General features: G+C 66.4%; 102 protein-coding genes and 1 pseudogene (1 of these 103 running past the window's edge). 32 read left to right on the forward strand and 71 right to left on the reverse strand.

Features of this window, described 5'->3' with window-relative positions; translation table 11 throughout:
- The first annotated feature begins 568 nt into the window (after positions 1-568).
- The 6 genes and pseudogenes from PUN71_RS04800 to PUN71_RS04825 all read left to right on the forward strand — a co-directional run bounded on the left by PUN71_RS04800 (position 569) and on the right by PUN71_RS04825 (position 5,575).
- On the forward strand, positions 569-835 hold the full coding sequence (locus PUN71_RS04800) for a hypothetical protein (protein ID WP_277797531.1): 267 nt from the start codon (positions 569-571) through the stop codon (positions 833-835).
- 727 nt (positions 836-1,562) lie between these two features.
- Positions 1,563-1,607, forward strand: a pseudogene (locus tag PUN71_RS04805) (hypothetical protein); the annotation flags it as partial.
- 109 nt (positions 1,608-1,716) lie between these two features.
- Positions 1,717-3,465: a bifunctional polysaccharide deacetylase/glycosyltransferase family 2 protein gene (locus PUN71_RS04810; RefSeq protein ID WP_283532393.1), complete on the forward strand. Its 1,749-nt coding sequence runs from the start codon at positions 1,717-1,719 to the stop codon at positions 3,463-3,465.
- Positions 3,466-4,158: 693 nt separating this feature from the next.
- Complete coding sequence (locus PUN71_RS04815) at positions 4,159-4,725, forward strand: hypothetical protein (protein WP_283532394.1); 567 nt, start codon at positions 4,159-4,161, stop codon at positions 4,723-4,725.
- Between the two features lie 51 nt (positions 4,726-4,776).
- Positions 4,777-5,178: a DUF3054 domain-containing protein gene (locus PUN71_RS04820; protein WP_277797534.1), complete on the forward strand. Its 402-nt coding sequence runs from the start codon at positions 4,777-4,779 to the stop codon at positions 5,176-5,178.
- 115 nt (positions 5,179-5,293) lie between these two features.
- Positions 5,294-5,575: an Lrp/AsnC family transcriptional regulator gene (locus PUN71_RS04825; protein WP_043456257.1), complete on the forward strand. Its 282-nt coding sequence runs from the start codon at positions 5,294-5,296 to the stop codon at positions 5,573-5,575.
- A gap of 45 nt (positions 5,576-5,620) precedes the next feature.
- Here PUN71_RS04825 and trpD read toward each other — a convergent pair whose 3' ends face one another.
- A complete protein-coding gene (trpD, locus tag PUN71_RS04830) occupies positions 5,621-6,676 on the reverse strand; it encodes an anthranilate phosphoribosyltransferase (RefSeq protein WP_277797535.1) in 1,056 nt (351 codons plus the stop codon).
- 148 nt (positions 6,677-6,824) lie between these two features.
- Here trpD and ctaE point away from each other — a divergent pair, with 148 nt between their 5' ends.
- The 4 genes from ctaE (at position 6,825) to qcrB (ending at position 11,156) form a co-directional block, all read left to right on the forward strand.
- Positions 6,825-7,463, forward strand: coding sequence for an aa3-type cytochrome oxidase subunit III (gene ctaE, locus PUN71_RS04835; RefSeq protein ID WP_175318541.1), 639 nt, complete (start codon positions 6,825-6,827; stop codon positions 7,461-7,463).
- Positions 7,464-7,549: 86 nt separating this feature from the next.
- On the forward strand, positions 7,550-8,338 hold the full coding sequence (qcrC, locus tag PUN71_RS04840; RefSeq protein WP_043456254.1) for a cytochrome bc1 complex diheme cytochrome c subunit: 789 nt from the start codon (positions 7,550-7,552) through the stop codon (positions 8,336-8,338).
- Positions 8,339-8,437: 99 nt separating this feature from the next.
- Complete coding sequence (qcrA, locus tag PUN71_RS04845; protein ID WP_043456251.1) at positions 8,438-9,508, forward strand: cytochrome bc1 complex Rieske iron-sulfur subunit; 1,071 nt, start codon at positions 8,438-8,440, stop codon at positions 9,506-9,508.
- Positions 9,486-11,156, forward strand: coding sequence for a cytochrome bc1 complex cytochrome b subunit (gene qcrB / locus PUN71_RS04850; RefSeq protein WP_043456249.1), 1,671 nt, complete (start codon positions 9,486-9,488; stop codon positions 11,154-11,156). The genes qcrA and qcrB overlap by 23 nt, the downstream gene beginning before the upstream one ends.
- A 124-nt stretch (positions 11,157-11,280) precedes the next feature.
- On the opposite strand, the gene PUN71_RS04855 is transcribed toward qcrB, so the two are convergent.
- Entirely contained in the window at positions 11,281-12,051 is a 771-nt protein-coding gene (locus tag PUN71_RS04855) for a GntR family transcriptional regulator (RefSeq protein WP_043456247.1), read from the reverse strand.
- A gap of 161 nt (positions 12,052-12,212) precedes the next feature.
- Here PUN71_RS04855 and PUN71_RS04860 point away from each other — a divergent pair, with 161 nt between their 5' ends.
- Positions 12,213-12,515, forward strand: a complete 303-nt coding sequence (locus tag PUN71_RS04860) for an HPr family phosphocarrier protein (protein WP_277797536.1) — start codon at positions 12,213-12,215, stop codon at positions 12,513-12,515.
- A gap of 454 nt (positions 12,516-12,969) precedes the next feature.
- Here PUN71_RS04860 and PUN71_RS04865 read toward each other — a convergent pair whose 3' ends face one another.
- From PUN71_RS04865 to PUN71_RS04885, 5 genes are all read right to left on the reverse strand, one after another.
- On the reverse strand, positions 12,970-13,371 hold the full coding sequence (locus tag PUN71_RS04865) for a cytochrome c oxidase subunit 4 (RefSeq protein WP_043456243.1): 402 nt from the start codon (positions 13,369-13,371) through the stop codon (positions 12,970-12,972).
- The gene (ctaD, locus tag PUN71_RS04870) at positions 13,368-15,095 is read right to left on the reverse strand and encodes an aa3-type cytochrome oxidase subunit I (protein WP_043456241.1); all 1,728 of its coding nucleotides are present in this window, start codon (positions 15,093-15,095) and stop codon (positions 13,368-13,370) included. The genes PUN71_RS04865 and ctaD overlap by 4 nt, the downstream gene beginning before the upstream one ends.
- A 10-nt stretch (positions 15,096-15,105) precedes the next feature.
- Entirely contained in the window at positions 15,106-15,978 is an 873-nt protein-coding gene (gene ctaC, locus PUN71_RS04875; RefSeq protein WP_043456240.1) for an aa3-type cytochrome oxidase subunit II, read from the reverse strand.
- A 184-nt stretch (positions 15,979-16,162) separates the two neighbouring features.
- A complete protein-coding gene (locus PUN71_RS04880; protein ID WP_043456239.1) occupies positions 16,163-16,549 on the reverse strand; it encodes a HesB/IscA family protein in 387 nt (128 codons plus the stop codon).
- Between the two features lie 173 nt (positions 16,550-16,722).
- Positions 16,723-18,165, reverse strand: a complete 1,443-nt coding sequence (locus tag PUN71_RS04885) for a dipeptidase (RefSeq protein ID WP_277797537.1) — start codon at positions 18,163-18,165, stop codon at positions 16,723-16,725.
- A 93-nt stretch (positions 18,166-18,258) separates the two neighbouring features.
- Between PUN71_RS04885 and PUN71_RS04890 the strand changes: the two genes are divergently transcribed.
- Complete coding sequence (locus PUN71_RS04890; protein WP_277797538.1) at positions 18,259-18,861, forward strand: DUF3043 domain-containing protein; 603 nt, start codon at positions 18,259-18,261, stop codon at positions 18,859-18,861.
- Between the two features lie 93 nt (positions 18,862-18,954).
- Here the strand turns inward: PUN71_RS04890 and PUN71_RS04895 are convergent, their stop codons facing one another.
- Positions 18,955-20,025: a quinone-dependent dihydroorotate dehydrogenase gene (locus PUN71_RS04895; protein WP_277797539.1), complete on the reverse strand. Its 1,071-nt coding sequence runs from the start codon at positions 20,023-20,025 to the stop codon at positions 18,955-18,957.
- 93 nt (positions 20,026-20,118) lie between these two features.
- Between PUN71_RS04895 and PUN71_RS04900 the strand changes: the two genes are divergently transcribed.
- On the forward strand, positions 20,119-21,072 hold the full coding sequence (locus tag PUN71_RS04900; RefSeq protein ID WP_277797718.1) for an alpha/beta hydrolase: 954 nt from the start codon (positions 20,119-20,121) through the stop codon (positions 21,070-21,072).
- Here PUN71_RS04900 and PUN71_RS04905 read toward each other — a convergent pair.
- The 3 genes from PUN71_RS04905 to leuA all read right to left on the reverse strand — a co-directional run bounded on the left by PUN71_RS04905 (position 21,063) and on the right by leuA (position 24,497).
- Positions 21,063-21,917, reverse strand: coding sequence for an isoprenyl transferase (locus PUN71_RS04905; RefSeq protein ID WP_043454292.1), 855 nt, complete (start codon positions 21,915-21,917; stop codon positions 21,063-21,065). The two genes, PUN71_RS04900 and PUN71_RS04905, sit on opposite strands and share 10 nt — an antisense overlap.
- Before the next feature lie 2 nt (positions 21,918-21,919).
- Positions 21,920-22,672, reverse strand: coding sequence for a DNA repair protein RecO (recO, locus tag PUN71_RS04910; protein WP_043454294.1), 753 nt, complete (start codon positions 22,670-22,672; stop codon positions 21,920-21,922).
- An 85-nt stretch (positions 22,673-22,757) separates the two neighbouring features.
- Positions 22,758-24,497, reverse strand: coding sequence for a 2-isopropylmalate synthase (gene leuA, locus PUN71_RS04915; RefSeq protein ID WP_043454297.1), 1,740 nt, complete (start codon positions 24,495-24,497; stop codon positions 22,758-22,760).
- A gap of 252 nt (positions 24,498-24,749) precedes the next feature.
- On the opposite strand from leuA, the gene PUN71_RS04920 reads away from it, so the two are divergent.
- Positions 24,750-26,702 (forward strand): M13 family metallopeptidase, encoded by a 1,953-nt coding sequence (locus tag PUN71_RS04920; RefSeq protein WP_277797540.1) that lies wholly within the window; start codon positions 24,750-24,752, stop codon positions 26,700-26,702.
- 91 nt (positions 26,703-26,793) lie between these two features.
- Here the strand turns inward: PUN71_RS04920 and PUN71_RS04925 are convergent, their stop codons facing one another.
- The 5 genes from PUN71_RS04925 to PUN71_RS04945 all read right to left on the reverse strand — a co-directional run bounded on the left by PUN71_RS04925 (position 26,794) and on the right by PUN71_RS04945 (position 32,308).
- Positions 26,794-28,380 carry an LCP family protein gene (locus PUN71_RS04925; protein ID WP_277797541.1) on the reverse strand — a complete coding sequence of 529 codons (1,587 nt, stop codon included), beginning with the start codon at positions 28,378-28,380 and terminating at the stop codon, positions 26,794-26,796.
- Positions 28,381-28,478: 98 nt separating this feature from the next.
- On the reverse strand, positions 28,479-29,438 hold the full coding sequence (gene era / locus PUN71_RS04930) for a GTPase Era (RefSeq protein WP_043454301.1): 960 nt from the start codon (positions 29,436-29,438) through the stop codon (positions 28,479-28,481).
- Positions 29,422-30,753, reverse strand: coding sequence for a hemolysin family protein (locus PUN71_RS04935; protein WP_043454303.1), 1,332 nt, complete (start codon positions 30,751-30,753; stop codon positions 29,422-29,424). The genes era and PUN71_RS04935 overlap by 17 nt, the downstream gene beginning before the upstream one ends.
- Positions 30,750-31,223 carry an rRNA maturation RNase YbeY gene (gene ybeY / locus PUN71_RS04940; RefSeq protein WP_277797542.1) on the reverse strand — a complete coding sequence of 158 codons (474 nt, stop codon included), beginning with the start codon at positions 31,221-31,223 and terminating at the stop codon, positions 30,750-30,752. Before ybeY ends, PUN71_RS04935 begins: the two co-directional genes overlap by 4 nt.
- Positions 31,220-32,308, reverse strand: coding sequence for a PhoH family protein (locus tag PUN71_RS04945; RefSeq protein ID WP_043454308.1), 1,089 nt, complete (start codon positions 32,306-32,308; stop codon positions 31,220-31,222). Before PUN71_RS04945 ends, ybeY begins: the two co-directional genes overlap by 4 nt.
- A gap of 449 nt (positions 32,309-32,757) precedes the next feature.
- Between PUN71_RS04945 and PUN71_RS04950 the strand changes: the two genes are divergently transcribed.
- Positions 32,758-33,675: a GerMN domain-containing protein gene (locus PUN71_RS04950; RefSeq protein ID WP_277797543.1), complete on the forward strand. Its 918-nt coding sequence runs from the start codon at positions 32,758-32,760 to the stop codon at positions 33,673-33,675.
- Here the strand turns inward: PUN71_RS04950 and PUN71_RS04955 are convergent.
- From PUN71_RS04955 to hrcA, 3 genes are all read right to left on the reverse strand, one after another.
- Entirely contained in the window at positions 33,662-34,441 is a 780-nt protein-coding gene (locus PUN71_RS04955; protein ID WP_277797544.1) for a 16S rRNA (uracil(1498)-N(3))-methyltransferase, read from the reverse strand. The genes PUN71_RS04950 and PUN71_RS04955 overlap by 14 nt on opposite strands.
- A gap of 2 nt (positions 34,442-34,443) precedes the next feature.
- Positions 34,444-35,571: a molecular chaperone DnaJ gene (dnaJ, locus tag PUN71_RS04960; protein ID WP_277797545.1), complete on the reverse strand. Its 1,128-nt coding sequence runs from the start codon at positions 35,569-35,571 to the stop codon at positions 34,444-34,446.
- Positions 35,572-35,655: 84 nt separating this feature from the next.
- The gene (hrcA, locus tag PUN71_RS04965; RefSeq protein WP_043454320.1) at positions 35,656-36,669 is read right to left on the reverse strand and encodes a heat-inducible transcriptional repressor HrcA; all 1,014 of its coding nucleotides are present in this window, start codon (positions 36,667-36,669) and stop codon (positions 35,656-35,658) included.
- A 172-nt stretch (positions 36,670-36,841) separates the two neighbouring features.
- On the opposite strand from hrcA, the gene PUN71_RS04970 reads away from it, so the two are divergent.
- Together PUN71_RS04970 and PUN71_RS04975 are read left to right on the forward strand one after the other, a co-directional pair.
- On the forward strand, positions 36,842-37,693 hold the full coding sequence (locus tag PUN71_RS04970; RefSeq protein ID WP_277797546.1) for a DUF3097 family protein: 852 nt from the start codon (positions 36,842-36,844) through the stop codon (positions 37,691-37,693).
- A 125-nt stretch (positions 37,694-37,818) separates the two neighbouring features.
- Positions 37,819-38,229, forward strand: a complete 411-nt coding sequence (locus tag PUN71_RS04975; RefSeq protein WP_277797547.1) for a DUF4870 domain-containing protein — start codon at positions 37,819-37,821, stop codon at positions 38,227-38,229.
- A 53-nt stretch (positions 38,230-38,282) separates the two neighbouring features.
- On the opposite strand, the gene hemW is transcribed toward PUN71_RS04975, so the two are convergent.
- Positions 38,283-39,512: a radical SAM family heme chaperone HemW gene (hemW, locus tag PUN71_RS04980; RefSeq protein WP_277797548.1), complete on the reverse strand. Its 1,230-nt coding sequence runs from the start codon at positions 39,510-39,512 to the stop codon at positions 38,283-38,285.
- Between the two features lie 25 nt (positions 39,513-39,537).
- Positions 39,538-41,394, reverse strand: a complete 1,857-nt coding sequence (gene lepA / locus PUN71_RS04985) for a translation elongation factor 4 (RefSeq protein ID WP_043454334.1) — start codon at positions 41,392-41,394, stop codon at positions 39,538-39,540.
- 175 nt (positions 41,395-41,569) lie between these two features.
- Here lepA and PUN71_RS04990 point away from each other — a divergent pair, with 175 nt between their 5' ends.
- Positions 41,570-42,124: a type II toxin-antitoxin system PemK/MazF family toxin gene (locus PUN71_RS04990; protein WP_277797549.1), complete on the forward strand. Its 555-nt coding sequence runs from the start codon at positions 41,570-41,572 to the stop codon at positions 42,122-42,124.
- Between the two features lie 169 nt (positions 42,125-42,293).
- The gene (rpsT, locus tag PUN71_RS04995; RefSeq protein ID WP_043454339.1) at positions 42,294-42,554 is read left to right on the forward strand and encodes a 30S ribosomal protein S20; all 261 of its coding nucleotides are present in this window, start codon (positions 42,294-42,296) and stop codon (positions 42,552-42,554) included.
- A gap of 198 nt (positions 42,555-42,752) precedes the next feature.
- On the opposite strand, the gene holA is transcribed toward rpsT, so the two are convergent.
- The 10 genes from holA to PUN71_RS05045 form a co-directional block, all read right to left on the reverse strand.
- Positions 42,753-43,769 carry a DNA polymerase III subunit delta gene (gene holA, locus PUN71_RS05000; RefSeq protein ID WP_277797550.1) on the reverse strand — a complete coding sequence of 339 codons (1,017 nt, stop codon included), beginning with the start codon at positions 43,767-43,769 and terminating at the stop codon, positions 42,753-42,755.
- Entirely contained in the window at positions 43,688-45,235 is a 1,548-nt protein-coding gene (locus tag PUN71_RS05005; RefSeq protein WP_277797551.1) for a ComEC/Rec2 family competence protein, read from the reverse strand. Before PUN71_RS05005 ends, holA begins: the two co-directional genes overlap by 82 nt.
- A 548-nt stretch (positions 45,236-45,783) precedes the next feature.
- On the reverse strand, positions 45,784-46,683 hold the full coding sequence (locus PUN71_RS05010) for a helix-hairpin-helix domain-containing protein (protein WP_277797552.1): 900 nt from the start codon (positions 46,681-46,683) through the stop codon (positions 45,784-45,786).
- 204 nt (positions 46,684-46,887) lie between these two features.
- Entirely contained in the window at positions 46,888-47,277 is a 390-nt protein-coding gene (locus tag PUN71_RS05015; RefSeq protein ID WP_277797553.1) for a hypothetical protein, read from the reverse strand.
- A gap of 88 nt (positions 47,278-47,365) precedes the next feature.
- On the reverse strand, positions 47,366-47,929 hold the full coding sequence (locus tag PUN71_RS05020) for a dihydrofolate reductase family protein (protein WP_277797554.1): 564 nt from the start codon (positions 47,927-47,929) through the stop codon (positions 47,366-47,368).
- A gap of 91 nt (positions 47,930-48,020) precedes the next feature.
- Complete coding sequence (locus tag PUN71_RS05025; protein WP_277797555.1) at positions 48,021-49,016, reverse strand: DegV family protein; 996 nt, start codon at positions 49,014-49,016, stop codon at positions 48,021-48,023.
- 86 nt (positions 49,017-49,102) lie between these two features.
- Positions 49,103-51,628 carry a leucine--tRNA ligase gene (gene leuS, locus PUN71_RS05030; protein WP_277797556.1) on the reverse strand — a complete coding sequence of 842 codons (2,526 nt, stop codon included), beginning with the start codon at positions 51,626-51,628 and terminating at the stop codon, positions 49,103-49,105.
- A 356-nt stretch (positions 51,629-51,984) separates the two neighbouring features.
- A complete protein-coding gene (gene glpK, locus PUN71_RS05035) occupies positions 51,985-53,499 on the reverse strand; it encodes a glycerol kinase GlpK (RefSeq protein WP_043454353.1) in 1,515 nt (504 codons plus the stop codon).
- 39 nt (positions 53,500-53,538) lie between these two features.
- The gene (locus PUN71_RS05040; protein WP_277797557.1) at positions 53,539-54,288 is read right to left on the reverse strand and encodes an MIP/aquaporin family protein; all 750 of its coding nucleotides are present in this window, start codon (positions 54,286-54,288) and stop codon (positions 53,539-53,541) included.
- Positions 54,289-54,381: 93 nt separating this feature from the next.
- Positions 54,382-56,205, reverse strand: coding sequence for a glycerol-3-phosphate dehydrogenase/oxidase (locus PUN71_RS05045; RefSeq protein WP_502860049.1), 1,824 nt, complete (start codon positions 56,203-56,205; stop codon positions 54,382-54,384).
- A 126-nt stretch (positions 56,206-56,331) separates the two neighbouring features.
- Here PUN71_RS05045 and PUN71_RS05050 point away from each other — a divergent pair, with 126 nt between their 5' ends.
- The 4 genes from PUN71_RS05050 to PUN71_RS05065 are packed head-to-tail and all read left to right on the forward strand — an operon-like array spanning position 56,332 to position 60,197.
- Positions 56,332-57,297, forward strand: coding sequence for a sugar-binding transcriptional regulator (locus tag PUN71_RS05050; RefSeq protein WP_043454361.1), 966 nt, complete (start codon positions 56,332-56,334; stop codon positions 57,295-57,297).
- Positions 57,298-57,316: 19 nt separating this feature from the next.
- On the forward strand, positions 57,317-58,186 hold the full coding sequence (locus PUN71_RS05055; RefSeq protein ID WP_043454364.1) for an aldo/keto reductase: 870 nt from the start codon (positions 57,317-57,319) through the stop codon (positions 58,184-58,186).
- 8 nt (positions 58,187-58,194) lie between these two features.
- Positions 58,195-59,124, forward strand: a complete 930-nt coding sequence (locus PUN71_RS05060) for an alpha/beta fold hydrolase (protein WP_043454368.1) — start codon at positions 58,195-58,197, stop codon at positions 59,122-59,124.
- Positions 59,121-60,197, forward strand: coding sequence for a glycosyltransferase family 4 protein (locus PUN71_RS05065; RefSeq protein ID WP_277797559.1), 1,077 nt, complete (start codon positions 59,121-59,123; stop codon positions 60,195-60,197). The genes PUN71_RS05060 and PUN71_RS05065 overlap by 4 nt, the downstream gene beginning before the upstream one ends.
- A gap of 25 nt (positions 60,198-60,222) precedes the next feature.
- Here the strand turns inward: PUN71_RS05065 and PUN71_RS05070 are convergent, their stop codons facing one another.
- From PUN71_RS05070 to pyrR, 13 genes are all read right to left on the reverse strand, one after another.
- Positions 60,223-62,358, reverse strand: coding sequence for a primosomal protein N' (locus PUN71_RS05070; RefSeq protein WP_277797560.1), 2,136 nt, complete (start codon positions 62,356-62,358; stop codon positions 60,223-60,225).
- An 89-nt stretch (positions 62,359-62,447) separates the two neighbouring features.
- Positions 62,448-63,683, reverse strand: a complete 1,236-nt coding sequence (metK, locus tag PUN71_RS05075) for a methionine adenosyltransferase (RefSeq protein ID WP_277797561.1) — start codon at positions 63,681-63,683, stop codon at positions 62,448-62,450.
- 115 nt (positions 63,684-63,798) lie between these two features.
- Positions 63,799-65,034: a bifunctional phosphopantothenoylcysteine decarboxylase/phosphopantothenate--cysteine ligase CoaBC gene (gene coaBC, locus PUN71_RS05080; RefSeq protein ID WP_277797562.1), complete on the reverse strand. Its 1,236-nt coding sequence runs from the start codon at positions 65,032-65,034 to the stop codon at positions 63,799-63,801.
- 39 nt (positions 65,035-65,073) lie between these two features.
- Positions 65,074-65,334 carry a DNA-directed RNA polymerase subunit omega gene (rpoZ, locus tag PUN71_RS05085; protein ID WP_026264487.1) on the reverse strand — a complete coding sequence of 87 codons (261 nt, stop codon included), beginning with the start codon at positions 65,332-65,334 and terminating at the stop codon, positions 65,074-65,076.
- Positions 65,335-65,349: 15 nt separating this feature from the next.
- A complete protein-coding gene (gmk, locus tag PUN71_RS05090) occupies positions 65,350-65,943 on the reverse strand; it encodes a guanylate kinase (RefSeq protein ID WP_043454382.1) in 594 nt (197 codons plus the stop codon).
- Positions 65,944-65,988: 45 nt separating this feature from the next.
- Entirely contained in the window at positions 65,989-66,306 is a 318-nt protein-coding gene (mihF, locus tag PUN71_RS05095; RefSeq protein ID WP_205622282.1) for an integration host factor, actinobacterial type, read from the reverse strand.
- Between the two features lie 109 nt (positions 66,307-66,415).
- Positions 66,416-67,294 carry an orotidine-5'-phosphate decarboxylase gene (pyrF, locus tag PUN71_RS05100; RefSeq protein WP_277797563.1) on the reverse strand — a complete coding sequence of 293 codons (879 nt, stop codon included), beginning with the start codon at positions 67,292-67,294 and terminating at the stop codon, positions 66,416-66,418.
- Complete coding sequence (gene carB / locus PUN71_RS05105; protein WP_277797564.1) at positions 67,287-70,601, reverse strand: carbamoyl-phosphate synthase large subunit; 3,315 nt, start codon at positions 70,599-70,601, stop codon at positions 67,287-67,289. The genes pyrF and carB overlap by 8 nt, the downstream gene beginning before the upstream one ends.
- Positions 70,601-71,902 (reverse strand): glutamine-hydrolyzing carbamoyl-phosphate synthase small subunit, encoded by a 1,302-nt coding sequence (carA, locus tag PUN71_RS05110; protein ID WP_043454391.1) that lies wholly within the window; start codon positions 71,900-71,902, stop codon positions 70,601-70,603. The genes carB and carA overlap by 1 nt, the downstream gene beginning before the upstream one ends.
- On the reverse strand, positions 71,883-72,401 hold the full coding sequence (locus PUN71_RS05115; protein WP_277797565.1) for a PH-like domain-containing protein: 519 nt from the start codon (positions 72,399-72,401) through the stop codon (positions 71,883-71,885). The genes carA and PUN71_RS05115 overlap by 20 nt, the downstream gene beginning before the upstream one ends.
- Positions 72,401-73,741, reverse strand: coding sequence for a dihydroorotase (locus PUN71_RS05120; RefSeq protein WP_277797566.1), 1,341 nt, complete (start codon positions 73,739-73,741; stop codon positions 72,401-72,403). The genes PUN71_RS05115 and PUN71_RS05120 overlap by 1 nt, the downstream gene beginning before the upstream one ends.
- The gene (locus PUN71_RS05125; protein ID WP_277797567.1) at positions 73,741-74,766 is read right to left on the reverse strand and encodes an aspartate carbamoyltransferase catalytic subunit; all 1,026 of its coding nucleotides are present in this window, start codon (positions 74,764-74,766) and stop codon (positions 73,741-73,743) included. Before PUN71_RS05125 ends, PUN71_RS05120 begins: the two co-directional genes overlap by 1 nt.
- A complete protein-coding gene (gene pyrR, locus PUN71_RS05130; protein WP_277797568.1) occupies positions 74,763-75,350 on the reverse strand; it encodes a bifunctional pyr operon transcriptional regulator/uracil phosphoribosyltransferase PyrR in 588 nt (195 codons plus the stop codon). The genes PUN71_RS05125 and pyrR overlap by 4 nt, the downstream gene beginning before the upstream one ends.
- 178 nt (positions 75,351-75,528) lie before the next feature.
- Between pyrR and PUN71_RS05135 the strand changes: the two genes are divergently transcribed.
- Positions 75,529-76,809, forward strand: a complete 1,281-nt coding sequence (locus PUN71_RS05135) for a PrsW family intramembrane metalloprotease (RefSeq protein WP_277797569.1) — start codon at positions 75,529-75,531, stop codon at positions 76,807-76,809.
- Positions 76,810-76,894: 85 nt separating this feature from the next.
- On the opposite strand, the gene nusB is transcribed toward PUN71_RS05135, so the two are convergent.
- The 14 genes from nusB to PUN71_RS05205 all read right to left on the reverse strand — a co-directional run bounded on the left by nusB (position 76,895) and on the right by PUN71_RS05205 (position 90,543).
- Positions 76,895-77,305 carry a transcription antitermination factor NusB gene (gene nusB, locus PUN71_RS05140; protein ID WP_043454408.1) on the reverse strand — a complete coding sequence of 137 codons (411 nt, stop codon included), beginning with the start codon at positions 77,303-77,305 and terminating at the stop codon, positions 76,895-76,897.
- Positions 77,305-77,868 (reverse strand): elongation factor P, encoded by a 564-nt coding sequence (gene efp / locus PUN71_RS05145; protein ID WP_043454411.1) that lies wholly within the window; start codon positions 77,866-77,868, stop codon positions 77,305-77,307. Before efp ends, nusB begins: the two co-directional genes overlap by 1 nt.
- Before the next feature lie 173 nt (positions 77,869-78,041).
- Positions 78,042-78,560, reverse strand: coding sequence for a tetratricopeptide repeat protein (locus PUN71_RS05150; RefSeq protein WP_043454414.1), 519 nt, complete (start codon positions 78,558-78,560; stop codon positions 78,042-78,044).
- Positions 78,560-79,651: a 3-dehydroquinate synthase gene (gene aroB / locus PUN71_RS05155; RefSeq protein WP_043454417.1), complete on the reverse strand. Its 1,092-nt coding sequence runs from the start codon at positions 79,649-79,651 to the stop codon at positions 78,560-78,562. The genes PUN71_RS05150 and aroB overlap by 1 nt, the downstream gene beginning before the upstream one ends.
- Positions 79,648-80,217: a shikimate kinase gene (locus tag PUN71_RS05160; RefSeq protein ID WP_502860058.1), complete on the reverse strand. Its 570-nt coding sequence runs from the start codon at positions 80,215-80,217 to the stop codon at positions 79,648-79,650. Before PUN71_RS05160 ends, aroB begins: the two co-directional genes overlap by 4 nt.
- Positions 80,217-81,416, reverse strand: a complete 1,200-nt coding sequence (gene aroC / locus PUN71_RS05165; RefSeq protein WP_277797719.1) for a chorismate synthase — start codon at positions 81,414-81,416, stop codon at positions 80,217-80,219. The genes PUN71_RS05160 and aroC overlap by 1 nt, the downstream gene beginning before the upstream one ends.
- Before the next feature lie 23 nt (positions 81,417-81,439).
- The gene (locus tag PUN71_RS05170; RefSeq protein ID WP_277797571.1) at positions 81,440-82,300 is read right to left on the reverse strand and encodes a shikimate dehydrogenase; all 861 of its coding nucleotides are present in this window, start codon (positions 82,298-82,300) and stop codon (positions 81,440-81,442) included.
- On the reverse strand, positions 82,297-84,078 hold the full coding sequence (mltG, locus tag PUN71_RS05175; RefSeq protein WP_277797572.1) for an endolytic transglycosylase MltG: 1,782 nt from the start codon (positions 84,076-84,078) through the stop codon (positions 82,297-82,299). The genes PUN71_RS05170 and mltG overlap by 4 nt, the downstream gene beginning before the upstream one ends.
- The gene (ruvX, locus tag PUN71_RS05180) at positions 84,075-84,674 is read right to left on the reverse strand and encodes a Holliday junction resolvase RuvX (RefSeq protein WP_277797573.1); all 600 of its coding nucleotides are present in this window, start codon (positions 84,672-84,674) and stop codon (positions 84,075-84,077) included. Before ruvX ends, mltG begins: the two co-directional genes overlap by 4 nt.
- Before the next feature lie 7 nt (positions 84,675-84,681).
- A complete protein-coding gene (alaS, locus tag PUN71_RS05185; protein WP_277797574.1) occupies positions 84,682-87,360 on the reverse strand; it encodes an alanine--tRNA ligase in 2,679 nt (892 codons plus the stop codon).
- A gap of 124 nt (positions 87,361-87,484) precedes the next feature.
- Positions 87,485-87,715, reverse strand: a complete 231-nt coding sequence (locus PUN71_RS05190; protein WP_277797575.1) for a DUF6167 family protein — start codon at positions 87,713-87,715, stop codon at positions 87,485-87,487.
- 16 nt (positions 87,716-87,731) lie between these two features.
- A complete protein-coding gene (locus PUN71_RS05195; protein ID WP_043454431.1) occupies positions 87,732-88,106 on the reverse strand; it encodes a DUF948 domain-containing protein in 375 nt (124 codons plus the stop codon).
- Between the two features lie 146 nt (positions 88,107-88,252).
- The gene (gene rpsD / locus PUN71_RS05200) at positions 88,253-88,879 is read right to left on the reverse strand and encodes a 30S ribosomal protein S4 (RefSeq protein WP_043454433.1); all 627 of its coding nucleotides are present in this window, start codon (positions 88,877-88,879) and stop codon (positions 88,253-88,255) included.
- A 170-nt stretch (positions 88,880-89,049) separates the two neighbouring features.
- The gene (locus PUN71_RS05205; RefSeq protein ID WP_277797576.1) at positions 89,050-90,543 is read right to left on the reverse strand and encodes a replication-associated recombination protein A; all 1,494 of its coding nucleotides are present in this window, start codon (positions 90,541-90,543) and stop codon (positions 89,050-89,052) included.
- Positions 90,544-90,633: 90 nt separating this feature from the next.
- Between PUN71_RS05205 and PUN71_RS05210 the strand changes: the two genes are divergently transcribed.
- Positions 90,634-91,302 (forward strand): acVLRF1 family peptidyl-tRNA hydrolase, encoded by a 669-nt coding sequence (locus PUN71_RS05210; protein WP_277797577.1) that lies wholly within the window; start codon positions 90,634-90,636, stop codon positions 91,300-91,302.
- A gap of 52 nt (positions 91,303-91,354) precedes the next feature.
- On the opposite strand, the gene PUN71_RS05215 is transcribed toward PUN71_RS05210, so the two are convergent.
- Positions 91,355-92,164, reverse strand: coding sequence for a GNAT family N-acetyltransferase (locus tag PUN71_RS05215; RefSeq protein ID WP_436976225.1), 810 nt, complete (start codon positions 92,162-92,164; stop codon positions 91,355-91,357).
- Between the two features lie 89 nt (positions 92,165-92,253).
- Positions 92,254-94,050, reverse strand: a complete 1,797-nt coding sequence (gene aspS, locus PUN71_RS05220; RefSeq protein ID WP_277797578.1) for an aspartate--tRNA ligase — start codon at positions 94,048-94,050, stop codon at positions 92,254-92,256.
- A 97-nt stretch (positions 94,051-94,147) separates the two neighbouring features.
- Between aspS and PUN71_RS05225 the strand changes: the two genes are divergently transcribed.
- On the forward strand, positions 94,148-95,404 hold the full coding sequence (locus tag PUN71_RS05225) for an APC family permease (RefSeq protein ID WP_277797579.1): 1,257 nt from the start codon (positions 94,148-94,150) through the stop codon (positions 95,402-95,404).
- A gap of 8 nt (positions 95,405-95,412) precedes the next feature.
- Here PUN71_RS05225 and hisS read toward each other — a convergent pair whose 3' ends face one another.
- A complete protein-coding gene (gene hisS / locus PUN71_RS05230) occupies positions 95,413-96,783 on the reverse strand; it encodes a histidine--tRNA ligase (protein WP_043454443.1) in 1,371 nt (456 codons plus the stop codon).
- Between the two features lie 231 nt (positions 96,784-97,014).
- On the opposite strand from hisS, the gene PUN71_RS05235 reads away from it, so the two are divergent.
- The 3 genes from PUN71_RS05235 to PUN71_RS05245 all read left to right on the forward strand — a co-directional run bounded on the left by PUN71_RS05235 (position 97,015) and on the right by PUN71_RS05245 (position 100,316).
- The gene (locus PUN71_RS05235; RefSeq protein ID WP_277797580.1) at positions 97,015-97,833 is read left to right on the forward strand and encodes a peptidylprolyl isomerase; all 819 of its coding nucleotides are present in this window, start codon (positions 97,015-97,017) and stop codon (positions 97,831-97,833) included.
- A gap of 67 nt (positions 97,834-97,900) precedes the next feature.
- A complete protein-coding gene (locus PUN71_RS05240; RefSeq protein WP_277797581.1) occupies positions 97,901-99,442 on the forward strand; it encodes a DUF349 domain-containing protein in 1,542 nt (513 codons plus the stop codon).
- A 100-nt stretch (positions 99,443-99,542) separates the two neighbouring features.
- On the forward strand, positions 99,543-100,316 hold the full coding sequence (locus PUN71_RS05245; protein WP_277797582.1) for a hypothetical protein: 774 nt from the start codon (positions 99,543-99,545) through the stop codon (positions 100,314-100,316).
- Here the strand turns inward: PUN71_RS05245 and PUN71_RS05250 are convergent.
- The 9 genes from PUN71_RS05250 to pdxT form a co-directional block, all read right to left on the reverse strand.
- Complete coding sequence (locus PUN71_RS05250; protein WP_277797583.1) at positions 100,197-102,587, reverse strand: RelA/SpoT family protein; 2,391 nt, start codon at positions 102,585-102,587, stop codon at positions 100,197-100,199. The two genes, PUN71_RS05245 and PUN71_RS05250, sit on opposite strands and share 120 nt — an antisense overlap.
- A 149-nt stretch (positions 102,588-102,736) precedes the next feature.
- Positions 102,737-103,753 carry a protein translocase subunit SecF gene (gene secF, locus PUN71_RS05255; RefSeq protein ID WP_277797584.1) on the reverse strand — a complete coding sequence of 339 codons (1,017 nt, stop codon included), beginning with the start codon at positions 103,751-103,753 and terminating at the stop codon, positions 102,737-102,739.
- Entirely contained in the window at positions 103,753-105,510 is a 1,758-nt protein-coding gene (gene secD / locus PUN71_RS05260; protein WP_277797585.1) for a protein translocase subunit SecD, read from the reverse strand. Before secD ends, secF begins: the two co-directional genes overlap by 1 nt.
- A gap of 100 nt (positions 105,511-105,610) precedes the next feature.
- A complete protein-coding gene (yajC, locus tag PUN71_RS05265; RefSeq protein WP_052260281.1) occupies positions 105,611-106,018 on the reverse strand; it encodes a preprotein translocase subunit YajC in 408 nt (135 codons plus the stop codon).
- 211 nt (positions 106,019-106,229) lie between these two features.
- The gene (gene ruvB, locus PUN71_RS05270; protein ID WP_277797586.1) at positions 106,230-107,315 is read right to left on the reverse strand and encodes a Holliday junction branch migration DNA helicase RuvB; all 1,086 of its coding nucleotides are present in this window, start codon (positions 107,313-107,315) and stop codon (positions 106,230-106,232) included.
- Entirely contained in the window at positions 107,308-107,952 is a 645-nt protein-coding gene (gene ruvA / locus PUN71_RS05275) for a Holliday junction branch migration protein RuvA (protein ID WP_277797587.1), read from the reverse strand. Before ruvA ends, ruvB begins: the two co-directional genes overlap by 8 nt.
- Positions 107,953-108,039: 87 nt before the next feature.
- Positions 108,040-108,618: a crossover junction endodeoxyribonuclease RuvC gene (ruvC, locus tag PUN71_RS05280; protein ID WP_043454463.1), complete on the reverse strand. Its 579-nt coding sequence runs from the start codon at positions 108,616-108,618 to the stop codon at positions 108,040-108,042.
- A 68-nt stretch (positions 108,619-108,686) separates the two neighbouring features.
- Complete coding sequence (locus tag PUN71_RS05285) at positions 108,687-109,442, reverse strand: YebC/PmpR family DNA-binding transcriptional regulator (protein WP_043454466.1); 756 nt, start codon at positions 109,440-109,442, stop codon at positions 108,687-108,689.
- A 3-nt stretch (positions 109,443-109,445) separates the two neighbouring features.
- Positions 109,446-110,156 (reverse strand): pyridoxal 5'-phosphate synthase glutaminase subunit PdxT, encoded by a 711-nt coding sequence (gene pdxT, locus PUN71_RS05290; RefSeq protein WP_277797588.1) that lies wholly within the window; start codon positions 110,154-110,156, stop codon positions 109,446-109,448.
- A gap of 91 nt (positions 110,157-110,247) precedes the next feature.
- On the opposite strand from pdxT, the gene PUN71_RS05295 reads away from it, so the two are divergent.
- Together PUN71_RS05295 and PUN71_RS05300 are read left to right on the forward strand one after the other, a co-directional pair.
- Positions 110,248-111,540: a MurT ligase domain-containing protein gene (locus PUN71_RS05295; protein ID WP_277797589.1), complete on the forward strand. Its 1,293-nt coding sequence runs from the start codon at positions 110,248-110,250 to the stop codon at positions 111,538-111,540.
- A gap of 17 nt (positions 111,541-111,557) precedes the next feature.
- On the forward strand, positions 111,558-112,292 hold the full coding sequence (locus tag PUN71_RS05300) for a type 1 glutamine amidotransferase (RefSeq protein WP_277797721.1): 735 nt from the start codon (positions 111,558-111,560) through the stop codon (positions 112,290-112,292).
- A gap of 10 nt (positions 112,293-112,302) precedes the next feature.
- Here PUN71_RS05300 and PUN71_RS05305 read toward each other — a convergent pair whose 3' ends face one another.
- Positions 112,303-113,664, reverse strand: coding sequence for a ferredoxin reductase family protein (locus PUN71_RS05305; RefSeq protein WP_277797590.1), 1,362 nt, complete (start codon positions 113,662-113,664; stop codon positions 112,303-112,305).
- A gap of 159 nt (positions 113,665-113,823) precedes the next feature.
- Between PUN71_RS05305 and PUN71_RS05310 the strand changes: the two genes are divergently transcribed.
- Positions 113,824-115,343, forward strand: the 5' portion of a protein-coding gene (locus tag PUN71_RS05310; RefSeq protein WP_277797591.1) for a M3 family metallopeptidase. It continues 493 nt past the right edge of the window; only the first 1,520 of its 2,013 coding nucleotides appear in the window; the start codon lies at positions 113,824-113,826; the stop codon falls past the right edge of the window.

Consider the following 115,343-nt stretch of genomic DNA (forward strand, 5'->3'; position numbering starts at 1 on the left):
CAGGTTTTCCCTATGGCAGCGGGATGAGTACTGGCGGGAAAAGGGACGAGACCCTAAGCATCCGGACCGCTTCCCCTCGAGTGGTGCTGCCGAATAGTTCCAGATCGAATAATCACCGTTGCCAGTAGAAACTGCGACGGGACCCGGTCCTAATGACGCCGTTGTATCGACGCCCCCACCACCGCGCCCGCTCCCAGTCCCAGGAAAGCGCCCCAGAACGGGTCGTGGAACAGCGCCAGGCCCAAACTGATTCCCAAGGCAGCACCGACCAGGCAGCAAATCCACAAGGCTTTGTTCACGCTGTCTCCGCTAAGAATGGCAATGGCATCAGGTCCTGCTGACAATACTGCATACCCCCAGGCCCCAAGCCGGATTTGTAGGGGCGGCATTGCAGCAAGTTGGGTAGCCCAACCCCATGCGCTGCGGACGCCGGCGGGCCTAACCTTCCGGGTACAGCAGCAGGCCGTCCAGGCCTGCAGGGGCACGCGATGGAGGCTGTACCAGCAGCTCCAGACCGGGTTGAGCAGACAGCGGCGTGCCGGCCCACCTGATCCCGCCTAGGACACCCATGCGTGAACTTCCGCTCCCCCATTCCTGCACCCACTGCGAATCCGTCTGCCCGGGGTGCCGCGACGGAATGCGGCAGGAGGCGCTGCATCAGGCCCCCGGCAGGGCCGTCGTGCTGCTGCGGCCGGCGCCCGTGAAAGTCCGCTCGCTCCGCGCAGCGGCAGTGGCCTACACCGTGACTGATGTGCTCGTCGAGTGGGACGACAACGGGTCCTACCACCTCCGCTGGGAGGCAAGCTGGCTTGTTCACAGGTGTCCGGACCAATGAGGACCCCGTACGCTACCTAGCCTTCAGGTGGCCCCGCAACTACTCCGGGCACCCTGCCCCTTTGGCCTTAGGTAAGTAGCACCAAGAACCATATTCAAGTACCCCTTACGGGTGTTGGGCCGCAGCGCGAAAACTAACGTCGTGGACACATGGGGCGGCGCATCATCGCCGCCGGAGCCAGCCGAAAGACAGATCCTTCCGGTGGCCGGAACTGCCCTGGTCCTTGCAGCAGCCCGAGGAACTGGGCACCCCTCCTTGAAACGCCTCCATTGCTTCACCCGGTTTCCACGCAGGGGCCCTGATGACAAACCTCTTCGCATCCCTCCATGCTGTCCAGCCGCCAGTGTTTTTCGACGCCAGCGGCGACCGCTGGCGCCGATTGCTCAACGCGCTCCTGGCCGCTGTCTTGTCCATTGTCCTTGCGTTGGGAGCGGTGCTGCCCGCTGCCACGGCCCCGCTCCAGCAGGGCCCCCTCAACCAGTCCCCCGACTATCCCCGCCGCCTGCTTGCCGAGCAGTACCTGAAGAACATCCCGAAGGTCGGCTATGAGCAGGGCAACGAAATTTTCCACAGGATTGCACTGGTGGAGCACAAGGACGGTGTCGACCTGCTGAAGGATCCCTTCAGCAACGATGTCTGGAGGGAGGCAACAGCAGAGGAAGCCGCGGCGATAGGAAACAGGCCCTATGCCATCGAGGCGTACGGCCTGCCTCCCGACCACACCCTCATGCTGACGTTCGACGATGGGCCGGACCCCCGCTACACTCCGGAAATCCTGGACCTGCTTTCCCATGAGAGTGTTCCTGCAACCTTCTTCGTGGTGGGGGGAAAACGTCGTCGAGAACCCGGACATCCTTCGCCGCATCATCCGGGAAGGCCACATGGTGGGCAACCACACCATGACCCACATAGACTTCTGGGCGCACGACGATGCCTACAACCGGCAGGAAATCATCGGAGAAGACCGGGTGCTTCGCGCCTCGGGCAACTACGCTTCCAGGCTCTTCAGGATCCCAACGGGCAATCCGGAAAATAACACCCTTGCCCTGTTGCAGGCCCAGCAGCTCGGGTACCTGCACGTCAACATGGACTTGGATACCCGGGACTGGGAATACAAACCCGGGACCCCCGTCCCTCTGCCGGAGCTGGACGGGCTGGGCCATGTCATGCTGGTCCACGATGGAGGCGGTGACAGGACAGCCACGGTCGAGATGCTCAAGGAGTTCATCCCCAAAGCCAAGGCCGCGGGCTACCGTTTCACGACGCTGGAGCCCATGCTTCCAGCCGATTTCGTTCCCAGCCACAACGTGGATGCCGGTTTGCAGGACAACCTGACGTTCGGGGCACTCACCGCGTACCTGGTAACCCCCAACCTGGTGATGAACTGGCTGTTCTGGTTTGGAGTTGGATCCTTGACCATCCTGACCTTCCTGTTTGTTGGCCTGGCACTGGTCAACAACGTCCGGCAGGGGAAGCGGAAATGGCCGCCACCGGACCCGGAGGCCTGGCCCCTCGTCAGCGTGGTCCTGCCGGTTTTCAACGAGGAACCCGTGGTATTCAAAACACTCGAGGCACTGAAGGCCAGCGACTACCCCAATTTTGAGGTGGTGGCCGTCGATGACGGATCCTCGGACGGAACCCTCGACGTCCTCAACAGCTACGCCGGCGCCTGGCCGCAGCTGCGCGTGTACACCCAGGCCAACACCGGTAAACCCGCCGCCAGCAACCACGGCATCATGGAGTCGCGGGGCGAGGTCATCGTGACGTTGGACGGTGACACCTTGTTCGAGCCGCAGACCATCAGAATGCTTGCCCGGCACTTCACCGTCCCATCGGGGGCCAAGGAGGTAGGGGCCGTCGCCGGCCATGTAAAGGTGGGCAACCGGCGCAACCTGGTTGCCGGCTGGCAAAGCCTGGAATACCTGTCGGGTATTTGCGTGACCCGGATGGCGGAAGGCTTGATGGGCGCCATCTCGATCGTTCCCGGAGCGTGCGCGGCGTGGCGGAAGGATGCCTTGGTCAAGGCGGGGGGATATTCTGACGCGACCCTCGCCGAGGATGCAGACCTGACACTCTCCCTCCAACAAATGGGTTACAGCATCACGCAGGAGAACCGTGCGGTTGCCTGGACCGAAGCGCCGCTGACATTGCGGGGATTGTTCAAGCAGCGCCTGAGGTGGACCTACGGCAACATCCAGACCCTCTACAAGCACCGGTCCATGCTCTTCAATCCAAAGTTCGGGGCCCTCGGAATGCTGACGATGCCTTACGCGCTGGTCTCCGTCCTGGTCCCCCTGGTCTTCATGCCCCTGGCGGTGGGCGTCGCCGTCCTCAGCCTTGCCCGCGGCGAATGGCAGGCGATCGCAATGTTTTCCGCGTTTGTCGCCACAACCCACCTGCTGGTCTCCATCGTGGCAGTCCTCATGGTCCACGAGAGTCCGCTGCACCTGCTCATCGTGCCCATCTACCGGCTCATTTACGAGCCCCTCCGCGCCTACGTAGTCTTCGGATCCGCGATCATGGCACTGAGAGGCTCCGCTGTCGGATGGTACAAGCCGCAACGGACCAACAGCGCCACGCTGCCGTCGTCCACCCCGGAGGCCCTCCCCCTCTCCCCCGGCTCTGCCTGACGTGCCGTATGGAAAACCTCCCTCCATCCGCCGGCTGCGTCCCGTCCTTCCCGGCGCAGCAGTCATCCTGGCCGCCTGACGTCACCGCCCTTACAGGCTTACGGGGCCGTGGACCGTTACGGGCTGGACACCTTTGACCTGGATTCGGGGCCGGGCCGCAGAACCGGAACCGGCCCTGGCCCGCGCGGCAGCACTGCCCCGGCTTCAGGCCGCTCGGACGCCGGATCGTCCGCTCAGAATCTGGTTGACGTTGCCGGGCGCCAGGAGTGGACTGGACGAAGGCGGCAGGTACAGCGTGGAGTCCATGCCCGCTGCGGGAGTCGAGCTGGCAGGAGCGAACATCATGACCATGAAATTCGGGCCCCTCGCTGACGGTGAGAGCATGCCCAGCGCCTCCGGGCAGGATGCCGCAGGCCTCGGCAGCTTGGCCGCTGGGCAGGGAGTAAGACGCATTTCCCTCTGGTCAGCCAACCGGCACACCGGCTGCGCCGCAGCACCAGCCGCGGAAGACCGGAAAAGGCCCTCCAGTCACTGCAGCGGCATAGACCACGAAGCGGGCAAATTCGCTGCCGTCCTCGGCCATGCGATCACTCGGAGCTGACCGTGATGCGGCAGGGGAAGGCCTGGTCCCGTGGTCGGAAGCAGGACCTGGGCCGGCTGCTGCGGACAGGCAGATGCGCACTGTCAGCGGCAGTGTCCTGTTGCCTGGCGCTCGCCGTCAACGCCTGCACCCCTGCCGCACCCCAAACCGAACCTGAATCCATCCGGAAGGACGTGTACGTCACCGCCTACACCTGGTTCGACAACACGCCGCCCGGTTCCGCGAAGATCAGCCATCCCGTCGTGCACCAAGAAGCCGGCGGGGCGGGGACCTACGCTGATCCGGTGACGATCGCCGTCGGCCATTCCCGCAGCACCGGCCAGGACGTCCTGGACGTACCTGCCGGCACCAGGATCTACCTTCCTGACGTCCGCCGCTACTTCATCGTGGAAGACACCTGCGGGGACGGGCCGGTGCCGGAGGAAGGGCCGTGCCACACCGGCGCCGAAAAATACGGCGGCGCAACCCTGTGGATCGACATGTGGATCGGCGGCAAGGATGAAGCCAAGTCGTTTGTCCGGAACTGCGCACGCAAGGTCACCGGTGTCCGCACGGTGATGTTCAACCCACGGGACGACTACCCCGTCGCATCGGGCCATGGGGTCATCCATGGCGGAAGCTGCGACGCCGGCTATGGGAACGGCGTGGCCCCGCAGTGATCCCGGAACTGCTGCCGGGAAACACCAAGGCACCGCGGCTAAGCTCGAAACATGAGTTCCCTGAAAACGAAGCCGGCGCCAACAGCATCCGCACGACTTGTCCTGGCGGCGGCCGTAGCCGACGCCGTGCTGATCCTTGCCTTTGCCGCGATAGGGCGCGATGCGCACCACCGGGAGGAACCCGTCCTGGGTGTGCTGCTGACTGCATGGCCGTTCCTCACCGGCGCCGTTGCGGGATGGCTGGTTGCCAGGGTATGGCGCAGCCCCCTGTCCGTCATCCGTGCGGGCATCCCCGTCTGGCTTGGCACGCTTGCGGGAGGCATGCTCCTGCGGGCACTGACCAACCAGACAGTGGTCCTGCCGTTTGTCATTGTGGCAACGCTGGCACTGGCGGTCTTCCTGATCGGTTACCGCCTCCTGTTCGCCGGCGCTGCACGGCTGCGCCGCAAGTAAGGCCCGCGGCAGGACGGGCGGCAGCCAGGGAAATGGGTGCCGTGTAATAGGGTTGGCAGCAGAGGAAAAACCTGCCGGGCCTTGCTGCGCCGGAACTGATCGAAGGGGTTCGAACGTGGTCACCGCATTTGTTCTGATCAAGACTGACGCCGCCCGCATTCCCGAGACGGCCGAAGAGATCTCCGCCATCGAGGGCATCAGCGAGGTCTACTCGGTCACCGGGGAATGGGACCTGATTGCGGTGGCGCGGGTCCACCGGCACGAGGACCTGGCGGACGTTATTGCGGACCGGCTCTCCAAGGTTCCCGCCGTGGTTCACACCACCACCCACATCGCGTTCCGCGCCTATTCACAGCACGACCTCGACGCCGCATTCTCGCTCGGCTTCGAGCAGTAGCCAACAAGGCCTGAACCACCAGGCCTGCGGCCCAAGGAAACCGGTTCAGGCCCGGGACAGGGACACCCAGCGGTCCAGGACCGCGGCGGCGGCACCGGAGTCAATGGACTCCGCTGCGCGCGCGAAGGCCTTTTGCATGCGGGCCAGGAACGGGCCCTCCGCTTCGCGGTCAAAGGCAACCAGGCCGGCCGCAGCGTTCAGCAGGACTGCATCGCGTGCCGGTCCTTCCTTCCCCGCGAGCACGTCCCGGACAACTCCGGCGTTGGCAGCCGCGTCACCGCCGCGGAGCTGCTCGACGGTGGCCAGGCTGATGCCCAGGTCCTGGGGAGAGAACCGTAGTTCCTCGACGGTTCCGCCGCGGATTTCCCACACCGTGGAAGGCCCGGTTGTGGTGAGCTCATCCAGACCGTCGTTGCCGCGGAAGACCAGGCCCCTGCTCCCCCGGCGGGCAAGCACGCCCGCCACGAGGGGTGCCATCCGCGCGTTGGCGACGCCCACTGCAGATGCCTGCACGTTGGCGGGGTTGGTGAGCGGTCCCAGGAAGTTGAAGGCCGTCGGAATGGCGAGTTCACGGCGGGGAACAGCCGTATGCCGGAAGGAGGGGTGGAAAACCTGGGCGAAGCAGAACGTGATTCCAGCTTCCTCTGCATTGCGGGCCACCTGCGCAATGGACAGGTCCAGGCGCACCCCGAGCGCTTCGAGCACGTCCGCGGAACCGGACGACGACGACGCGGCGCGGTTGCCGTGCTTAACCACCTTTGCGCCGGCGCCGGCCGCGACAAGGGCAGCCATGGTGGAAATATTAACGGTGTTAAGTTGGTCACCTCCGGTGCCGACGATGTCGAGTTTTTCGCCGGAAATCGCCACCGGGTTGGCATGGGCAAGCATCGCTTCAACCAGGCCGGACAGTTCATCCACAGTCTCTCCCTTGGCGCTCAGCGCCACCAGGAAACCGGCAATCTGCGCCGGCGTTGCCTCGCCGGACATGATGGTGTCCATGGCCCAGGAGGTGTTCTCCGCCGTGAGGTCAGTGCCTTTGATCAGAGCGGAGATCAGGCGGGGCCAGGTGTTGCCGGGAGCTGCGGATGCCTGTGAAGTCACTTGCTGATGCTATCGAGGGAAGGCGGGCGGTGACCAATGTGAACGGTGCCGGGAACTTTTCCCGGCAATTTCGCGTCTTTGTAGAAAAAGTCCTCCGAAAAGGCGGTTTGCGTTGGGCAGCACGGACTTTTACAGACATAATGTCTATGTGACATCTGCGACCCATGCCCCCAGTACCCCGGCGCACCCCACGCTGAACCGCCCCAACATGGTTTCCGTCGGAACCGTTGTGTGGCTGTCCAGCGAGTTGATGTTCTTCGCCGGTCTCTTTGCCATGTACTTCACGCTCCGCTCCACGAGTGGTCAGATGTGGGCCGAAGAGACAGCCAAGCTCAACTTCCCCTTTGCGCTCGTCAACACGATCGTCCTCGTGGCAAGTTCCTTCACTTGCCAGATGGGCGTGTTCGCTGCAGAGCGACTGCAGCCCCGCCGCACCGGAGGTGCCCTGCAGTTCGCCCGCTGGGGAATGAACGAATGGTTCACCCTGACGTTCCTGATGGGCGCGTTCTTCGTAGCCGGCCAGACCACCGAGTACGCCATGCTGGTCTCCGAGCACGTCTCCCTTTCCTCCAACGCCTACGGCTCGGCCTTCTACATGACCACCGGCTTCCACGGCCTGCACGTCATCGGCGGCCTGATTGCCTTCCTGCTCATCATGGGCCGGTCCTTTGCGGCGAAGAAGTTCGGACATTTCGAAGCAACATCCGCGATCGTCACCTCTTACTACTGGCACTTCGTGGACGTTGTGTGGATCGGCCTCTTCCTGGTCATCTACGTACTCAAGTAGCCAGCTTTGATTCTTTTTCTACAAGAGGCAGAATTTCAGGTAGCGGCTCCCGGAGCCGGCGCAGGATCGAATAAAGGAACCACCACGTGAAGGCACTCTCACAAAAGCGGCGTCACCCACTTGCAGCAATAGCGCTGCTTCTGATGGGGCTCCTCATCACGGGTGGGCTGTACGCCGTGGCAACCTCCATGAATGAGGCCAAGGCGAGCACCACCACCGCAAGCGCAAGCGACGTCGAAGAAGGCGGCAAGCTGTTCGCCGCCAACTGCGCCACCTGCCACGGCATGGGCGCCAGCGGTTCCAAGGATGGGCCCTCACTGGTAGGCGTCGGCGCCGCTGCTGTTGACTTCCAGGTGGGTACCGGCCGCATGCCCATGCAGATGAACGGACCGCAGGCGATGAAGAAGCCGGTCCAGTTCAATGAGGAGCAGACCTCCCAGCTTGCAGCTTACGTAGCTTCGCTGGGAGCCGGCCCGGCAATTCCTTCGAATGAGCTGACAGAAGGCGGTGGCGATGCCGCAGCCGGTGGCGAGCTCTTCCGTACCAACTGCGCCATGTGCCACAACGCTGCAGCAGCCGGCGGCGCCCTGACCCGGGGCAAGTTCGCACCTGCCCTCGCAGACGTATCGGGCAAGCACATCTACGAAGCCATGGTTACGGGCCCGCAGAACATGCCGGTCTTCAACGATGCGAACATCACGCCGGAAGGCAAGAAGGACATCATCACCTTCCTGAAGCAGATTGAGACCACCGGTTCGCCGGGCGGTGCCGACCTGGGATCGCTTGGCCCGGTCGCCGAAGGCCTGTTCGTCTGGGTTGCCGGTCTTGGCGTCATCATCGCCTTCACCATCTGGCTCACCTCCAGGACCTCCTGACCCTCCGCAGGACACACAAAACTTCTGCTGCCCAGTCAGCAGCTTGATATTAGAAACTAACCCGGCTTCAGCCGGGACGAGAGAAGGATGAGGCGAATTATGGGCAACCATAGTGACGGCAGTCCGAACCACTCGGGCACCGTAGCTACGGCTGGTCAGAATGAGGTGGAGAAGTTCCAGGATCCTGGAATTCCCCCGCATCGTTTGCGCCTGGCTGACACGGACCCGAAGGCCGCAAAGCGGGCAGAACGGCAGGTCGCCTTACTATTTGGCATTTCTGTTGTTGGAACCCTGATCTTCCTGGTGGCGTACTTCGCCATCGACCTGGGTGATGATTCCAGCATTGCCACCATCCGGCTCCAGAACGCCCTGCTCGGCGTAGGCACCGCCTTCGCCATGCTGGGTATCGGTACCGGCATCGTGCATTGGGCCAAGGCCCTGATGCCCGACCACGAGGTCTCCGAGGAACGCCACGCTATCCGCTACGAAGAGGACCGCCAGGCTGCTGTCCGCATCGTCGATGACATCGTGGAAGAAACGGGTATCAAGCGCCGGCCGCTGATCCGTAACACCCTCCTCGGTGCCGTCGCCCTGGCGCCGCTCCCCGCCGTCGCCATCTTCGGTGACCTGGGACCCCGCCCGGACGACAAGCTCGCGCACACCATGTGGGCTCCCCAGGACGGAAAGCTCAAGCGCCTCACCCGCGACCCCGACGGAACTCCCATCAAGGCCGCGGATGTCACCATCGGATCCGCCTTCCACGTCATCCCCGAGGGGCTGAACGAACTTGAGGAAGGCAAGCTCAACGAAAAGGCAAAGTCCGTTGTGCTGCTCATGCGCCTCGATCCCGCAGCACTGAACCCTTCCAAGGGACGTGAAGAGTGGGGCTACAACGGCATCGTTGCCTACTCCAAGATCTGCACCCACGTTGGCTGCCCGGTTGCTCTGTACGAGCAACAGACGCACCACCTGCTGTGCCCGTGCCACCAGTCCACCTTTGACCTCACGCAGGAGTGCAAGGTGATCTTCGGCCCCGCCAGCCGTCCTCTCCCCCAGCTGCCCATCGCAGTTGATGACGAGGGCTACCTCGTCGCTACCAGCGACTTCCATGAACCCGTAGGACCAAGTTACTGGGAGCGTGATTCGCATGAGCGCAGCATCAACAGCTGAGCCGGCTTTCGTCGCCAAAACCAAGACAGGACGGATCACCGACTTCGTCGACTCTCGCGTTGGCGGTTCCGGGATCCTCCGCGAGTTCGGCCGCAAGGTCTTCCCCGACCACTGGTCATTCATGTTCGGTGAAGTCGCGCTGTACTCGTTCGTCATCCTGCTGCTGTCGGGTACCTTCCTGACGTTCTTCTTTGACCCGTCCATGGCCGAGACGCACTACGACGGCGGCTACGTGCCGCTCAAGGGTGTTGAAATGTCGGTGGCCTACAGCTCGTCGCTGAACATCTCCTTCGACATTCGTGGCGGCCTGTTCATGCGCCAGGTCCACCACTGGGCAGCACTGCTGTTCGTGGCGTCCATTGCCGTTCACATGCTCAGGGTCTTCTTCACCGGAGCCTTCCGCCGCCCGCGTGAAATGAACTGGGTTGTCGGCGGTGTCCTGCTGATCCTGGCCATGGCTGCCGGCTTCACGGGCTACTCGCTCCCCGATGACCTCCTCTCCGGCAACGGCCTGCGGATCATCGACGGCGTCATCAAGTCGATCCCGGTGATCGGTACGTACATCTCGTTCTTCCTGTTTGGCGGGGAGTTCCCGGGTACGGCCATCATCAGCCGCCTCTACATGCTGCACATCCTGCTGGTGCCGGCCCTGATCCTGCTGATGATCGTCCTGCACCTGTTCATGGTTGTCATCCACAAGCACACGCAGTACCCCGGCCCGGGCCGCAACGACAACAACGTTGTGGGCTACCCCCTGGGTCCGGTCTACGCCGCGAAGGCCGGTGGGTTCTTCTTCATCGTCTTCGGCGTGCTGGCCCTGATGGCAGCGTTCTTCACGATCAACCCGATCTGGAACTACGGCCCGTATGACCCCTCCCCCGTCTCCGCCGGCACCCAGCCTGACTGGTACATCGGCTTCGTTGACGGCGCCCTGCGCCTCATGCCGGGCACACTGGGCAACTGGCACGTCGAGCAGATCTTCTTTGGACACGTCTTCACGTTCAACGTCCTGCTGCCGGCACTGGTACCTGCCGGAATCCTGTTCACCGTGATGTTCACCTACCCGTGGATCGAGCGCTGGGTAACCAAGGACGACCGTGAGCACCACGTCCTGGACCGTCCCCGCAACGCCCCCACCCGTACGGCCATTGGCATGGCAGGCTTCGTCTGGTACTGCGTCATGTGGGCCGCGGCAGGTTCCGACCTCATCGCAACGCACTTCCACGTGTCGCTGAACGACGTCACCTACTGGTTGCGCGCACTGTTCTTCGTCGGACCGGTCATTGCCTTCATTGTGACCAAGCGTGTTGCCCTGGCGCTGCAGCGCAAGGACCGGGAGATCGCCCTGCACGGCCGTGAAACCGGCCGCATCGTCCGGCTCCCCCATGGTGAATTCATCGAGGTCCACGCACCGCTGGACGAGTACAAGCGCTACAAGCTGGTCGGCTTCGAGTCGCCCCAGGTTCTCCCCGCTGTACCCAACGAGCACGGTGTGGTGACCCGGAAGGAAAAGCGCCGCGCCTTCCTCTCCCGCTGGTTCTTCGAGGACCGCGTCGCCCCGGCAACGCCTGCTGAACTCGCAGCCGCGCACGGCCACGGCCACGAGGCTGTGGAAGCGGCAGAAGGCAGCAAGAGCCTGACGCACTAGGCACAGCCTGCACAAACCAGAAAGGCCCGATTCAGTATGGATCGGGCCTTTCTGCGTTTCCAGGTGTTCCAGGCCCACTGCCGCCCGTACAGCCGCGCCCCTGCAGCGCAGCCTGGGACGATGGTCAGTGGCTGCGCGACCGCCTTGCTCCCGGCCGCTGCAGGGGCACCCAGAGCTTGTACCGGTCGGCCCGGTAGTAGGAGACCGAGTAGTCCACCATGGCCCGCGCCACGAATGCGTGCCGCTGGATCTTCAGGAGCGGCGCGCCAACCTCTACGTTCAGCAGCCTTGCTGTCGACGGGGACGCTGCCGTGGCCTCAATCATGTCCTCCCCCCACTCCATCACCAGGCCGAACTGCTCGCTGAGGACGTTGTAGAGGGATGTCGGCGGCTCCCCATCAAGCAAGCCCGGAACCCGGTGGGCAGGGATAAAGTTTTCATCCACACTCATGGGCTCGCCGTCCGCAAGCAGGAGCCGCCGGAACCGTACCAAAGGGGTACCTTCATCGAGTTGGAGTTCCCGGGCCAGGAAAGCGCTGGCGCCGATCTGCTCGAAACTGAGGACCTTTGCCGCGGGCACCATGCCGCGGCGCTGCATCTCTTCGCTGTAGGACGTCAGTTTCACCTGCAGATCGAGCTTCGGCCGGCGGACGAAGGTGCCCAGTCCGACCACCCGTTCGATGACCTCCTCCCCCACCAAGGCGTCGATAGCCTGGCGGACGGTCATCCGGGCAAGGCCGAACCGCTCGGCCAGGTCCCGTTCCGACGGCAGAGCCGATCCCGGCGGACATGACTGGGCGATGTAGGCGCGAAGGATCTCGCGAAGTTGGACGTAGATTGCGGTCCCGCTGGTGCGGTCAATTTCGCCCGCGATCGCACTGGCGCCACCTGCCATGGTCTTGTCTCCTCCGTCGGTTCCAGACTCAATTTTAGGACGGTCTAGACCACAGGCTGACCACTTCTTCTTTCGTGGTCCGACAGAAGGTCCAGCTATATTTATCTCTGGAATTTTTGCGAACAGGCGGATGGGGGCCGTCGCCCGAAGAAGGAGTCCTTTTGCCAATTCACAAGGCCGTGGTGGCGGCCCCCGTGGGCCTGCATGCGCGCCCGGCTGCCGCGTTCGTCCGCGCCGTCACTGACACAGGGCTCCCGGTCACCATCAGCAAGGCCCGCGCCGGCAAAGTGGACGCACGGTCCCTGCTGCAGGTGATGACCGCCGATTTTCCCCAGGGCTGCGAAGTGGAGCTTGCCATCAGCGACGCCGCCGTCGACGGCGCTCTGGGGCGCCAAAACGCAGAGGAAGCACTCCAGCGTCTAGGACGCCTTTTGGAAGCCCAGGCGGACGCCCAGGACTACTGACAGGGCACGTTGGTGACACGGGGATGGAATGGAGGCAATAAAGAGGCCTCCGGGTGTTGTGTGGTGCCTGTCGAGAGCACCATAGATAGCAGGAGGTCCTCGTGTTCCTCTCCAACGCGGTCCTTGCCCCTGCCGGGCGCCTGAAGCTGGCTCAACGCGTGGTGATCACCGCTGCCCCTGGGCCAAGCGTTACGTCGAGCACGGAGCTGCCGGCATGCAGGACCGGCCGAGCTCGCCGATGAGCTGCCCACAACGCAGTGCAGTACGGACAGAACTCCGGGTCGGTGGACTGCGAATCTCCAACCGTCAGGACCCACGCCGCACTCAAAGGCGGCTCACCCGCAAGGCGCAGCACCAACCAATCGGGTTAGTACATTCAGGACGCTTTAAAGCACCATAACGACGTCGGGCCCCACCATTCATGGTGGGGCCCGACGTCGTTATTCCTGTTTGCCTAGTGCGCGTGGTCTCCACGGCTGTACTCGTACACCCAGCCAACGAGTGCCACGACGGCGATGCCACCGGCGATAAAGATGATCCAGGTACCTACGGCCAGGCCGAGGAATCCGGTGGCGCAGGCGATGCCCAGAACGAGGGGCCACCAGCTCCAGGGGCTGAAGTGGCCCTGCTCGCCGGCGCCTTCGTGGATTTCGGCATCACTGCGGTCTTCAGGCCGCAGCCCGACGCGCTTCCCGGTGAAGCCCAGGTACGCGCCGATCATGCCGGCGAGTCCACCAACGAGGAGGATGCCGAGGATACCGACCCATTCACTCCAGCTGGTCAGGAAACCGTAGACCAGGGCGACGGGAACGAAGAAGAAAACTCCAGAGCCAAAGATCCAGGATTCGATTTTCACTGTGCGGTGTCCTTCTGGTCGGCGTTGCCGAGAACCGCTGCTGCGGGAGCCGGCGACTCAGCGGTGTGGACCTGGCGGAGTTCCGGGTGGTGCAGGTCCAGGGCGGGACGCTCCGAACGGATCCGGGGCAGGGACGTGAAGTTGTGGCGCGGCGGCGGGCAGGACGTGGCCCACTCGAGCGAAGCACCAAAGCCCCACGGATCATCAACCTGGACCTTTTCGGCGCTGCGCCAGGTGATGTAGACGTTCCAGAAGAACGGGATCAGCGATGCACCCAGCACGAATGATGCCACGGTGGAGAACTGGTTCATCCAGGTGAAGTTGTCCTCAACCAGGTAGTCGGCGTAGCGGCGGGGCATGCCCTCGACGCCGAGCCAGTGCTGGATCAGGAAGGTGCCGTGGAAGCCGAGGAAGAGGAGCCAGAAGTGGATCTTGCCCAGGCGCTCGTTCAGCATCTTGCCGGTCCACTTGGGCCACCAGAAGTAGAAGCCGGCGAACATGGCGAACACCACGGTGCCGAAGACCACGTAGTGGAAGTGCGCGACCACGAAGTAGGAGTCCGACACGTGGAAGTCCAGGGGCGGCGAGGCCAGGATGATGCCGGTAAGACCACCGAAGAGGAACGTGATCATGAAGCCGATGCTCCAGAGCATGGGGGTCTCAAAGGTGAGGGAGCCCCGCCACATGGTGCCGATCCAGTTGAAGAACTTCACGCCGGTGGGCACTGCGATCAGCATGGTCATGAACGAGAAGAACGGCAGCAGGACAGCGCCGGTGACGTACATGTGGTGCGCCCACACCGTCACCGACAGGGCCGCAATGGCGATCGTGGCGTACACCAGGCCCTTGTAGCCGAAGATCGGCTTGCGGCTGAAGACCGGGAAGATCTCCGAGACGATGCCGAAGAACGGCAGCGCGATGATGTACACCTCGGGGTGGCCGAAGAACCAGAACAGGTGCTGCCACAGGACGGCACCGCCGTTTTCGGGGTCGAAGATGTGCGCGCCGAACTTCCGGTCGGCGCCCAGCGCGAACAGGGCCGCGGCCAGCGGCGGGAAGGCCATTAGCACCAGGATGGCGGTGATCAGGGTGTTCCAGGTAAAGATGGGCATCCGCCACATGGTCATGCCCGGGGCACGCATGCAGATGATGGTGGTGATGAAGTTGACGGCGCCGAGGATGGTGCCGAAGCCGGACAGCGCCAGGCCGAAGACCCACAGGTCACCGCCGATGCCGGGGGTGAAGGTGGTGTTGGACAGCGGCGCGTAGGCGAACCAGCCGAACGAAGCGGCGCCCTGCGGGGTGATGAAGCCGGACACCGCGATGGTGGAGCCGAACAGGAAGAACCAGAAGGCCAGCGCGTTCAGCCGCGGGAACGCAACGTCCGGGGCGCCGATCTGCAGCGGCATGATCACGTTGGCGAACCCGGCGAACAGCGGGGTGGCGAACATCAGCAGCATCACGGTGCCGTGCATCGTGAACAGCTGGTTGTACTGCTCCTTGGTCTGCAGGATCTGCATCCCGGGCTCGAACAGTTCGGCACGGATCAGCAGCGCCATCACGCCGCCGAGGCAGAAGAACACAAAGGACGCGATCAGGTACATGTACCCGATGGTCTTGTGGTCAGTGGAGGTGATCCAGTTGACGACGATGCGCCCCTTGGATTTGGGTACCACGGGAGCCGGCAGGACTCCCGCAGGTGCGGATTGGGTGTACGTAGCCACGTCGCTCCCCTTATTTGGTTTCGTTCAGGTTCGGGTTGCGGTCGTACTCCACGCCGAGCAGGCCGGTGTTGCCTTCAGCCTTGAGCTGGTCCATGTGGGCCTGGAATTCGGATTCCGACACCACCTTCACGCGGAACAGCATTTCGGAGTGGTACTCGCCGCAGAGTTCGGCGCACTTGCCGTCGTAGGTGCCCTCTTTGGTGGGCGTGAACCGGATGTAGTTGGTCTTGCCGGGAATCATGTCGCGCTTCTGCAGGAAGGCGGGAACCCAGAAGGAGTGGATGACATCGCGGGCGTTGAGTTCGAGGTCAACAGACTTGTTCACCGGCAAGTACAGGGTGGGGAGCTGTTCCTTGTCGATGGTGTTGCCGGTGAGGTGCGCCTGGACGCCGGCCTCGTGGAGGTCTTCCTGGATCACGTCGCCGGACTTGTAGTTGAAGTCCCAGGCCCACTGCTTGCCGCGGACGTCAACAACGACGTCGGCCGGCTGCGAACGGTCATCGATCGCCTGCTGGTCGCGGTCGGTGAAGTAGAAGAACACCAGGACCATGAAGATCGGGATGGTGAGGTAGAAGACTTCCAGCGGAAGGTTGAAGCTGGTCTGGCGCGGGAAGCCGACCGTTCCCTTGCGGCGGCGGTAGGCAACCAGGCACCAGATGATCAGGCCCCAGGTAATGGCGCCTACAACAAGCGCTGCAATCCATGAGTTGACCCAGAGGTCCATGATGCGGTCGGTGTTGCTGGTGGTGCCACGCTCAGTGGGCATCCACCCTTTCTCTACCTCTGGCGAACATCCGGTCAAAACCAACGCGCCGGCAATCGCCAAGCTTGAGATCGTGGTGATCGTTTTGCGTCGGCTGCCGGTTCGGTTCTGCGAACTCACAGACGGCCCTTCCTACTTGTTGCTGTTGTCCGGGCAGCCATCGGCGCTCGGGCACAAAAAAGTTTTACTACTCGGTGTAGAGCTTACCGCTCCGCCGGGCGTTTCGCCCACATGTCGGCGCCGAGCCACCGTGCCGTTTTGGACGGCAGGAGACCCGGCGCGGACATCAGGCGAAATAACCGGCTTAGTGGAACGAATCACCGCAGGCGCAGGAGCCTCCGGCGTTCGGGTTGTCGATGGTGAAGCCCTGTTTGGAGATGGTGTCTTCAAAATCGATGCTGGCGCCGCTGAGGTAGGGCACGCTCATCTTGTCGACGACGACCTCCACTCCGTCGAAATCGCGCACGGCGTCACCATCAAGGAGCCGTTCATCGAAGTAGAGCTGGTAGATCAACCCTGAGCATCCACCGGGCTGCACGGCCACGCGCAGGCGCAGGTCCGTGCGGCCTTCCTGCTCAAGGAGGCTGCGTACCTTCCCCGCGGCGACATCGGTCAGGTTGACCTCGTGAACGGGCAGTTCATCGCTGGCCACGGTGGTGGCGGTGCTGGTTTCGTTGGTTGAGGTGCTCATTGGCCTACCTTCTTAGGACGGTCTGGCGGCGTCGCCGTAACGGCGCCTGCCCCTACGGATACGGTATGGGCTATAGCTACATGCTACGCGCGGCAGTCCTGTAGCTCTAACTCCTGGCGTAACCGTCAAAGCAGGCCGGTTGTTCCCTGGAAGCTGTCCGGGCTGCCCGGCCGTCAGAGCCCTTCATCGTTGAGACGGGCCAGCATCAGGGCTTCGGCGAGGATGGCGTTCCGGAAATCGCCAATGTGCAGGGACTCGTTGGCGCTGTGTGCCCGTGAATCGGGATCCTCCACGCCGGTCACCAGGATCTGCGCCTGGGGATAGAGCTCCGTCAGGTCGGCGATGAAGGGGATGGAGCCGCCGATGCCTGTTTCCACGGCAGGTACTCCCCACGCCTCCCCCAACGCCCACAGCGCCACGGATGCGGCAGCGGAGGTGGTGTCGGTTTGGAACGGATTGCCGGCCTCGCCCGGCGTGAAAACGACCTTGGCGCCAAACGGTGCCGCTCCCTCGACGTGCCGCCGGACCGCATCCATCGCATCCGCAGGCACCTGCCCCGGCGCCAGCCGGAGGCTGAACTTCGCCCTGGCCCGGGGAATAAGGGTGTTGGAGGCCACGTCCACGGCAGGGGCGTCGAAGCCGATGATCGACAGCGCCGGCTTGGTCCAGAGCCGGGACGCGATGCTTCCCGTTCCGGCCAGGCGGACACCGTCCAGCACCGAGGCATCCGCACGGTAGTCGGCCTCCGGCATCTCCACCGAGGTTGCATCGGTTGCCACGAGTCCTTCGATGGCCACGTTCCCGTCGGCGTCGTGCAGCGTGGCGATTAGCCGGGACAAGAGGGTGGGCGCGTCCAGGACCGGACCACCGTACATCCCCGAATGCACCGCGTGGTCAAGGACCTGCACTTCGATGGTGCCGTCCACCAGGCCGCGAAGGCTGGTGGTCAGCGCCGGGACGCCGACCTTCCAGTTGCTGGAATCTGCGACGACGATGACATCCGCCCGCAGCAGCTCCCGGTTCGCCTCAAGGAAGGCCCGGAACGTGGGCGAGCCAGCTTCTTCCTCGCCTTCAATGAAGAAGGTCACCCCCAGCCCCAATGAATCGCCGAGTACTTCGGAAACCGCGGCGTAGGCAGCGGCGTGTGCCATGATCCCGGCTTTGTCGTCGGCGGCGCCGCGTCCGTAGAGGCGGCCGTCCTTCTCGACGGCGGTGAACGGCTCGGTGTGCCACAGGGATTCATCGCCGGGCGGCTGGACATCATGGTGGGCATACAGCAGGACGGTGGGACGGCCCTCTGCCGCCGGGCGGCGGGCCACGACGGCGGGACCGCCCGGTGTGCCGTCCGCCTTGTTGACGGTAAGCACCTGGACTTCCCCGATCCCCGCACTCCGCAGGAGCGCCGCGACAGCGTCCGCGCTGCGCTCAAGAGGGGTGCGGTCGAAGCTGGGCCATGCAATGCCGGGGATGGCAACCAGCTCCTTGAGCCGCGCCAGGGTCTGGTCGAAGGAGCGGCCTACCGCTGAACGGAGATCATCCGTCCTGCCGGAACCCCCAAGGGCCGGTCCTGAGGTGCTGCTGGTGCTGTGCGGGGTGGCCGCCGGTGTTGAAGTCATGGCCAAAACATTACCCCCGTCACATCCTGCCGCAGCGTCCGGAATGGGAGCACTGCACGCAACCGGGCGCCGGCTGCAAGGTATTCTGTTCAGGTGTTCGGACGTAGAAAAGAAGCGCCCTCGGCGCAGGAAACCATAGACCAGCAGGCAGCGGAGGCGGCCGCGCGGCAGAACAGCGCCGCGGGCAAGGGTGCGCCTACCCCCACCCGGAAGGCCCAGGAAGCTGCCCGCAAGCGCCCGTTGGTGCCTGAAGACCGCAAGGCATCCAAGGCCGCCGAACGCCAGGCCGTCCAGGACCAGCGCCTGAAAATGCGCCGGGCCCTGGACACCGGTGACGAGAAGTTCCTTCCCCTGCGCGACAAAGGTCCGCAGAAGCGGTTTGCGCGCGACTTCGTGGACGCCCGCTTCAACCTTGGCGAGTACCTGATGTTTGGTGCGCTGGTGTTCGTGCTGGTGTCCCTGGTGGTTCCCGCCTCCAGCGACATGATGATCTATGTCCTGGGTGCGTTCTGGGTGATGTTCCTGGCAGTCTTCGTGGACGTCTTCATTCTCTCCCGGAAGCTCCGCAAGCGTCTGGCGGAGAAGTTCGGTGACGTGGAGCGGGGCACCGTTTGGTACGGCTCCATGCGCTCCCTCCAGTTCCGGAAGCTGCGCCTGCCCAAGCCCCAGGTCCAGCGGGGCCAGTACCCGGCCTGAACAGCCATCGTCCCTTAACGACAGAAACCCCGGCGGACCCCGCCGGGGTTTCCGTCTTTAAGGGGGACGCTGCTGCCCGCCTGCGGGAAGCAGTCAGGAACGGCGGTTCTTGGCCAGTTGCCTGTTGATCCGTGCTGCCCAGAACGGACCCTCGTAGAGGAAGGCCGTGTAGCCCTGCACCAGGGTGGCGCCGGCGTCGAGCCGTTCCTGGACGTCCTCGGCTGTTTCGACCCCGCCGACCGCAACCAGCGCGAGGGCATCACCCGTCGCATACTTAAGGCGTTTCAGCACTTCGAGGGAGCGCTGTTTCAGGGGAGCTCCGGAGAGTCCGCCGGCCCCGCATTGCTCCACTTCGTGGGAAGGCGAGGAAAGTCCGGACCGGGCGATCGTGGTGTTGGTGGCGATGATGCCGTCCAGTTTCAGGTCCAGGGCAAGACGGGCCACGTCGTCGATGTCCTCGTCGCTGAGGTCGGGGGCAATCTTTACGAGCAGGGGTACGTGCCGCCCGGCGGCCCGGTCCGCTTCCTGGCCTACGGCGGTCAGGAGTGGGCGCAGCGTCTCCACATCCTGGAGCAGGCGCAGGCCCGGCGTGTTGGGTGAACTGACGTTTACCACCAGGTAGTCTGCAGCGGGTGCCAGGCTGCGGGCGCTGACCAGGTAGTCGTCGACGGCGTCGGCCAACTCCACTGCCTTGGTCTTGCCGATGTTGACCCCGATGACAGGCCGTACTGCCGGGTACTGCCGCTGAAGTGCAGCCCGGGCTGCCTTCAGCCGCGGCGCGACGGCAGCTGCGCCGTCGTTGTTGAAGCCCATCCGGTTGATGACTGCCCGGTCCTGGACAAGTCGGAAGAGCCGCGGCTTGTCGTTGCCCGGCTGGGCCTGCCCGGTGATGGTGCCTACTTCCACGTGTCCGAACCCAAGTTCGGTGAGGGCCTCGATGCCGTGGCCCTCCTTGTCGAAACCGGCAGCCAGTCCAAAAGGCGAGGGGAAGGTGACACCGAAGGCGGTGGTCTGAAGCGACGGTGCCGGGGCGGTCAGCTTCCGCAGGAGCTTCCCGGCGCCGGATGCGTGCGCGAGCCGGATGCCCTTGAATCCGATCTTGTGGGCGCGCTCGGCGTCCATCCATGAAAAGGCCAGCCTGAAGAAAGTGGGATAAACGCGCATGCCTCCAGTTTCCCGTTACCTGGGGCGCCACACCAAAACGGGGACGCCGGTGGACGCGGAAGAAGTGCCGCCATGCCGGTTTACCATGAGGGCATGCACTGGCAGCAGGACATCCTGGGAGCGGACTTCGAGTCGCACTCCTTTCTGGCCAAGGGGCCTGACGGGGTGGAGCGGACGGCAACGCTGGTGCGGCTGCGGCCGTCCCCGGGCAGCGGCGCCGATGGCCGCCGGGCGGTGCTTTTCCTGCATGGTTGGAGCGATTACTTCTTCAACGAGGACCTGGCGCGCTTCTGGTCTTCGGCAGGCTATGACTTTTATGCGCTGGACATGCACAACCATGGCCGGAGCCTGCGTCCGGAGTCGCCGGGCGGCTACGTGGCGGACCTGGCCGCGTATGACGCGGAAATCGAAGAAGCATGCCGGATCATCCGTTCCGGGGGCGCTCCCGGACCGGTGGCGTTGATGGGCCACTCCACGGGCGGCCTGGTGGCAGCCTTGTGGGCCAGCAGGCACCCGGCGGAGGTGTCCCTGCTGGTCCTTAACAGCCCATGGCTGGAGATGCATGGGAGTGCGTTGGTTCGCCGCGCGGCGGCGGGCATGGTGCGTCCGGTGGCGCGGCTCCGGCCGCAGGCAGTTCTGCGGCTGCCGCAGCGTGGTCACTACTGGCGCACCATCAGCAGCGCTGCCGACGGCGAGTGGCCGCTGGATGAACGCTACCGGCCGCGCATGGCCTTCCCCGTCCGCGCCGGCTGGCTCAGGGCCGTGCTCGCCGGGCATGCCCGGGTGGCCAGGGGCCTGGGCATCGAGGTACCCATCCTGGTGCTGTTATCGATGGGCAGCGCCAACGGCCTGTTGTGGTCCGAGGAGATGCGGCACACGGACGCGGTCCTGGACGTCAACACCATCAGCGCCCGCGCCCTCACCCTGGGCCGGACGGTGACAGTGGAGCGGATCGACGGCGCACTGCACGACGTTTTCCTCTCGCCCGCCCCGGTCAGGGACGATGCCTACGCGCGTTTGCTGCGCTGGTTGCGGGCCTACGGCTGACGCTGGCCCGCCGCAGGTTCAGCGGGAGGTACCGCGGCCGCGTCCACCGCGCCGCCGTACCGCCGGTCGCGCCTGGCATATTCCTCCACGGCGGCCCACAGCGTCCGGCGGTCGACATCGGGCCAGAGCGTGTCCATGAACACGAACTCGGCATAGGCGGACTGCCAGAGCAGGAAGTTGGACAGCCGCTGCTCCCCCGAGCTGCGCAGGAAGAGGTCCACGTCCGGCAGGTCCGGTTCGTCGAGGTATTTCTGGATGGTCCGCTCGGTGATCGCGCCCGGTTTCAGCCTGCCGGCCGCCACGTCAGCGGCAATGGCAGAGACGGCGTCGGTGATCTCGGCCCGGCCGCCGTAATTAACACACATGGTCAAAGTACAGGTGGAGTTTGCCGCCGTGAATTCCTCGGCCTCCTCCAATTCGCGGATAACGGAGCCCCACAGGCGTGGGCGCCGGCCCGCCCAGCGGACCCTTACGCCCCAGTCGTCCAGTTGGTTCCGCTGCCTTCGCAGCACATCCTTGTTAAATCCCATGAGGAAGCGGACTTCCTCCGGCGACCTGCGCCAGTTCTCCGTGGAAAACGCGTAGACGCTGACATACTCGATGCCCAACTCGATGGCACCCGCCATGACATCGAGGAGGGCGGGCTCACCGGCCTTGTGTCCCTCGATGCGCGGCAGGCCGCGCTGGTTGGCCCACCTGCCGTTGCCGTCCATGACGATGGCGACGTGCCGGGGGATGAACTCGGCCGGGATCGACGGGGCCACGGCACCGGACGGGTGGGGGTACGGTGCCACCACAGGGTGGGTGCGGCGGCGGGGTGCGGTGTTCTTTTTTCCCAGGGCCACTGTCAGCTACGCTCCACATGTTTGAGGGATTTCAGTACTCGTTCGAGATGCCACTGCAGGTAGGCGGCCACCAGCCCTGCAGCCTCCTTGCGGTGCTGCTGCTGGGAAGCGTCCGCCGTCGTCCAGTCGCCGGTGAGCAGCGCCGCCAGCAGGATGACGGTCTCCGGGGCGGGGGCAGGTGACCCGGGCGGCCGGCATTGGGTACAGACCATTCCGCCCAGCGGGGCGGAGAACGCGGTGTGGGGGCCAGGCGCCCCGCAGCGGGAGCAGTCCGTGAAGCTGGGCGCCCAGCCGCCCGTGGCCAGCGCGCGAAGGAGGTAGGAGTCGAGGATCAGGCCTGCGGCGTGTTCGTCCCGGCTCAGTGCCGCGAGGGCCCCGACCAGCAGGTTGTACTGCGCGGTCCCTGCCTCGCCGTCGACATCCGTAAGTTTCTCGGCTGTCTCGGTCATCGCGGCGGCGACGGTGTACCGGGCGTAGTCGGCAGCGATGCTTCCGCCGTAGGCGCCCTTCGCAACAGCCTGGGTAACGATATCCAGAGTGCGGCCCGACACCAGCTGAAGGTCAGCCACCATGAACGGTTCAAGCCGGGCCCCGAAGCGGCTGCTGGTGCGGCGCACGCCCTTGGCGACGGCCCTGACCTGTCCGTGGTGCTTCGTGAGGAGGGTGATAATCCTGTCCGCTTCCCCCAGCTTGTGGGTACGCAGCACCACAGCGTCATCCCGGTACGCCCGGGAGGCAAAAGAATTTTGGGCCACGCTCCATCTTCCCATCCCGCCGGGCGGCGGACCGCCAAGGCACGGGGATGCCGCCGGCGTTGGCCGGCGGCAACCCCCTGAGGTGTTAGGCCTGGGCGTCCCGGATGGCGCGGTTGACCGCGGAGATGACCGCTTTGAGGGACGACATGCTGGTGTTGGCGTCGATCCCGACACCCCACAGCACCCGCTCCCCCACCGCGCATTCGACGTAGGCCGCAGCCATGGCGTTGCCGCCTTCGGACAACGCGTGCTCGCTGTAGTCCAGCACGCGGACGTCCACGCCGTCCTCGTGCAGGATGTTCAGCAGGGCGGCGATGGGGCCGTTGCCGGTTCCGGTGCGGTTGACCTGGGCACCATCAATGGTGAGTGAGGCGTGAAGCGTCATGCCGCCGTCGGCATCCGTCTCCGTCTTGACTGCCCCCAGGGAATAGCGTCCCCACTGCCCGTCAGCCTGCCCGGAGGGCAGGTACTCGTCCTGGAAGATCTGCCAGAGCTGGGCGCCGCTGACTTCGCCGCCCACGGTGTCGGTGCGGCGCTGGATGACGCCGGAGAACTCGATCTGCGCGCGGCGGGGCAGATCCAGGCTGTGCTCGTTCTTGAGCAGGTACGCCACGCCGCCCTTGCCGGACTGGGAGTTCACGCGAATGACGGCCTCGTAGCTGCGGCCCAGGTCCTTGGGGTCCACGGGCAGGTACGGGACCTGCCAGGTGAAGTCGTCCACAGCTTTGCCAGCCGCCGCCGCATCCCGCTCCAGGGCCTCGAAGCCTTTCTTGATCGCGTCCTGGTGCGAGCCGGAGAAGGCGGTGAATACCAGGTCCCCGCCGTACGGCGAGCGTTCCGGGACCGGCAGCTGGTTGCAGTACTCCACGGTCCGGCGGACGTCGTCAATGTTGGAGAAGTCGATCATGGGGTCGATGCCCTGGACGAACAGGTTCAGGCCCAGGGTGACGAGGTCCACGTTGCCGGTGCGTTCGCCGTTGCCGAAGAGGCAGCCCTCGATCCGGTCTGCGCCGGCCATGTACCCCAGTTCAGCGGCTGCAACACCGGTCCCGCGGTCGTTGTGCGGGTGCAGGGACAGGATGATGCCCTCGCGGGGGTGCAGGTGGCGGCTCATCCACTCGATGGAGTCGGCGTAAACATTGGGCGTCGCCATTTCCACCGTGGCGGGGAGGTTGATGATGACCTGGCGGTCTGCGGAGGCTTCGAAAACGTCGGCGACGGCGTTGCAGACCCGGACGGCGTACTCCAGCTCGGTTCCGGTGAAGGACTCCGGCGAGTATTCGTAGGTCACATGGGTGTCCGCCAGGGTTTCCTCGTACTTCTTGCACAGCCGGGCCCCCTGCAGCGCAATGTCCAGGATGCCGTCCTCGTCCTGGTTGAAGACGACGCGGCGCTGCAGCACCGACGTGGAGTTGTACAGGTGGACGATGGCCTGCTTGGCACCCACCAGGGATTCATACGTACGTTCGATCAGGTGTTCCCGGGCCTGGGTCAGTACCTGGATGGTGACGTCGTCCGGGATGTGGTTGCCCTCGATGAGCTGGCGGACGAAATCGAAGTCCGTTTGGGACGCGGAGGGGAAACCGACCTCGATCTCCTTGTAGCCCATGCGGACCAGCAGGTCGAACATCTTCATCTTGCGGGCCGGGCTCATGGGATCGATCAGGGCCTGGTTCCCGTCGCGCAGGTCGACGGCGCACCAGCGGGGGGCTTTGGTGATGACCTTGTCCGGCCAGGTACGGTCGGGCAGCTCAACCTTGATCTGGTCCTGGAAGGGCGTGTACCGGTGGGCGGGCATTCCGGAGGGCTTCTGTGCGTTTCGCATGATGTTCGTGGCCTTTTCTATCGATCTTCAGTGAAAGGGTGGCCGGGCAACACAAACTCCGCAGCGAGGGTGGGCCGTGCGCTAGATAGCGTCTGTGGCCTCGCCGCGGCAGCTAAGGAGAAGGAGCTCTGCACGCACACTTTGAGGGTAACACGGGTGCGTAAGATGAAAGGGCACTACCGTCCGTAAAGTCCAGCATGCAGACGCCTCCGGTGTACGGCCGGGCCCCGGCGTCACAGCAAAGGAGTTGCAGTGCCCATTTCGGGGATCGATCTGTCCACCATTGATCACACAGTCCGGCCGCAGGATGACCTCTACCAGCACATCAACGGCGCCTGGCTCAAAGCCACCGAGATTCCCGATGACCGGCCCCTGGAAGGCACGTTCACGGCGCTGCGTGACGGGTCCGAAATCGCTGTGCGCGACATTATCGAAGAGGCGGCAGCCAAGGGTGCCGACGCCAGCGGGATCGAGCGCAAGATCGGCGAGCTCTATAACAGCTTCATGGACGAAGCAGCTGTAGAAGCCAAAGGCATGGACCCCATCCGGGGACGGCTTGCCGAGGTGTTTTCCACTGCCTCGGTCCCGGAGCTGATGGCCCTGGCCGGCCGGCTGTTCCGGGCCGACGTGGGCGGACTCTTCTACATCTACCCGGCGCCGGACGCCGGCAACCCCGACAGGGTCCTGCTGTACACGGGACAGGGCGGCCTTGGCCTGCCTGACGAGTCCTATTACCGGGAGGAAAAGTTCGCCCCCATCGTGTCGGCCTATAAAGCCCATGTGCAGAAGATGTTCGAGTTGGCGGAAGTTGGTGATCCGGAAGCTGCCGCGGGCCGGGTTGTGGGGCTGGAGACACGGCTCGCGTCCCACCACTGGGACAATGTGACGCTGCGGGACCCGCAAAAGACGTACAACCTCAAGACAGCCGACGAAGCTGCGGGGCTCTTCCCGCTGTTGGAGACCTGGTTTGATGCCGCTGGCATCGAGCCCGGCAAGCGTGCGGAGATCGTGGTGAGCACCCCTGACTTCTTTGCCGGTGCTGCCCGTCTGCTGGACGAAGTGCCGCTGGCCACCTGGCAGGAGTGGCTGGCCATGCGGGTGGTGAGTGCCGCCGCTCCCTACCTGTCGTCCCGGTTTGTGGACGCCAACTTCGCCTTCTACGGCACCACCATCAGCGGCACTCCACGCAACAAGGACCGCTGGAAGCGCGGCGTCGCCGTCGTCGAATCCGCCCTCGGTGAGGCTGTAGGCCAGATCTATGTGGCGCGGCACTTCCCTGAGTCCCACAAGGCGCGGATGCAGACCCTGGTGGCAAACCTCATTGAGGCCTACCGCCGGAGCATCAACGACGTCAGCTGGATGGGCCAGGACACCAAGGCCGAGGCGCTCCGCAAGCTCGAGGCCTTCCGGGCCAAGATTGGCTACCCGGATGAATGGATCGACTACTCGGCCGTCCACATCGTCCCCGGCGACCTGCTCGGCAACGTGGAACGCGCCCACAACGCCGACGTCGACAGGCACCTGGACGAGGTGGGCAAACCCGTTGACCGGAACAAGTGGCTGATGACCCCGCAGACGGTGAACGCGTACTACCACCCGATGATGAACGAAATCGTGTTCCCGGCGGCCATCCTGCAGCCGCCGTTCTTCACGGCCGATGCCGACGACGCCGTCAACTACGGCGGCATTGGTGCGGTGATCGGCCACGAGATCGGCCATGGCTTTGATGACCAGGGCTCGCAGTTCGACGGCGGCGGAGCCCTGCGCAACTGGTGGACAGACGAGGACCGCCAGGCGTTCGAAGCCCTGACGGCGCGCCTTGTGGCGCAGTTCGACGCGCTCTCCCCCACCGCTGCTCCGGGCCACCACGTCAACGGGCGCCTCACGCTCGGTGAGAACATTGGCGACCTCGCGGGCCTGACGATTGCGTACAAGGCCTACCTCATCAGCCTCGGGGACAAGGAACCGGAGGTGCTGGACGGCATGACCGGCCAGCAGCGCTTCTTCGCCTCCTGGGCCGCCGGGTGGCGCCAGGTAATCCGGCAGGAGGAGGCCATCCGGCGGCTCGCCACGGATCCCCACTCGCCCAACGAGTTCCGGACCAACGCCATCGCCAAGAACCTCGATGCCTTCCACGATGCATTCGACGTAACGGCTGAAGACGGAATGTGGATGCCGGCCGGTGAGCGGGTCAGCATCTGGTAGCCGGACAAAAAGAGGCCCCGCCGTTGCCGGCGGGGCCTCTTTTGTCACCTGCGCCTGTAGTCGCCCGGGAAGCGTGAACAGGAGCGTGCAGTTACCGGACGATGAGCTCCGGGTTGGCCTGCTGGCATACTTTGTCGCCGGCCGTCTGGTTGACGATGTCCTGGGGCAACGCCGCGGCAGCGCCTTCTCCTGCACCGTAGGACGTACCTGTGGTGAAATCGCTGCCAACATAGACCTGGACGCCCGAGACCCCGGGAGCAGGGATCATGAGGGTCGCAGGGATCCCGAGCAGCGCGGCGACGTCCACGGCCACATCCTCGAAGCCGTTGCCGTAGTAGACCGCGGTTTTAGCCACCGGCTGGGCAAGGAACTGGCCGGTCTGCGTAAAGCCGCCTGCCACAAGCGCCTGGACAATTTCCTGGGCGCGGCCGTTGACGCCGCTTCCGTTGGCCACGGTCACGGGCTGGATGGCTTTGTTGTACGGCGGCACCGGCGGAGTGGTTTCAGTCGGTGACGGGGACGGCGAAGCCGACTCGCCGGGTGATGGAGTGGTGGGGGCTGTGGGATCGGTCAGGTCGACATTCTTCCGCAGCGCGGAAAACAGCTGTGCGCCGGCGGGTTCGGCGATCACCAGCCGGTTGGGGTCGACCGGCGCGGGGGTGGTGGGCACCGCGACGAACGCCACCTTGCCGATGTCGATGTCCTTGAGCCGGTTTCCGATGGTCAGAAGGGTGGGGATGGAAGCCAGGCCGTCGTCGACGGTCAGGTTCTGGGTGACGACGTCGGCGATTTTCAGCATCTTTGCCGGGTCCGACAAGGTTCCCTCATCCTTGATCTTGCGCGTCAGTGAGGATAGGAAGCCCTGCTGCGCCTTGATGCGGCCCAGGTCGCCGCCGTCGGCAAAGGCGTGGCGGGTGCGAAGGAACGCGAGGGCCTGTTCGCCCTGCACCGAGGATGCCCCGGCGGGCAGCCGCAGCCGTGAGTCCGGGTCATAGACGGCGTCGCTGATGCAGACTTCCACGCCGCCGACGGCGTTGGACAGTTCCTTCACAGCGTTGAAGTCAGCCATCATGAAGTGGTCCACCTGCATGCCGGTCAGCTTATTGACCGTATCCACGGCGCAGCCAATCCCGGCCTCGCTCATGGCCTCGTTGATCATGACCCCCGTGCGGGCAGGATAGTCCTTGTTGGTCTTCCGGTCCTTGCAGTCGGGGATGTCCACCAGCAGGTCGCGGGGGAAGCTGATGACGTTGACCCGCTTGTTGTCCTCGGAGATGTCCATCAGCATCATGACGTCCGACTTGCCGTAGCCGGTGGAGTCGTCCGAGGTTCCGTACTCCGAGTTCTTGCCGTCACGGGTATCGGAGCCGAGAATCAGGATCTGCAGGCGGCCGGTGGCGTCATTCCCGGGCGACTCAGTGCTTTCGCCGCCCGCGTTCAGCGGCGCCTTGGTGATGTTGGTCTGGAGCCGGAAGAACCAGAATCCGGCGAACGCGGCAGCCGCCACCAGGACGAGCGCCACTACTCCCGTAAGGGCTTTCAACCACAGCGGCATGCCACGCAGGGGCCCGAGGTGCCGTGCGGCGCCCACGTCATGGCTGTCCGCGTGACGGGATACCGGTCCCGGTCCGGCTGACAGGTCAGCCTCGTTGTCGCGTTCTCCGCGGCCTCGACCCACGTGGTGACCCTTCCTCTGAAATACGAAATCCGGTCCATTTTAGTGGTCCAGTCTGCAGAACTTGCCGGGGCACGCTTCAGCGAACGCCGTTTTGCGGGTCAGAAACCCAGTTTGACCAGCTGTTTCGGGTCACGCTGCCAATCTTTGGCGACCTTCACGTGCAGGTCCAGGTAGATGCGCGTGCCCAAGAGGGCCTCGATGCCTTTGCGGGCATTGGTGCCGACTTCACGAAGGCGGCTTCCGCCCTTGCCGATGATGATCGCTTTCTGTGACGGACGCTCGACATAGAGGTTGACGCGGACGTCCAGGAGGGGATTGTCATCAGGGCGGTCCTCCCGGGGAACGATTTCCTCCACCACGACGGCGAGGGAGTGCGGAAGTTCGTCCCGGACTCCCTCCAGCGCCGCTTCGCGGATCAGTTCGGCCACCATGACTGCTTCGGGTTCGTCGGTCAGTTCGCCGTCCGGATACAAGGGAGGCGACGGCGGCATGTGGCTGATCAGGACGTCGGCGACGGTTTCAACCTGGAAACCGTCCGCGGCGGAGACCGGGACGATGTCCTTCCAGCCGTCCTCTCCCAGGACCTCGCGGCCGAGGGCTGCCACGGCAAGGAGCTGTTCGGTCAGTGCCTGCTTGTCCACCAGGTCGGCCTTGGTGACGATGGCGATGACCGGCTTGCGGCCGACGGCGGCGAGCTGCGCGGCGATGAATTTGTCGCCGGGTCCGATCTTTTCGTTGGCCGGCAGGCAGAAGCCGATGGCGTCCACCTCGGCGAGGGTGTCGGCCACGAGGTCGTTGAGGCGCTTGCCGAGCAGGGTGCGGGGACGGTGCAGGCCCGGTGTATCCACCAGGATCAGCTGGGCGTCGTCGCGGTGGACGATGCCGCGGATAGTGTGGCGCGTGGTCTGCGGCTTGGCGGAGGTGATGGCCACCTTCTTGCCCACCAGCGCGTTTGTCAGGGTGGACTTGCCCGCGTTGGGCCTGCCGACCAGGACGGAAAACCCGGCGCGGAAACCGCCAAAGTCGTCCGGTTCGGCAGCCTTATTTTTCTTGCTCACGTGGAACTCCCTGCTGGGTTGCTTCGGCCTCTTCCAGGAGGCCTTCAAGGTCAGTCTCTACTCTTGGTACGGGCGCCGCAATGATGTGGCTGACCCTGTTCCGCCGGCCTTCCAGCCGCTCCGCGCGCAGGGAGACGCCCTGCACCTCGACGCTGCTGCCGACGATGGGGACGCGGCCGAGCGCCTTGGCCAGGAGGCCGCCCACGGTGTCCACTTCGTCGTCGTCGATTTCCAGGTCGAACAGCTCGCCCAGGTCGTCGATGCCCATCCGGGCGCTGACCCGGTACGAACCGTCCCCCAGCGCCACGGCTTCCGCGCTTTCCGTGTCGTACTCGTCCACGATTTCGCCCACAATTTCCTCAATGAGGTCCTCAAGCGTGACGAGCCCGGCGGTGCCGCCGTATTCATCGATCACGATGGCCACGTGCGTGGACTCCTTCTGCAGTTCGCGCAGGAGGTCGCTCACTGGTTTGGACTCCGGCACGTAGCGGACTTCGCGTGCCAGGGAATCCACCAGCGGCGGCTCCTGGTGCGCGCCCAGCTGGTGGATGACGGCGGCAACATCCTTGAGGTAAACGATGCCCAGGATGTGGTCCGTGTTTTCCTTGATCACCGGAATCCGGGAGTAGCCGGACCGCAGGAACAGGGACATCGCCTGGTGCAGGCTCGAGCCGGCGTCGATGCTGACGATGTCCGTCCTGGGAACCATGACAGCCCGGACAAGCGTGTCGCCGAAGTCGAAGACCGACTGGATCATCTCGGCTTCGGTGTCCTCGATCATGTCGGACTCGCTGGCCCGGTCCAGGAGTTCGCGGAACTCCTGTTCGCTGAAGAACGCGTCGTCGCCGCCCGGAGCCCCCGGCGCCGCGGAACTGCCCAGGGCCACCAGCCAGCCCGGAATCGGCCCCAGGACGCTGGTGAGGAACCGGACCATCGGAGCGGTGAAGCGGACCACCGCCGTCGAATGCAGCCTGCCAAGCTGGCGCGGCGAGACGCCCACGATCACGAATCCGAGCAGGGCCATGATGCCGGTGGCCACGAGCCCGGCGAGCCAGACGTTGTCCAGCAGGCTCGCTACGAGTACGGCGACCGCCACTGCAGACGCCATTTCGAACCAGACCCGCCAGAAGCGCAGGGCCCGGGTATGGGCCACGGGCTCGGCAAGGATGCGGCGCATGGCCGTCCCCCGGCTCCTGTGCAGCGCCTCTTCGGCGTCATGCCGGGGAAGGAAACTGAATGCGGCCTCGGCTGCCGTCAGCAGGGCGGCGACGGCAAGGAAAACCAGTGCCACCGCGACCAGGAGCAGTTGCGTCACTGGGTTGTCTCGGCGGGTGCTTCTTTGCCGGTGAAGCCGGACAGGAGTTCACGCTGGAGCCCGAACATCTCCGCCTTCTCCTCCGGTTCGGCGTGGTCGTAGCCCAGCAGGTGCAGGATGCCGTGCGTGGTCAGCAGCAGCATTTCGTCCTCAAGCGGGTGGCCGGCATTCCTGGCCTGGACCTTTGCAACCTGCGGGCAGATCGCGATGTCGCCCAGCATGCCCTGCGGCGTCGGGCGGTCGGGGGTCCCGGGTGTCAGCTCGTCCATCGGGACCGAGAGCACGTCCGTTGCCCCCGGTTCGTCCATCAGCTCGATGTGGAGCTTCTCCATGGCCGGTTCGTCCACCAGGAGGATGGACAGCTCGGCCTGCGGATGGATGTAGAGCTGCTCAAAGATGTACCGCGCCAGGGCCACCAGTGCGGCTTCGTCCACCTGGACGCCGGACTCGTTGTTGACCTCGATGCTCACGCGTGTTCCCCCCGTTTTTCCCGGCCCGCGGAGTGCTTGACCCGGTTCCGCTGGGCTTCATCCCAGATGCTGTAAGCGTTGACGATGTCCCCGACCAGCCGGTGCCGCACGACGTCGGCGGCGTCCAGGACGGAGAAGTTGACGCCGTCGATTCCCTGCAGGATTTCCTCGACGATCCGCAGGCCCGAGCGGGTGCCGAAGGGCAGGTCCACCTGGGTGATGTCTCCGGTGACCACCATCTTTGAACCGAATCCGAGCCGGGTGAGGAACATCTTCATCTGCTCCGGCGTGGTGTTCTGGGCTTCGTCAAGGATGATGAAGGCGTCATTGAGGGTACGGCCGCGCATGTACGCCAGGGGCGCCACTTCGATGGTTCCGGCTGCCATGAGGCGCGGGATGGATTCGGGGTCCATCATGTCGTGCAGGGCGTCATAGAGCGGCCGGAGATAGGGATCGATCTTGTCGCTGAGCGTTCCGGGCAGGAACCCGAGCCGCTCCCCTGCTTCGACGGCGGGCCGGGTCAGGATGATCCGGCTGACCTCTTTTTGCTGCAGTGCCTGGACGGCTTTTGCCATGGCCAGGTACGTCTTGCCGGTGCCGGCGGGGCCGATGCCGAAGATCACCGTGTTCACGTCAATGGCATCGACGTAGTTCTTCTGGTTCAGCGTCTTGGGCCGGATGGTCCTGCCGCGGCTGGAAAGGATGTCGTGGGTAAGTACATCCACGGGATTCTGAAGGGACTGGGTGCGCAGGAGCGCCGCCAGCTGCTGAAGAACGGCGGGTGTGATGACCGTGCCGCGCGCCACCAGTCCACGGACTTCCTGGAGGAGCCGCATAATACGGGGGACGTCGCTGGTCGGTCCGCTGATGGACAGTTCGTTGCCGCGCGCATGGAAGTTGACGTCCGGAAACTGCTCTTCGATGAACCGCAGCGCCTCGTCGTGGCTGCCAAGCGACTGAACCATTTGGTCTGAGTTCTCAAAGAGGACTACCTCGGTCCGGATTCCGGGCAGGGAGTGCGGGAATTCCCCGGGACTGCCTTCGCCCGTATTTAGCCGGCGCTTACCATTTGCTGATTCAGTCATGGTGCTGGCCCGCAGGCCTGTGGTCCCCTCGAAGATCGACGTCGCTTGTTTTCTCTGCCGGGCCGGGATTCCGCTGCGCGGAGCTCCGTGCCCAGTGATCCCTATATCTTACGCCAGCCCCTGCCAAGGCGGGGTCCATGCCCGGGTGGGCGGCGCCCTGCCGGGCCGGCGCCCCCGCAGGGTTCCCCGGTGCAGGATACGCAACTGCTGCTGCAGCGGGCAGCGTCAGACCGGGTTTGGTATCAACTTCATATCGGCCTCATATCGTTCCCGTTGCAGTTGGACCGCAGGAGCCAAAAGTGCCGTTGTGGAGTGGTCCCCCTATGCAATGCTGGGAAACCAGCATCTGCTGGAAAGCCAGGCCGCCAGGGGAACGGCCCGCCATGCCAGGAAAGGACAAGGGCAGGACAATGCCGGTTTCCTCTGTGCCCGAACGGGCAGGACGATCGATGGGGCGCCTGCGCCCGGCCGTCCTTGCGGGGATCCTCGTGTTCGTCCCCGTTCTTGCGGGCTGCACTGCGGAGGGCGGACCGGCCCCGACCGGCACCACCGCATCCGTTCCGGCGACGGGCGGAACCATACCGGATGCTCCGGCCACCAGCGCGCCACTGGAAACGACCCAGTCCTCCAACAAGGCTCCGGTGTACTGGATCGGCCGCAGCGGCGGAAACACCTTCCTGTACCGCGAGTTCCGGGACGTCCCGGAGCAGGAGAATCCGGTGACGCGGGCGCTGCGCGCGATGATGTCGGAGAAGCCGCTGGATCCCGACTTCTTCACGCCCTGGCAAAACCCAGACAAGCTTGCCACCTCCATTTCGGGCAAGGACATCATCACCGTGGATGTCTCTTCCGACGCCTTCAACAGCAACCTGGACGCCGACATGGCCGCGCGCGCAATCCAGCAGTTGGTCTATACGGCCACGGCTGCCGCCGCCAGTTCCGGCCTGATCGACACCGGCCAGCAGGTCAAGGTCAGGATCCTGGTGGACGGCCACACGGACTATGTCGCTTTCGGCAAAGTGCAGCTGGGTGCCCTGATGACCCGCGCTGCCGGCCTGGTGGCACCGATCTGGATCATCGATCCGCAGGAGAACGCCGAAGTGGCCGCCGGGAGCGTCAAGATCACCGGCCGCAGTACATCTCCTGGCGCGAAGCTTCGCTGGCAGATCCTGCAGTCCCCCGACGACAGCACCAAGGCTCCGTTCCTGACGGGCGAAACCACGGCGGCCGCGGAACAGGGGCAGGCCGGCGTTTTCACGCTGGCCCTCAACCTGCCCGCCGGCGACTATGAACTGCGGGTGGCGCAGGCAGGGGCCGGAGGCGAGCCGGACCGGAACGAGGACACCAGGTCCTTCAAGGTCCGGTAGGAGTCCAGCGGCCAAGGATGTCGCTGGCAAGGACGACGGCGGCCGGCCCCGCTGTGGAGGAGCGCAGGACGTGGTGCCCCAACAGGGCAGTCACGGCGCCTTTGTCGCAGAGCCTGGTGACCTCGCGGGGACTGATCCCGCCCTCCGGTCCCACGATGAGCAGGATTTCACGTGCACCGGGACCGGTTTTTCCCTGCCAGTCCTCGAGGACGGTTCGCAGCGGCCGGACAGCGTCCTCGTGCAGGATGACAGCCAAGTCCGCTGCTTCCACGGCCGCGGCGAGTCCGGCTGTTTCGACGGCGGGGCGCACCTCGGGGATCCACGCGCGCCGCGCCTGTTTGGCGGCCGCCGCTACCGTGGACTCCCATTTTGCGTGTGCGCGCGCTGCCCGGTCGCCCTTCCAGCGGACGATGGAACGCTCAGACTGCCACGGGATGACGGCGTCGATGCCCAGTTCGGTAGCGGTCTCGATGGCCAGCTCGTCACGGTCTCCCTTGGCCAAGGCCTGGACCAGTACCAGCCGGATGTCCGGCCTCTCTTCAATGCTGAGCTCTGCGCATTCGACGTCTAGGGCGGAACCGGCGGCCGAGACCACTTTCCCGGTCATCCGCGTACCGGCGCCGTCCACGATGTCCACCGCTTCGCCCGGAGACAGCCGCTTGACGGTCACCGCGTGCCGGGCCTCTGGGCCCTCGAGGAGGAACATGCTCCCCGCTGTCATCCCTGACAGTGAACCGGCGGAGGTGAAGAAGACGGGGTTGCTCACCGCTACAGGTTACCGAACCGGTCCCGGAGCTTGGCGAACATCCCGCCGCTGGCGGCGAGCTTGCCCTCGGTGATCTGTTCGCCGCGGAGCTTCGCCAGCTGGCGCAGCAGGTCCTCCTGGGCGGAGTCGAGCTTGGCCGGAGTGTCCACCTGCAGGTGGACCTTCAGGTCGCCCCGGCCGTAGCCCCTCAGGTGGGTGACACCCAGTCCGCGCAGGGTGATGATTTCCCCTGACTGGGTACCGGGCTTGACGTCGATCTCCTGGGTGCCGTCGAAGGTCTCCAGGCTGACATCCGTACCCAGCGCAGCCGCGGTCATGGGGATGTGCAGGGTGGCATGCAGGTCATCGCCTTCGCGCACATAGGTGGCATCGTTGTTGACGCGGATTTCGACGTACAGGTCGCCGGCGGGGCCCCCTGCCGGTCCGGCCTCGCCCTGGCCGGAGAGCTGGATGCGGGTTCCGGTGGCAACGCCCGCGGGAACCTTGATGGTCAGCGAGCGGCGGCTGCGGATGCGGCCCTGGCCGCTGCACTCGTTGCAGGGGTCCTTGATGACCGTGCCGAAGCCTTCGCAGGTGCCGCAGGGGGCTGCGGTCATGACCTGGCCCAGGATGGAGCGGACGGCCCGCTGCACCTGGCCGCTGCCGCCACAGATATCGCAGCGCTCGGGATGGGTCCCCGGACGGCAGCAGGATCCATCACACGTGGGGCAGACCACGGCAGTGTCCACTTCGAGTTTCTTATTGACGCCGAAGACGGCGTCGCGCAGGTCAATCCGGACGCTGATAAGGGCGTCCTGGCCACGCCGGACCCTGGACGCGGGGCCGGCGCTGCCGCCGGCACCGAAGAAGGTGTCAAAAATGTCCTGGAAGGCAAAGCCCTGGCCTGCGTAGCTTGCACCGCCGAAGCCATTGTCCGTGCCGTTCTCGTTCCCGGTGGTGTCATAGACCCGGCGCTTCTGGGGATCGGAAAGGACCTCGTAGGCGTGAGTTACCGCCTTGAAGCGTTCCGCAGCGTCGTCACCGGGGTTCACGTCCGGGTGGAGGGTGCGGGCCAGCTTGCGGTAGGCCTTCTTGATCTCCTCCCCGGTAGCTTCGGGTGAGACTCCAAGGACGTCATAGTGGCTGCTCAAAGTTCGTATCTCTTCCTTGTTGTACTGCGTTCAGTCGGCGGCCAAGCTCTTGTCTTCCGGCCGGACAGCTCCGGCGGCAAAGAGTCAGGGCCCCAAAATCCTGGAAAGGTAGCGGGCTACTGCCCTGACGGCGGCCATGGTGGTGGGATAGTCCATCCGGGTCGGGCCGAGGATTCCTACTTTCGCGGCGCTGTCCGGACCATAGCCGGTGGCCACCACGGATGCCTCGGCGAGTCCGTCATAGGGGTTTTCCCGCCCGATGCTCACAGCCACACCGCGGTGGTCCTGCGCCATTTCACTCAGCAGGCGCAGCATCACCACCTGCTCCTCGAGCGCCTCCAGCACCGGGCCGATGCTGAGCGGGAAATCCACGTTGGACCTGGCCAGGTTGGCGGTCCCGGCCATGACCATCCGGTCCTCCCGGCTGCTTTGCGCCAGTGCCTCCAGCCCCAGGGCCAGGGCGTGTGCTGCCTGGCGCTGCGCGTGGGGCGTGGCGGCCACGACGGCGGGAAGCGCCTGCGCAAGCTGGCTCAGCCGGGTTCCGCCCAGGGCACCAAGGAACCGGGTACGGAGCTCGGCCAGCACGTCGTCACCAAGGTCCTGTCCGACGTCGATGACGCGCTGCTCCACTTTGCCGCTGTTGGCGATCAGGACCACCAGTACTTTGCGCGGGGCCAGCAGGACGAATTCGATGTGGCGGACAAGTGCCCGGCTCAGGTGCGGGTACTGGACCACGGCCACCTGGTTGGTCAGTTGCGACAGCAGCCGGACGGTGCGTTCCAGGACGTCATCGAGGTCATCTGCACCTTCCAGCAGGGACTGGATGGCCCGGCGCTCGGCGGCGGACAGGGGTTTCACGGCCGAAATCTGGTCGACGAAAAGCCGGTAGCCCTTGTCGGTGGGAATCCTGCCGGCACTGGTGTGCGGGGCCGTGATAAGCCCTTCATCCTCCAGCGCTGCCATGTCGTTGCGGATGGTGGCGCTCGAAACGCCAAGGTGATGCCGCTCCACCAGGGCCTTCGACCCCACGGGTTCGCGGGAGTGGACGTAGTCCTCAACGATGGCCCGCAGTACTTCCAGTTTGCGTGGCTCGCTCACTCTCCACCTCCATCCATGGTCCGGGGCGCGCGCCCCGCCCGGTGCCAGCCAGGGGTTAGCACTCGACATGCCTAAGTGCTAACAGTCTATTATGCCTTGCCCCGTTGTTAGCATTGGTACCGCTCCGGGCGAAATTCCGGGGCCAGGGACCTAGTGCTAGGCGGATGACTTCATGGATTACCAGAACTGGGGACCCCGGGGAATCTCCGCTCCAGCCCGGACGGAACTTCCCGAGGTTCCCGTCCAGCGCGGCATGGTGCTTGAGGAAGTCCAGTCCGGCTGGGTGGGGGCCGTGACGCGGGTGGAGAAATCCGGCGGGATGCACGTGGTGGCGCTGGAGGACCGGCGGGGCAAGTCGCGGACTTTCCGGCTGGGATTCGGTTTCCTGCTCGACGGCCAGCCCATCCGGCTGATGCCGCCGGCACCCAAGGCTGCAGCCACCGGAGCAGCCGCCGGGCGGACCGCATCCGGGTCCGTGCGGGTGGAAGGCCAGCGCGCCCAGGTGGCGAAGTCCAGCCGGATCTGGGTGGAAGGCAAGCACGACGCCGAACTGGTGGAGAAGGTCTGGGGAGACGACCTGCGCGTGGAGGGCATCGTCGTCGAGCCCCTGCACGGTATCGACGACCTGGCCGGCGCTGTCGCCGCGTTCAAGCCCGGCCCGGGCCGGCGGCTGGGTGTGCTGGTGGATCACCTGGTCCCCGATTCCAAGGAATCGCGCATAGCGGACGCCGTCATGGCTTCCCCGGGGGCCGCTAGCAACGTCCTGATTGTCGGCCACCCCTATGTGGACGTCTGGCAGGCCATCCGGCCCGCCGTCCTGGGCATCGACAAATGGCCCGCCGTTCCCCGCGGGCAGGACTGGAAGACCGGGATCCTGAAAGCGTTCGGCTGGCCGCACGCCACCAAGGAAGACATTGGGCTCGGATGGCAGAAACTGCTGGGGGCCGTCCGCACGTACGCCGACCTGGAAGCGTCCCTCCTGGGACGGGTGGAGGAGGTCATCGACTTCCTCACCGTGCCCTGACGGCCGGGCAGGTGCCCAACAGCCAGTATTCTTGGTATTGCGGGTGCCTTGCAGACATACACGGCACACCCCCACCGCGCCAGAACATGAAGCCAGCACCACTTGCACCTCCGAAGGAACAGACTGTGGCAGACAACGCACGTGATCACAGGGACGGCCAGGGCCGTTCCGAGTACCATGGCGTCCCCGCCAATGCGCTGCCGCTGACGGCCAGCGAAGACCGCCAGTGGGCCACGCTCGCACATTTCGGTGGAATCCTGGGATGCGTCCCGTCGCTGCTGATCTACCTGATCTTCCGGGACCGCGGACCGTTCACCGCCCAGGAATCGAAGGAAGCACTGAACTTCAGCCTGCCGCCCACCATCGCCGCCGTGCTGGCCAACATCCTGGTGTTCATCCCCTACGTGGGAAATATCTTCGCCGTCATTGCCACGCTGATCTGGGTGGCGCTCACCTGCTTCTCCGTGGCAGCGGGAATCCACGTCAACCGGGGCCAGCCGCACCGGTACCAGTTCAACCTTCGCTGGATTAAGTAAGCGGCGTTCCGGACCCACCGCTGGCGTCCGGATTCCCGGAAGGACCCTCCGCGTCAGTCCGGGAGGATCCGGCGGACCACTGCGTCGGCCAGGAGCCTGCCCCTCAGCGTCAGGACCAGCCGTCCCCGGAAGGCGTCAGCCGGTTCCACGAGGCCGTCAGCGATCAGGCCGGCCACCTGGTGCCTGCCGCCGGCAGTAAGCGTCGACAGGTCCAGCCCCGACTGCAACCGCGCTTCAAGCATCACCCGTTCCATGGTCCGGGTCTCCGCATCCAGCGTTTCCCTGCCCGCCGCAGGCGACAGCCCCTGGGACAGCCGGTTGGCATACGCTGCCGGATGCTTGACGTTCCACCAGCGGACACCGCCAACGTGTGAGTGGGCGCCGGGCCCGATGCCCCACCAGTCATCGCCCCGCCAGTAGGCAAGGTTGTGCCGGCACGCCTGCTCAGGCGTGCGCGCCCAGTTGCTGACCTCGTACCAGCCAAGCCCGGCTTCGGTAATCAGCTGGTCGGCAAGCTCGTATTTGTCAGCGTGGTCGTCGTCGTCAATTCCCGGGACTTCGCCGCGGCGCATCTGCGCGGCCAGCTTGGTGCCCTCCTCAACGATCAGCGCGTAGGCGCTGATGTGGTCGGGCCCATACGAGAGCGCGGTGTCCAGGGAGTGGCGCCAATCGGCCAGCGACTCCCCCGGAGTTCCATAGATCAGGTCCAGGCTCACGGCGAGCCCCGCTTCGCGGGCCCACTGCACCACCTGCGGCACCCGGCTGGGAGTATGGGTGCGGTCCAGGACCTTGAGCACATGCGGAACGGCGGACTGCATGCCGAAGGAGACCCTGGTGAAGCCCGCCTCCTTGAGGACCGCCAGGGACTCGGGCGTGACCGAATCAGGGTTCGCCTCGGTGGTCACCTCGGCACCATCCTCGATTCCCCACTGGTCGATCGCCGACCGGAGGATCATGGCGAGGTCGTCCGCGGGAAGCAGAGTGGGCGTGCCGCCCCCGAAGAAGACGGTGCTGAGCTTCCGCTCCGGCAGCCCTGACCTCGAGAGCACCGCCGCCGCCAGCGACACCTCCGATACCGCGGTTCCGGCATAGGCGTCCTGCGACGCCCCGCCGCCGAGTTCGGTGGCGGTGTAGGTGTTGAAGTCACAGTAACCGCACCGGACGGCGCAAAACGGAATGTGGACGTACAGGCCAAAGGCCCGGACCGCCGCACCGTCCGCTGCCTGGTCAGGCAACAGACCGTCCGACGGCGCCGGGTCGCCGAGGGGAAGCACGCTGGGCATCAGCGGGTCCCCCGCTGTGCGGTGGTCACTTCTTCTTGGCCTTGTCCTTTGATTCGTCGGTGGTGAGGGCGGCGATGAACGCTTCCTGCGGCACCTCCACGGTGCCCACCATCTTCATGCGCTTCTTGCCTTCTTTTTGCTTCTCCAGCAGCTTTCGCTTACGGGAAATGTCACCGCCGTAGCACTTGGCCAGCACGTCCTTGCGGATGGCGCGGATGCTTTCCCGGGCGATAATCCGGGAACCGATGGCCGCCTGGATGGGCACTTCGAACTGCTGCCGCGGAATGAGTTCGCGCAGCTTGCCGGTCATCATCACACCATAGGCGTAGGCCTTGTCCCGGTGCGTGATGGCGCTGAACGCGTCCACCTGCTCGCCCTGGAGCATGATGTCGACCTTCACAAGGTCGGCAACCTGCTCGCCGTCGGCCTTCCAGTCCAGGGAGCCGTAGCCCCGGGTCTTCGACTTCAGGATGTCGAAGAAATCGAACACGATTTCCGCCAGCGGCAGGCGGTAGCGGATTTCCACCCGGTCCTCCGAGAGGTAGTCCATGCCGCCCATCACGCCGCGGCGGGACTGGCACAGTTCCATGATGGCGCCGACGAACTCGTTGGGGGCCAGGATGGTGGCGGAGACCATGGGTTCGCGTACCTCGGCAATCTTGCCGGTGGGGTACTCGCTGGGGTTGGTCACCCGGACCACCTTCTTGTCCTCCAGGGTCACCTCGTATTCCACGTTCGGAGCCGTGGAAATCAGGTCGAGGTTGTATTCGCGTTCCAGGCGTTCGCGGGTGATCTCAAGGTGCAGCAGGCCCAGGAAGCCCACGCGGAAGCCGAAGCCCAGCGCGGCCGAGGTCTCCGGTTCGTACACCAGGGCGGCATCGTTGAGCATGAGCTTTTCGAGCGCGTCGCGGAGTACCGGGTAGTCGGCGCCGTCCAGCGGGTACAGGCCGGAGAACACCATAGGCTTGGCATCGGCGTAGCCGGGAAGCGACTCCGCGGCCGGCTTGGCCAGGTTGGTGACGGTGTCGCCTACCTTGGACTGCCGGACGTCCTTCACACCGGTGATCAGGTAGCCCACCTCGCCCACGCCCAGGCCCTTGGAAGGGGTGGGTTCCGGGGAACTGACCCCGATCTCCAGGAGCTCGTGCGAGGCCCTGGTGGACATCATCTGGATGCGTTCGCGCGGGTGGAGCATGCCGTCCACCACGCGCACGTAGGTCACCACGCCGCGGTAGGTGTCATAGACCGAGTCGAAAATCATGGCGCGGGCCGGCGCGTCGGGGTCACCCTTCGGGGCCGGCAGGTCGCGGACAATCTTGTCCAGGAGGGCCTCGACGCCGACGCCGGTTTTGCCGGATACCCGCAGGACGTCCTCGGGATCGCCGCCGATCAGGCTGGCCAGCTCGGCTGCATACTTTTCGGGCTGCGCCGCCGGCAGGTCGATCTTGTTCAGGACCGGGATGATCGCGAGGTTGTTTTCCATGGCCAGGTACAGGTTCGCGAGCGTCTGGGCTTCAATGCCTTGTGCCGCGTCCACCAGCAGGATTGCGCCTTCGCACGCCGCCAGGGACCGGGACACCTCGTAGGTGAAGTCCACGTGTCCGGGAGTGTCGATCATGTTCAGCGCATAGCTGACGCCGTCCACCTCCCACGGCATGCGGACCGCCTGGGACTTGATGGTGATGCCGCGCTCGCGCTCGATATCCATCCGGTCCAGGTACTGGGCCTTCATGTCGCGCGCCTGGACCACCCCGGTGGACTGCAGCATACGGTCAGCCAGGGTGGACTTGCCGTGGTCGATATGCGCGATGATGCAAAAGTTCCGAATGATTGCCGGATCTGTCGCGGCGGGCACCGGTGCGGTGCGGGCCATGGGAGACACGCAGGGTCCTTACTGTTGGCTTTTCTGCAGCCATCCGCCAGGCACGCAGAAAGCCGCCCGCGGTCCAGCCGCACATCTTCAACCTCCAGTGTCCCACGTCCGGGACTCCGCAACCGCATCGCTGCCCGCCCGCAGGCGGTTTTCTGCGGCCCAGCCGCGCCGATAGGCTTTCGGGATGCCTTTTGATCTCCGCTCGCTGGGAAACGCCGTCCGCCGGGGCCTGCGCCTGCTCCAGAACCGCCGCCCCGCGTCCCCGGCGGGCGCTGCCGGCCGCCGCCGCCCCGGCGCCGCCCGTCCCGAGGCCACCGCAGGCATTCCCTCCGGGTCCGCGGCGTACCCTGGCGACTACCGCGGACGGGCCGCCGTCCGCTACGCACCCCAGCCTGACGGCGATCCGGATCCGGGCGAAGTGGTGTGGGCGTGGGTTCCCTTCGAGGAGGACCACAACCAGGGGAAAGACCGTTCCGTCCTGCTGGTGGGGCATAACGGCCCATTCCTCCTCGGGCTGATGATGACCAGCCGGGACAGAGTGCCCGCCGGCGGCAGCGCCGGGGACTACGTGGACCTCGGATCCGGAGCCTGGGACATGCAGGGCCGGCCCAGTGAAGTGCGGCTTGACCGCATCCTGCAGCTCCGGCCGGACAGCATCCGGCGCGAGGGAGCGGTGCTGGATGAGGCACGCTTCGGGAGAGTGGCGTCCGGACTGCGCAGGCGACACGGCTGGACCTGACACTCTCAAATGGCCAGTGCCGCCGCTGACCTGCTATTCTTTATTGCTGTGTGTCCGTGCAGGTCGACGGTCACTGATGGCTGGCCGCCATAGGTATCCCCACGCCGCTCAGTCAAGGCCAGCCTGAAAGCCCTCTAGACCATTTCCGCATTACAAAGAGAGTTCACACGTGGCGAATATCAAGTCCCAGAAGAAGCGCATCCTGACCAACGAGAAGGCACGCCTGCGCAACAACGCAGTCAAGTCCGAGCTGAAGACGGCCATCCGCGCCGTCAACACCGCCGTTGAGTCCGCTGACAAGGAAGCTGCTACTACTGCGCTCGTTACTGCCAGCCGTAAGCTGGACAAGGCTGTCAGCAAGGGTGTTCTGCACAAGAACAACGCAGCGAACCGCAAGTCGGCGATCTCCAAGAAGGTCAACGCACTCTAAGGTTTCCAGTTCCCACGAACTGATGGTGTGGCCGGTACCGCAAGGTGCCGGCCACACGCTTTTAAGCTTCCTACCCTGGCCGCCCGAAGCCGGCCCTTCCAGCGGGCGGGCGGCAGCACCGCCGTCGTAAGCCACGGGCCCTGCGCAGCCGAGAGGGGCAACCCTGCCGCCGGGAACCGGGCGACCTGTGTTTCGTGCTTATCTGCCCTGGACTGACATGGCGATAACGGTCACGGCATGCTCGACGGCATAGACGGGGTCCCTGGAGAGGCCCTTGACCTGGGCATCGGCCTCCGCCGTGGCCTGGATGGACCGCACCAGGCCCTCCGGGGTCCAGCGCCGGACGTCCCGTTGGGCCTGCTCCACCAGCCAGGGCTGCATGCCGAGCTCCGCTGCGATCTGTGCAGACGAACCCGAGGCACCTGCCACGCGCGCCACCGTCCTGAGCTTCGCGGCGAGGGCTGCCACCAGCGGTACCGGGTCGGCTCCGGTGGCGAGTGCGTGGCGGAGCGTCGAGAGCGCCAGCGGGGCGTTTCCTGCCATGGCGGCATCGGCAACTTTGAATGCGGTGGCCTCAATCCGCCCGCCGTAGTACTTGTCCACCGTCTCGGCCGTGACAGTGCTTCCTGCGTCGGCAATGAGCTGGGAGCATGCGGCGGCCAGATCGGACAGGTCTGCTCCCACGGCGTTGACCAGGGCCTGGACGGCGTCCTGGTTGATCCGGCGTCCGGCTGCCTTGAATTCCGCCGCAACGAACGAGATCTTGTCCGCTTCCTTCTTCAGTGGCTGACAGTCGACCACAGGCCAGCCGGCTTTCTTGACGGCGTCGAGCAGTTTCTTCCCGCGGTTTCCGCCGGCGTGCCGCAGGACCACGACGGCGTCCTGTTCGGGGTGCTGCAGATACGCCAGGGCGTCTGCGAGGAAGGCGTCGTTCATTCCTTCCACGGCTTCCACTTCGATGAGTTTGCTCTCACCGAACAAGGAAGGGCTAACCTGCATTGTCAAGGTCCCCGGTTCGTACGTTGCGGCGTTGATGCGGCTCAGCTCGACGTCCGGCTCGGCTGCCCTGACCTGCGACCGGATGCGGTCCATGGCCCTGATGCCCAGATACTCTTCCGGACCGCCCACCAGGACTATCGATGCCGGCGCTGCGTCCCGCCAGGAGGCGGTGTTCGATGCGGGGGAGCGGGTTGCTCGCTTTTGCGCAGCGGCCATCGACGGTTCCTTCCGGAGGTTTTATTGCAGTATCCCAGCCTGCCACGTCCGGGCCCCGGCTCCAAGCTGCGGTGACTGCGGATACGGCCCATCACCGTATCCAGCACCTCAATCAGGGCCACCGTGCGGGCGTGGATTGTGCGGACTTTGCGGACCACCTGCAGGGGGTGGGCCAGCGCCCACAGAGCAGCGAAGGCCAGGGCGGACAGCAGGAGCATCGACAGCAGACCAGCGACTCCTTCGGGCCAGGGAAGGGCCGAACCTGGCAGCACGGCAGCGAACCTGGCCGTTGCGGCAACGCCGGCGGCACAGGTTCCGGCCACCGCGATCAATATGGTGGCCGCCCAGGGCAGCATGACCACCAAAGGAACGGCAGCAGTCCCCAGCAGGGTCACCGGGGCAACAAGGGGCGATGCCGCAACATTGGCCAGCAGCGAGTACGTCGCAAACTGGGGCTGCAGGAGGACGATGACGGGCCCGCACAGCAACTGCGCGGACAGGGGCACGGCCACTGCGGCAGCGGCCCATCGGGGCACCGCCACCGGAATCCAGCCGATAATCCGGCGGCCCAGGAGGATGATCCCCACCGTGGCCAGGACGGACAGCAGGAAACCGAAGCTCGCGCCAAGGGCCGGTTCGAACAGCAGCAGACCGATGACCGCCAGGCACAGGAAGCTCAGGCCACGTCCAGTGCGTCCGCCGGCCAGCGACGCGACGCCGATGGCGCCCATGAGTGCTGCCCGCAGGACACTGGCATCGGGTCCCACCAGAACCACGAACAGGGCCAGGCCGGCAAGGGCGGCTGCCGCAGCAGGAAGCCTTGGCAGCCGGAGGCGGCGGCAGAGCAGCAGCAACGCGCCCAGAACGAGGCTGCAGTTTGCCCCGCTGACCGCTGTCAGGTGGGTCATGCCCACGGCCTTCATGGCATTGTTCAGTCCCTCGTCCAGCGCGCTCGTGTCGCCGGTGACCATTCCGGGCAGGAGTCCGCGGGCGTCCGGTGGCAGGAAGGCTGCAGCAGCTACGAACCGGCCGCGGAGTTCCCGTGCCGCTTCTTCCAGGAGAGAACCGCCCGTGGCCGTGCCGGGAACCGTGGAGGCTGCCAGATTCGCTGCCTCCGGCTCTCCGGGGTCCGGAGTCCGCAATTTGCCGGTGGCGCGCAGTGTCTGCCCCGGCAGCACGGCTCCCCACCCCTGGCCGCCCATGATGGTGAGCCGGGCCCGGGTCCTGAGCAGGACCCCGCCGGTGGACACTTCACGGGTCCACACCGGGACGGACCAGCGTTCCGCCGTTGCTCCGGCACCGCCAACCGCTCTCGGGTTACCTGCCACCTCGACGATGGCGACGGCTGTCTTGCCGCCGGCGACCGCCTCCGCAAGGGGGCCATTGAAGCGTTGGCTTGATGCCGTCGCGGAGTGCGCTCCGGTGGCTGCCGCCAACAGCAGGGATAAGCCCAGAGCGGCAGTCATGGTCCGGCTCCTTGACGGGCTGGGTGCGCTGAGATGGCGGCTGACGTCGGGGCCGGGCTTTTGTCTCGGAGAATTTTTAGCGGCCCGCATCAGACACAAGGCGCCCAGCCCGGCAAGCAGGCAGCAGAGGACCGCAAGTTCAGTGGGTGGCAGCCACAGCCCGGCCACGGCAGCACCCCACACCAGGGCCGCGGGGAGGGCAAGCCGAAGATCCAGGCGGCGCCGCGGACCTTCGGCACTGGAATACCCATCCGTCTGGACCTTGCCGTTGTTGGCCACCCGGTTGCGGACACCGGCCGCGCAACTCGCCAAGGACTTTCGGAGGACTTCCAGTTCCGGCGTTACCCGGCGCCGCCGCGCCGGCATCCGCGGCCCGGAAGGTGTTGGTGCGGGCGGCCCTGACTGCTGGCCTGGGCCGCCGCCCTGCACTGCGGATTCCACGAACCGTTTCCACGGGCTGGGACATGCGCCCTTTGCTGCCATTGCCTATGCCCCTCCCCTGTCCGTTATCCGGGGTCTCCTGATGACGGTGTCCATGTTGAGGCGGCCTACACCGTCACCAGAGGCAGCAGGGCCTCAAGCATTTTCGGCCCAACGCCATCCACCGCGTCCAGTTCTTCGACGCTCCTGAAAGGGCCGTGTTCCTTGCGCCAGTCGACTATCCGCTGGGCAAGTACCGGCCCGACCTTCGGAAGCGTGTCCAGCATGGCAACATCAGCGGTGTTCAGGTTCACCCTGCCGCCGGGCGTACCGGCGCCTGCCGGGTGGGACCCGGAGCCGTCCCCGCCGCTGGCAGCGGATTCAGCAGCGTCCGGCGCGGCGGGAAGTGGTTCGCCTTGCAGGGGCACGTGGATTTTCTGCCCGTCGTCCACCACGAGTGCAAGGTTCAGGCGGTTGGGGTCCGCCTCCGGCGTTGCGCCGCCCGCCGCGGCAATGGCATCCTCGACACGGCTTCCCTGCTGCAGTCGGACGACGCCGGGTTTGGCCACGGCCCCGGCCACATGGACCACCACCAGGTCCGCAGGGGCGGACTCTCCGGGATGTGGGCTTGCAGCTGCCGGATGTTCTTCGGCCTCGTCCGACGGCTTGCCGCCACCCTCTTTACCGTCGGCTGTCCCGGAGCTTACGCCCGACAGGGGCAGGACCTCCGGAGCCGCGTTGGCTGCCTGCCACCAGAACCAGGCGCAGGCGGCCGCGGCTACGGCAGCGAGCAGCATGGCAACCCGCACCCCCACCCGCCAGCGCAATACGGGCCCGGCACCGGGAGTGCCTTCGGAATCGCCGTCGGCCGGAGGCCCGTTCGCTTCTACCGGCCCCCGGTACTCAAACCCGTCCAGGCCAAGACGGTTCTCCGAATCAGCCGGCGCTGCCTCACCTACGGCGGCCTGGAGCCTTGCCCGCACGTGGCGCGCCTGCTGGCGTGTTGCTGCGGCGTCCCGGCGTGACATAGCTCCACCCTAGAAACCATGCGGGCAAGGCGGCAGACGCCACAGGCCCTATGTGGAAAGCTGCCTACCGACGGCGGACCATTGGAACCCCTGGTTTGCCACGACAAATAGTCGGCAGCAGCCTGTCATCCGCCCGTCCGGCGGCAGGTTCTCATTGGACCAAGGTCCCGGTAATGCAGAGCTGTCGCTGCCCGTCGACGCGCCCTATCCCCGCTGCCGGTACCCGCGGGCCCAGACGACCTCGGCGAGGGCACCCAAGGCCAGCGGGAACGCCACGGCGGCGGCCAAGTGCCGCATCAGGCTGTAGGGCTGCATCATCGCCGCCCAGCCCACTAAAACTCCTGGCAGGGCAACGCAGACAGTCACCCAAACAGGGTTGCCGCGCAGGTGCGACCAGACCGCGGCCACGACGGACAGCCCGCTCCCGGCAAAGATCCAGCCGCTGCCGATCCACGTCTCTTCCTGCGCGGCTGGATGTGGGACCCCGAGATGCCACTGGGCGCGGATGATCCCATGACTGACAATGATCATCGAGGCGAGCACAAGCATCACCCATGCAACCGTGCCGGTCCACCGGCGGCCTGCTGGTGACATTGTCATCATGTGGCCGACTTCCGGGGATCTATGTGGAGCACCGTGCCTGGTGCCTGGGACCCATCGCACCCCAGGCCCGAGGAACCCCTCAGCGCCTCACCCGGTACCGGGTGAGGACCACGCCGCCCTGGAACGTGCGCGTCTCCACCAAGTCCAGGTTCACCCATGTAGTCAGGGCTGTGAAGAACGGCGTGCCTCCGCCCGTCAGGACCGGATGGATGACGAGCGCATATTCATCGATCAGGCCTGCCCGCATGGCGGCCCAGGCGAGCGTTGCCCCGCCGATGCTCATCGGACCGCCGTCTTCGGTCTTGAGCCGGCTGATCTCGTCCGTCGCGTCGCCGGTGACAAGCCGCGTGTTCCAGTCGACCTTGTCGATCGTCGATGAGAACACGACCTTCGGGGTGTCCCGCCAGTTCCGTGCGAACTCGATCTGGGCCGGGGTCGCATCGGGCTGCTGGTCTCCGGTCGGCCAGTAGGAGCTCATCGTCTCCCACAGCTTGCGCCCGTACAGCGACAAACTGTTCGACTGCTCCTGTTCCAGCCACCACTGAAACAATTCATCGCTTGGGGCGCTCCAGCCAATGTCGTCGCCGGCGGCGGCGATGTAGCCGTCCGCAGACAGGTTCATGCTGTAGGTGAGTTTCCGCATGGAACCAGCCTCCCACTGGCCGGTCCCCAGCGTACAGACCGGCGGTGGTGCAGGCTGCGGGCCAATCGATGTTCCCGGGATGCCCTGCGGCTTAGGTGGGAAGCCGTGTACCGCCGGGGAGGGCGGGGCTCCTGCCCACAATGACGGCGAGGACGCCGAGACCGGCGTGGGCTGCCAGGACGGCCGGCAGGGAGCTGATCTGGGCGGGCGGGCATTCCGGCAGCGCAGCTTCCAGCCGGGCAGCCAGGCTCTCCGCTTCCTCCGGATTTCCGAAATGGTGGACGGCGAGGGTCACGGACCCGTCCGGCTGCGGTGCCGCGTGGGCCACCACGATTTCCTCGAGGCGCGCGACGGCCCTGGCCGCCGAACGTACCTTTTCCAGCGGAACGATCCTGCCGCCGTCGACCGCCAGGATAGGTTTGATGGCCAGCATGGTGCCCAGCAGCGAGGCGGCAGCGCCGATTCTTCCGCCCCGCCGCAGCTGTTCGAGGCTGGGGACGTAGAAGAAGACCTTGGTGTGTTCGGCCTGTTCGACGGCTGCTGCAGCCACCGCTTCCCGGCCCGCACCGGCTGCCGCTGCCTGCACCGCCGCCTGCACTGCCAGTCCCTGGGCCATGCCGACCGTGCGGGTGTCTACGACGTCGACGGGAATGCCCACCTTGGCCGCTGCCAGTCTCGCAGCGTCGGCCGTCCCGGACAGCTCACCGGAGATATGGACCGAAACGATACCGTCGAATCCGCGCAGCTCGGCAGCACGGTACGCCTGCTCGAACTGCCCCGGTGACGGCCTGGACGTCTTGACCGGCGTCCCGGCGGCCAGGGCCACAGCGATGGTCTCCAGGATATCGTCTTCGCCCTCGCCGTAGATTTCCGGCCCCACCATGACAGGCATGGGTGTCACGGTCAGGAGCCCGTCCCGGGGAAGCCCGCGAAGGTACTCCGCCGGGAGGGCCGCCGCCGAGTCGGTTACGACGGCGGTGCGCACCACTGGAGCCCCCGCACGGCGGGTGCCCGGCCGGGGCGTGGGGCGGAGGCCCGACAGCCGCGCACGGACCCACGGCCAGGCGGCGGCGTTACTCTCGGGCAAGGGTGCCTCCTGGATGGGTGTCCGGCCCAGGCGCCACCGGCCGCCGGAAAATCTCCGGCGGCCGGTGGGTACTGCGGGTGCAGCGATTATGCCGGAACGATGTTGACCAGCTTAGGCGCACGGACGATGACAGTCCGGATGCCCCGGCCGTCGAGGGCGCGCCGGACATTTTCCGACGCCAGGGCCAGCTCGCGCAGGTGATCCTCGGAGACGTCCGGGGACACCTCAAGCCGGTCGCGGACCTTGCCCTGTACCTGGACAACGGCGGTGACCGTGTCCTGGACCAGGAGGGCAGGATCGTGTGCCGGCCACCCTGCGTTGGCGACGGATGCCGGGTGGCCCAGCAGGTTCCACATGTCCTCGGCCGTGTACGGTGCGAACAGGCTGAGGATCACGGCGACGGCTTCGGCGGCCTCGCGGACGGCCGGGTCGGCGGCGCCGGCCCCGGAATCGATGGCCTTGCGGGTGGCGTTGACCAGTTCCATCAGCTTGGCCACCACCACGTTGAACTTGTTGGCGTCCAGGAGCTCGGCGGCGTCGGCGATGGTGCGGTGCGTCACCGAGCGCAGGGCGCGGTCACCGGCTGCGGAGTCCACACCGGGTTCGCTGGTGACGTCCTGGGCGAGGCGCCAGGCGCGGGCCAGGAACTTGGCAGATCCCGACGGCGACACGTCGGCCCAGTCCACGTCGTCCTCGGGCGGGGAAGCGAACACCATGGTCAGGCGGACGGCGTCCACGCCATACTTGTCGAGCTGTTCGCCGAGGTCCACGCCGTTGCCCAGGGACTTGCTCATGGCCTTGCCGCCGTTGAGCACCTGCCCCTGGTTGAGGAGGGCACTGAAGGGTTCGTCCGCGTCGATCATGCCGAGGTCGTGGATGACCTTGGTGAAGAAGCGGGCGTACAGCAGGTGGAGGATGGCATGCTCCACGCCGCCGACGTACTGCCCAACGGGCATCCAGTCGTTGATCTTCTCCGGATCGAAGGGACCCTCGGTGAAGTGCGGCGACACGAAGCGCAGGAAGTACCAGGACGAGTCCACGAAGGTGTCCATGGTGTCGGTGTCGCGCTTGGCCGGCCCATGGCAGGAGGGGCACTCGACGTTGACCCAGGCTTCGGCGGCGGCCAGCGGCGATGTGCCCTTGGGAGCCAGGTCCTCGCCGCGGAGGTCCGACGGCAGCGTCACCGGCAGCTGCTCGTCCGGAACGGGCACTTCGCCGCAGGAGGGGCAGTGGATGATGGGGATGGGAGTGCCCCAGAACCGCTGGCGGCTCAGCAGCCAGTCGCGGAGCCGGAAATTGACGAACTTCTCGCCGGTGCCCTGCCGCTCCAAAATGGCGATGGCGGCGGGAATGGCCTCGGCCTTGGGCAGGCCGTCCAGCTCACCGGAGTTGATCAGGGTGCCCTCCCCCGCCGTCGCCGTGCCGGACACGGCGGGATCCTCTTCGCCGGTGTCCAGGACGGCCCGGACGGGCAGGTCGAAGGCGCGGGCAAAGTCGAGGTCGCGCTGGTCGTGGGCGGGCACTGCCATGATGGCGCCCGTGCCGTAGTCGGCCAGGACGTAGTCGGCGGCCCAGACGGGCAGCTTCTCCCCGTTCAGCGGGTTGATGGCGTAGCGGCCGGTGAAGACACCGGTCTTTTCGCGCTCGGTGGACTGGCGTTCAATCTCGGACAGCGCCTTGACCCGTTCGCGGTATTCGTCCAGGGCAGCGGCGTGCTCGTCCGTGACGAGTTCGACGGCGAGCGGCGCGTCAGCGGCCACCACGAAGAAGGTGGCCCCGTACAGGGTGTCCGGGCGGGTGGTGAAGACCGTGACATCCTTGGCGGGCTTGCCGCCGTCAGCCTCGATCACGAAGTTGACGTGGGCGCCCTCGGACCGGCCGATCCAGTTCTTCTGCATGGCCAGCACGCGCTCGGGCCAGTGGCCGCGGAGCTCATCCATGTCGTCCAGCAGCCGGTCGGCGTAGTCGGTGATCTTGAAGTACCACTGGTTCAGCGACTTCTTGGTGACGGTGGTGCCGCAGCGTTCACAGGCGCCGTTGACCACCTGTTCGTTGGCCAGCACCGTCTGGTCCTTGGGGCACCAGTTGACCGGGGAGTCCTTCCGGTAGGCCAGGCCGCGCTCGTAGAAGCGCTTGAAGAGCCACTGCGTCCAGCGGTAGTACTCCGGATCGGATGTGTGCAGCCGGCGCGACCAGTCTGCGGAAATGGCGTACCGCTTGAAGGAGGCTGCCTGGGTTTCGATGTTGGCGTAGGTCCACTCGCTGGGGTGGGCGTTGCGCTTGATGGCCGCATTTTCGGCCGGCAGGCCAAAGGAGTCCCAGCCGATGGGGTGCAGGACGTCATAGCCCTTCTGGCGCAGGTAGCGGGCCACCACGTCACCCATGGCGAACGCCTCGGCGTGGCCCATGTGCAGATCGCCCGACGGGTACGGGAACATGTCCAGCACGTAGCGGCGTTCCCGGGACCCGTCATCCACCGGGGTGAAGACCTTCAGGTCTTCCCACACCTGTGGCCATTTGGCCTCCATGGCGGTGAAACTGTAGGTGCCCTCTTCAGGCTCCGCCGATACTGTTGCTGCTGTTCCGGTGTCTGTCTCCGGCTGAACGCCCACTGCTGCCCTCTTCTGTTCTGTTACGGCATCTGTGCTGCCATAACGGCCTGATCCTCCTGCTGCCGGCCCGGCGCCATGCCCCGGACACACAAAAGCCCCTCTCCATGGAGGGGCTGCCGCTCAGCTGTCCGATATCCGGAGCCGGCGGCTAACTAAGCAGAAGGATCGCACGCATGGTTCTACTTTAGCGCACATGCACACCCCCTCAGCGTAAGTCGCAAATGAGCGGCTGAGGGAGCGTGCACGTGCAAAGAGGGGCCGGTGGCTCCCCGCCATGGTGTGGTGGGCACCGCGAAGCGGGCGGGCGGGAGTCACCGGCCCCTCTCAGGGGCCGCCTTCCTCAACCTAAGTTGGATCTAGCGAACGTCCTCGTCGACCCAGTCCATGGATTTCGTGACCGCCTTCTTCCAGAGCCTCATCTGGCGGTCCTGTTCGGCCTTGTCCATCTGGGGCTCCCAGCGCTTGTCCTCGGACCAGTTGGCCGAGAGCTCGCCGAGGTCCTTCCAGAACCCGACCGCCAGGCCTGCCGCGTACGCAGCACCCAGGGCAGTGGTTTCGATGACCTTGGGGCGGATGACCGGGACGCCCAGGATGTCCGCCTGGAACTGCATGAGGGCGTCGTTGGCGACCATGCCGCCGTCGACCTTCAGCTCGCTCAGCGGCACGCCGGAGTCCGCGTTGACGGCGTCCAGCACCTCGCGGGTCTGGAAGGCGGTGGCCTCCAGCGCTGCCCGGGCGATGTGGTTCTTGTTGACGAACCGGGTGAGGCCCACGATTGCGCCGCGGGCGTCGGATCGCCAGTAGGGTGCGAAGAGTCCGGAGAACGCCGGGACGATGTAGACGCCACCGTTGTCCTTGACGGACGCCGCGAGGGTTTCCACCTCGGGGGCGCTGCTGATCATGCCCAGGTTGTCGCGCAGCCACTGAATAAGGGATCCCGTGACGGCGATGGATCCTTCCAGTGCGTAGTGCGGCTTGGCGTCGCCCAGCTTGTAGCCGACGGTGGTGAGCAGCCCGTTCTTCGAATGGACGATGTCCTCGCCGGTGTTGAAGATCAGGAAGCAGCCGGTGCCGTAGGTGTTCTTGGCTTCACCGGTTTCGAAGGCGGCCTGCCCGAAGGTGGCGGCCTGCTGGTCACCGAGGATGCCCGCCACGGGCGTCTCGCGGAGCAGCTGGGAGCCGTGGACTTCGCCGTACACCTCGGAGGAGGACTTGATCTCGGGCATCATGCTGCGGGGCACGCCGAAGATACCGAGGATTTCGTCGTCCCACTGAAGTGTTTCGAGATCCATGAACAGGGTGCGCGAGGCGTTGGTGACGTCGGTGACGTGGACCCCGCCGTCCACGCCTCCGGTCAGGTTCCACAGCACCCACGCGTCGGTGTTGCCGAAGACCAGGTCCCCGGCCTCAGCCTTCTCGCGGGCGCCGTCGACGTTGTCCAGGATCCACTTGATCTTGGTGCCGGAGAAATAGGTGGCCAGCGGCAGGCCCACCTTCTGTTTGAAGCGGTCGGCGCCGCCGTCCCTGCCCAGTTCATCCACAATGTCCTGGGTGCGGGTGTCCTGCCACACAATGGCGTTGTAGACCGGCTTGCCCGTGGTCTTGTCCCACACCACGGCGGTTTCACGCTGGTTGGTGATGCCGACGGCGGCGATGTCGTGGCGGGTAAGGTTCGCCTTGGATAGGGCGGAGCCGATGACCTCACGGGTGTTGTTCCAGATCTCGGTGGCGTCGTGTTCCACCCAGCCGGCCTGCGGGAAGATCTGTTCGTGTTCCATTTGGCCCGAGGAGACGATGGCGCCGCTGTGGTCGAAGATGATGGCGCGGGTGCTGGTGGTGCCCTGGTCGATGGCGATTACGTACTGGTTCATGGTGACGTCCTTGTCTTGGAGTGATGGGGATGGTTGGGGTCAGGCTGCAGCCGTGACGATGATGGGGACAACGCGGGCAACGAGCCCGCCGAGCGCGCCGCCGATCAGCGGCCCTGCGACGGGAATCCAGGAGTAGGCCCAGTCGCTGGACCCCTTGCCCTTGATGGGAAGTACTGCGTGGGCGATGCGGGGCCCGAGGTCACGGGCGGGGTTGATGGCGTAGCCGGTGGGGCCGCCGAGGGAAACGCCGATGCCCACCACGAGCAGTGCGACGGCGAGCGGGCCAAGGCCGGAGGGGGTTCCACCGAAGGTGAGGATCACCAGCACCAGCACGAAGGTGCCGATGATTTCGGTGATCAGGTTCCAGGGGGTGGACCGGATGGCGGGACCGGTGGAAAAGACGCCGAGCTTGCCGGCGGGCTCGGGCTCGTCATCGAAGTGCTGCTTGTACGCCAGCCAGCACACCACGGCGCCGAGAAAGGCACCCACGATCTCGCCGCCGAAGTAGGTCAGCGTTGAGGCAAGGTCCACGGCGACGCCGGGGGCGTATTCGGCCTTGCCGTTGAGCAGCAGGCCGAGCGTGACCGCGGGGTTCAGGTGTGCGCCCGACTTGGCGGCGACGAAGACACCCGCGAAGACGGCGATTCCCCACCCCCAGGTGACCATCAGGAAACCGCCGTTGTTGCCTTTCGTCCCCCGCAAAGCCACGTTGGCAACGACGCCGCAACCCAACAGGGTCAGCATGCCCGTGCCAAAGACTTCGGAGAGGAAGACTATTCCTAGAGACATCTTTGACTCCTTCTTTTTAGTTGTCGGTCCTCCGCGGGTGAAGGGCCGTTTGGGGCCGGGACGCCTGCGCGCCCCGGCCGGCGGCCTGGCTCCTTAGGAAACCAGGCTGTGCGTTTCCACGCGGTGGAAACGCTGCAGCACGTCCTGGGCGTGCTTGATCTCCGCGGCGCGGGCCGCTGCGTCCCACTTGAGCGGGACGGAGAGGACCTCGGCCACTTCGTTGAGGAGCTCCCCGGTGACGAGTCCCCGGAAGGCCAGGGAAGTGCGCCTGATGAAGACGTCGACCAGGTGGCCCACCTGCTCGTTGGCCGCCATGAATTCCAGTTCACGGACGCTGAGTTCGCGGGTGGAGCGCAGGGCCTGGTCGGGTTCGGCATCAAGGAAGGCGATGACGTCTTCGGCGCGGGTCCCGTAACGGGTCAGCAGCCCCGCGGTGCGGTCTGCGTCGCGGCCGGCACCCATGTGTGCCTTGATCCATTTCTGGACACCCGCTTCATCGGCCGGGAAGCCTGCGCCGCCGCCGATGGGAAGCTGCGCCGTGGAAACCTTGCGCTGGACGCCGAGTTCGGCGAGGACGTCGTTGGTCAGGTGCTCAGCCAGGGCGCGGAACGTGGTCCATTTGCCGCCCACCAGGCTGAGGACGACGGCGCCGCTTCCGTTCGTGCCGGACGTGCGGCGTTCGATCCGGTAGTCGCGGGAGACGAAGCCCGGCTGCGTGGCGTCATGGCTGGGCAGCGGTCGTACCCCGGAGAACGTGTAGACGATGTCGTCTGGTGACACATCGATGGAGGGGAAGACGTGTCCGATCAGGTCGAAGAAGTACTGGATTTCTTCGTCGGTGCAGACGGCATCCTCCGCCATGTCCGCGTCCACATCCGTGGTGCCCACCAGAACCCGGTCGCCCATGGGGTAGATGAGGACAATCCGGCCATCGGTGTGTTCAAAGAAGATTTCCCGGCCGCGGCAGGCAGCGAGGAGGCCCGGGTGGTCGAGCACGATGTGGGAGCCCTTGGTCCCGCCCATGAAGGAGGAGGCCGCGCCCATCGCCTGGTTGGTGAGGTCCACCCACGCGCCGGTGGTGTTGACGATGATGTCCGCGGTGAAGTCGAATTCCGCGCCGGTGAGCTCGTCCCGGAGACGGACGGTGCTTCCACGGCCGGTTCCCGGGTTGGGGGCCGGCGACATGGACTGCAGCGACAGGTAGTTGCTGGCCCGGGCGGTGTCACCCTGTGCGCTGGTGCCCGTCGCGTTGCCGGCGCGGCCGGCCTTTTCGCCGTCCTGGAGCACGTCAAGGGTGAGGCGCTCCGGGTTGTGGACGGAGGCGTCGAAGTAGGTGGCCGTGTATTTCACGTCCGGCCGCAGGTCGGGCAGTTCCTGGAGCGCAGCCTTGTGGGTGCGGAACTGGTGCCGCGGCACGGTTCCGCCGTCCCTGGAAAACGAATCGTAGAGGCTCAGGCCGGCCTTGATCAGGAAGGCACCGCGTTCCTTGGGCTTGCCCTGCTGCTTGTGGGTGAGGAACCGCAGGGGCGCGGACAGGACGCCGGAGAAAGTGCTGAAAATCGGGATGGTGGTCTGCAGCGGCTTCACATAGTGCGGGGCGATCTTCAGCAGGCGGTTCCGCTCCACCACCGACTCACGGACCAGGCGGAATTCGCCGTTCTCCAGGTACCGGATGCCACCGTGGATCATGTGCGACGACGCACCGCTGGCGCCCTGGCAGTAATCCCCGCGTTCCACAAGCGCGACATCGACGCCCTGCAGTGCCAGGTCACGGAAGGTGCCTACTCCGTTGATGCCACCGCCAACCACCAGCACCTTGGCGTGCGGACGGCGCCGCAGGCTGTGGACCGAGGCGCGTTCGGCACTCGGCCCGGGCACAGGGGCAGACGGGTTAACAGTTGAATCCTTGGGTCCCAAAACGACTCCCTTGGGGCTTTGTTTGATGCGGACACACGCTGTGTGGCGCCGCCGTTCTGCTCTATTGTTTGGAGAAATGGAAAATGGAGTCAAGCACTATGCACAAACGTGCAGAAGGGAAGTGAGATGGCACTTTCACGGGACACAGACGCCCTCCGAGCTGCACAAATGTACTATCTGCAGGACCTCACCATGGATGCGATAGCCCGGGAATTGCGCACCTCCCGGTCCACGGTTTCGCGCCTTTTGTCCTCCGCCAGGGAGTCCGGCCTGGTGCAGATCCAGATCCGGAATCCGCTGGACACCGGGCCCGAACTGGAGGGGATGATCCGCCGCCGCTACAACCTGGATGTCCACGTTGTCCCCATCCTTGGGACGCTTAACGAGGCGGAGACCCTGGACCGGGTGGCCATGCAGGCGGCACGGACCATCGGGCCGCTGGTGGACTCCAACGCCATCATCGGCGTCGCATGGGGATCGACGCTCAGCGCGGTCAGCAGGCACCTCACCAGGAAGATCACGCACGACAGCGTCATCGTCCAGCTGAACGGAGCCGGGAACATGCACACCACCGGCATCACCTACGCCAGTGACATCATGCGCCGGTTCGGCAGTGCCTACGGGGCAAGGGTGGAGCAGTTCCCGGTCCCGGCCTTCTTCGACCATGCCGCCACCAAGACAGCCATGTGGAACGAGCGCAGCGTGCAGCGTGTCCTGGAGCTCCAGGCCAAGATGAGCATCGCCATCTTCGGCGTCGGCTCCGTCCACGCCGACTATCCCAGCCACGTCTACGCGGGCGGATACCTGGATGAGGAAGACCTGAACGCGCTGGCCAACTCGGACGTGGTGGGCGACGTCGCCACGGTATTCTTCCGCGCCGACGGATCCTCGGACGGGATCGTCCTGAACGAAAGGTCCACCGGCCCGTCACTTGCCCAGCTGCGCCAGGTCCGCCGCAGGATCTGCGTGGTTTCGGGCGTTTCCAAGATCAACGGCCTCCGCGGAGCCCTGGCAGCCCGGCTCGCCACAGACCTCATCCTGGACGAAGCCACCGCACGCCGCCTTGTCGATTACGAGGGACTGACCAGCTGAAGTGGGTAGAGTCGTTGCCATGAGAACCTCACCCCGGCTCAGCCTGAACAACGGCGTGCTGATAGACCAGCTCGGCTTTGGGCTGTACAAGGTGCCGGCCACAGACGCGGAGGGGCTCGTGGCCACTGCGCTCGCCGCCGGGTACCGCCACTTCGACACGGCAGCAATGTACGGAAATGAAGTTGGCGTGGCCCGCGGCATCAGCTCCCAGCTGGGCGACGGGACCGGCAGCGGTGGATCCGGGGAGCTGTCTCCCGCCCTCACCAGGGAAGACGTGTTCATCACCACGAAGGTGTGGAACGACCACCACGGGTACGACGCGGCGCTGCGCGCCTTTGATGATTCCATGGTCAACCTGGGCCTGGACTATGTGGACATGTACCTGATCCATTGGCCCTGCCCGCGCCGCGGGCTGTTCCCGGACACCTACCGCGCGCTGGAGACCCTCTACCGCGAAGGAAGGGTCCGTGCCATTGGCGTCAGCAACTTCCAGCCGGCGCACCTTGACCGCCTGCTGCAAACCGCCGAAGTGGTCCCGGCCGTCAACCAGATTGAACTCCACCCCTGGCTGCAGCAGGAGGAACTGCGCGCCAAACACGCAGAGCTGGGCATCCACACCGAGGCGTGGAGCCCGCTGGGCCGCGGCCAGGTACTTGCCGATCCTGTGATCCAGGCGTGCGCTTCGGAGCACCGCCGGACCCCCGCGCAGGTGATCCTCCGCTGGCACATGCAGCTGGGAAACATCGCCATCCCCAAAGCCAGCTCGGAGGCCCGGATCCGGGAGAACCTCGATGTCTTCGGATTCACGCTGTCCGACCGCGACATGGCCGCCATCAATGCCCTGGACCGCGGCCAGCGGACCGGGTCGCACCCGGACAACGTCAACTAGGCCCGGGGATGTTCACAGTGAAAGCCGGGTCTTCCCCTGCGCCCGCCTACCTGAGCGCCGGGCTTTCCGCCCGCACGTCCGCTTCCACCCTGACGTTCGACGGCGGCACCGTTGCCTTTTGGACCTACGAGCCAGCGGAAGCCACGGCGGAGACCCGGACCATCCTGGTGGTCCACGGCTTCCGCGGCGACCACCACGGGCTCCTGCGGGTGGCCGACCAGCTCCCGGACATGCGCATCATCATGCCGGACCTGCCCGGGTTTGGCGGCTCGGACGCCTTCCCCACCGGCACACATTCGGTGGAGCGCTACGGCCAATTCATCGCCGCATTCATGGCCGCGCAGGGCCTGGGGCCGGACACCGTGCTGCTGGGACATTCCTTTGGATCCATCGTGGCGGCCCACTTCGTGGCCGGCCATCCCGGCGCGGTGAACCCCTTGATCCTGATCAACCCCATCGCAGCGCCGGCGCTGGAGGGCCCGAAAGGTGTGATGACGCGCCTCGCCGTGCTCTACTACCGGCTGGCGGCCCGGCTCCCCCGCCGGCCCGGTCTGGCGCTGCTGCGCAATCCGCTGATCGTGCGGATCATGAGCGAAACCATGGCCAAGACCAGGGACCGCGGGCTGCGGGCCTTCATCCATGGCCAGCACCACGCCTACTTCAGTTCCTTTGCTGACCGGGACAGCCTGCTTGAGTCGTTCACGGCCTCTGTCAGCCACCATGTGGCGGAAGTGGCGGGGCAGCTGGACCTCCCCGTGCTGCTGATCGCCGGCGAGAAAGATGAGATCGCCACCCTTCCCAGCCAGCACCGCCTCCTGGAACGGCTCCCGGACGGTGAACTCAAGGTGATTCCCGGCGTCGGACACCTGATCCACTACGAAACGCCGGAGCCGGCAGCCCAGTACATCCGCAGCTTCCTGAAGGACCATCCCGCGTGAAGATTGTCATTGATGCGCGTTTCACCCGCACCGACCACCACGACGGCATCAGCCGCTACGGGGCCAGCCTGATCGCCGCCACGGCGAAGATCGCGGACGTCTCCATGCTGGTCTCCGATGTCCGCCAACTCGCGCTGCTGCCGGACGTGCCGTACACACTCATCGGCAGCCCGCTCTCGCCGCTGGAACTGTTCGTGGCGCGGAAGGTAAATGCCATCGGGGCGGACGTGGTGGTCTGCCCGATGCAGACCATGGGTACGTGGGGGCGGAAGTACGGGTTGATCCTGACCCTGCATGACCTCATCTACTACGAGCACCCCGCTCCCCCGGGCTTCCTGCCGGCCCCCGTCCGGCTCCTCTGGCGCCTGTACCACAAAGCGTTCTGGCCCCAGCGGCTGCTGCTCAACCGGGCCGACACCGTAGCCACGATCAGCAGGACCACCGAGGCGTTGATGGCCAAATACCGGTTGACCCGCCGCCCTGTCCGCATCATCGCCAACGCTCCCCAGCCGGCGCAGGAACCCCGCAATCCGGCTGACGGAGCGGAGAAGACCATCATTTACATGGGTTCGTTCATGCCGTACAAAAACGTGGAAACCATGGTGAAGGGCATGGCCGGGCTGCCCGGCTACACCCTTCATCTGCTCAGCCGGATCACGCCGCAGCGGCGGGCTGAACTGGAACGCATTGTCCCTGCCGGCGCCGACGTGGTGTTCCACAACGGCGTCACCGATGACGAGTATGACGGGCTACTGCGGAAGGCAACAGCCCTGGTCAGCCTGTCCCGGGCGGAGGGATACGGCCTGCCCCTGGTGGAGGCCATGGCTCTCGGTACCCCGGTGGTTGCCAGCGATATCCCAATCTTCCGGGAGGTCGGCGCCGATGCCGCCATCTACGTGGACCCGGAGTCGCCGGAACAGTTTGCGGACGCGATAGGACAGCTGGGGGACGACGACCACTGGCAAGACATGTCCCGGCGCTCAATCTCCCGGGCCGGGGAGTTCAGCTGGGACGAGTCGGCGCGCCAGCTGGTGGACGCGGCCCACGAAGTGGTAGCGAAAAGGCGCCGCTAGGAAAAGCCTTCGCCACCGTCCGGCGTTAGAGGACGTCCACGCCGTCGAGGCGCAACTGGACCGGGTCCGTGGTCCGCTTGGCGGCAACGGCGGCGCGCGTGGCCCGGAGGACCCGGACGACGGCGGCGGCCTGGCCGTACGGAAAGAACAGCAGCGTCCGGACGTCCTCCGCCGGGCGCCGGCCGGACGGGGCTGCGCTGAGCACCAGCGGTGCCGGGCCCGCCGTTCGCAAAGTGATGCCTGACCCGGCGAGGTCAGCCTCGACGGCCCCGGTGAAGTGCTCGACGGCGGTGCGGGGCCCGGTGACGGACGCAATCCGCACTGCCGGGGGAAGCTGGAGTTCCGTCCGGAGCTGCAGTTCACGCCGGGCGTAGCCGGCCGGATCCCAGCGGAGCAGCGCCCCGGTGGCAGCGGTATCAGTCGCTGTCACCACCACCAGCCCGCTGTCCGTGGCGGGACGGACAAGGGATGCGGCATTGAACCAGCGGCGTACGGTGTCCTCGCCTGCGCGCAGGGTCTCCCGGCGCAGCAGGGAGTCCCCGTCCAACAGCAGGGCGGCCGCGTATCCGCCGGCCGCCACAGGCTCGGCACCCACAGTTGCCACCACCAAGGCTTTGGCCGCTCCCACGGTGGCTTTGACCTGGTCCCCCGATGAGGTGATGACTGTTGTGCCCGGAAACGCCCGGCCCAATTCCTCAGCTGTTCGCAGGACCCCGGTAGCCCCTTTTCGAAGCCGCCGGCCTCCGCAGGAGGAGCACTTCCAGTCCGGGGCAGGGGTGGAACACCAGCGGCACTGGGGCAGCGCGGACGTCCCTGCCAGTGCGAGGGGGCCCTGGCAATGCCCGCAGCGGGCGGGTTCACGGCACGTTTCACACACTAGCGACGGCGCGTAGCCGGCCCGCGCCACCTGGACCAGGACAGGGCCGCGCTCCAGCCCTTCCTTGGCGGCCTGCCAGGCGGCATGTGGCAGCCGGGCGATGGTGGCCAGCGGATCGCGTTCCTGCTCGAAGCTGTCGGCAGTGTTGACCACACGGGGGACGGTCCGGCGGAGGACGGCGCGCTCGGCGTCGATGGGGACAGCCCAGCCGGCCTCGACCAGCCGCTGGACTTCGGTGCTGTGGGCGTGCCCCGCGAGGAGGCAGGCCGTGCCTTCCTGCCCGGCCCGCAGGAGCAGGACCTCGCGCGCGTGCGCGTAAGGCGCCCGTTGCTCGATGTGGAGGTCGTCGCCGTCGTCCCAGCAGGCAACCAGGCCCAGGTCCTGCACCGGAGCGAAGGCGGCCGAGCGCGTGCCGATGGCAATTTTGGCTTTGCCGGCCAGCAGGCGCAGGAAATTCCGGTACCGGGGTGTGGGCCCGTCGTCGGCGGTTAGCCGGGCGATGGCGTCCTCCGGTACGAGGGTTCCCAGTGCGTCCTGGAGGCGGTCCAGGTCCCGGTAATCCGGTACCACCACCAGGGCGCCGCGGCCGGCGGCGTAGGCGGCGGCCGCAGCCTGGGCAAGCAGGTGCGGCCATCCGCCGGGACCGTATCCCTGCAGTGGGTTGACGACGGCCCGCGGGGATCCGCCCGCCGCCAGGTGCCGGAGGAACGCCCCGCCGGTGCGGTATGTGGCCCAGGCCGGGTAGGAAGGGGCTGCCGGCACGGGAGCAACCGAAGCGTCCGGTCCACCCTCCGCCCCGGGTTCGTCCTGTACGCCGTCCCTTTGGCTCCCGGATGCGCTGTCCAGTGAGGCGGGATAGTCCTTTTCGAGCCTGGCCACGCGGGGCGGCACCGCAAGGCGGAGGACATCGCTGACGGTGCCGGCGTACCGGGCAGCGACGGCGGAGGCAAGGTCGCGGATGGCGGGGGTAAGGACAGGAACGTTGGACACGACCTTGGCCAGCGGCACCAGGATGTGTCCGGCGTCGGACTCTGCCACCCGCTCCAGGAGGAATCCATTAAGGTCCTGGCCGTTGAATTTGACCTTGACCCGTACTCCCGGCTGCGCGGCAGCGTCGAGCTCAGCCGGGACCGCATAGTCGAACGGGCGGTCCAGGTGCGGCAGCGGGGATTCAATGAGGACGCGGGCCACTGGACGGTGGTCCGCCAATGCAAGGCCGCCGGGCACTTGCCGCGCCGGAAAACCCTGCAGCAGTGACGGCTGGACGGAACTGTCAGCGGCCATGAGGGTTTCCTCCGTTCAGCTGCCGGGTGGACGGGAACAGCAAAGCACGGGGCACTGACATTGGTGCCCCGTGCTTTGTACGTAACGGGTCAGGCGTTGAAGAAGGCCTTCAGCTCGTCCACCCGGTCCAGGCGCTCCCAGGTGAAGTCCGGCTCGTCACGGCCGAAGTGCCCGTGGGCGGCGGTCTTGGCGTAGATGGGACGCTTCAGGTCCAGGGCGTCAATGATGGCGCGGGGCCGGAGGTCGAAGATTTCCGCGATGGCCTGGCTGATCCGGGCAGGATCGACGGTCTCGGTGCCGAACGTCTCGACATAGGTCCCCACCGGCCGGGCCTGGCCGATGGCATAGGCGATCTGGATCTCGGCACGCTTTGCCAGACCTGCAGCCACCACGTTCTTGGCGACCCACCGCATGGCGTAGGCAGCCGAGCGGTCCACCTTGGACGGATCCTTGCCGGAGAATGCGCCACCGCCGTGGCGGGCCATCCCGCCGTAGGTGTCGACGATGATCTTGCGGCCGGTGAGGCCGGCGTCACCGACGGGTCCGCCTATGACGAACTCGCCGGCGGGGTTGAGGATGTGCGCGGCGCGCGAGATGTCCAGGTTGGCTCCGGCCAGGACGGGCTCAATCACGACCTTGGCGAGGTCGGCGCGCAGTTGATCCAGGCTCGCTCCTTCTGCGTGCTGGCTGGAAATCACCACGGTCTCGACCGAGACGGGGACGTCTTTGTCGTAGCCGACAGTCACCTGGGTCTTGCCGTCGGGCCGCAGGTAGGGCAGCTGGCCGGTCTTGCGTACTTCCGTGAGCCGTTCGGAGAGCCGGTGGGCCAGCCAGATGGGGGTCGGCATGAAGGACGGCGTTTCATCGCTGGCGTAACCGAACATGAGTCCCTGGTCGCCCGCGCCCTGGAGGTCGTAGTCATCCTCCTGGCGGCCTTCGCGCGCCTCGAGGGAGTTGAAGACGCCGCCGGCGATGTCGTTTGACTGCTGGCCGATCGACACGGACACACCGCAACGGGCACCGTCGAAGCCGTTGGCTGAGGAGTCGTATCCGATGCCCAGGATGGTCTCGCGGACGATCTGCGGGATTTCGACGTAGGCGTCGGTGGTGACTTCGCCGGCCACGTGCACCAGGCCGGTGGTGGCCATGGTCTCGACCGCCACGCGGGATTCGGGGTCCGCGGCGAGCAGTGCGTCCAGGATGGCGTCACTGATCTGGTCGCAGATCTTGTCCGGATGGCCTTCGGTGACCGACTCGGACGTGAAAAGCCGGAGTGCGGAGGGCGTGGCCCCATGGGTGTGGGGAAGGTGCAGCGGTAAAGTCACTCAACTACCTTACTGGTTGGTGTTGGTCCCCCGTCCGGAGATGTCCCCGTGCTAAGCAAAGGTGGCCGGAAACACGCCAGGCGGGGGCGGAACGGGTCAGCTGGCTGGCCCCGTTTCAGTTGAAGGAAACGTGGTTCAGTTCAAAGCTGATGCGGCTGATGATGGCTTCCGAAACCTCGGTCTTGGTTCCCGCGGCCTCCTGTGGTTCGGAGCCGGAGCGCGAGAGGATGACCACCGAATTGGCATCCTGCCCGAAGACCTTGTCCGTCCCCACGTGGTTCACCACCAGCAGGTCGCAGCCTTTCCGCTGCAGCTTCGCTTCGGCGTAGGAGCGGACGTCGCCCTGGCTGTCGCCCGTCTCAGCTGCGAAGCCCACAATGAGCTGCCCGGCGGGGGCAGCCCCTGCGTTGCGCTGCTCAACGAGTTCGTGCAGGATGTCGGGGTTTCGAACCAGGGTGATGACCGGATCCGCGGCGTCATCCCGCTTCTTGATCTTGGTGTCCGAAACCTCTGCCGGGCGGAAATCGGCCACGGCAGCCGACATGATGACGACGTCGGACCGGGCGGCCGCGTCCAGCGCCGCTTCCCGGAGCTGGAGGGCAGTTTCCACACGGACAACCTCGACGCCGGCCGGCGGCGGAACATCCATGTGAGCGGCCAGCAAGCGCACCGTGGCGCCTGCATTCCGGGCAGCGACGGCCAGCGCTACGCCCTGCTTGCCGGAGGACCGGTTGCCGAGGAAGCGGACCGGGTCCAGTGGTTCGCGCGTTCCGCCTGCGCTGATGGTCACCGTACGCCCGGCCAGCGGCAGCTGGTAGTCGGACTGCCCGTGGACCAGGGCCATGGCTGCGTCGAAGATCACCTGGGGTTCGGGAAGCCTGCCCGGACCGGAGTCCGCGCCCGTCAGCCGCCCCGATGCTGGTTCCAGGACTGCGGCGCCCCGGCTGCGGAGGGTTTCCACGTTGGCCCGCGTGGCGGCATGCTGCCACATCTCGGTGTGCATCGCAGGAGCGAACAGTACCGGGCCATGCGCCATCAGCAGGGTGTTGGTGAGCAGGTCCCCCGCCTGCCCGGTGGCGGCTTTGGCCAGGAGGCCGGCCGTGGCGGGTGCAACCACCACCAGGTCTGCCTCGTGGCCCAGGCGGACGTGGTTGACCAGGTGCACGTCGTCGAAAACGCTGTTGCTGACGGGATTGCCGGACAGCGCCTCCCACGTGGCGGTGCCGATAAAGCGGGTGGACGCCTCGGTGGGGATCACCGTGACGTCATGGCCGGCTTCAGTAAAAAGCCGGAGGAGTGATGCCACCTTGTAGGCGGCAATCCCTCCCCCGACTCCGAGGACTATGCGCACGTGACCTCCGTCAACAGCAAGTCAGTTCCAGCGGCAGGATTACTCTGCGGCTTCGATCGGCGTGGAAACCAGCTTGCCTTCGTTGATCTCGCGCAGGGCGATGGACAGCGACTTCTCGTTCAGCTTGGTGTCAACGAGGGGTCCGACGTATTCGAACAGGCCCTCGTGCAGCTGGGCGTAGTAAGCGTTGATCTGACGAGCGCGCTTGGCACCGAAGATCACCAGGCCGTACTTGGAATCAGCAACCTTCAGCAGGTCGTCGATCGGCGGGTTGATGATGCCTTCAAGGTTCGTGGACACGAATTCTCCAAATTCCTAGCGGGCTGACGGTTCCGGCAGGTGTGGATGCGGTGTCAGCCCCATGAGTGAAACAAGCTCGTCCGCTGCCCGGCGGACGTCGTCATTGATGACGGTGTGGTCGAACTCCGGTTCAGCAGCAAGTTCCAGTTTAGCGGTTTCCAGGCGCCGCTGCTGTTCCTCGGGCGTTTCGGTGCCGCGGCCCACCAGGCGCCGGACCATTTCGTCCCAGGTGGGCGGGGCCAGGAAGACGAACTGGGCGTCCGGAACGGCGGCCTTGACCTGGCGCGCACCCTGCAGGTCGATTTCCAGCAGCACGGAGCGGCCCTCCGAAATGGCCTGGTTCACGGTGCTCTTCAGGGTTCCGTAAGTGTTCTGACCGTGGACGACGGCCCATTCCAGGAGTTCACCATCGGCGATGAGCTGTTCGAACTCCTCCTTGGTTTTGAAGAAGTAGTGGACACCGTCCACCTCTCCGGGCCGGGGCGCCCGGGTGGTGGCTGAAACGGACAGCCAAACCTCGGGGTAGTTGTCCCGGATGTAGGTGGACACGGTGCCTTTGCCAACAGCCGTCGGACCTGCGAGGACTGTCAGTCCAGGTTTCTTGCTCACGTATTCCTTTTGCAGCGGTCGGGGGGAAGGCAGGATCAGCTTGCCTCAATGCTCGTCTATAAAATTTACCAGCGCCCGGCGCTGGTGAACGCCGAGGCCGCGGACCCGGCGGGACGCGGCGATGCCCAGTTGCTGCATGATGGCCGCAGCCCGTACTTTCCCGATGCCGGGAAGGGCTTCGAGCAGTTCCGAAACCTTCATGCGGGCCAGGGCGTCGTCCTCAAGCGCGGAGCTGATGATGTCCGCCGCGGATCTGTCGCCGTTCCGAAGGCTTTCCTTGGCGGCGGCCCGCGTGGCCCTGGCTGCTGCCGCCTTGCCCAGGGCGTCGGCCCTTTCGGATGCGGATAAGGGTCGCAGGACCATCACGGACACCCCCGAAGTCGGCGGAATTCATCCAAGGGCGGCCGCCCTTGGACCTGTCCTGAAACTACCCTCTGGTGAAGCCCGAATCAATGCATTGGCACAATTGCCGCTATTGTCCGCGCAGTCCGTCCAGGGTCCGCAGGGCGGCGTCCCGGAGTCCGCCGGTTGCCGGGCCCGCCGAGAGGATGTCGCGGCTGGACGTGCCAAGGACCAGCGGATATGCCGCACCGAACGTGGCCCGGAGGTCCGCAGGCGTGGCGCCCTGGGCTCCGAGGCCAGGGGCCAGGATGGGGCCGCGGACGGCCGGAAGGTCCAGGTCGAGGTCCGCCAGGGCACCGCCCACGGTGGCACCAACCACCAGGCCTACCGAACCCAGGGCTCCGGCGTACCGCGAGTTCTCCGCGGCGGCCGCCAGGGTGATCCTGCGGGCCACGGAATCCTTCCCGCCGACATGCTGTACGGAGGCGCCCTCCGGGTTGGAGGTCAGGGCCAGCACGAAGACGCCGCGGCCTGTTTCCGCTGCGAGGTCAAGCGCCGGGCGCAGCGACTCGAACCCGAGGTAGGGGCTGAGCGTGACGGAGTCCGCTGCGAGCGGGGAGTCGTCCCGCAGCCAGGCGTCAGCGTAGGCGGCCATGGTGGAACCGATGTCGCCGCGCTTGGCGTCGGCGATGCTGAGCACCGACTCGTCCCGTGCCGTGGCCAGGACCTCCTCCAGGACAGCCATCCCGGCCGATCCGTGGCGTTCGTAAAGTGCCACCTGGGGCTTGACCGCGGCAGCGAGCGGCGCCACGGCCTCCAGGACGGTCAGCGAAAAGCGCCGGAGCCCGGCGGCGTCGTCGTCAAGTCCCCAGCTCCCCAGCAGTGCGGGGTGCGGGTCGATGCCGACGCAGAGGGGACCGCGGACGGCCATGGCCGCGCCGAGCCGGGAGCCGAAGGACTCCCGGCCGGCGCGTGCCGCCGGTTGGTTGCCGGGTTCCTGCTCAGGCATGCTGCAGGGCCGCTTTCTGCGATTCGGCGAGGGCTGCGGCGTGTTCCTGCAGGCTGGTGACGGACCATTCGTAAGTGCGCATGGCTTCGATGGCCTGTACGGCGGCGTTGAACTCGGCCACCGTGGTGATGCAGGGGATGCCGATGGAGGTTGCCGCTGCGCGCAGTTCGTAGCCGTCGCTGCGCGCCTCGCCGCCGGACGGCGTGTTGAAGACCATGTCAATTTCGCCGGCGACGATGAGGTCGGCGATGGTGCCTTCACCCTCGGCGCTGCTGCCTTCGGCGACCTTCCGGACCGGGGTGGCCTGGATGCCGTTGCGGCGCAGGACGTCCGCGGTGCCGCCGGTGGATACGATCTCGAAGCCCAGGTCCGACAGCCGCTTGACGCCCATGATCACCGAACGCTTGTCCCGGTTGGCCACGGAGACGAACACCTTGCCCTCGGTGGGGAGGGCGTTGTTGGCGCCTGCCTGGCTCTTGGCGAAGGCGGTGTCGAAGTGCTTGTCGATGCCCATGACCTCGCCGGTGGAACGCATCTCGGGTCCGAGCAGGGAGTCCACCACCTTGCCCTCGAGGGTGCGGAAGCGGCTGAACGGCAGCACCGCTTCCTTGACGGCCACGGGGGCATCCAGCGGCAGGGTGGAGCCGTCGCCGGTTTCCGGCAGCATCTTGTAGGCGCTGCGGAGTTGTCCGATGGTTACGCCGGTGCCGATGAGGGCGGCGGCCTTGGCCATCTGGACTCCGGTGGCCTTGGAGACGAACGGCACGGTGCGGGACGCGCGGGGGTTGGCTTCCAAGACGTACAGGACGTCCGAGGCCAGCGCGAACTGGATGTTGATCAGGCCGCGCACGCCCACGCCCTCGGCGATGGCGCGGGTGGCAGTGCGGACGCGTTCGATGACGTTGCTGCCCAGCGTGATGGGCGGCAGGACGCAGGCGGAGTCGCCGGAGTGGATGCCGGCTTCCTCGATGTGCTCCATGATGCCGCCCAGGTACATGTCGGTGCCGTCGTAGAGGGCGTCGACGTCGATTTCGACGGCGTCCTCCAGGAACCGGTCGATCAGTACCGGGTGGTCCGGGGTGATCTCGGTGGCGTTGGCGATGTAGCGGGAAAGGTTGGGCTCGTCGTACACGATCTCCATGCCGCGGCCGCCCAGGACGTAGGACGGGCGGACCAGGACGGGGTAGCCGATCTCGTCGGCGATCTTCTTGGCGTCCTCGAAGGAGACGGCAGTGCCGTTCTTCGGCGACACCAGCCCGGCCTTGTCCAGGACGCGGGAGAACGCGCCGCGGTGCTCGGCGAGGTCGATGGCTTCCGGGGAGGTGCCCAGGATGGGCACGCCGGCGTCGGCCAGCTGCTGGGCCAGCTTCAGCGGGGTCTGGCCGCCGAGCTGGACGAAGACGCCCATGACGCCGCCGGTGCGTTCCTCGGCCGCGATGACCTCCAGCACGTCCTCGAGCGTCAGCGGCTCGAAGTACAGGCGGGTGGAGACGTCGTAGTCGGTGGAGACGGTTTCCGGGTTGCAGTTGACCATGACGGTCTCGTAGCCGGCCTTGCGCAGGGCCATGGAGGCGTGCACGCAGGAGTAGTCGAACTCGATGCCCTGGCCGATGCGGTTGGGACCCGAGCCGAGGATCAGGATGGACGGCTTGGAGTGCAGCGCAACCTCGTCCTCCTCGTCGTAGGCCGAGTAGTGGTACGGCGTGTAGGCGGCGAACTCGGCGGCGCAGGTGTCAACGGTCTTGTACACCGGACGGATGCCCAGGGCCTGGCGGACGCCGCGGACCACTGCTTCGGAGTTGTGCGTGAGGGAGCCGATCTGCTCGTCCGAAAAGCCGTGGCGCTTGGCGCGCTTGAGCATGTCGGCGGTCAGGGCCCCGGCCTGCCGGATTTCGTGCGAGATCTCGTTGAGCAGCTGGAGCTGGTCCAGGAACCAGGGATCGATCTTGGTGGCTTCGAAGAGCTGTTCCACGGTGGCGCCGCCCAGGAGTGCGCGCTGGACCTGGTGGAGGCGTTCGGTGGTGGGTCGCTTGGCCTTCTCGATCAGTTCGGCGACTTCCCATTCGGGGACGCTGCTGAAGTCCAGCTGCGACCCCTTCTGTTCCAGGGAGCGCAGGGCCTTCTGGAGTGCCTCGGTGAAGTTCCGGCCCATAGCCATCGCCTCGCCCACCGACTTCATGGTGGTGGTGAGGGTGTTGTCCGCCGCCGGGAACTTCTCGAAGGCGAACCGCGGGACCTTGACCACCACGTAGTCCAGCGTGGGTTCAAAGGACGCAGGGGTCTTCTGGGTGATGTCGTTGGGGATCTCATCCAGGGTGTAGCCGAGCGAGAGCTTGGTGGCGATCTTGGCGATGGCGAAACCGGTGGCCTTGGACGCCAGCGCGGAGGAACGGGAGACGCGCGGGTTCATTTCGATGACCACCACGCGGCCGGTCTTGGGGTCGATGGCGAACTGGATGTTGCAGCCGCCGGTGTCGACGCCGACTTCACGGATGACGGCGATGGCGACGTCCCGCAGCTTCTGGTACTCGCGGTCCGTCAGGGTCAGCGCCGGTGCCACGGTGATGGAGTCACCGGTGTGCACGCCCACGGGATCGAAGTTTTCGATGGAGCAGACCACAACGACGTTGTCGTTCTTGTCCCGCATCATCTCAAGCTCGTATTCCTTCCAGCCGAGGATGCTCTCTTCGAGCAGCACCTCACTGGTGGGGCTGTACTGCAGGCCCTGGCCGACGATGCGGCGCAGGTCGTCCTCGTTGTAGGCCAGGCCGGAGCCAAGGCCGCCCATGGTGAAGGAGGGCCGGACCACCATCGGGTACCCGAGGTCGCCGGCGGCGTTGAGTGCCTCGTCCATGGTGTGGATGATGTGGCTGCGGGCCGACTCTGCGCCACAGCGCTCCACGACGCCCTTGAACTTCTCCCGGTCCTCGCCGAGCTCGATCGCCGCAATGTTGGCACCGATCAGCTCGACGTTGTACTTCTCGAGCACGCCGTTCTTGTCCAGCGCGATGGCGGTGTTCAGCGCGGTCTGGCCGCCCAGGGTGGGCAGGACGGCGTCGGGGCGTTCCTTGGCGATGATCTTTTCCACCACCTCGGGGGTGATGGGCTCGACGTAGGTGGCGTCCGCGAATTCGGGGTCGGTCATGATGGTGGCCGGGTTGGAGTTCACGAGGATGACGCGAAGGCCTTCCTCCTTGAGGACCCGCAGTGCCTGGGTGCCGGAGTAGTCGAACTCGGCGGCCTGGCCGATGACGATCGGGCCGGAACCAATGACGAGGACGCTCTTGAGATCTGTACGTTTCGGCATTACTTCTTGTCCTCAGTCTTGTTGTCGTTTTTGTGGTCAGCGCCGGCGGAGTGGGCGGAGTCAACCGGTTCCTTGGACAGGTTGGCGTCCCTGCCGTCCCGTGTGCCGGCCATGAGGTCGATGAACCGGTCGAACAGGTACGCGGCATCGTGGGGTCCGGCGGCAGCCTCCGGGTGGTACTGGACGGAGAAGGCTGGAATGTCCAGGCAGGCCAGGCCTTCCACGACGTCGTCGTTCAGGCTGATGTGGCTGACTTCGACGCGGCCGTAGCGTCCCTCCGGCGCCTGGGTGGGTCCGTCGAGGGGGGCGTCGACGGCGAAGCCGTGGTTCTGGGACGTGATTTCCACCTTGCCGGTGCGGCGGTCCATGACCGGCTGGTTGATCCCGCGGTGGCCGTAGCGCAGCTTGTAGGTGCCGAAGCCCAGTGCCCGGCCCAGGATCTGGTTTCCGAAGCAGATCCCGAAGTAGGGCAGCTTTTCGTCCAGGACCGACCGGAGGAGCTTGACCTGCGCATCAGCCGTGGCGGGGTCGCCGGGGCCGTTGGACATGAAGAAACCGTCCGGGTTGACGGCCTTGACGTCCGCCAGGGTGGCGGTTGCCGGGAGCACGTGGACGCGTACGCCGCGTTCGGCGAAGCGGACCGGGGTCATGGCCTTGATGCCGAGGTCGATCGCCGCGATGCTGAAGCGCGGCTCGCCCTCCCAGCCGTGGTCCTTGGGTTCCACCACATAGGCTTCATCCACGCTGACTTCTTCGGCCAGGCGGGAGCCTTCCATGGGGGCGCTGGCCAGGACGGCGTCCACCAGTTCCTTGTCCGTGGCCTGGGCGGCTTCACCGGAAAAGATCCCGGCGCGCATGGTCTTATGTTCGCGCAGGTGCCGGGTGATGGCACGGGTATCCACACCCTGGATGCCCACGATGCCCTGGGCCACCAGTTCTTCGTCCAGTGACCGCTCCGAGCGCCAGTTGGACGGCCGGCGGGCGGCGTCGCGGACGATGTAGCCGGCCACCCAGATGCGCCGGGACTCAGCGTCGTCATTGTTCACGCCGGTGTTGCCGATGTGCGGGGCGGTCTGGACCACCAGCTGCCGGGCGTAGGACGGGTCGGTGATGGTTTCCTGGTAGCCGGTCATGCCGGTGGCGAAGACGGCCTCGCCCAGGGCGGTGCCGGTGGCGCCGTAGCTGGTGCCGCGGAAAATGCGCCCGTCTTCGAGAACCAGCGCAGCCGGGGCTGACACAGGAGCGGAGGTGGTTGCTGTCAATGTATTCGCTTTCACTGTCTTACTTTCCACTGGTGGCACCAGCCGCTGGGGCTGACGAAATCAATTCCTGAAGGGCCTGGTACAGCACGTCCTTGTCCGCACCGCGGCGGGTCCGGAAGCCGGTGTCCAGTTCATGCTTGCCGTGCGTCCACGCGATCACCAGCAGGCCGTCCTTTTCCACGAACTTCCCTGCCATGCCGCTGTCCTGCCGGACGCCGGTGAGGGACGCGGCCGGGATGTACAGGGCAGGAGCGCCGGAGCGTTCATAGAGGACGCCGTGGGGGTAGACCGCGAGGGTCGAGTTGGTGCGGATGCCCAGACCGTGCACCGCGATCCGGTCCAGCCAGTCGCCGGCCGTCGTGGTGGCCACGTACTGCCCCTCGGCGGCGGCTGTCGGCTCGCCGGGGGCGGCGGGCACCTGGGGAAGCTGTTCGACGTCGGACTGGCGCCTCAGGCGGTTGCGCCACCCCACGGCGATGAGGACAAACACGACGCCGGCCACCGCCAGCATGGCAAGTCCGGGAAGGATCTTGTCCATCAGGCAACGCCTGCCGGTGTTGCGGCGGCATCCGGGTGCGGGCTGTTGAGGGCGCCGTCCAGGACGGTGGGGTGTCCCTTGAAGAAGGTGGCCACCACTTTGCCGGGCAGTTCGCGGCCCTTGAACGGCGAGTTGCGGCCCATGGTGGCCATGGTGAAGGGATCAACCGTCCACCGCGCCTCCGGGTCCACCAGGATCAGGTTGGCGGGTTCGCCTGCCTCGATGGGGCGGCCCTGGTCAGCCAGGCGGCCGATCTTCGCGGCTGCGGTGGAGGTGACCCTGGCGAAGTCCGCCCAGGTCATCAGGCCGGTCTCGATCATGGCGTGCTGGACCACGGACAGGGCCGTTTCCAGCCCGGTCATGCCCATGGCAGCCTGCGCCCACTCGCATTCCTTGTGCTCGCTGGGGTGGGGTGCGTGGTCGGTGCCCACAACGTCGATCGTGCCGTCTGCCAGGCCTGCGCGCAATGCCTGGACATCGGCGTCGGTGCGCAGGGGCGGGTTGACCTTGAAGACGGGGTCGTAGCTGCGCACGAGGTCGTCGGTCAGCAGCAGGTGGTGCGGCGTGACTTCGGCCGTGACGTCGATGCCGCGTTCCTTGGCCCAGCGGATGATTTCCACCGAACCGGCCGTGGACACGTGGCACACGTGCAGGCGGGAGCCGACGTGCTGGGCCAGGAGGACGTCGCGGGCGATGATGCTTTCCTCCGCCACCGCCGGCCATCCCGTGAGTCCGAGGACGGCGGAGACGTCGCCTTCGTTCATCTGTGCCCCGGCGGTAAGGCGGGGCTCCTGCGCATGCTGGGCCACCACGCCGTCGAACGCTTTGACGTATTCCAGCGCGCGGCGCATCAGCACGGGGTCGTGGACGCAGATGCCGTCGTCGGAGAACATCCGCACCCGGGCGCGGGAATCGGCCATGGCGCCGAGTTCGGCGAGCCGCTCCCCGGCCAGGCCGACGGTGACGGCACCGACGGGGCGCACGTCAACCCAACCGGCGGCGCGGCCCAGCGTGTAGACCTGTTCCACGACGCCTGCGGTGTCTGCCACGGGAGTGCTGTTGGCCATGGCGTGCACTGCCGTGTAGCCGCCCAAGGCGGCTGCCCGGGTGCCGGTTTCCACCGTCTCGGCGTCCTCGCGGCCGGGTTCGCGCAGGTGGGTGTGGACGTCCACCATGCCGGGCAGGGCCACCAGGCCGGCGGCGTCAATGACGGTGGCGCCGTCGGTGGACAGTCCATGGCCTATCTCGGCGATGATCCCATCGCGGATCAGCAGGTCCGCCCGGTCGCCGCCGAGGATGGCGGCGCCTTTGATGAGGTACGTTCCGGTGTTGCCTGCCATCAGTTGCTCTCCTTGGTGAATGGGGCGGCGGCATAGGCCGGTGCCCGGTGGGCGGCTGGTTCGCGGGTGTCCCCGGAGAGCAGCAGGTACAGGGCGGCCATCCGAACCGACACACCGTTGCGGACCTGGGCCAGGACGGTGGAACGGGGTGAGTCTGCGGCGGCCGCACTGATTTCCAGGCCCCGGTTCATGGGCCCCGGGTGCATGATGATCGTGTCCGTCATGCCGAGGTCGTCGAGGGCCCTGAGCCGGTTGTCGTCGAAACCCCAGCGGCGGGAATATTCGCGGGTGCTGGGGAAGAACGAGGCGTTCATGCGTTCGCCCTGGACCCGCAGCATCATGATGGCGTCCACACCGTTCGCCAGGGTCTGGTCCAGGTCGTAGCTGACGCTGCAGGGCCATTTGTCGACGCCGACCGGCAGCAGGGTGGGCGGTGCCACCAGGGTGACTTCCGCGCCGAGGGTACGGAGCAGCCAGACGTTGGACCTCGCCACGCGGGAATGCAGGACATCCCCCACGATGGCCACCCGCAGGCCTTTGAGGTCGGTTCCCTCCGACCCCGTGCCGGACAGCCGGGCCCAATGCCGGCGCATGGTGAAGGCGTCGAGGAGGGCCTGGGTGGGGTGTTCGTGCGTCCCGTCGCCGGCGTTGATGACACCTGCGTCAATCCAGTCCGTTGCTGCCAGGCGGTGCGGTGCGCCGGACGCCCAGTGGCGGATGACGACGGCGTCTGCACCCATGGCGGACAGAGTCTGGGCCGTGTCCTTCAGGGACTCGCCCTTGGATACCGACGAGCCCTTGGCGGCGAAGTTGATCACGTCGGCTGACAGGCGCTTGGCGGCGGCTTCGAAAGAGATGCGGGTGCGGGTGGAGTCCTCGAAGAAGAGGTTCACCACGGTGCGGCCCCGCAGCGCGGGCAGTTTCTTGACTTCCCGGTCCCCCACCGCGGACATTTCCTCCGCGGTGTCCAGGATACGGATGGCGTTCGAACGGCTGAGGTCGCCGGTGGACAGGAGGTGTTTCATGCGCCGCCTTCGATCACGACTTCGTTGACCGGGGTCCCGCCGGCGGGGGTGTCTGTCTCCTCGAGCCGGACCCGGACCTTTTCGGCGGATGAGGTGGGCAGGTTCTTGCCGACGTGGTCGGCGCGGATGGGCAGTTCGCGGTGTCCCCGGTCGATCAGGACGGCAAGCCGGACGATGCGGGGCCGGCCGAGGTCCACGAGGGCATCGAGTGCGGCCCGGATGGTGCGGCCGGAGTACAGGACGTCGTCGATCAGCACCACCACTTTGTTGTCAATGCCGGTGCGGGGCAGCCGGGTGGGGTAGGGCGGACGCGTCCCCTGGTGGGAAAGGTCGTCGCGGAACATGGTGACGTCGAGCTGGCCAACAATGGCGGCGGCATCAACAGTGTTGTCCGCGGCGGCAATTTTTTCCGCGAGCCGGACAGCCAGCGGATAGCCGCGGCGGGGAATGCCCAGCAGGACAAGGTCCCGGGATCCCTTGTTGGCTTCGAGGATCTCATGGGCGATACGAGTGAGGGCCCGGTCAATATCCGCCTGGCTGAGGACAACCCTGGCTGGAACCGGTGCGCTGGTGACAGAAGTCAACGCTCGTCTCCCCTTTCCCCGCCTCACAGGACGGAATTAAAAAAGGAACATTTGCGGTTCAAAATTACCACAGGGTGCCGCAGGTGCAGGTGTCCGGCCAACGCGGTGCTGGTCACACGCCGGCCGGCCGGCGTCCGGTTCCTTTGTGGTGCAGGGGCTCCAGCTTAGGCTTTCGGGTATGCCGATGTATCCCCAGCAACCTTCGCCCGGACTGCCGGAGGACCCGTACCAGGGGCCGTCCGCTCCCCTGCCGCAGCAAACCAACCCTACCTGGATGGGCCATGTGCATCCCGCGCACTACCGTGCGGCGCCGGGGCACCAGGGCCAGCCGCTGGCCGGCGTGTTCCCACCGCAGGCCCAGGGACAGGTGCTGCACTCGGCCAGGGCCCGCAGCGGGCTGGTGGGGCTGACCGTCGCCGGCGGTGTGCTCGCGTTCCTTAGCCTGTTCCTGGTGGTGCCGTTCCTGCTGTCCAACACCGGCGCCGCCGGTTTCGTGATCGGTTTCCTGGCTTCCCTCATCCCGTTGTCAGTGGTCCTGGCGGCGGTGCACATCATTGACAGGTGGGAGCCGGAACCCAGGAGGCTGCTGTTTTTCGCCTTCACCTGGGGCGCGGCCGTAGCCGTTGCCGTGACCCTGCTCATCCAGCCGTTGTTCGTGATCGCCTTCCAGTTCACTGACGAACCTGACCTGCAAACCTATATGGCCACGGTGCAGGCGCCGGTCGTCGAGGAGTTCGCCAAATCACTCGGCCTGCTCATCCTGCTCCTTGCAGCCCGCCGGCAATTCGACGGGCCAGTGGATGGGGTGGTGTTCGCCTTCACCATCGCCGGCGGCTTCGCCTTCACGGAAAACATCCTGTACTTCGGCAGGGCCATCGCGGAATCCGCATCACCGGCCAGCGACTTCGCCCAGGTCTTCTTCCTCCGCGGCGTCATGTCCCCCTTCGCGCATGCACTCTTCACCGGAACCACCGGACTGGTTATGGGCTTCGCGGCCAGGCGCTGGCACACGGGCGCCTCGATCGCGGCCTTCTTCGTCGGCCTGCTGCCGGCCATGTTCCTGCACAACCGCTGGAACAGCATGGGCCAGGGCTTCCTGCTGGACTACATCGTGGTGCAGGTGCCGATCTTCATCCTGGCCGTGGGCGGCATCATCTTCCTGCGGGTCGCCGAAAAGCGCCTGACCCGCCAGCGGCTGTTGGAATACTCGGCCGCGGGGTGGTTCACGCCGGCGGAGGTCCAGCTCCTGGCCACCCGCGGCGGCCGCCGCACGGCCCTGGCATGGGCTGCGGACTCGGGCAGGAAACAACAGATGAAGCAGTTCCTGAAGACAGCCACCCAGCTTGCCAACACCCGGCAGCGGATCCTGAGCGGTCGCGATGTGCCGCTCCACCAGGCTGAGGAAAGGCGGCAGTTGCAGCGCATCCTTGAACTGCGCGCCGCGGTGGCCGGCGGATAGGCGCGGGCCGGGAGGATGCCCGGTTTGTGCGGGTTAACGAACGGAAGGCCCCGCTGATGCGGGGCCTTCCGTAGTTGCTGGCTTGCTATGCGAGCAGCGATGGCTTCAGCTGCTGCAACCGGCCCAGGAGGCCGTTGATGAACTGCGGGGACTCATCCGTCGAGAGGGTCTTGGCAAGTGCCACGGCCTCACTGACGGCGACTCCGTCCGGGACGTCGTCGTTGTACAGCAGCTCCCAGGTGCCGATGCGCAGGATGATGCGGTCGACCGACGGCATGCGCTCCAGGCTCCAGCCCTGTGAATAGGTCTCCAGGAACTCGTCAATGGCTGCCTGCCGGGACAGTACGCCCTCAACGATGTCCACGGTGTAGGGGTTAACGATCTGGTCAGTCTTTTCCCGGCGGGCGCGGAGCACGTCGAACGGGGAAACAGAGCGCTGCTCCGCTTCGAAAAGAACATCCAGTGCCCTGTTGCGGGCTTTACCGCGGGCGCTCACTACTCAGTGACCCGGCCCAGGTAGCTGCCGTCGCGGGTGTCCACCTTGACCTTGGTGTTGTTCTCGATGAACAGCGGGACCTGGATTTCGTAGCCGGTTTCCAGGGTGGCGGGCTTGGTGCCTGCCGAAGAGCGGTCGCCCTGCAGGCCCGGCTCGGTGTAGGTGATTTCGAGGACAACGCTCGGCGGCAGTTCGATGTAGAGGGGGGTGCCGTCGTGGATGGCGATGTTGACCATCTGGTTCTCGAGCATGAAGTTCGTGGCGTCGCCCACCGTTGCGCCGGAAACCGTGATCTGGTCGTAGTCCGAGGTGTCCATGAAGACGAAGTCGGCGCCGTCCTGGTAGAGGTACTGGTAGTCGCGGCGGTCGACGGTTGCCGTTTCGATCTTGAGGCCGGCGTTGAACGTCTTGTCGACAACCTTGCCGGACATCACATTGCGCATCTTGGTGCGGACAAAGGCGCCGCCCTTGCCGGGCTTGACGTGCTGGAACTCGATGACGTTCCAGAGCTGGCCCTCAAGCTTCAGGACCGTTCCGTTCTTAATGTCGTTAGTGGTTGCCACTGGTTTCCTCTGGTTTCTTCGTCCGGCCGCGCGGGCCAGATGCTTTATGCCGGGCGGGCACGCCGGGTGGGCCGCCTGCACGTGTTTGTCAAAAATCGCGTGGATGCAAAAAATTCCACATCCATTCTACCGGCAAATCCGGGCCGGCCTGTCCGCGCTCAGTGCTGCCCGCCTCAGCAGGCGAGATCCAGCACGTCCCTGGCGCGCTGCAGTGCCACCGTGGAGGAGTAGATCTGTCCGGCGTCGGCTGACTGCGCCACCCGCAGGTCCAGGGCCTTGGAGAAGGATTCGACGGCGGCGGAGGTCTGGCCGGCCGCGTACTGGGTCCGGCCCAGGTACTGCAGGGCCAGTGCTTCCCGGGGGGTGCCGTGCACCTCGGCGAGAAGCTGGCGGAACAGGTCGATGGCCCGGTCCAGCCGGTGGGTGACACTCAGCACCTCGGCTTCGAACACGCGGAGCCGGAAGGATTCGGGATCCTTGAAGCGTGCCTCGGCCAGCAGTTCGGCAGCCTCGGATGCGTGTCCCTCGACGAGGAGGACGAAGATGTGGTCTGCCGGATCGGTGGAGGCTGCCAGCGCTTCCCGGACTGCCTCCTCGTTGACGATCTGGGGCCGCAGGGACTCAGGGTTGATGCGGATGCCGGGGAATCCGGCCTCCGGCCAGTCGGTGGTGCCGCTCATGGTGCCCTGCATCAGGAAGCAATTTCCTGGTAGGCCGCGAACAGCAGCGAGGTGTCCGGGACGTCGAGGATTCCAGGTTTGGCGATGCCATCGAGGACCACGAACCGCAGGAGGTCGCCGCGGGACTTCTTGTCGCGTCGCATCCCGTCCAGGAGGCCCTGCCAGCGGTCGCGCCGGTAGGTGACCGGAAGCCCAAGGCCGTCCAGGATGCTCCGGTGCCGGTCGGCGTCGGCATCGCTGAGGCGGCCCACGCTGCGGGCAAGTTCGGCCGCGAACATCATGCCCACCGAGACTGCGGCGCCATGCCGCCAGGAGTAGCGTTCGACCAGTTCAATGGCGTGGCCCAGGGTGTGCCCGTAGTTGAGGATCTCCCGCAGGCCTGACTCCTTGAGGTCTTCGGAGACCACTTTTGCCTTCACCGCAATGGCGCGCTCGATCAGTTCCCGGAGGGCCTCGGAGCGGGGGTCCACCACCGCGGCCGGGTCCTTTTCCACCAGGTCCAGGATGGCGGGGTCGGCGATGAAGCCGCACTTGATCACCTCGGCCAGGCCGGAGATGATCTCGTTTTTCGGCAGCGTGTCCAGCGTGTCCAGGTCGGCCAGCACCGCGGCGGGCGGGTGGAAGGAACCCACCAGGTTCTTGCCCTCGGCGGTGTTGATGCCGGTCTTGCCGCCCACGGACGCGTCCACCATGGCCAGGAGGCTGGTGGGCATGTGGATGACTTTGACGCCCCGCAGCCATGTGGCGGCGACGAAGCCGGCCAGGTCGGTGACTGCTCCCCCGCCCACGGCCACGATGGCGTCCGACCGGGTGAAGTCGTTCTGGCCCAGGACCTGCCAGCAGAAGGCTGCCACCTGGATGTGCTTGCCTTCTTCGGCGTCGGGGATTTCCGCGGTCACCGCGGTGAACCCGGCTGTTGCCAGTTCGTCCCGCACCGTGTCCCCGGTGATGCGCAGGGCGCGGGGGTGGATCACCAGGACGCGGCGGACGCGCTCCCCGAGCAGGCCGGGAAGCTCGCCCAGCAGGCCTCGCCCCACGACGACGCCGTAGTTGTTGCCGGCCCCTTCGCCGGTGACGTTGATGACGGTTGATTGCGTGTTCACTTGTCAACTTCCTGTTTGGCAGCTGCGTGGTTGCGCAGTGCTGCTTCCAGCCGGCCGCCGAGCTCGGGTATCGAGCCGTGGCGGACGTCCAGGGTGATGTCGGCCAGCCTCTCGTAGACCGGCTTCCGGGTGGCGAACATGGCGGTCCAGCGGCCCATGGCATCGCCGGCGAGGAGGGGGCGCCCCGAGTTGCGGGCGATCCTGTCTGCCACGGTATCGGCGTCGCATTCCAGGTACACGACGGTGCAGCGGCTGATCAGCTGCTGCGTGCCCGAGTCGAGCACCGCCCCGCCGCCCAGCGAAATGACGGTGCAGGTGCCCTCCGCTTCCTCGACGGCGGCGGCAACGGTCCGGGCCTCGATGTCACGGAATGCCCGCTCGCCGCGGCCGGCGAAGATCTCCGCGATCGAGCCGTGGGCGGCAACAATAACGGCATCGGTGTCAATGAACCGTGCCCCCAACTGCTGTGCAAGCTGCTGGCCGATCGCCGATTTGCCGACGGCCATCGGGCCGATGAGCACAATCGGCCGGCCACCGAAAGGTGCGGGACTGCTGTGCTGGAGCACTACTGCCCGATCGAGTCCAGGGAGGCCGGGATGCTGTCCAGGTAACCCTTGATGTTCCGTGCGGTTTCCGCCACCGAGTCACCGCCGAACTTCTCCATGACGGCTTCGGCGAGGACCAGTGCCACCATGGCCTCGGCCACCACGCCGGCGGCGGGGACTGCACAGACGTCCGAACGCTGGTGGTGGGCCTTGGCGGCTTCGCCGGTGCTGACGTCAATGGTCCGCAGGGCGCGCGGCACGGTGGCGATGGGCTTCATGGCTGCCCGGACCCGAAGGACGTCTCCGATGCTCATGCCGCCCTCAATGCCGCCGGCACGGTTGCTGGCACGGACAATCCGGCCGTCGTTGTCCCGGAGGATTTCGTCATGGGCGGCGGAACCACGCCGGGCCGCGGTCAGGAAGCCGTCGCCAACCTCCACGCCCTTGATGGCCTGGATGCCCATGAGGGCAGCGGCGAGCCGGGCGTCGAGGCGGCGGTCCCAGTGCACGTAGCTGCCGAGTCCCGGCGGGAGCCCGTAAGCGAGGACCTCCACCACGCCGCCCAGGGTTTCGCCTTCCTTGTGCGCCGCGTCAACCTCGGCCACCATGGCGTCCGAGGTTTCGCGGTCGAAGCAGCGCAGGGGGTCGGTGTCCAGGGCGATGACGTCCCCGGGCGAGGGCAGCGGACGGCCTTCGGGGACGGTCACGCTGGCGATCGAGACGGTGTGGCTGACCAGTTCGATGCCCAGGTGCTTGAGGAACTGGGCTGCGACGGTGCCGAGCGCCACGCGGGTGGCGGTTTCCCGGGCGCTTGCCCGCTCCAGTACCGGCCTGGCCTCGTCAAAGCCGTATTTCTGCATGCCGGTGAAGTCGGCATGTCCGGGGCGCGGCCGGGTCAGCGGGGCATTGCGGGCCTGGTCGGCCAGGAGTTCGGCGTCCACGGGGTCCGCGGACATGATCTGCTCCCATTTGGGCCATTCGGTGTTTCCCACCTGGATGGCAACGGGGCCGCCCTGGGTGAGGCCGTGCCGGACGCCGCCAAGGATGGTGACCACGTCCTGCTCGAATTTCATCCGGGCGCCGCGGCCATAGCCAAGCCGGCGGCGTGCCAAGGAGTCTGCGATGTGCCCGCTGGTGATTTCCACACCGGCGGGGACGCCCTCAATAATTCCCATCAGAGCCGGACCATGGGATTCACCGGCAGTCAACCAACGCATAATTTCCATCCTGCCACGTAGGGCGGTCAGAACGCCCGCCGGGCAAGGCCGACTGCGTCACACATCACATCTATGACAGCTGCATTAACGTCTTCACCACGCCCGGTGAACAGCCGCACCTGCTCGACGGCCTGGTACAGCAGCATCTCCAGGCCGGGCACGACCCGCCCGCCGCCGGCCTGCCAGACGGAGGCGATGAGGCTGGGCCAGGGGTCGTAGGCGACGTCGAGCAGCACGCCCGGCGTCGAGGTTTTCAGCGCGGCTATTTCCGACGCCAGTCCGTCTGCCGCACGGGGCGGCAGGGTGGAAATGACGACGTCGGCTTCCGAGGTCGGGCGGGCGGCTTTGCTGAGCGGGCGGATCTCCAGGGCCACGCCCAGGGCGTCAGCGGCCGCGCGGACGTCGTCAGTCCGCGACGCATCGCGGACATAGACCTGGACAGTACCGGTGCCCAGTTCCTTGAGCGCCGCAACAGCGGATGCGGCCGTTCCGCCGCCGCCGAGGATCACTGCCGACGGCGCGGTCCGGGTTCCGGCGTGGCACAACGCATTGACGATGCCCGTGACGTCCGTGTTGGACCCGACGGTCCGCACACCTGCGGCTGATTCCTCGAACGTGACGGTGTTCACCACGCCCAGGGTCTGTGCCACCCCCCGCACCTCGTCCACTTCGTTGAGCATCGCCGTCTTCAGCGGCATGGTCACGGAGAGTCCGCGCCATCCCGGCTGGTTCCGGATCTGCCGCATGAAGGACGGCAGCAGCTCCTCGGTCACGTCGATGGCCGTGTAACTGATGCCCGCCCCCAGCTGTCCATAGGCCGAGAGGTGCAGGGCCGGGGACTTGGAGTGGCTGATCGGATGGCCCAGGACGGCAGCCCGCAGGCTCATGTGCAGCGGCCTGCGTTGGCCCGGCACCACGCGTTGTACTGCTCCACGTAGGCGTTGTGTTCGGCAAGCGTCTTGGCGAACTTGGTTTCCTTGGTGTCCAGGTTGATGGTCACCCAGTAGAGGTAGTCGTTGGCCTTGGGCCGTGCGGCCGCGTCAATGGCCGTCTTGCCGGGAGAACCGATGGGTCCAGGCGGGAGCCCCGGGTTCGCGTACGTGTTGTACGGGTTGGACTTGTCCTGGCGCTGTTCGTCGGTGAAGTTGAAGCTCCGGGTGCCGAGACCGTAGGTCACCGCGGAGTCAACCTGCAGGAAGCCTCCGGTCTGGTCGTTGGGCTTGAGCCGGTTGTAGATGGCTCCCGCCACGTCGCCGTAATCCGCCTGGCCTCCTTCGGCCTGCACGATGCTGGCCACCGTAACGGCCTCGTACTGCTTGGCGGGGTCGGTGATGCCCTGCGAGACCAGTTCATCCGTGGTGGCCTTCACCAGCGACTGCAGGATGTCCTTGGCGGGGGTTCCCAGCGGGAACCGGTACTCGCCCGGCGCCAGGTACCCTTCGAGGTTCTTGGCGTTGGCGGGCAGGCCGAACTGGGCGGGCTGGTTGCTGAGCGCCTGAAGCTGCTGCACGGATATGCCCGATCCCTCGGAGATTGCCTGCAGGGACTCGCTGATCCGCAGTCCCGCGCTCAGGGCGAAGTAGATGACCTTGGTCTTGTCCTTGCCGAGCAGGACGTTCACCGCGTCGGCGTTCTTCATCTCGGTCTTGAAGGTGTAGTCCCCCGGCGCCAGTGTTCCGCCGGATGCGTGGAAGGCCTGCATGAACGTATCCGCGTTGGCCACGACGCGCTGGTTTTCCAGTTCGGTGGCGACGGACCGGGTTCCTTCCCCGCTCTGGACGGTCACCTGGACCTCACCGGAGCCCGGGCCCGGGAAGTCGGAGGGCTTTCCATTGCCGAGAAGGGGCTTGAGGAACTGGGCGCCCACGGCCACCGCCGTCACGAAGACGGCCAGCGTCAGGAAGAGGGCCAACAGCCTGCGGCGCCGGCGGACCTTCTTTGAGGGCCGCTTCACCTCCTGCGTTGCCGATGAGCCGAGGAGGGGGTGCCCCGCGTCGGCATGGTCGCCGTGCAGGTGGGCCTCGTCAGGATGGACCTCGTCAGGATGGACCTCGTCAGGATGGACCTCCGGAGGTAGTTCCTCATGGTAGGCCGGCTGTTCATGCCCGGCTTCCGCGTAGTGGTGCCCTTCGACAGGCTGCCAACCGCTGTGGTGCGCAACGCCGTCGTGATGCGCTTCGTCCACGTGGTGCGCAACGCCGTCGTGATGCGCTTCGTCCACGTGGTGCGCAACGCCGTCGTGATGCGCTTCGTCCACGTGGTGCGCAACGTCGTCCTGGTGCGCAATGCCGTGGTGGGATCCGCCGGCAGGCAGCATGCCCTCGTGGGAGGCAGCCGCGGGGGCAAGGTCCGCGGCGGGGTCAGCCTCTCCGGAACCGGATGCGGGCTGCCCGTCCTGGATGGAAGGTGGTGTCGCCGGAGCCGCCGGAACATCGTCGGCCTCGGGAAGGGGTGCAAAGGTTGGTTCCGCGGCTGCGGATGCAGCGGCCGGCGGCGCGGCGGGCGGCGGCGGCACATCGCCGGTCTCGTACGCGTGCTCCGGCACCGCGTCCTGCCGGCCGGTGGCGAGGCTCTTCTCGCGGGCCCGCAGCTCCTTGCGCGTCAGTGGCCTTCCGGCGCCCCTGTCCCGGGGGCCGGTGGTGTCATCAATGTTGGCAGGGCTCACTGTTGCCTTCCATTATCTGAAGATGGGGCCGTGTCGGCGGTGGTGGCACGGACTGTTTCGTCCACTCCACCGGCCCCCAGGTCCACGGTCGGGGACGGCGCTGTCACGCGTGAGCCGACATCCGCTCCCCTGGCTTTCTGCATGTCGATGGCGTGTTGAAGAATACCCGCCGCCGCGACCTGATCAACTACTTTACGGTGGTCCCGGCTGCTCATGCCAGCTTGGTGCAGGTTCCGGTGCGCCGTGACGCTGCTGAGGCGTTCATCCACCAGGTTGACCGGAACGTCCAGGCCGCGGCCGGAAAGCTCCGCGGCCAGGAGCAGGGCGTAGTCCGTGGCCATCCGGGCCGAGGCGTGTTCCTCGCCCTTCATGGTCCGGGGCAGGCCGACAACGACCTGTACGGCGCCCAGTTCCTCGACCAGTTTGGCGATGAACCGGACGTCCGAGTTCTTCTTGGTGTTCCGGTCCAGCGTCTTGTACGGCGTGGCCAGGATCGAGTCGCGGTCGCAGATGGCAACGCCCACCCGGACGGTGCCGACGTCCACCCCCAGCTTGACGCCGTGGGGGTAGCCGCCGGCCGCAGCAGGATTGGTCATGGCCTGATTAGCGCCGTGCGATGGCATCGACGACGGCGGACAGGGCGGCACCGACCTTTCCGGCGTCGGTTCCTCCGCCTTGGGCCACGTCGTCCTTGCCGCCGCCACCACCGCCGAGGACACCGGCAGCGACGCGGACCAGGGCACCGGCTTTGACGCCTGCTTCCCGGGCGGCCTCGTTGGTGGCAACCAGGATCAGCGGGCGGTCATTGGCGACACCGGCCACGGCAACCGCGGCAGCATCCGAACCGAGCCGGTTCCGCAGGTCCAGGGCGAGGCCCCGGAGGTCGTCGGCGCCGCTGACGGTGCCGGCATCGTGGGCCACCACCCGTACGCCTGCGGCATCCTTGGCGCTGTTCACCAGCTGCGCGGCAGCTGCGGCCAACTGTTCCTTGCGGAGCCGGTCCAGTTCCTTCTCGGTGGCTTTCAGCTTGGCCAGCGTGGCCGAGATCCGGTCGGCGAGCTGCCCGGACGGAACCTTCAGCAGGTCCGTCAGCTCCGTCACCAGTGCACGCTCGGCAGCGAGGTGGCGGAAGGCCTCCATGCCCACGAAGGCCTCCACGCGCCGGTTGCCCGATCCCACGGACTGTTCGCCGAGGAGGGACAGGCTGCCGATCAGCGAGGTGTTGGCAACGTGCGTGCCGCCGCAGAGTTCGCGCGACCAGGCGCCGTCAATCTCCACCACGCGGACTTCACTGCCGTAGTTTTCGCCGAAGAGGGCCATGGCGCCCATGGCCTTGGCCTCGGCGAGTCCCATGATCCTGGTTTCCACCGCGTAGTGGTTGCGGATGGCGAGGTTGGACACCTCTTCGATCTCGGACCGGGTGGCCGTGCTGAGACCCTCGCCCCAGGCGAAGTCGAAGCGCAGGTACCCGGCCTTGTTGAAGGAGCCCCGCTGGGTGGCTTCCGGCCCCAGGATCTGGTGCAGGGCTGCGTGCACGATGTGCGTCCCGGTGTGCGCCTGCTCCGCGGCGTGCCGGCGTTCACGGTCGACGGCGGCGCGCACCAGCGAGTCGGCGCCGATTTCGCCTTCCCGGACGATTGCCTTGTGCACGCTCAGGCCCTTCACGGGGCGCTGGACGTCCAGGACCTCGACGACGAACCCGTCGCCGGTGATGAGGCCCGTGTCAGCGGCCTGGCCGCCGGCTTCGGCGTAGAACGGGGTTTCAGCCAGCACGAGTTCGATCTCGTCGCCGGTGGCTGCCTGCTGGACCTGGCGGCCGGCGCTCAGCAGGCCGCGGACGCGCGACTCACCCTCAAGCTCGGTGTAGCCCGTGAAGACGGTCTCGCCCTGGCCCAGGAGCTCCTGGAAGACACTGACGTCGGCGTGGCCGCCCTTCTTGCCCTTGGCATCCGCCTGGGCGCGCTGGCGCTGTTCCTGCATCAGGCTGCGGAACGCCGCCTCATCAACCTTCAATCCGGCCTCTTCAGCCATCTCAAGCGTGAGGTCGATGGGGAAGCCGTAGGTGTCGTGCAGGGTGAAGGCGTCCTCGCCGGACAGGGGCTTGTTGGCAGCCTTGGATTCCTTCACCGCGTCCTCAAGCCGCGCGGTGCCCGAGGCGATGGTGCGAAGGAACGCCTTCTCCTCGGCGTAGGCGATGCGGCTGATCCGCGCGAAGTCGGTCTCCACCACGGGGTACACGCCCTTCATGGCATCGCGGGACGCTGGCAGCAGCTCCGGCAGGCAGGCCTGTTCGACACCCAGGAGGCGCATGGAACGCACGGCACGCCGGATCAGGCGGCGCAGGACGTAGCCGCGGCCTTCGTTGGAAGGGGTGACGCCGTCCGAGATCAGCATCAGGGCCGAACGGATGTGGTCGGCCACGACGCGCATGCGGACGTCGTCGGTGTGGTGGGGGTCGTCCGGGGTTTCGGCGGAGGTGTATTCCTTGCCGGACAGTTCCGCGGCCTTGTCGATGACCGGGCGGACCTGGTCGGTCTCGTACATGTTCTCGACGCCCTGCAGGATCATGGCGAGGCGTTCCATGCCCAGGCCGGTGTCGATGTTCTTCTTGGGCAGCTCACCCACTATGTCGAAGTCAACCTTGGAGCGCACGTTTTCGATCTGGTACTGCATGAAAACGAGGTTCCAGATCTCGATGTAGCGGGTCTCGTCGGCCAGCGGGCCGCCTTCGACGCCGTAGGCCGGTCCGCGGTCGTAGTAAATCTCCGAGCAGGGCCCGGCAGGGCCGGGCTGGCCGGTTGACCAGTAGTTGTCCGACTTGCCCATCCGCTGGATGCGCTCAGCCGGGACCCCGGTGTTCTTCAGCCACAGTTCCTCGGCCTCGTCGTCTTCTTCGTAAACCGTCACCCACAGCCGCTCGGGCGCCAGGCCGTAGCCGCCGTCGTCAACGCCGGTGGTGAGCAGCTCCCAGGCGAACTTGATGGCGTCTTCCTTGAAGTAGTCGCCGAAGGAGAAGTTGCCGCACATCTGGAAGAAGGTGCCGTGGCGGGCAGTCTTGCCCACCTCCTCGATGTCACCGGTGCGGATGCACTTCTGCACACTCGTGGCGCGGGAGTAGGGCGGTTCCTCGCGGGCCGTGAGGTAGGGAATAAACGGCACCATGCCGGCCACCGTGAACAGCAGCGAGGGGTCGCTGGAGACCAGCGATGCGGAGGGAACCGCGGTGTGGCCCTTGCTGACAAAAAAGTCCACCCAGCGCTTTGTGATCTCCTGCGACTTCATGAGCTGTTTTCTTACCCTTCTTGGTCCGCGCCGCCCTGCGGCACGGGAATTTCGTTCAGGTGGCCGGTCCCGCGGTGGGACCCTGCCGGTTGTTGGCTGGCTGCCGGTCAGATGCCCTGGGGGCTCAGCGGCGGACCAAATCTGCGGAATCAATCCCCAGGGCGCTCCGCAGGTCGGTTTCCCGCTCCTGCATCCCGGCACGGACGGCATCGGCGAAGTCGTAGACCCCGTCCGCGAGCCGTCCCACCGCACGGTTCAGGCCCTCGGGTCCGAGGGTGGACTGGGCCTGGCTCACTTTGCGGAAGGCGATGACGCCGATGGCCACGCCGATTCCCATCCAAACAAATCTCTTCATGGTCTTCTTTTCGAATCTAGCGGCTGCGGCGGCCGGCTGCGGGCTTCCGGCGGGTGGCGAAGGCGCTGCGGACGCCGTAGCTGAACGCGGCCACCTTGATCAGCGGGGAACCCACCGTAGCGGCCACCAGGGAGGACAAGGCGGAGATGTTGGCGGATGCATCCGACACGTTGGTCGAGATGCCGTCCACCTTCTTCAGCTGCTGGTTGGTGGTGGACACCGTGGCCGTGACCTCGTCCATCAGGGGCGTTGCGCCGTCGCTGATGGATCTGATGGCAGTACGCACCTCATCGAAAACCTTCCCCAGCTTCAGGATGGGGACCGCAAGCAGCAGGACCAGGAGTGCGAACACCCCGGCAGCGATCAGGCCGGCAATATCGCCACCAGACATAGACGTTCATCTCCTCGAAATTCCGTGGTTGGGTTCCCATCCCGCGCGCGACTGGAAGGTGCGCCGCGCAGATGTCCCCCAAGTACCTTACATACAAAGAAGCCCGCGGCGCTTGCCACGGGCTTCTTTGGATACGCTGCTGGGATTTAGCGTGCGTAGAATTCGACGACGAGCTGCTCTTCGCAGGTCACCGGGATTTCCGAACGCTTGGGGCGGCGCACCAGGCGTGCCTGGAGGGCTTCCAGCTTGACGTCCAGGTAGGCCGGGACGGCAGGCAGGACGTCGCGGTGTGCACCGGCGGCTGCAACCTGGAGCGGAACCATGGTTTCGCTGCGGCTGTGGACGTGGACCAGCTGGCCCTCGCCGACGCGGAACGACGGACGGTCAACGCGGATGCCGTCAACCATGATGTGGCGGTGCACAACCAGCTGGCGGGCCTGGGCGATGGTGCGGGCGAAGCCGGCACGCAGGACCAGGGCGTCGAGGCGCATTTCGAGCAGTTCGATGAGGTTCTCACCGGTCAGGCCCTTGGTGCGGCGCGCTTCTTCGAAGGCACGGGTCATCTGTGCTTCGCGGATGCCGTACTGGGCGCGCAGGCGCTGCTTTTCGCGCAGACGTACGGCGTAGTCGGAGTCCTGCTTCTTGCGGGCACGGCCATGCTCACCGGGGCCGTACGGGCGGCGCTCCATGTACTTGGCGGCCTTGGGGGTCAGAGCGATGCCGAGGGACCGCGAGAGGCGGGCCTGACGGCGAGCACGAGTGTTGTTAGCCACTTGTGTCCTTCCAATATCTGCGGTGTGTCAGTGTTACTGGCCTCCACGATGGAGAGCATCGGCCAACCGCTGCCTTTTGCTACTGGGCACAGGGCATAACCTACTCGAAGGAAATTCGAGGGGATTGTGCGTCCGTGCCTTGCCAGACAAAGATTCAGCTTACCACGCCATCAGGTGCCCCGGACAATCTTCCGCAGCCGCTCCAGCCGTTGCGCAATGTCCCGCTCAGCGCCGTTGCTGGTGGGCTGGTAGTAGTCGCGGCCCACCAGGTCATCCGGGGGATACTGCTGGGTGGCCACGGCGTGCGGGGCGTCGTGCGCGTATTTGTAGCCCACACCGTGGCCCAGTTGCTTCGAGCCCGGGTAGTGCGCGTCGCGCAGGTGCGCCGGGATCCCGACGCCCAACCCCGCGCGCACGTCCGCGATGGCCTTGTTGATGCCCATGTAGGCGGCATTCGATTTTGGCGCGGTGGCGAGGTGGACCACGGCCTCTGCCAGGATGATCCTGCCCTCGGGCATGCCGATCAGCTGGACCGCCTGAGCGGCGGCAACGGCGGTCTGCAGGGCGGTGGGGTCCGCCATCCCCACATCCTCCGCCGCCGAGATGACGATCCGCCGCGCCACGAACCGCGGGTCCTCCCCCGCCTCGAGCATCCGGGCAAGGTAGTGCAGGGCGGCGTCCACGTCGGAGCCACGGATGGATTTGATGAAGGCGCTGGCCACGTCGTAGTGCTGGTCGCCCGCACGGTCATAGCGGACGGCGGCTGCATCCAGGGCGCGCTCGGTGTGGCGCAGCTCCACGGTGACCGGCTCATCAGTGACCGGCCCACCGGCTGCGCCGTCCTCCCCCGCGGAACGTTCGACGTCGTCCGCGTCACCGAAGGCGACGCCCGCGGCAGCCTCGAGTGCGGTCAGGGCCCTGCGGGCGTCCCCGCCGGACAGCCGGACCAGGTGTTCCAGCGCTTCGGCATTGAGCCGCACCTTGCCACCCAGCCCCCGCGGATCCTCGACGGCGCGCACCAGCAGGCCCTCGATATCGGCATCGGTCAACGGTTTGAGCGTGAGGAGCAGTGAGCGGGACAGCAGCGGTGAGACCACGGAAAACGACGGATTTTCCGTGGTGGCTGCCACCAGGACCACCCACCGGTTTTCGACCCCGGGCAGCAGCGCGTCCTGCTGGGCCTTGTTGAAGCGGTGGATTTCGTCCAGGAACAGCACCGTGGTGGTTTTGTACAGGTCGCGGGCCGTCAGGGCGTCGTCCATGACCCGGCGGACGTCCTTGACGCCGGCGGTGATGGCGGACAGTTCCACGAACTTCCGGCCGGGTCCGCGGGCGATGACGTGCGCCAGCGTCGTCTTTCCGGTACCCGGGGGTCCCCAGAGGATCAGGGAGCTGGGACCCGCCGGCCCGGCGACGTCGGCACCGGCGCCGGCCGCCAACTGCCGCAGCGGCGACCCCTGGCCGAGGAGGTGCTGCTGGCCCACCACTTCGTCCAGCGTGCGCGGGCGCATGCGGACGGCCAGCGGGCTGCGCGGCGAGCCCTGCCCCCGCGCGCCCTGCCCCCGTACACCCGCGCCGCGGGATCCGGTGCCTCCCCCGGCGACTGGACGGTCGTCGTCGTCGTCGTCGTCTTGTTCTGGCCCGTTGCCGAAGAGATCATCCACATAGATAGGCTACTTCCAGTCCGCCACTGCTTTTCCCCGACACTTTCTCCCCCGACGCACTTTCTCCCCCGACGCTTCAAGGAAGGACACATGCCTGCGCCAGTTCCCGCCAGTGGCCCGCCCCCGGTTCGGACGGCGTTCGTGTCCGGCCCGCGACTGGCGGGCTGGGCGGGGCGGTTCGGCGCCTCGCATGGTGGCTTCCGGCTGCAGGACGACGACGACGGCCTGCGCCTTCTGGCAGCGGACGGCACCGCCGCGCTGCTGCAGGCGCCGTGGCCGGCGGACGGGCGCCCGGGACGGGGCAGCGGCCCCCTGGAGCGGCTCGCGGCCCTGGCATCGCAGCCGCGCCGCCTGGGACTGCTGCTGGTGCGCCGCGGCGGCTACGGCATCGGGGTGGCGGCCGAGGGAATGCTGCTCGCGTCGAAAGCGGGGACCCGGTATGTCCAGTCGCGGACCGCGGCGGGCGGCCAGTCCCAGCAGCGGTTCGCGCGGCGGCGTTCCAACCAGGCGGACGCGTTGGTTTCGGCAGTGGCACAGCAGGCCGCCGGCGTATTCCAGGCGGCCGCCTTCGAGTACTTGGTGCCCGGAGGGGACAGGGCGCTGGCGGACCTGGTCCTCCAGGACCCCGCCCTTCGGGAGTACGCGTCTTTGCCGCGCCTCGCCTACCTCGATGTCGCCGAGCCCCGGGCCGCCGTCTTGAAGAAGGCCGCGGCCGACGCGTGCTCGGTCAGGATCACGGTGGCCGACGCGCCTGGCTGAGCCCGTGCGCTCTGCCCAAGCATGGGAACAGGCAAACCGTCTGGGTGCCTGATCAGCACCCGGTCAAGGCCGGGCGTGGGCGTTCCTGCCGGTACAGGTAGCGTCCGGCTTCGCGGAATCCGGCTTTCGCGTACAACGCCTGGGCACCGTGGTTGGCGGCGGTGACCAGCAGCCAGAAGTCCGTGACGCCGCACTCCCTGCCGGCATGCAGCAGGGCCTGGAGAATGGCCGCCGCGTAACCCCGGCGGCGTGCGTCCGGAAGGGTGGCCATGGCGTACAGGCCACCCCGCGGCGAGCCGGCGGGAAGGGCGAGCCGCCCGACGGCGGCGGGCCGGCCTTCGCCGTCGCGCAGCAGCGCATATACGGCCGGGCATCCTTCCAGGATGGCCCGGGCAGTGGCCAGGGCCTCTTCCCCGCCGCGGCCGTCCACCTGCCACCAGACCCGCAGCCATTCCGTGGAGGGCGCCGCGGAAAGTTCGACCCGGACAGCACCGGAACTGCCTGCGGGATCCGCACCGGGAGGTGCAGCACGGGTCATGACAAGGGTCTCGGACTGGCGTGTGAAGCCTTCCGTGTCCAGCAGGTCGTGGAGCGCTTCCATGCCGGGGTTGTCGAAGAGCTGGAAGATCACCGGCAGCCGGCGGCTCCGGTACCAGGCCCTGGCTTCTGCAAGCAGGCTGCGGAGGTCGTCCCGAGGCTGCCCGGCAGACGCGGTCCGTGGCCAGATGGAGTTGGCCCGCTGGGTCACTCCCCCGGCTGCACGGAGGATCCATCCTCCTGCGTCATGGCGTTCCAGGGCCGGCCAGGCGGCGTCCATGACCGACTCCAGTTCCCGGCGTTCGATGCTGCTGTACGTGGTCAACGGGCAGGCTCCTTGATGAACGAAGGGAGGTTCCCCGGAAACGTCCGGGGAAACCTCCCTTGGCTGCTGTCTGCGCGGAGTTGCAGGCGCTACTGCTTTTCTTCCGGCTTCTTCTCTTCGGGCTTCCGGGCCTCCGGCTTGAAGTCCACGCCCGCTTCCTTGCGCTGCTGGGGCGTGATGGGCGCCGGGGCCTCCGTCAGGGGATCATGGCCGCCGCCGGACTTGGGGAAGGCGATGACGTCGCGGATGGAGTCGACGCCGGCGAGCAGTGACACCACGCGGTCCCAGCCGAAGGCGATGCCGCCGTGCGGGGGTGCGCCGTACTTGAAGCCCTCGAGCAGGAAGCCGAACTTGGTCTGGGCGTCCTCCTTGCCCAGGCCCATCAGTTCGAAGACGCGCTCCTGCACTTCGCGCTGGTGGATACGGATCGAGCCGCCGCCGATTTCGTTGCCGTTGCAGACGATGTCGTAGGCGTAGGACAGCGCCGACTCGGGGTCCTTGTCGAAGGTGTCCAGGAATTCCGGCTTGGGAGAAGTGAAGGCGTGGTGGACGGCCGTCCACTGGCCCGTACCGACGGCGACGTCACCGGAGGCGACGGCAGCGGCAGCGGGTTCGAACATGGGGGCGTCCACAACCCAGCAGAATGCCCAGGCGGTGGGGTCGATCAGGCCGGTGCGGTGGCCGATCTCCACGCGGGCAGCACCCAGCAGGGCGCGCGACGGCGTCTTCTCACCGGCAGCGAAGAAGATGCAGTCGCCGGGCTTGGCGCCGACGGCGTCGGCCAGGCCGGCGCGTTCCATCTCGGTCAGGTTCTTGGCCACGGGGCCGGCGAGTTCGCCGTCCTCCTTGTACAGGACATAGGCAAGGCCCTTGGCACCGCGCTGCTTGGCCCATTCCTGCCAGGCGTCCAGTGCGCGGCGCGCCTGAGAGGCACCGCCGGGCATGACCACGGCACCAACATAGGGCGCCTTGAACACGCCGAAGTTGGTGTCCTTGAAGAATTCCGTCAGTTCGGTCAGCTCCTGGCCAAAGCGGAGGTCAGGCTTGTCGGAGCCATAGCGGGCCATGGCGTCGGCGTAGGTGATGCGTTGGATGGGAGTGGGAATGTCCACGCCAATGAGCTGCCATACGGCCTTGACGATGTTTTCGCCGAGCCGGATGATGTCGTCCTGGTCCACGAAGCTGGCTTCGATGTCCAGCTGGGTGAATTCCGGCTGACGGTCGGCGCGGAAGTCCTCGTCGCGGTAGCAGCGGGCGATCTGGTAGTACTTCTCGAATCCGCCTACCTGCAGCAGCTGCTTGAACAGCTGCGGCGACTGCGGCAGCGCGTACCAGGAACCGGGTGCCAGGCGCGCCGGAACCAGGAAGTCACGGGCGCCTTCCGGGGTGGACCGGGTCAGTGTGGGCGTTTCGATTTCGACGAAACCCTCGTGGTGGAGCAGCTCGCGCGCCACCCGGTTCGCTTCGGAACGGAGGCGCAGGTTGCGGCTGGGGCCGGGACGGCGCAGGTCCAGGTACCGGTGCTTGAGGCGGGCTTCCTCGCCGACTTCCACATGCTCATCAATCTGGAACGGCAGCGGGTCCGAGGTGTTGAGGATGGTGACGTCCTCGGCGATGACCTCGATCTCACCCGTGGCAAGGGCGGGGTTCTCATTGCCCTCCGGGCGGCGGGAAACGGTGCCCTTGACCTGCAGCACGTATTCGTTGCGCAGACCGTGGAACACTTCCTCCTCGCGGACCACTACCTGGGCCACGCCGGAAGCGTCGCGCAGGTCCACGAATGCCACACCACCGTGATCACGACGGCGGCCCACCCAGCCGGCCAGGGTTACGGTTTGTCCAATGTGCTCGGAGCGAAGGGATCCGAGGTCATGTGTGCGCAGCACAGCACGCCTTTCTGCGGGAAAACAGTGGGAAATTCAATATGATCGTTGCGGGAACGATCCCGTCCGAGTTTACCCGCTGGAAAGGTACTGCCGCCGCATGAGCGAACCGCAGCAACTGGAACGCAGGCTGGGAACCTTTGATGCCACCGCCATTGGCCTTGGATCCATGCTGGGCGCCGGCGTGTTCGTGGTCTTCGCCCCGGCCGCCGCCCTGGCCGGCAATCTCCTGGTCCTGTCCGTGGTGGTGGCGGGGGTGGTGGCCTACTGCAATGCGGTGGCATCCGCGGCACTCGCCGCCAGGTATCCCACCAGCGGCGGGACATACGTCTATGGCCGGAATCAGCTGGGGGAATGGCCGGGTTTCCTGGCCGGCTGGGGCTTTGTGACCGGCAAGACGGCGTCCTGCGCGGCGATGGCCCTGACGTTCGGCAGTTATGTGGCGGCTGGCTACGCCGTCCCGGTGGCCGTTGCCGCCGTCGTGGCCCTGACGGGTGTCAACCTGCTGGGCATCACCCGCACCGCCCTGTTGACGAGGATCCTGCTGTGCGTGGTCCTGGCCACGCTGGCGTTCGTGGCCGCCGCCGCGCTGGCCGGACCGCATCCCGCAGTCCCGTCCGCCGGCACACTGTCCGGCAGCGCGGGCGGCGTCCTGTCCGCCGCCGGGCTGGTCTTCTTCGCCTTCGCGGGGTACGCCCGGATCGCCACGCTGGGTGAGGAAGTCAGGAATCCGGAACGCGCCATCCCCCGGGCCATCCTCGCCGCCCTGGCGGCCGCGTTCGCCATCTACCTGATGCTGGCCCTGGTCCTGCCAGCCCATCTCGGGGCGCAACTGGGGGCCACCCGGACTCCCCTGCTGGACGCCGTGCGCGAGTCAGGGCTGGCCGCCGGCGCACCGCTGGTGCAGGCCGGTGCCGCCGCAGCCTGCCTGGGCGCATTGCTCGCACTCATCACCGGGGTTGGCCGGACAACGCTGGCCATGGCACGGGAGCGCGATCTCCCCGGACCGTTGGCCAGGGTGGGCGGGAGCCACACCGTTCCGTTCGTCGCCGAACTGGCCGTCGCCGCCGTCGTCATCCTTCTCCTGCTGACCACCGATGTGATGACCGTGGTGGGCTTCTCAAGCTTTGGTGTGCTGGTGTACTACGCGGTAGCCAACGCCTCAGCCTTCACCCTTGCCACCCATCCCGGCTACGCTCCCCGGTGGCTGAACGCCCTGGGCTTCGTGGGATGCGTGGTGCTTGCCTTCACGCTTCCGGCGGCGTCCGTCCTGGCTATGGCAGCTGTCCTCGCGGCGGGCCTGGCCGGGCGCTGGCTGGTGCTGCGTTTCCGGCAGGGAAACGCAGCGGGGCCCTGAGCTCCGCGCTACACCGAGGCTGCTGCGGGAGCGGTGGTCTGCACCTGGACGGTGAGGTCCTCCACCGGCGGCATCCATGTTTCGGGAGTGGCCAGCACCTGCTCGCCGGTGCGGATGTCCTTGACCTGGTGGGTGCCGTCGTCGTCGGTGAACCAGACGAAGGGGATCCCGCGCCGGTCAGCGAACTTGATCTGCTTTCCGAACTTCTCCGCCTTCGCGGCCACCTCGGTGGGAATGCCGCGGCCGCGCAGCAGGGCGGCCACATCCTGGGCAGCGCCCCAGCTGTCGTCGTTGTTCAGGGCCACCAGCACGGCGGTGGGAACCGAACGGGACGCCTTGGCCAGGTCCTGGCTGAGGATCCGGGACACCAGGCGGGTCACGCCAATGGACAGGCCGACGCCCGGAAACTTCCGGTTGCCCTTCGATGCCAGGGCGTCGTACCGGCCGCCGGAGCAGATGGAGCCGAGCTGTTCGTGGCCCACCAGCACCGTTTCCACCACGGTGCCGGTGTAGTAGTCCAGGCCGCGGGCGATGCTGAGGTCCGCCAGCACCTTGCCGGGAGCCCGCTGCACGGCCGCGTCGATGACCTGTTCCAGTTCATCCAGGCCTTCATCGAGAAGGTCATTGCTGACCCCGAGGGCACGGACCTGGCTGACAAATGAGGTGTCCTCGGTGCGGATGGCGGCCAACTGCAGCGCCTTGGCCGCTTGTTCATCGGAGGCTCCGAGCTCGCTCTTGAGCAGTTCGGCCACCTTTGCGGGGCCGATCTTTTCGAGCTTGTCGATGCTGCGCAGCACCCCTGCGGTGTCCTCGAGTCCGATGCCGCGGTAGAAACCCTCGGCGAGCTTCCGGTTGTTGATCCGGAGGCGGAAGTCCGGAATGGGCAGGGCGCTCAATGCCTCGGCGATGACGAGTGCTATCTCGACGTCGTAACGGAACGGAAGATCGCCGTCGCCTACGACGTCGATGTCCGCCTGCGTAAACTCGCGTGCCCGGCCCTCCTGCGGCCGCTCGCCGCGCCACACCTTCTGGATCTGGTAGCGGCGGAACGGGAACGCCAGGTATCCGGCGTTCTCCACCACGTAGCGGGCGAAAGGAACCGTCAGGTCGAAATGCAGGGCAAGTGCGTGGGGATCGGCTTTTCCGCCCTTGACGGGGTTGTCGCTTTCGTCCTCCTGGAGCCGGCTGAGTCCATAGACTTCCTTGTCGATCTCCCCTTTGCGCAGCAGCTGGCCCACGGTTTCCACTGCCCGGGTTTCGATTGAGGAGAACCCATGCAGTTCAAACACGCGCCGCAACGTATCAAGCACGTGCAGCTCCACCATCCGCTCCTCGGGAAGCCACTCGGGGAATCCGGACAGGGAGGCGGTGCGTGCCATGGGAAAGGTTCTCCTTAAGGGAAGGGCGGTGCGCCGACGCTGCCTGCCGCAACCCCTTCGGAGGCAACGTACGGCGGCAGCACAGCCAGCCATGCATAAACTATGTGCGGCAGCCAGTTTATGCGTCATCCGTGTGCATCTCTAATGCAGCGGACACACAGCCTGGCCCTGAACACCTGCGCTCCGGCGGCCAACCGCCGGGCACCAGCAGCCCGACGATGAGGAGGACCCTTGGCGGCCAGTTCACGCAGTGCCCGCGAAGCGAAGCGGCGCATTCAGCAGATGGAAGCCAAGCGTGAGCTCCGGCGCGGCCAGGAGAAGCGGCGGAAGCGGGACAACCTCGTCGCCGCAGGTGCCGGAACCGCCGCCGTTGCCCTCGCCGTCGTCCTCCAGCTCACTGCTTTCGCCGGGAATCCCACCGAGGACGAATATGCAGCCGCCCAGGCGGGCCTGACGGAGCCTTCGGCCACCGCAAGTGCCTCGGCGACTCCCTCAGCGCCGGCGACCAACGGGCCCAACATTCCCCCGGCTGACACCGCCGCAGGCAAGACGTTCACGGGCGAACTGGTGTTGAATGGCAGCCCGCTGGGCGTTGAGGTGGACGGGACCAAGGCGCCCCAGGCTGCCGCGGTCTTCAAGTCGCTCGGCGATGAAGGCTACTTCAAGGGCAAGACGTGCCACCGGCTGACCACTGCTGACCAGTTCGCCGTCCTGCAATGCGGCTCGCCCAACGGCGACGGGCAGGGCGACCCCGCCTACACCTGGGGCCCGCTGGAAAACACGCCGGCCGACAACACCTATCCCGCCGGCACCATCGCCGTTGCCCGCACCGGGAACAACGCCTATGGCAACGGGACACAGTTCTTCATCGTGTACAAGGACACCGTCATCCCGGCAGACGCCGCCGGCGGCTATACCGTGGTGGGAAAGGTGACGTCGGGACTCGATGTGGTGACCGGCATTGCCGCCGCGGGCGTCACCCCTGGCAGCAGCGACACGGACGGCGCGCCAAAACAACCAGTCACGATAGACTCGTTTTCTCTGAAGTAGGAAGCCTGGCCGCAGAGGCCACGGTGCAGTACGTGAGTATTTCCCTCCAAGCGAAAGACTTTTAGCGGTGACAGACAGTCAGAAATCCGACGAAACAGCTACAGACGTGACCGAAACGGCAGTACCGGAAGCTACGGAAGCAGTACCGGACGCTGCAGGAAACGGCGGCGCGCACGAGTCTGCAGCCCCCCAGGAGTCCGCGGAAACGCCCGCTGCTGCCCCTGCCTCCGCACCGGCATCCCCGGCTGCTCCAGCGCCGCGGCCCTCCGCCCCCTCGCCCGCCGCCTTCGCGTCACGGCCCAAGCCCGCTGCCGCCGCTCCCGCGGCCGCCCCGGCCCCCGCTGCGCCCAGCACCTCCGTCGCTGAGGCGTCCAAGTGGGGCCGCGTGGAGGGCGATGGCCATGTTTACCTCACCATCGACGGCGGCGAGCACCCGGTGGGGCAGTACCCGGGCGTCAGCGATGAAGAGGCGCTGATCTACTTCGCCCGGAAGTACGACGACGTCCTCGCCCAGATCGTGCTCCTCGAGCAGCGGGTCAGCTCCAAGGCGCCCAGCACGGATATGCAGAAGACCGTGACGCACCTGCGCGAGCAGCTTGCGGAGCGCAACATGGTGGGTGACCTCCGCGCAGCCGAGGCACGGCTGGACACCCTGTCCGGCCAGATCACTGAGCTCGAAAAGGCCGAAAAAGCCGAGCACGACGCCGTCCGCGCCGCCGAACTGGCAGCACGGGAGGCGATCGTTGCCGAAGCCGAGCAGATTTCCGGCCAGGACCCTGCCCAGACGCAGTGGAAGACCTCCAGCGCCCGGATGAACGAGCTGTTCGAGAGCTGGAAGGCAGCCCAAAAGAGCGGCGTGCGGCTGGGCCGCAGCAATGAGGACGCCCTCTGGAAGAGGTTCCGGGCAGCCCGGACCGTGTTCGACCGGCACCGCCGGGCATACTTCTCTCAGCTCGACAGCAACAACTCGGCGGCAAAGGCCGCCAAGGAGAAGCTGATCGCCGAGGCTGAAGCGCTGTCGACCTCCACGGACTGGGGCTACGCTGCGGGCGAGTACCGCCGGCTCATGGACCAGTGGAAGGCCTCGCCGCGGGCCAGCCGCAAGGACGACGACGCGCTGTGGGCCCGGTTCCGCGCGGCGCAGGACGTCTTCTTCACGTCGCGCCAGGCCGCCAACGACGAGATCGACCAGGAGTACGCCGCCAACCTCACCGTCAAGGAGGCGTTGCTGGCCGAGGCCAACACGATCCTGCCGGTCAAGGACCTGGCAGCGGCCAAGAAGGCGCTCCAGTCCATCCGCGACCGCTGGGAAGAAGCCGGCAAGGTGCCGCGCGCCGACATGGGCCGGATCGAAGCAGGGCTGCGGAAGGTCGAGGACGCCGTCCGCCACGCCGAGGAAGAGCAGTGGCAGCGGTCCAACCCGGAGCGCAAGGCCCGGACCAACAGTGCACTGTCCCAGCTGGAGTCGGCCATCGCCGGGCTGCAGGAGGATCTGGCGGACGCCGAGAAGACCGGCGACCAGCGCAAGATCAAGGCTGCCCGGGAAGCCCTGGAGGCACGCCAGGCATGGCTCGACCAGATCCAGCGTTCGGCCAGCGAGCTGTCCTGATTCTCCCGTCCTGATGTGACGGCACAGGCCCGGTCCCGGTTATCCACATAGCCGGGGTCGGGCCTGTGCCTGTTGGGCGCGGTCCGGGCAGGATGGAGGCATGGCCCCACCTTCCGTTTCTTCCACCGCCGCCCCAGGCAGGGACGTTGGATTGAATGCGTCCCGGGCGTCCTGCCGGGAAGCCGCGGCGGAGCCGGCCGGCCCGCCCCGGTTCCCGGAGCTGTACGCGCCCGGCATGCCCTTCGCCGGCCCCGAACTGCAGTCCCTTGCAGCGGACGGGTTGCTGGCGCGCTTCCATCAGAACGGCTACACCCTACCCGGCACGCCCGCGTCCCCGCAGCTGCGGGCAAGGGCAGCCGCCGGGGCGGTACCCGCGGCAATCCGGCAACGGGTGGTCGCCGGGCGGATGACGGCGGCGTGGATCTACGGCTGCGCAGCCGAACAGGACAGGCTTGCCCTGCTGGTGGACGCCAAGCGGAGGGTGTCCAGCCTCCGGAGCACCCGCGGCTGCACCCTGCACGAAGTGAAGCTTGGTCCGCTGGATGTCGTCAGCCTCGGCGGCCTCATGGTGACCAGTCCGCTGCGGACCGCCCTCGATATTGCCCTGCATGTGGAACCTGAGCGCGCCGTACCCGCCCTGGCCGGACTGCTGGCCCGGCCGCAGCAGGATGTACGGTTGCGGCTGCTGGTACTCGCTGTTGAGGCGACTCCCCGGGTGCCGCACAAACGTGCCGCCCTGGCGAAGCTTGCCCTGCTAGCTCCGGCGCTTGTTTCCGGTGGTGCGGTAGACGTCGAAGACGCCGTCGATTCTGCGGACGGCGCTCAGGACGTGGCTGAGGTACTTGGGGTCGCCCATCTCGAAGGCGAACTTTGAAATCGCCACCCGGTCGGTGGAGGTGTGGACGCTGGCCGCGAGGATGTTCACGTGGTTGTCCGACAGGACCCGCGTCACGTCCGAAAGCAGGGACTTGCGGTCCAGGGCCTCAACCTGGATTTCCACCAGGAACACGCTTGACTGGGTGGGAGCCCAGTCAACATCGACAATCCGGTCCGGCTGGTCCTTCAGGTCCGAGATGTTGGTGCAGTCGGTGCGGTGCACCGACACCCCGGAGCCCCTGGTCACAAAGCCAAGGATCGGGTCGGGTGGAACCGGCGTACAGCAACGGGCCAGTTTCACCCAGACGTCGCCGACGCCGCGGACCACCACACCTGAATCCGAGAAGCGGGCCTTGGTGACCTGCGTGGGGATGCTGACTTCCTCAACGTCGTCATCTGCGCTCTCGTTGCCGCCGAGGCTTTCGATGAGCTTCTCCATGACCGACTGGGCCGAGGTGTGCCCGTCACCCACGCCGGCGTACAGGCCGGAGATGTCCGCGTACTTGAATTCCTCGGCGACGGCGGCCAGGGCCTCATGCGTCATGAGCCGTTGCAGCGGAAGGTTCTGCTTCCGCATGGCGCGGGTCAGCAGCTCCTTGCCGCGGTCGATGGCCTCTTCACGGCGTTCCTTGCTGAACCACTGGCGGATCTTGTTGCGCGCCCGGGCGCTCTTGACGAAGTGCTGCCAGTCCTGGCTGGGACCGGCGCCCTCTGCCTTGGACGTGAAGATCTCCACCCAGTCGCCGTGGTTCAGTTCACTGTTGAGCGGGACCAGCTTGCCGTTGACCCTGGCGCCGATGGTGCGGTGGCCAACCTCGGTATGCACGGCGTAGGCGAAGTCGACGGGGGTTGACCCGGCCGGCAGCGCCATGACTTCGCCCTTGGGCGTGAAGACGAACACCTCGCGGGCGTTGATTTCGAACCGGAGCGAGTCCAGGAACTCGCCGGGATCGGAGGTTTCCTGCTGCCAGTCCACCAGGGAGCGCAGCCAGCCCATGTCGCCGTCGCGGGGGCTTCCCGGGCCGACGGCGGTGCGGTTGGGCTGGTCCTTGTATTTCCAGTGCGCGGCCACACCGTATTCGGCCCGGCGGTGCATCTCGTGGGTGCGGATCTGGATTTCCACGGGTTTGCCGCCGGGACCAATCACCGTGGTGTGCAGCGACTGGTACATGTTGAACTTGGGCATCGCGATGTAATCCTTGAACCTGCCGGGCAGCGGGTTCCAGCGCGAATGCATGATGCCCAGGGCGGCGTAGCAGTCCCGGACGGAGTCGACGAGGACGCGAACACCCATGAGGTCGTTGATGTCGTCGAAGTCCTTGTCGCGGACAATCATCTTTTGGTAGATGGAGTAGTAGTGCTTGGGCCTGCCGGTAATCGTCGCCTTGATCCGTGCGCCGCGCAGGTCTTCGGTGATCTGGTCGCGGATGACGCCCAGGCTCTTCTCCCGCTCAGGGGTCCGGTCCCCTACCATGCGGACGATCTCTTCGTAGACCTTGGGGTAGAGCGCCGCGAAGGACAGGTCTTCAAGTTCCCACTTGATGGTGTTCATGCCCAGGCGATGGGCGAGCGGAGCGAAAATCTCCAGGGTCTCGCGGGCCTTGCGGGCAGACGATTCCGCCGACACGAAGCGCCACGTCCGGGCGTTGTGCAGCCGGTCCGCCAGCTTGATCATCAGGACACGGATGTCCTTGGCCATGGCCACGACCATCTTGCGGACTGTCTCGGACTGGGCGGCCTCGCCGAAGCTGACCTTGTCCAGTTTGGTCACGCCGTCCACCAGCATGGCCACTTCCGGGCCGAAATCCCGCTTCAGGTCTGCGAGGGTGTAGGGGGTGTCCTCCACGGTGTCGTGCAGCAGCGCTGCCGCGAGGGTGGTGCCGCTGAGGCCCAGTTCGGCCAGGATGGTGGCAACGGCCACAGGGTGGGTGATGTACGGGTCCCCGCTCTTGCGCTTTTGCCCGCGGTGGCTGCGCTCGGCCACGTCGAAGGCGCGCTGGATGAGGTCGAAGTCCTCTTTGGGGTTGTTGGCGCGGACGGTCCGGAGGAGCGGCTCCAGGATGGGTGAGTAGGTGGTGGTTCCGCGTCCGGTCAGGCGCGCAAGCCGGGACCGGGTGCGCTCCCGGCGGCCGGGGAACGTGGCGCGCGACCCCGAATTGTCGACAGGGACCAGGGATCCAGGGCGCGCAGGCGCAGCCGCACCGGCCTGTACGCCGGCAGGACTCTTATCTTCCTGTGCCGTTGGCGCCGACGCCGAACGTTCTTCCAATGAAGCACCCCTCACACCGTCTTAATTACCCCAGTCTATTCCCCCGGGCAGCCACTTTTATAACCGGGCCGGAACGGCCAACGGCCGGGCGGCGCGAAAGATGCGCCACCCGGCCGTTGTGCGTTTTTGGCTGTCCGGCAGCCCGTCCGTCAGGCCTTGGCCGGCGAAGCGGGAACCGTCTTGTCTGCGGCCCCGGCGCGGCGCTGCTGCACGCGCCTCGCCTGCCTGACCAGGTCCGGTTCGCCCTGGCGCAGCCAGGCATACATGGGGGCTGCGACGAAGATGGTGGCGGCCGTACCGATCAGGATCCCGACAAAGAGGGCCAGGGACAGGTCGCGCAGGGTTCCGGCGCCGAGGAGGCCGGCACCGATGAAGAGGATGGCCCCCACCGGAAGGATGGCCACCATCATGGTGTTGATGGACCGAACCAGCGTCTGGTTGACGGCGAGGTTGACTTCCTCAGCGAAGGTCCGCCGCGTGGATGCGTCGATCCCGGAGGTGTTTTCGCGGATCTTGTCGAAGACCACCACGGTGTCGTACAGCGAATAGCTGAGGACGGTGAGGAAGCCGATGATCGCCGACGGCGTGACCTCGAAGTCGCTGAGGGCATACACCCCGGCGGTGATGAACATGGTCACGGCCATGCCGGCAAGCGCTGAAAGGGACATCTTCCAGGTGCGGAAGTACAGGGCCATCAGCAGGGCCGCCAGCAGCACGAACACCGCCAGGCCGATCAGGGCCTGCTTGGTCACGTCGGCACCCCAGGTGGGACCGACGAAGGTGGAGGTGACCTCGTTGTCCGTGACGCCGTAGGCGCCGGTGAGGCCCTGCTTGATGCGGAGCGTCTCATCGTCGGTCAGCTTGTCCGTCTGGATCCGCATGGTGTTGCCCGCAACGTTCGCCACGCGGGGCACGCTCCCGGACACAACGTCCGTGACGGCCTTCTCGCCGATTCCGGCATCCGTGGTCTTAACGTTGGACACCGTAAATTCGGAGCCGCCACGGAACTCGATGCCGAGGTTGAAGCCGCCCTTAGCGACCGGAATGAGGATGGACAGCGCCACCCCCACCGCGGCGATGATGAACCAGATCTTCTTGGCTCCTACGAAGTCGTAGGAACGCTTACCGGTGTAGAGCTCGTTGCCGAATGTGGCGAAGCCTGACATTACTTGTTCTCCTTACCGGAGGTCTTGGACGATCCGGCCAGCTGTTCCTGCTTTTCCGCCATGCGCCGTTCCGCGATCGTCATGCGGCGTTCGGCCTCGGCCGCGGCGCCTGCATTCTTGGTACGGACAGCCACAGGCCGGTCCTCCGGGGTACGGACCCGTCCGGCGCCGCGGTACAACGGCACGGCACCCAGGCGTTCGGGATCCAGCCCGGAGAACTTGTGGCCTTCACCGAAGAACCGGGTGCGGGCCAGCAGCTGCAGCGTGGGGTGGGTGAACATGAACACCACGATGAGGTCGGCGATGGCTGTCAGGCCCAGCGTGAACGCGAAGCCACGAACGTTGCCCACCGCCACGAAGTACAGGACGAGGGCGGCCAGGAGGTTGACGGCCTTGGAAGCGAGGACGGTGCGTTTGGCCCGCTTCCAGCCGTTCTCGACGGCGGACACCAGCCCCCGGCCTTCACGGAGCTCGTCACGGATGCGTTCGAAGTAGACGATGAACGAATCGGCAGTTTGGCCGATGGCCACGATGATGCCGGCCACGCCTGCCAGGGACAGGCGGTAGTTTTCGGTCCAGCCCAGGATCGCGATGGCGAGGTAGGTCAGTGCGCCGGCCACCACCAGCGAGGCAATGGTAACGAAGCCGAGGGCCCGGTACTGGAACAGCGAGTAAACCACCACGAGCAGGAGTCCGATCAGGCCTGCCAGCAGCCCCATGCGCAGCTGTTCGCCACCGAGCGTGGCGGAAATCTGCTGTTCGCTCTGGATGTCGAAACTGATGGGCAGCGCGCCGAACTTCAGCTGGTCGGAGAGGGCCTTGGCGGTCTGCTCGGTGAAGCCGCCCGTGATCTGCGGACGGCCGTCAGTGATCACGGCCAGGGCGCGCGGCGCGGAAATGACCTGGTCGTCCAGCACGATGGCGAACTGGGCCTTGGGGTCGGTGCCCGACTCGCCGCCTGCCGCCACGTAGAACTGGTTCAGGCGCTCCGTGACCTCTTTGAACTTGGCTGTGCCGTCGGCGTCGAACTGGATGTTGACGGCCCAGTCATTGGTGACAGCACCCTGGGCACCCTGCTGCAACTGGAAGGACGAGGTGACGATGTTGGTGCCCTTCACCTCCACCGGGCCAAGGATGTACTTGATGGCCGGGGACTTGGCGGTGGCAGGTTCGCAGGTCACCAGAGGCTTGGCGGGATCTGAGCGTTCGGACTTTTCAGCCGCGGGGCTGTTGCAGTCCAGCGCCTCGAACTGCTTGTAGATCTCCGGGGTGATCCAGTTGGTGTCGCTGCTGTTGGCCGGCTGTGCTGTGGGCTTGGGCAGCTGGTCCTCGGGGGTCTGCGATTCCGGCGGAACAGCCGCACCGTCACCGTTAAGGAGGACGGGCCGGAAGTTCATGTCCGCGGACGCCTGGATCAGGTTCCGGGTTTCGGCGGAGGGGGTACCCGGGAGGCTGACCACCACGTTGCGCCCGGACTGGGTGCTGATTTCCGCTTCCGAGACGCCGGAGCCGTCAACGCGCTGGCGGATGATCGCCACAGCCTGGTTGAGCTGCTGTTCGTTGATGTCCGAACCGCCCTCGACCTTTGGAGCCAGGATCATCTGGGTTCCGCCCTCTAGGTCGAGGGCCAGTTTGGGTGCCCAGCTGGCCTGCCCGGCGATGGTTCCGCCGGCCAGGACGGCGGTGAGCGCTGCCAGGAGTACACCGAGCCAGACCAGGACGCGGAGTCCTGGTTTTTTGCGGCCAGTTCGTGCCATTGTCGATCTTTCTCTTATTCGCGGAGGAACCGCCGGCGCGGGCTGCTGCCTGCGCCGGCGGTGGTCCGCGGCGGTAGAGGGAGGAAAGGGGCCAGCGGGCCTAGCTGTCCTTCTTGCCCTCGTCGTTGAGGCGCTTCAGGGTCTCTTCGGGAGTCTCGACGCCGGCGGCGTTGCTCCCGGTTTCCGGCGTGGTCAGCGAGGAGGCGTCGTCCGGTACCACAGGCGAAGCCGCGGCGGTTTCGGGTGCGGTCTCCGCTGCAGGCTCCACGATCTTGGTGACTGCCTGGCGGTGCACAGTGGCGAGGTTGCCGGGGGAAAGTTCAAGGGTGACCTTGTTCTCGGCTTCGTCGATGTCGACGATGCGGCCGAAGAGGCCAAAGCTGGTCATGACCTCCACGCCCGGGCCAAACTTCGACTGGAGCTCTGCCTGCTGCTGCTGCGTCTTCTTGTTGCGGCGGAACATCATGAAGATGAACACGCCGAGCATGACGAACAGGAGAATTGACATTGGATCCAAGGGGGAATTCCGTTCTTTAGCGTGGTGAAGCTGGTTTACCAGCGACGTGGGCCTCGCTTCGGCCGGGGTGGGCTGGTGGCGCAGGCGCAAAGCCTTGCGTGCCGTTCCCCAAGCGACGGGGGCATCGGGGCCACCCGCGAAACAAAGACCCGAACGTGCCGGGCGTCATACCAGTCTAAAGGGAAAAGCTGAAGGGAGCCTGCTATTGGCTCTCCGGCGCCCACTCCCCCGCCAGGGAGCCGTCCCCGCCGGGTTCGAAAAGGTCCAGCTGCTCCTGCGCGAAGACACCCTGGGGGATGGCGTAGCCCAGATGCGTCCAGGCCGGGGCCAGCGCGATCCTGCCGCGGGGGGTGCGGCCCAGCAGGCCCTCCCGGACCAGGAACGGCTCGGCCACCGTTTCAACGGTTTCGGTTTCTTCGCCGACGGCGATGGCCAGGGTGGAGAGCCCCACCGGACCGCCGCCGAACTTGGTGATCAGGGCGTCCAGCACGGCCCGGTCCAGCCGGTCCAGCCCCTTCTTGTCCACTTCGTACATGTCCAGGGCAGCCGAGGCCGACCTGGCGTCGATTTGGTCGATGCCATGCACCAGCGCCCAGTCGCGGACGCGGCGGAGAAGGCGGTTGGCGATGCGGGGAGTGCCGCGGGACCGGCCGGCGATTTCGGCGAAGCCGGCGGAATTGACTTTGAGGTCCAGCAGCCCCGCAGAGCGCCGCAGGACCAGTTCCAGCTCGGGGACGGAGTAGAACTCAAGGTGCCCGGTGAAGCCGAACCGGTCGCGCAGCGGTCCCGGCAGCAAGCCTGCCCGGGTGGTGGCCCCCACCAGTGTGAACGGCGGCAGTTCGAGCGGAATGGCGGTCGCACCGGCGCCCTTGCCCACGACGATGTCCACGCGGAAGTCTTCCATGGCCATGTACAGCATTTCCTCGGCAGGCCGGGACATGCGGTGGATCTCGTCGAGGAAGAGGACCTCGCCCTCGGACAAGGAGGACAGGATGGCCGCGAGGTCGCCGGCGTGCTGGATGGCGGGTCCGCTGCTGAGGCGCAGCGGAGCGTTCATCTCTGCGGCAACGATCATGGCCAGGGTGGTTTTGCCCAGGCCCGGCGGACCGGAAAACAGTACATGGTCCGCGGTGCGGCCGCGCATCCGCGAGGCCTGCAGTACAAGCGAGAGCTGCTTGCGGACCCGATGCTGGCCGACGAAGTCGTCGAGGTTCTTGGGCCGCAGGGCAGCCTCAATGGCGCGTTCCTCCGGCTCCTCCCCCGCGGCGACCAGTGACGGTTCAGCCACGGGTGCCTACACGGTTGCCGGCCCGGGCGCCGTCCTGCCCGAGCCACCGGAGGGTGGTCCGCAGGATCTCGGGAACGTTGCCGCGGAATGAGACTTCGGGTTCGTCGGCCAGTGCTTTGTCGATGCTGGCCGAGGCGTCCTTTTCGGACCACCCCAGGCTGGTCATGGCCGCCACTACCTGCGGCTTCCAGGCAGCTTCGGCGGCCGTGGCGGCACCGGCGGCCGGTGCGGTTCCCTGCGGCACCAGCTTTCCGGCCAGTTCCAGCACGATCCTGCCGGCAACCTTGGGCCCGATCCCGGGAACCTTGGTGAAGGTCTTGCTGTCCCCCGTGTGCGCCGCGACCCGGACCGCTTCGGGGTCGTGGACGGCGAGGACCGCGAGGGCCAGCCGGGGGCCGACGCCGCTGACACTCAGCAGGACGTCAAAAACCTCGCGTTCGTCGTCCGTGGCAAAGCCAAAAAGCGTCAGCGAGTCCTCACGGACAATCAGCGACGTGAACAGTTGGCCTTCCTCCCCCACGCGCAGCCTGCCGAGCGTCTGGGGGGTGGCGAAGACACTCATGCCCGCACCGTTGAGGTCGATCACGGCCGTGGACAGGCCAACATGCGCTACTGTTCCGCGGAGGAAACTGATCAAGGCCGGGCTCCCGTTATACCGCCGGGCCCAGGATGAGGCCGGCTATCCGAACATATCTACGAATACCCTAGCAAGCAGCCAGGACAATCAGCGTGCGCGGCGCGCCTTGGCCTCCGCCTCGGCCCACGCGCGCTGGGCGGGAGTCAGCGAGGAACTGCCGGGGCCGGTGGTGGCCACCGCAGCGCCGCTGCCGGCCCGCCATGCGTGTGTAATGGCCAGCGCCAGGGCGTCAGCGGCGTCGGCCGGCCGCGGCGGAGCGTCAAGGCGGAGGATCTTGGTGACCAGCTTGGTCACCGCGTCCTTATTCGAAGACCCGCTTCCGGTCACGGCGGCCTTGACTTCCGACGGCGTGTGCAGCGCCACCGGGATTCCGCGGCGGGCCGCCGCCGCGATCACCACGCCGGAGGCCTGGGCGACGCCCATCACGGTGCTGACGTTAAGTTGCGAAAAAACGCGTTCGACGGCGAGCACTTCCGGTTCGTAGCGGTCCAGCCACTCGTCGATGGCGGTGGCGATCACCAGCAGGCGCCGGTCAAGGGTTTCGTCCGGCGAAGTCCCGACGACCCCGACCGCGACCATGGTGGCCCGCCGGTTCCGTTCGACATCCACCACGCCAATGCCGCAGCGGGTGAGACCGGGGTCCACGCCCAGGACACGAAGGCTCACCTGCGCCCCATCCAGGCCGGAGAAGACGTTTCCAGCCGCGGCAGCAGGTCAGCTGGCAAGGCCGGACGTCACTCGGATTCCAGGGCGGCCTGGACTTCGTCGCTGAAATCGGCGTTGCTGTAGACGTTCTGGACGTCGTCCAGGTCCTCGAGGGCGTCGGCCAGCTTCAGGAACTTACGGGCGCCGTCAACGTCCAGCTCCACCTGCATGGAGGGCACAAACTCCACCTCGTCGGTGTCGTACTCGATGCCGGCTTCCTTGAGTGCTTCCCGGATGGCCGGAAGGTCGCCCGGCTCGGAGTGGATCTCGAAGCTCTCGCCGTTGTCCTTGACTTCCTCCGCGCCGGCGTCGAGGACGGCCATCAGGACGTCGTCCTCGGCAAGGCCGTTCTTGGGCAGGTTCACCACGCCCTTGCGGGTAAAGAGGTAGCTGACGGACCCGGGGTCGGCGATGGTGCCGCCATTGCGGGAGATGGCCAGCCGCACTTCGGAGGCCGCCCGGTTCTTGTTGTCGGTGAGGCACTCGATCAGCAGGGCCGAGCCCTGCGGTCCGCGGGCCTCGTACATGATTTCGGTGTAATCAACCACTTCACCGGTGAGGCCGGCGCCGCGCTTGATGGCGCGGTCGATGTTGTCATTGGGGACCGAGGTCTTCTTGGCCTTGGTGACGGCAAGTTCCAGGCCGGGGTTGCCGGCGAGGTCCGGCCCACCCATGCGGGCGGCGACTTCGATGTTCTTGATCAGCTTGGCGAAGGACTTTGCACGCCTGGCGTCGATAACGGCTTTCTTGTGCTTGGTCGTCGCCCATTTGGAGTGGCCTGACATGCTTTACGCTTCTCCTCTGATCATTCGGATAAAAAGTTCATGTACGCGTTTCTCGCCGGTCACTTCCGGATGGAAGGAGGTGGCCAGCAGCTGGCCGGAACGCACTGCCACAATTCTAGCCGTCCCCGGGAGCGAGACAGCGTGGGACGCGTGGCCGGGGTCGGCAGGTTCGACCTGTGCAAGGACCTCGACGTCCGGACCCACCCGCTCCACCCATGGGCCGCGGATGAAGACGGCGTGCACAGGCTCAACACCGGATTCGGTGGCACTGAAGTCCAGCCCCTTGAAGTCCAGGTCGGTTTCAAAGGATTCGCGCTGCCGCCCGAAGGCATTGCGGCGGACGGTGATGTCCAGGCCGCCGAATGTCTGTTGCGGTGCACCGGACAGGTCAGTGGCCGGGTCGGCGATGTCCGAGGCCAGCAGGATCATGCCGGCGCAGGAGCCATAGACGGGCAGGCCCTCGGCAATGTACTTGCGCAAAGGGTCCGCGAGTTCGAAGGCACGGGCCAGCTTGTCGATGGTGGTGGATTCACCGCCGGGAATGATGAGGCCGTCCAGGCCGTCCAGCTCTTCCGGGCGGCGGACAGCCACGCCGTGCGCGCCGGTGGCTTCCGCGGCGCGCAGGTGCTCGCGGAAGTCTCCCTGGAGGGCCAGGACACCGACCCGCAGGCCTGAGCCCACGCCCGCGGCAGCGGCAGAAGGGGGATTTGTCATCCCTCCAGCATACGGGTCCGGTACCGCTGGCCGGTGCGGCGGACCGGCAGCCGGCAAAGGTTGCATGCCGCTGCTGGGATATATTCAAAACATGGTCTTCTTCAGTGTTCCGCTCGGCAAGCTGGTCCGCGGGGTGTCCCGGCTGCGGGGCGGCGGGTCCGCACTTCCCGGCCTGGTGGTCGAAAAAATCGATCCCGGCTTCATGCGGCGCACGCTCACCACACTGCCGCATGGGGTTGCCGTGGTCAGCGGCACGAACGGAAAGACCACCACCACCAAGATGGTGGTGGAGCTGCTGGAAAGCCAGGGACTGAAGGTCTTCACCAACCGCACCGGCAGCAATTTCACCCGCGGCGTGGCGGCGGCCCTCCTGGGTGAGGTGGACTGGCGCGGCAGGCTGGATGCGGATGTTGCAGTCCTCGAACTCGACGAAGCCCACGCCGTCCATTTCGTCAACAGCGTCCCGCCCCGGTACTGCCTGCTCCTCAACGTCCTGCGCGACCAGCTGGACCGCTTCGGCGAGATCGACAAGACCGCACAACTGCTGCAGCACATTGCCGCCAAGACCACCGGAACTGTGGTCCTGAACCGCGAGGACCCGCGGGTTGCCCGGATCGCGGACACGTTGACGGGACAGGACGTCAGGTACTTCGGCCTGGACGATTCCCTGCTGGCCACCTTTCCGAACGACGACGAGATGCGGGCCGCTCCGGGCAGCCCCGCCCCGGCGGGACTGCCCGCAAAGCCGCCTGCCGACGTCGTCCTCCGCAAAGTCGGCGCGGACAGCGCGGAATTCGAGTACGACGGCGGTACGGTCACCACGGCGATGAAGCTGCGCGGGGTTTACAACATCTTTAACGCGGCTGCCGCGCTGACGCTGGCCCGCAGCATCTGCGGCGGAGGCGCCGCCACCGCCAACCACGAGACCCTGCTGCACGCACTCTCCCAGGTGGCTCCCGCCTTTGGCCGCGGCGAAAGCCTGACGGTGGACGGCCAGCCTCTGGACCTGGTGCTCGTCAAGAACCCCAGCGGTTTCCGGCTGGGGCTGAAGTCCTTCCCCGCCGGCGGCTACGCCACCATGATCGCCATCAACGACAACTACGCCGACGGCCGGGACATGTCGTGGCTCTGGGACGTCGAATTCGATTCCCTCCGCGACGGCGGGGTGGATACGCTCACGGGCTCGCGCGCCTATGACATGGCCCTGCGGCTGCAGTACGACGAAGTCCCCGTCGGTGCCGTGGACACCGACATCCCTGATGCCCTTGCCGCCTTCATCCGGGAGGGGCAGGGCAAGCCCAAGCGGATTTTCTGCACCTACACGGCGATGCTGGCCATCCGGCGTGAACTGTCCAAAATCACCACCGTGGAGGTTGTCTCGTGAATCCGGCAGAAGCGGCGATGGCGGGCGGCCAGTCGAAAGGCACCCTCCGCGTGGTGCAGCTGTACCCGCGGGATATGAACATCTACGGCGACTGGGGCAATGCCCTGGTCCTGCAGCGGCGCATCCAGTGGCACGGGTACACCCCCGAACTGCTCGAATACAACGTGGGTGATCCCTTCCCCGCGGACGTCGACATCATCGTTGGCGGCGGCGGGCAGGACAGCGGACAGCTGGTCATCCAGGACGACCTGCAGGCCCGGGCGGGCGACCTCAAGGAGTTGGCCGAGGACGGTGCACCGATGCTGCTGATCTGCGGCCTGTACCAGCTTTTCGGCCGGTTCTTCAAGACCCGGACCGGCTCCGTGATTCCCGGCATCGGCGTCCTTGACGTGGAAACCCACGGCACCGATGAGCGGCTGATCGGCAACGTCAAGGTGGCCACCGAGGAATTCGGCGAGGTCCTTGGATACGAAAACCACAGCGGCCAGACGACGCTGGGCACCGGCGTGCGGCCCCTTGGCACGGTGGCCAAGGGAACGGGCAACAACAGCAGCGACGGCCATGAAGGTGCCCGCTACCGCAACATCGTTGCCAGCTACCTGCACGGCTCCCTGCTGCCCAAGAACCCCGCCATCGCAGACTTCCTCATCCGCACGGCCGCGGAACGCAAGTTCGGAAGCTTCTCTCCCGGCACCCCTGACGACAGCTTCGCCGTCCTGGCCCGGGAGCACGCGGCGCGCCGCCCCCGCTGACGCCGCCGGGTCACCGCCACTGGAAATACTCCCGGTGGATGTTGGCCCTGCGGACCCCCGCTGCCGGGAAGGCTTTGCGGAACTGCCGCAGCATCGCATCGGGGCCGCCCATGAACACGGACAGCAGCCGCGGCTCGGTACCGGTTGCAGCCAGCACCGCCTCGGGTGTCAGCCGCCCGCCCGCCGCGGTATCCACCCAATGGACCCTAAGCCTGGGCTGGCTTTTGGCGGCGGCGGCGATCTCGCCGGCAAAGGGGGACGGGCCCGCGGACGTGACGAAGAAGTGGACATCCTCCTGCAGTTCTCCGTCCAGCGCCCGGAGCCAACCCAGGAAGGGCGTAATGCCTACCCCGCCGGCGATCCAGACCTGGTGGGCCGTGCCGTGGTGGCGGTCGAACCGGCCGTACGGGCCGCCCACCACAGCCGGCATCCCGGGCTGGACCACGTCCGGGAGCCTGGTGGTGTGGTCGCCCAGGGCCTTGACCGTGATGCTGATCCCGCCCTCCGGTGCAGGTCCTGAAATGGAGAACGGGTGCCGCTGCCAGCCGTCCGCTGTTTCCAGGTAGACCATGGCGAACTGGCCGGGCTTGAACTGAAGGGGGCGGCCCAGGGGGCGCAGTGCCACCTCCACCAGGTCCGCCGCGACCGGCCGGACTGCTGACACCTGGTAGTCGTGGTGTAGCAGGAAATGCCTCGCCAGCAGTTCGCGGTAGGCGTAGAACCCGAGGCCTGTCCCGCCGATGGCCACGTAGCTCCATCGAAGGGCAGGCACAGCCTCAAACGCGCTGGCATCGAGCAGGCCGTGCAGGAATCCGGCGGCCAGGAAGAGCCCCGTCAGCCGGTGGAAGCCCCGCCACCGTTCGTAGCCGCCCAGCAACCGTGCCGCCAGCTGCACGGGCCGGGTGGCAAGCGACGCCAGGACGACACGCCGGGCGGGCGCGGGGAGCATGGTCCGCCAGCGTGGCAGGACGGCCCACACCACCAGTGCTGCGAGTCCGCAGACGGCCACCACGGCAAGTGTCTTTCCCAGGCTTGTTGCATCCGGGTTGGAGGCAAGTTCGAGGTGTGGCAGCAGCAGGATGGTCGCCGTTACCGCTGCCCGGCGGTGCCAGATGGCGGCATGGTCGATGCCGCCAAAGATCGGTTCGACGTGGGGAAGGGTGCTGATGAGGACCATCGCGATCGAGTAAAGCAGCACGGACTCACCACCGAGGAGCTGCCCGGCATGCCCCAGGACCGGTTCACCCGCGGGACGCACCAGGAACCAAAAGATGCCATACGCGCCCACCAGCACCACAACTGCGGCCGGCCCCACCCAGCGGAACGGCATTCCCAGGATGGTGGTTACCGGCGTCGTGCCCTCTTTGGCCATCCCAGCGTCCCTTCATCGTGCCGGCCCGTTCGCCTCCCTGCCGGAAGGCGCCGCGCGGTCCGCGACGGGCCGCCTAGCCGTAATTGTAGGGATGCTTGCTGGGAACACGGCCGGGTTTCCTTCGTTGAGATGGCTGCCCGGCTGTGAAAGGTTTAGCCCATGACGAACCCCCTTCTCGCCGCCAGTCCCCTGCCCTACGGCCTTCCTCCCTTCGAAGGCCTGGCCGTGGAGCAATACCGTGAAGCCTTCGACGCCGGACTGTCCGCACACGTGGAGGAGATCCGGGCCATCACCGGAAACCCGGAGCCGGCAACGTTCCGGAACACGGCCCTCGCAATGGAAAATTCGGGGCAGCTGTTGAACCGGGCCGCCGCAGCATTCTTCACCCTGGTCTCGGCGGATGCGTCCCCGCAGATCCGGGAACTGGAAACCGAGCTGTCGCCCCGCCTCTCGGCGCACCAGGATGAGGTGTTCCTGAACCGTGCCCTGTACGGGCGTTTTGCCGCGCTCAGCACTGATGGCTGCGATCCTGAATCCGTGCGCCTGGTGGACGAGTACCTCAAGGAGTTCCGGCAGTCCGGCATCCAGCTGGACGAACCTGACCAGGAGCGGCTCCGCGCCATCAACGCCGAACTGGCCCGCCTGGGCACCGAGTTCGGCCAGCGGGTCAAGGAGGGAATGAAATCTGCCGCGCTCCTGCTGGAGGACGGCGCAGACCTGGCGGGCCTGCCGGCCGGCGATGTGGCCAAGGCCGCGGAAGCGGCCCGCGCCGCCGGGCATGGCCAGGGATACCTGCTCTCCCTGGTCCAGCCCGGCAACCAGCCGGCCCTTGCCGCGCTGGAAAACCGGGATGTCCGCCGCCGCCTCTTCGAAGCATCGGTGGCCCGCGGTACCGGTGGCGGCAGCCTGGACGTCCTGGACCTCGCTATCGACATGGCCAGGCTCCGGGCGGAAAAGGCCCAGCTGCTGGGTTTCGCCAACTTCGCGGAACTGGTGGCGGACCGCCAGACAGCGCCGGACTTCCAGGCGGTGGGAACCGTGCTGAACCGGATGGCGCCGGCGGCGGTCCGCAACGCAGACGCCGAGGCCGCAGCTTTGGCAAAGGTTGCCGGACACCCGCTGGAGCCATGGGACTGGGCCTATTACTCGGCAAAGGTGCGGCGGGAGAAGTACGACGTCGACGAGCAGGCGCTCCGACCGTACTTCGAACTGGAACGCGTCATCACCGACGGCGTGTTCTTCGCGGCCACAGCGCTGTACGGGATCACGTTCCAGGAGCGGACAGACCTCCACGGCTACCACCCGGACGTCCGCATCTGGGAAGTCCGCAACGGGGACGGCACGGAGCTGGGTCTGTTCCTGGGCGACTACTATGCCCGGGAATCGAAGCGGGGCGGCGCCTGGATGAACTCGCTGGTGGACCAGTCGGCGCTGCTGGGCACCCGGCCCGTGGTGATCAACACGCTCAACATTTCCAAGCCGCCCGCCGGTGAACCGACCCTGCTGACCCTGGACGAGCTCCGGACGCTCTTCCACGAGTTCGGCCATGCACTGCATGGCCTGCTCTCCGACGTCACCTATCCCCGCTTTTCCGGCACGGCCGTTCCGCGGGACTTTGTCGAATACCCGTCGCAGGTCAACGAGATGTGGATCATGTGGCCCGAGGTGGTGGCCAATTA

Source organism: Arthrobacter sp. NQ7 (assembly GCF_029581595.2).
Taxonomy (GTDB): Bacteria; Actinomycetota; Actinomycetes; order Actinomycetales; family Micrococcaceae; genus Arthrobacter; species Arthrobacter phenanthrenivorans_B.

Coding starts and splice junctions, on each gene's coding strand:
- PUN71_RS04880 (WP_043456239.1), bottom strand. CDS start 16,549: ATGAGCACCTCAACCAACGAAACCAGCACCGCCACCACCGTGGCCAGC.
- PUN71_RS05135 (WP_277797569.1), top strand. CDS start 75,529: ATGCCGATGTATCCCCAGCAACCTTCGCCCGGACTGCCGGAGGACCCG.
- secD (WP_277797585.1), bottom strand. CDS start 105,510: ATGGCACGAACTGGCCGCAAAAAACCAGGACTCCGCGTCCTGGTCTGG.
- PUN71_RS05120 (WP_277797566.1), bottom strand. CDS start 73,741: ATGGCAGGCAACACCGGAACGTACCTCATCAAAGGCGCCGCCATCCTC.
- qcrB (WP_043456249.1), top strand. CDS start 9,486: ATGAGCGCAGCATCAACAGCTGAGCCGGCTTTCGTCGCCAAAACCAAG.
- PUN71_RS05010 (WP_277797552.1), bottom strand. CDS start 46,683: ATGTCACGCCGGGACGCCGCAGCAACACGCCAGCAGGCGCGCCACGTG.
- PUN71_RS04855 (WP_043456247.1), bottom strand. CDS start 12,051: ATGGCAGGTGGCGCCAGTGCGATCGCGGGCGAAATTGACCGCACCAGC.
- pdxT (WP_277797588.1), bottom strand. CDS start 110,156: ATGACAAATCCCCCTTCTGCCGCTGCCGCGGGCGTGGGCTCAGGCCTG.
- PUN71_RS05060 (WP_043454368.1), top strand. CDS start 58,195: ATGTTCACAGTGAAAGCCGGGTCTTCCCCTGCGCCCGCCTACCTGAGC.
- PUN71_RS05050 (WP_043454361.1), top strand. CDS start 56,332: ATGGCACTTTCACGGGACACAGACGCCCTCCGAGCTGCACAAATGTAC.
- PUN71_RS05055 (WP_043454364.1), top strand. CDS start 57,317: ATGAGAACCTCACCCCGGCTCAGCCTGAACAACGGCGTGCTGATAGAC.
- PUN71_RS05150 (WP_043454414.1), bottom strand. CDS start 78,560: ATGCAGGGCACCATGAGCGGCACCACCGACTGGCCGGAGGCCGGATTC.
- leuA (WP_043454297.1), bottom strand. CDS start 24,497: ATGCGAAACGCACAGAAGCCCTCCGGAATGCCCGCCCACCGGTACACG.
- PUN71_RS05305 (WP_277797590.1), bottom strand. CDS start 113,664: ATGGCCAAAGAGGGCACGACGCCGGTAACCACCATCCTGGGAATGCCG.
- PUN71_RS05170 (WP_277797571.1), bottom strand. CDS start 82,300: ATGAGCCTGCGGGCTGCCGTCCTGGGCCATCCGATCAGCCACTCCAAG.
- PUN71_RS04990 (WP_277797549.1), top strand. CDS start 41,570: ATGCCTTTTGATCTCCGCTCGCTGGGAAACGCCGTCCGCCGGGGCCTG.
- qcrA (WP_043456251.1), top strand. CDS start 8,438: ATGGGCAACCATAGTGACGGCAGTCCGAACCACTCGGGCACCGTAGCT.
- yajC (WP_052260281.1), bottom strand. CDS start 106,018: ATGTCAATTCTCCTGTTCGTCATGCTCGGCGTGTTCATCTTCATGATG.
- PUN71_RS05245 (WP_277797582.1), top strand. CDS start 99,543: ATGGCCCCACCTTCCGTTTCTTCCACCGCCGCCCCAGGCAGGGACGTT.
- PUN71_RS04945 (WP_043454308.1), bottom strand. CDS start 32,308: ATGACTGAATCAGCAAATGGTAAGCGCCGGCTAAATACGGGCGAAGGC.
- PUN71_RS05040 (WP_277797557.1), bottom strand. CDS start 54,288: ATGTCTCTAGGAATAGTCTTCCTCTCCGAAGTCTTTGGCACGGGCATG.
- PUN71_RS04820 (WP_277797534.1), top strand. CDS start 4,777: ATGAGTTCCCTGAAAACGAAGCCGGCGCCAACAGCATCCGCACGACTT.
- secF (WP_277797584.1), bottom strand. CDS start 103,753: ATGTCAGGCTTCGCCACATTCGGCAACGAGCTCTACACCGGTAAGCGT.
- alaS (WP_277797574.1), bottom strand. CDS start 87,360: ATGAAGTCGCAGGAGATCACAAAGCGCTGGGTGGACTTTTTTGTCAGC.
- PUN71_RS04895 (WP_277797539.1), bottom strand. CDS start 20,025: ATGCGCGTTTATCCCACTTTCTTCAGGCTGGCCTTTTCATGGATGGAC.
- glpK (WP_043454353.1), bottom strand. CDS start 53,499: ATGAACCAGTACGTAATCGCCATCGACCAGGGCACCACCAGCACCCGC.
- PUN71_RS04950 (WP_277797543.1), top strand. CDS start 32,758: ATGGGGCGCCTGCGCCCGGCCGTCCTTGCGGGGATCCTCGTGTTCGTC.
- hisS (WP_043454443.1), bottom strand. CDS start 96,783: ATGGCACGCACCGCCTCCCTGTCCGGATTCCCCGAGTGGCTTCCCGAG.
- PUN71_RS05195 (WP_043454431.1), bottom strand. CDS start 88,106: ATGTCTGGTGGCGATATTGCCGGCCTGATCGCTGCCGGGGTGTTCGCA.
- pyrF (WP_277797563.1), bottom strand. CDS start 67,294: ATGCCTGAGCAGGAACCCGGCAACCAACCGGCGGCACGCGCCGGCCGG.
- PUN71_RS05015 (WP_277797553.1), bottom strand. CDS start 47,277: ATGTCACCAGCAGGCCGCCGGTGGACCGGCACGGTTGCATGGGTGATG.
- PUN71_RS04800 (WP_277797531.1), top strand. CDS start 569: ATGCGTGAACTTCCGCTCCCCCATTCCTGCACCCACTGCGAATCCGTC.
- PUN71_RS05295 (WP_277797589.1), top strand. CDS start 110,248: ATGGTCTTCTTCAGTGTTCCGCTCGGCAAGCTGGTCCGCGGGGTGTCC.
- carB (WP_277797564.1), bottom strand. CDS start 70,601: ATGCCGAAACGTACAGATCTCAAGAGCGTCCTCGTCATTGGTTCCGGC.
- holA (WP_277797550.1), bottom strand. CDS start 43,769: ATGGCCGCTGCGCAAAAGCGAGCAACCCGCTCCCCCGCATCGAACACC.
- PUN71_RS05225 (WP_277797579.1), top strand. CDS start 94,148: ATGAGCGAACCGCAGCAACTGGAACGCAGGCTGGGAACCTTTGATGCC.
- PUN71_RS05125 (WP_277797567.1), bottom strand. CDS start 74,766: ATGAAACACCTCCTGTCCACCGGCGACCTCAGCCGTTCGAACGCCATC.
- PUN71_RS04885 (WP_277797537.1), bottom strand. CDS start 18,165: ATGACTTCAACACCGGCGGCCACCCCGCACAGCACCAGCAGCACCTCA.
- PUN71_RS05115 (WP_277797565.1), bottom strand. CDS start 72,401: ATGGACAAGATCCTTCCCGGACTTGCCATGCTGGCGGTGGCCGGCGTC.
- PUN71_RS05300 (WP_277797721.1), top strand. CDS start 111,558: ATGGCGGGCGGCCAGTCGAAAGGCACCCTCCGCGTGGTGCAGCTGTAC.
- PUN71_RS05285 (WP_043454466.1), bottom strand. CDS start 109,442: ATGTCAGGCCACTCCAAATGGGCGACGACCAAGCACAAGAAAGCCGTT.
- PUN71_RS05005 (WP_277797551.1), bottom strand. CDS start 45,235: ATGACTGCCGCTCTGGGCTTATCCCTGCTGTTGGCGGCAGCCACCGGA.
- hemW (WP_277797548.1), bottom strand. CDS start 39,512: ATGCCCAGCGTGCTTCCCCTCGGCGACCCGGCGCCGTCGGACGGTCTG.
- PUN71_RS05210 (WP_277797577.1), top strand. CDS start 90,634: ATGCCTGCGCCAGTTCCCGCCAGTGGCCCGCCCCCGGTTCGGACGGCG.
- ruvX (WP_277797573.1), bottom strand. CDS start 84,674: ATGACCAATCCTGCTGCGGCCGGCGGCTACCCCCACGGCGTCAAGCTG.
- PUN71_RS04810 (WP_283532393.1), top strand. CDS start 1,717: ATGGTGGGCAACCACACCATGACCCACATAGACTTCTGGGCGCACGAC.
- PUN71_RS05020 (WP_277797554.1), bottom strand. CDS start 47,929: ATGCGGAAACTCACCTACAGCATGAACCTGTCTGCGGACGGCTACATC.
- PUN71_RS05070 (WP_277797560.1), bottom strand. CDS start 62,358: ATGGCCGCTGACAGTTCCGTCCAGCCGTCACTGCTGCAGGGTTTTCCG.
- PUN71_RS04970 (WP_277797546.1), top strand. CDS start 36,842: ATGGATTACCAGAACTGGGGACCCCGGGGAATCTCCGCTCCAGCCCGG.
- mihF (WP_205622282.1), bottom strand. CDS start 66,306: ATGGTCCTGCGACCCTTATCCGCATCCGAAAGGGCCGACGCCCTGGGC.
- PUN71_RS04900 (WP_277797718.1), top strand. CDS start 20,119: ATGCACTGGCAGCAGGACATCCTGGGAGCGGACTTCGAGTCGCACTCC.
- PUN71_RS05190 (WP_277797575.1), bottom strand. CDS start 87,715: ATGAAGAGATTTGTTTGGATGGGAATCGGCGTGGCCATCGGCGTCATC.